Genomic DNA, 115,343 nt, shown 5'->3' on the forward strand with positions numbered 1-115,343 from the left:
ATGCGATGCCGCAACGCGTGCATACCGTCGCGCAGCGTCACGTCCTGGATGTACAACGCCGCGCCGTCGGGCACGGTCGAACGGTTGTCGGTCGAGATGCTCATCGTGCTGCCACCTTTGCCCTGTCGCCCGCGATCGTCTCCGCGACCTGCAGTGCCGCCGACGTCATGATGTCGAGATTTCCCGCGTATGCCGGGAGGTAGTGTGCAGCCCCCTCGACCTCGAGAAAGACCGAGACCTTCCACAGCCCTGGGCCCTTGTCGACGCCACCGGTCAGCGTGGTCATCGAGTCGCCGTCGTCCACACGAGTGAACTGCACGTCCTGCTTGAGGCGATATCCCGGTACGTAGGCCGACACGGTGTCGATCATGTCGAGGATCGACCGGCGGATCGCATCCTGGTCCGGATCGGACACCAGTGCCAGGACGGTGTCTCGCATGATGAGAGGCGGATCTGCCGGGTTCAACACGATGATGGCCTTGCCGTGTGCCGCACCGCCCACCTGTTCGATCGCGGCGGCCGTCGTCTCGGTGAACTCGTCGATGTTGGCCCGCGTACCGGGACCTGCGGATTTCGACGCGATCGACGCGACGATCTCCGCGTAGTGGACCGGGGTGACGGACGAGATCGCTGCCACGACGGGGATGGTCGCCTGTCCGCCGCACGTCACCATGTTGACCACCGGCGCGTCGAGGTGTTCGTCCAGGTTGACCGCGGGGACGACGAACGGGCCGATCGCGGCGGGCGTCAGGTCGATCAGGCGTTTGCCGTACGGACGCAACGCCTCCTCGTTCGCCTTGTGGGCGGCAGCCGACGTGGAGTCGAAGACGATCTCGATGTCGTCGAAGTCCGGGTGTTCGATCAGACCCTGTACGCCGGTGGCGACGGTGTCGATGCCCATCCGGGCGGCGCGGGCGAGGCCGTCGGATGCCGGGTCGATTCCGACGAGGACGGCGATCTCGACGTTCTTCGCGATCCGCTTCAATTTGATGACCAGATCGGTTCCGATGTTTCCGGAACCGATGACTGCGGCCTTCGTGGTGGCCATGGTGCTACCTGTCCTCTTCCGGTCGATGCGTGAATGTGGCTGTGGCGGTGCCGATTCCCGAGATCGTCGTCGTGTACGTGCTTCCCGGTGCGACGGGGACCATCGGGCCGAGCGCTCCGGTCAGCACGATGTCGCCTGCGCGGAGCGGGGCACCGAACTCGATGCAGGTGTTCGCCAACCACACCAGTGCGTTCCACGGACTGCCCAAGCAGTCCGAACCACGACCGGTGGACACCTCGACTCCGTCCGCGGTCAGCGTCATCGCGACCGAGGCGAGATCTGGTGCATCGACACGTGGCACCGAATCGCCGAGCACGAACAGGCCGGACGACGCGTTGTCCGCCACCGTGTCGGCCAGCGAGATGTCCCAGTCTGCAATTCGGCTGTCGACGATCTCGAAGGCCGCGAACACGGTCGAGACCACATCGGGCGCCCGTTCTGCGGTCAACTCTTCGGTGACGTCGACATCGAGGATCACGGCGATCTCCGCCTCGATCTTCGGTTGCAGAACACGGGTGATGTCGAGCGGGCCCGCTCCCGTGCAGTCCATGTCGTCGAGCAACACTCCGAAATCGGGTCGGTCGACGCCGAGTTGACGCTGGACGGCGGGCGACGTCAACCCGATCTTGCGACCCACGACAGTCCGCCCCGACGCGAGCAGCGCATCGATGTTGCGTGACTGAATCCGGTACGCGGACGCGATGTCGTCGCGGCCGATGAGATCACGCACCGGTGAACACGGCTGCCTGGTGCGCGCCGCTGCGGCGAGACGATCCGCGGCTTCGCCGATCGTGTGTGGCTCCAACGTTGTCATGAGGCACAGAGTAGGAACGGCGACGGTCACTGCATACGAGATCGGTCCGGTCAGCGGTCCCGCACCGTTCGCACGACAACCGATGCGCATCTAGTGTCGACGACATCCAGCAACCGCGACGATCGGAGAGATCCACCTTGAGTGACAACGACATCCGAGTTGTCGAGCTGTCGGGGCCCTTCGTGCGGTCCGCCGGGCGGATGCTGGTCGGAATCGGCTGCGACGTCGTACTCGTCGAGCCACCGGAGGGTGACGATACGCGTCGCGACCTCGACGGGTGCACGTTCGCGCACTGGCACGCGGGTAAGCGATCGGTCGTCGTCGAGACGGGCACCGCGAGCGGGTCGACGTCACTGACCACTCTGCTGCAGTGGGCCGACATCGTGCTCGACGGAAGGCAGCCCGGCGCAACGCCTTTGCCCGACGTCGACGGTCTCGTCCGCGTCCGCGTCACCCCGTTCGGCAGCGACGGCGTCCACAGTGGTTGGGAGGGAACGGATCTGACCGTCGCCGCACGCGGCGGCGCCATGGCACAGGTCGGGGATCCGGACGGACCCCCGTTGCTTTTGCCCGAGGGTCAAGCCGAACAACTCGCCGGCGTCAACGCTGCCATCGGCGCTCTGCTCGGCCTGTCGGCCCGACGTCGCGGACACGGCGGGCAGGACATCGACATCTCGGCACAGGAATGCGTCGCGGCGGCGCTCGAAGCAGGAACGCTGGCGTACCTGCACGAAGACCGAGTTCCACCGCGTCCGGGCCGTGTGCATCCTCTCGTGCCGCACGGCTTGTTCGACGCCGCGGACGGACACCTCGGAGGAGGCCTAGGCGGCAGCCCGCGCATGTGGGACAACCTCGTCGCATGGCTCACCGAGATGGGTGTGGAGGAGGATCTGGGCGATCCGAAGTGGGCCGACGCCCGCACCCGAAAGTCGGGGCAGCAGCACATCTTCGACGTCCTGAACCGCATTCTCTCGTCGTGGACGAAGGAAGAGTTCGCCGCCGCGGCCCAGGACCACCGACTGCCGTGGGCGGCCGTGGACAGGCCGGACGAAACGATCCGCAACCCTCAACTCAACGATCGCGACTTCTTCGTCGATCTGGAACGTGAGACGGGAACCGTGCGCGACCTCGGCTTCGGCTTCGCGTTCCCCGAGGGCCGTCGGCCGACGCGTCTGGACGTGCAGGCGCTGGGAGCGGATCAACAGCTGCTGACGTCGTTGCCCGATGTACGGCTCCCCGCCCACAGCAGCGAACAGGCCGGTCCGCTCGCGCTGTCCGGGATACGCGTGCTCGATCTGACCTGGGTTCTCGCGGGTCCGTACTGCACGCGCATTCTGGCCGACCACGGCGCGGAGGTGATCAAGGTCGAGTCGCTCGGACGACCGGACCCGACGCGCTTCGCCCCGTTCATGCACCTGTCGCGGGACGGCGGCGACGACCCGAACACCAGCGGCTACTTCAACGACGTCAACCGCAACAAACGCAGCATCACACTCGACACCAGATCGCCGGAAGGGCTTGCGGTCCTGCGGGATCTGATCGCCACGTGCGACGTCGTCGTCGAGAACTTCAGTTCGTCGGTGATGGAACGGATGGGCCTCGGTTACGCCGAACTCGACAGCATTCGCCCGGGTATCGTCTACACCTCCATGTCCGGCATGGGCCATACCGGACCTCGCAAGGACTGGGTCTCGTACGCCGACATCGTCTCTGCCAGCAGCGGTCTCACGGCCCTGACCGGCTGGTCCGTCGACGACGTCGTCGGAGTCATCTACGGCCACGGTGACATCGTCGCCGGGTTGCAGGCGGCGTTGGCGACGCTCGCGGCTCTCGAACATCGCAGCCGCACCGGCCGCGGGCAACACATCGACCTCTCGCAACTCGAAGCGATGGCGTCGCACATGGGTACGTCGGTCGTCAGCGCCAACGGCGCGGGCATCACTCCGACCCCGATCGGCAACGCGCACAGACTGTATGCGCCGCACGGGGTGTATCGATGCCTCGGCGCCGACTCGTGGTGCGCCGTGGCGGTACGCGATCATGCCGAGTGGGCGGCCCTGTGCCGTGTCGTGGGCCGAACCGACTGGGTCGACGACCCCCTTCTGCAGACGGCCGATGCTCGACGCGCCCGAGACAAGGACATACGCGATGCCGTGGAGGCCTGGACCCGCGTACGTCCGGTCGCAGTGGTTCAGGACGCGCTGCAGCAGGCGGGCGTGCCCGCGGGCGCGGTGCAGAACGGCAGGGATCTCGTGGAACACGATGTGCACCTGCGTGATCGACAGTTCTACGTCCCCGTCGACCATCCCGTGGCGGGCACCTTCCTGCACGAGGGAACGCCCATCCGTATGTCGTCCACCAGGGGCGGTGTTCGTCGCCCCGCCCCCGTTCTCGGATCCGACACCGACGACGTGTTGAGCACGATCCTCGGCTACACGCCCGACCAGATCGCATCCCTACGGTCCGCACAGACACTGCGCTGACCACCCCGCACACTATTTCAGGAGGCCACATGCGCGCCGCGCTACTGCACACCTACGGCGAGAGCCCCGTCGTCGAGGACATCGATGTACCGGTGCGGGAACCGGGTCGTTCCCTCGTTCGGGTCGACGCGGCCGCCCTCGGCCATCTCGACCTCACCGTCGCCAGCGGCACGTTCGGGGTCAAGCCCACGCTGCCGCACATCGGCGGCACGGACGGGTCCGGCACCGTGGTGGAGTCCGACACCTTGCCCATCGGCTCACGAGTCCTCGTGCGCGGCAAAGGGATCGGACTGTTCAAGAACGGCTGCTGGGCCGACTACGTCGTCGTCGACGACCGCGCTCTCACTCCGGTGAACGCCGAGCTCGATCCAGCCGTCGCCGCGACCTTCTTCCTGCCGAGCACCACCGGATACGTATCGGTCAACGACGTGGCTCGGGTCGCGCCGGGTGAACGCGTCGTCGTCTCCGGCGCGTCCGGCGCCGTCGGCGCGATGGCCGCACAGTTCGCGCTGCTGGCCGGAGCGGCCGAGGTCATCGGGGTCGTACCGCGCGAGGACCAGGTCGAGTTGGTGCCCGCAGGCGTACGGCCGGTGGTGGGGCGCGGGGACACGTTGCTCGAGGCGCTCGGATCGGAGCCCGTCGCCGACGTATTGATCGACACCCTGGGCGGCGACGTACTCGCGCCGCTACTGCGGACGGTGGTGCCGGGTGGTCGGGCCGCGCTGATCGGCTACACCCTGGGTACGGAACTGACCGTCGATCTGCCGAACTGGTTGCTCAGCGACGTGTCGCTGCTTCCGGTCAACATGATGCGCAAGACCGATCGACAGGCCGAACTCGCACCTGTCATGATCGACCGACTGCTGTCCGGTGATCTGGTCCTGACCGTCCAGCGATTCGATCTGGAAGACATCGCCGACGCTCTGATCGCACTGCGGGAAGGCAAAGTGGCCGGCCGGGCAGTGGTCGTTCCCGGGCTCCGGAATCGCTGAACCCTTGGATCGACGCGTGAGAACCATACCGGCGCTGATCGCGGCGCGCGCTGCCGAGCGTCCCGACGCATCGGCGCTTCGCGGGTCCGGTACGACGCGCTCGTACGGACTCCTCGCGGAGCGCGTCGCGTCGATGGGCGGCGCCTTACTGGATCACGGCGTGGTGCAGGGTGATTCGGTCCTCGTGCTGTCGTCGAACCGCATCGAGATGGTCGAGGCCATGCTGGGGTGCGTCTGGATCGGCGCAGTAGCCGTTCCCGTCAACCCCGAGTTGCGAGGCGACGGGTTGACCTTCGTCCTCGCAGCCTCGGGGGCACGCCACGTGTTCACCGAACCCGTCCATACGCAGCGGATTCGATCCGCCGGTTTCCGAGGGGCCCTGTGGGAGTTCGGTTCCGACGCGCCCTCACCCGAGACCGGCCGATCGGTTCCCGCCGCGGACGTCGATTCGCTCGACACCGCCATGGTGCTGTTCACGTCGGGAACCACCGGACCTCCCAAGGGCGTGCGGTGTCCACACGCGCAGTTCGTGTACTGGGGACTCGGTGTCGGTGACGCGCTCGCGGTGACACAGGACGACGTGCTGTACAACTGCTTGCCGTTCTTCCACACCAACGCGATCAACGCCATGTTCCAGGCCTTCGTCGCGGGTGCGACGTTCGTTCTGGGACAACGGTTCTCCGCCCGTGCCCATTGGGCCGACGTCGCCGACGCGCAGGCGACGGTGACCTATCTCCTCGGCGCGATGGTCGCCATGTTGTCGTCGCTACCGCCATCCGAGGCCGACCGCGCACATTCCGTCACCCGATCGCTCGCGCCGGCGACGCCGCCGCACCTGTACACCCTGTTCCGGGAACGGTTCGGCGTGGACCTGATCGACGGGTTCGGATCGACGGAAACCAATCTCGTGCTCGGAAACGACTGGGCGACAGCCCGCCCGGGCTACCTGGGCACCGTACGTCCCGGATACGACGCGGTCGTGCTCGACGCCGACAACGCTGTCGCCGACGGCAATCCGGGCGAACTGGTCGTGCGTACTCACCTGCCCGGCGCCTTCGCGACCGGGTATCTGGGCGAGCCGATTCCCGCGACGGACTCCTGGCGTCGTACCGGCGACAGGGTCGTCCGTGAACCCGACGGCTGGTTCCGCTTCGTGGACCGCATCAAGGACGTCATTCGTCGACGAGGAGAGAACGTGTCGTCCGTCGAGGTCGAAACGGTTCTCGGCCGGCATCCGGCCGTCGCACAGGTGGTGGCGTTTCCTGTCCCGTCGTCGCTGGCCGAGGACGACATCATGGTGGCCGTCGTTCCTCGGACCGGGCACGTCGTCGATCCGCTCGACCTGCTGCGCCGGTCGGAACCGCATCTGCCGTACTTCGCACTGCCCCGTTACGTCGACGTCGTGGACGAGCTGCCACTGACCGACACGGGCAAGGTGCGGAAAGCCGAATTGTCCGGCCGTGGGGTCGGACCGAACACCTGGGATGCCGAACGCTACGGGTACGTACCGACGCGGGTGGTCACCGACCGCACCCGTTGAACGAGCACACCGTCGGGTGGCACGTCGACTCGCGATTCGCGAGGCCGTCGGGTCGGTGGCACTTCATCGCCTGCAGCGTGCGGGAGATCCCCATGCCCGCGGTGCGCAGTGCACCGGTGACGCGACTGACGTTCAACCGAGAGGTCGGTGCCGTCACCGACAGCGCGCCTGCCAGGACGTCGTGGCCGCTGAACACCGGCACCGCGACACTCATGTACCCCAGCCGCGTCTCCTCGACCTCGACAGCGAGCTTGTCGCGTCGCATCCGCTCGAGTTGGTGCGCCAGTACCGACACCGACATCGTCGTACGTGCCGTCAGCGCGGTGAAGCCCTGGGCCGCGACCTCGTCGAACACCGAGCGAGGCGAGAAGGCCATGATGATCTTGCCGGTGGCCGTGCAGTACAGCGGCAATCGACCGGCGACGCGGGAGTTCTCGTTCAGTCCCCGGTGCCCGACGATCTTCTCGATGTAGAGAACGTCGAGGCCCTCGCGAACCGCGAAGTGCACGGTCTCCTGCGTGGCGAGCAGGAGATCCTCCATGTACGGCAGAGCGGCGTCGCGCAGGATCCGCTGCCGCGGTACGAGCTGACCGAGTTCGAAGAGCCGGAGGCCGAGTCGGTATTTCGTTCCCGCACGCTCGAGCAGTCCCCACTCGACCAGCTCACCCGCCAACCGATGCACACTCGCCTTCGCCACACCGCTGCGGCGGGTGAGCTCGGTCAAGGACAGATCGGCGTTCTCGCGGTCGAACGCGTCGAGGATGAGTCGCGCTTTCCCCAGGACGGACGCAAGATCCGCCGAAGGAGCAGACGGCGCGGACGGGCGTGCATCGATGCGCAGCAGCGGAGCCGACGAAGGACCTGGGGATGCGGGAACTGCGGAACTCATTCTTCACCTCGTGTTCGACTGTTGGCTTCCCCCGACAGAACGTTAAGGGTTTTCGGCCGGCTCGGTCACCGAAACGGGTTCATTGGGCGAACTGGACTCATGTTCGTTACATGCCGAGCCGTTTCGTCCGGTTCCGGTCAGGCTTCCTCGAATTCGTCGACGATGGGAGTGTCGACACCGATCGGCCCGATCTTCGCGGCACCGCCCGGCGTTCCGACCGGTTCGGATCTTCCGTCCAGCACCTCGAGGAAGAACCGCTTGTTGTCCTCGCGGAACTCCGGATCCGCCTTGCGGTCGACCGTGATGGCCTCGACCGGGCACGCCAATTCGCATGCCCCGCAATCGATGCACTCGGCCGGGTTGATGTACAGCTTGCGATTGCCCTCGTAGATGCAATCGACCGGGCATTCTTCCATGCACGATCGATCCATGTAATCGATGCACGCTTCTCCGATGACGAACGGCATGACGTCAGTTCTCCTGCTCTGTGGAATGACCCGGGAAGATTTCCGCGTCGGGGTCGAGGACGGCGGCCGCGTTGTTGACGGCGGTGGCGGCTTCACCGAAACCGACGGCGATCAGCCGCACCTTGCCGGGGTAGTCGGTGATGTCGCCCGCTGCGTACACGCGCGGGGCCGTGGTCTGCATTCGGGTGTCGACGAGTACGTGCCGGTTCTCGATCGCGATGCCCCAGTCGTTCAGCGGACCGAGGTCGGCGGTGAAGCCGAGAGCCGCGATGACCGACTGCGCCGACAGGGTGTCCTGGTGACCTGCCTTGTGCGCGATGTCGACCTCGGAGATCCACTCCTCACCGCGCACCGCCGAGACGTCGGCGTTGACGACGACCTGCACCGAGCTGTCGAACACCTTGGCCACCGATGCCTTGTGCGCACGGAACTTGTCACGCCGGTGCACGAGAGTCACCGATTTCGCGATCGGCTCCAGATGGGCTGCCCAGTCGAACGCGCTGTCACCACCGCCCACGATGACGACGTCGCGATCGGCATGCGCGGACAGGTCGGGCACGAAGTAGCTCAGCCCGCGACCGAGGAAACCGTGCCCCTTCGGCAGAGGCCGCGGCGTGAACGCGCCGATGCCACCGCAGATGACGACTGCACCCGCGAAGATGGTGCGGTCCTTGTCCGTCGAGATCGCAACGGATCCGTCCGGAAGGTGCCGCAGATTCGATGCGCGCTCGCCCAGTACGTATTCGGGTGAGTACGGAGCAGCCTGCGCCAGAAGGCCGTCGATCAGGTCGCGTCCTTTCACCGACGGGAACCCTGCGATGTCGAGGATGGCCTTCTCCGGGTACATCGCGCTGATCTGCCCGCCGGGCTCGTCCAGTGCGTCGAGTACGGCGACCCGCAGTCCGCGGAATCCGGCGTAGTACGCGGCATACAGCCCGGCCGGGCCGGCGCCGATGATCAGAATGTCGACCGACAGGTCCACCGATGAAGTCATGATCGAACCGTAAACACAGTGCGGCGCAGAGGAAATGGAAACGGTTCGCTCACCGGAACACTCCCGCCGGCCCGTGCAATCGGCGGTGCACGACGAAAACCGGGTACGCGCGACAAGTCGTCGCGCGTACCCGGTGCTCGAAGTGCAGAACGAAATCAGTGACCGAAGATGTCGGGCTCCTCGGCCGCGATCTTCTGGATGATGGTCGAGTAGGCGAACCACCCCACCTTCTCGGTCCCCACGGCGTCGTACGTCGTGGCCGCGATCTTGTCGTACAACACCACTGGCGTTCCCGCCGCACGTGCCGCGAGCTCCGCCTGCATCGAGCGTTCCATCGACACGTACCACCAGACGGCCGACTCGACGGATTCCCCGACCGTGAGGTGGCCGTGATTGGTCAGGATGACCGCCTTCTTCGAACCCAGTGCGGCCGCGATCCGTTCGCCCTCCTCGTCGTCGAGAACCACACCGTGGTACTCCTCGTACATCGAGTGATCGTCGTAGAAAGCGCACGCGTCCTGCGTGATCGGTGAAAGCAGTTGGTGCAGCGACGAGAACGCCTTGCCCTGCAGGCCGTGTGCGTGGACCGCGCCGATCACGTCCGGGCGTGCGTGGTGGATCTTGGAGTGGATGACGAAGGCCGCCCGGTTCAGTGGCCCGGAACCGGACAGAATCGTTCCGTCCGACCCGACGTGCAGTAGTTCTTCGGGTCGCACCTGCGAGAAGTGTCGACCGAACGGGGCCGTCCAGAAGGTTTCCGGGTCCTCTGGGTCACGGGCCGTGATGTGGCCCGAGATTCCCTCGTCCAGTCCGAAGCGAGACAGGATTCGGTAGCCTCCGACCACCGCGACCTTGCGGCGGTGACGTTCCTGCTCGACAGTCAGACCTGTTGGGGCGCCGGGGATTCCGGCCTTCTCTGCGATGGTGGCGGTGTCGTTCGTCATTTCACTCCGTACTTTCCGAGGAACCTGGTGGAGACCGTTCGGAGAATGCGGTCGAAGAGGAATCCCATGATTCCCAACGTGATGATTCCGACGAAGGTCCAGTCGATGCGTCCGTAGTTACGAGCCTGCCAGATCATCGAGCCGATACCGGCGTTGGCGGCGACGATCTCGGCCGAGACGATCGTCAGGAAGCTGTTTCCCATCGCCAGACGCGCACCGGTCACGATTCCCGGGACGGTCGACGGCAACACGACCGTCTTCATGATCTGGAAGCGACCGGCACCGAGATTGGCCGCTGCCTGCAGCTTGTTGTCGCTGATCGCGACGGTCGCCGCGATCGTACTGACGGTCACGATGAACACCGACGTGTAGAAGATCAGAACGATCTTGGACGTCTCACCGATGCCGAACCAGACGACGGCGAGTGTCACGAACGCGATCGGTGGGATGAATCGGAAGAATTCGATGTACGGGTCGAGGAGTTGTCGAACGATGTCGATGCGGCCCATGAGAATTCCGACGGGGGCTCCGACCACGACGCCGAGTGCCCAGCCGATGAGAATTCGTCCCGCCGACGCCTGGATCGAGCTCCACAGGACGCCGCTGTCGGACAGTTCCTTGGCAGCGGACACCACTGCCGTGGGCGACGCCATCGTGGTCGGCCCGTACCACCATGCAAGGAAGGACCACACGGCCAGTCCGAGCACGACGGACGCCGACCAGAGGGCTGCCGTGCGGAGGACCGATCCGCTCATGGAGCGCGCTCGGCTTGCCTTCCGACGGCTGGGTGCTGATGCGGTCGCGGGACGACCGGCGACGACTGCGGTCACAGCTCGTCCTCCTCGATTCCTTGATTTCTCAGTGAGGCAACGACTTCGGCACGGATGTCGTCGCGAAGACGTTCGTAGAGATCCGCCACGGCCGGGTTCTTCCGGTCACGTGGGCGGGGCGCGTCGACGGTGTAGACGCTCTTGATGCGTGCACTCGGCCCTGCGCTCATGACCACGACCCGATCGGCGAGCGTGATCGCCTCGTCGATGTCGTGGGTCACGAACACGACGGTGCAGCCGGTGTTCCGCCAGATCGTGTCGAGTTCGGTCTGCAGCACCTCACGCGTCTGCGCGTCGAGGGCTCCGAAAGGCTCGTCCATCAGGACCAGGCGCGGCTGGTTGGCGAGAACGCGAGCGATCTGCACACGTTGCTTCATGCCGCCGGACAGCTGGGTCGGGTACTTGGCGCCTGCGTGACGGAGACCGACCATGGCCAGGTACTCGGCGGCGATCCGGGCCTGTTCGGCCTTGTCGGCCCCGCGCATCCGCGGACCGTAGGCCACGTTCTGGCTCACGGTCATCCACTCGAACAGAGCTTCCGAGCTCTGGAAGACCATGCCGGCGTGCGTGTTGTTGCCCTCGACGCGGACGTCGTTGCAGACCACCTCACCCTCGGCGGTGTCGACGAAACCGGCGAGTGCCGACAGCAAGGTCGACTTGCCGCATCCACTCGGTCCGAGCAGACAGACGAACTCGCCCGGTTGGATGTCGAGATCGATTCCGGACACGACCTCCAGCTCGCCGAAACGAATGGCTACATCGCGTACGTGAACCGGGACTCCCTCGATGGTGCTCGCGGTCATGCCTGCCCTCCTTCGGACCAGTCGACGAGAATCGACGCGTTCAGATCCGGCTGCGCGTTCATCGCTCCCACCTTCAGATAGAAGTCGACGACCGACTGTGCGTCCTCGATGCTCTTCTCGGTGAGGTCCTCGACGACGAAGTCGATCTCGTCGATCGCGGTCAGCGTCTGCTGCTCGTCGGAGTTGACCGCGGCCATCGTCGCCGCGGTGGCGGCTGCAGGGTCGGCTTCGACCTTCTCGGTAGCCTCCTGCAGGACGTCGCGCACGGTGCGTGCGGTCTCCTCGTTCGCGCTCAGCCAGGAGTCCGTCGTGATCGCCCAGTGGTGGTAGAACCAGTCGTAGTCACCGGTGGTCGCCACGACCTTGCCCGTTCCCTGGTCGAGGGCCGCCGTCGGCCACGGCTCCCAGAGCACGTAGCCGTCGATGTCACCTCGGCTCAGCAGAGCGGGCATGTCGGTCGGTGTCGCGGTGATCTCCTCGATCGAATCCGCGGCGATGCCGTTGGCCTCGAGGTACTTGTCCGTCGAGATCTGGCTGAGCCCGGGAACGATGCCCAGCTTCCTGATGGCCTGCGGGGAATCGACCCGGTTACGCAGAACCACCTTGATGTACTCCCCCGAGGTCTCGTAGGAGTACATCGCACGCAGCCCCGGGTTCTGCTGCAGCTGCGCGATCGTGGTGGTGTCCGAGCTACCGGCCATCTGAACCTGCCCGGTCGACAGCGCATCGACCGCTTCGCCGCCGCGCCCGAACTGGACCAGTTCGACGTCGAGTCCGGCGGCGTCGAACATGCCTTCGTCCTTCGCGAGGAAGAACGGTGCGTAGGACGCGTCGATGCCGACCGCGATGCGGATGCTCCCTCCCGCCGAGGTGGATTCCGCTGCCTCGGTCGCGGGACGGCTGCAGGCTCCGAGAAACAGTGCGGCCAGCGTCGCCGTCGCGAGAACACTCGTCGTTCCGAGCTTGAATCGTTGTGCCATGGGCTGAAGCTTTCCTTTGTGTGATCTGCGTCGCATACGCGGGCTCATGTCCGAAAACGTAATTGCGGTAGTCGTGAGCGCCCACCAACTGGGTCCACCGTGCGGACCGGGACGAACAACTTACGGCGACGCAACGTCCGGCCACCGGGCCGGAACGAGGACGCAACGCGGGCGAAACATTCCCCGCGCCGAGGTGAGAAGCCGATTATCGGGACGAGAGCGACGTCGGCTGCTGCCCGGCGACGCCGTTGACGACCCACAACGGGTCGTGGTCGCTCAGTACACGCTCGACGTTCCTGGCCACCATGTCGGCGATCGCACGCATTGCCGTCGAGGAACCGCCCGCCACATGAGGACTGAGCAGCACGTTGTCGAACTCGCGTAAGGGTGAGCCGTCAGGCAGCGGTTCGGTCTCGACGACGTCGAGCGCCGCGCCTCCCAGCCGGCCGCGCCGCAGAGCGTCGATCAGCGCGGCCTCGTCGACGACGCCTCCGCGCGCGACGTTCACCAGCACTGCGCCGTCGGGCATGGCGTCGAACTGTGCGCGACCGATTGCGCCCCTCGTGTCGTCCGTGAGCGGTACCGACAGCACGAGGACGTCCGACTCCGCGACGAGCACGTCGAGCGGTACGCGTTCGAAGTTCGCGTCCCGTTTGTCGCTCCGCGCGGCATAGCGCACCGTGCACCCGTACGCGCCGAACAACGACGCAGCGCGTCGCCCGACCTCACCGAAACCGACCACGCCGACGCGACACTCGGCCAGATCGCGGCAACCACGACGAACGATCGACTCCTGCGGCCACCGGCCCGCGCGGACTTCGGCATCGGCCCATCCGACGGATCGGTTCAGGTACGACGCGGCCGTGACGGCCCACTCGGCAACGGAACTAGCATTACCGCCCGGCGCGTTGCTGACCGGCACTCCGGCGTCGGCCCATGCACCGAGATCGATGAAGTTGACGCCTGCACCGGGCTGCTGGACGAGGCGCACGTTCGACCCGGCCAGGGCCTCGTCACGTCCGAGTGGCAGTTCGCCGCTCCACTCTCCGATGACCACCGTCGCGTCGGGAAGCAGTGCCGACACCGCTCGTCGCGTTCTCTCCGGTGGGCGAACGACGTGCCCCCTTTGTCCGATCCGGTCGGTCACGGTGCATTCGATCACACCGTATTCGTCCGTCGCCAACAACAAGATCGTTTCCACGCCTTCACCTTTCACGTCGAGCAGCATCGGCCGAAAACGCACGCGGCCGACGGCACCATTGTGGGTCCCGTCGGCCGCGTCCGCGAGTTGTGCGCACCGAGGCTCACTCGCCCTCGGTTCGAGAATCGGTCAAGCAGTCGTCTTCGCCGCCGCCGACGCTTCCGCGAGGAAGTCGAGACTGAGCGGGTTGTAGAGCGCCGCCTGCTCGTGCTGCGGCCAGTGTCCGCACTCCTCGAAGAGTTCGAGGCGCGCACCGGGGATGTCGGCGGCCATCTTTCGGGCCTCCGGCACGTCGCCGAACGGGTTCTCGTGACCCCACACGACGAGCGTCGGCGCCGTGATGGACGCAAGCCGCTCCGGCCGCAGCAGGTTTCGCTGCCGGGTCTCCATCTCCTGCAGGGTCAGCAGATTGTGGATGTTGTCGACGAATTCCTGGCGGTGATAGATGCGGTGACGTACGTTCACCAATTCTTCGGTCGCGTTGGCCGGATCGTGCATCAGCAGATGCATCCGCGAACGCGTCAGGCCGATGTCGTCGGTGGTGACCGCACGCATGGTGGACGTCTTGATGCGTTCCATCACCTCCGGGTTGGCCACGGTGCCGCCCGCCGCCAGAAGTTGCAGCGACAGAACGCGTTCGGGCTGCTCACTCGCCAGGTGTGCGGCAACCCAACCGCCGAGGGACTCACCGACCAGGTGGGCGCGCGAGAGGCCGACGGCATCCATGTAGGCGACGAGATGCTCGACGTAACGCGGGATTTCGTACGGGTAGTCCGGTTTCCCGGTGTACCCGTGTCCCAGCATGTCGATGGCGTGGCATTCGTAGCGTTCCGAGTGCGAGGCGATGTTGCGTGCGAACGCCTCGAGATGGCCGCTCGTGCCGTGGAGGAAGATGACGGCCTCGTCACCGGATCCGGCTTGCAGCGAACGCGTCGGAATCCCCGCGGCGTCCACCGTCTTCACGCAGAAGTCCAGCCCTGCCAGTTCGGTCCAGATGGTCATTGTCTCTCCGATTTCGTCGTCGTAGCGTTCTGTAGGTCCTGCTGTGCTGCGGGATCGAGCACCGTGATGCCCATGCCCGTGAGCCATTCGGGGATCGACTCGTACGCGAGCCGTTCGCCCGCGACGTCGCGCAGGAGGGTCGACATCATCAGCCAGGTGCGCAGCTCCTGGGCGCCGTTGCCCGCTTCCTTCTCCATCGATTCGGTCGTGTAGTCGACCAGTTCGGACGCACTGCCCTTCTCGAACAGGCGAAGCACGTAGTCGTCGAAAGCCGGCGTGATCGCGGCCTCGGCCGCTCGGATGATCTCACGACGTCGAACGTCGTACTGAGACCAGTTGGCGCGGCCGTCCAGCCACGCCTGGACCATGAAGTCCTCGTCCTCGCCGTGCGGATCCCGCCAGTCCGGCCACGGCAACCGGTGGGACATTCCACCGGACGCGATGACCACGACTCGCTTGTCGGAGGCTTCCCGCTCGATCGAATCACGCAGCGCGACAGCGAAATCCCTGCACCGCTCGAACGTCGGGAGGGGAGGCGCGAACACGTTGACCACGATCGGGACGATCGGCACGTCGATACCGTCGAGAAGATACTGAATGGCGTGCGACTGGCCGTGATCGATCTGAATGCGTGCCGAGAACGCCGGATCGAACTTGCCGTTCTCGATCAGGTCGTTCGCGAGATGACGGGCGAACTCGACGTCGACCCGCTGCGGCCCCTTGGGCGTACCCGACTCACCGCTCGCGACGCATTCGCCGACGCCGATGGTGAACGCGGGTATGAGATCGAGCCAGAATCCTCGAAAGTGGTTGGAGCCCAACAGAACGACGACGTCCGGCCTCGAGTCCGCGATGCGATCGCGAGCCGCGCGCAGTCCGTCACGGAACCGCTCCGCCTCGTCCTTGTGGGTGGTCTCCTCCCAGTGGGTGTTCATCAGGGTGCTGTGCGAAGCACCTACACCCAACGTCACGATAGCCATGTCGTCACAGTCCTACTTCCTCGAGTGTGCGGGTGACCGTGTCGAGTGCGACGTCGACGAGATAGTGCGTCAACTCCTCGGCCCGGCGCAGATCCACGGTGTTCATTCCCATCGCGAAATCCACCTCGAACGGCGCGTCCACTACCTTCGGCATGCCGACCCGAACGGTGGGAATTCCTCTGCTACGCAATATGTTCGCGTCTGTTGCGCCACTGGCGTCGTACGCGGGTTCGTGCGGTCTTCCTTCCCTCGCCTCCCACGCGGCGATCGCGCTACGGCACAACCACATGTCCTCGTCCGACGATTCGCCCGCGATGGCCAACACCTGCTCGACCTCGATCTCCAGTCCGCCCAGGTCGTCCGCGATTCGCCGCACGGCCGCCAGGAGCTGTCGTTTGGCGTCGCTGGGTGTGGTGCGCGGACTCAATCGCAGATCCACCGTCATCGTCACCTGCTCGGGGGTGAACGACGCGGTGCGTTCCCACCCGCCGCGGATGTTGGCGACGATCCCCTGTGGCGCCACCAGACCCGAGGTGTTGGCCACCGAGTACTTCGGGAACCACTCCTCGAGTCGCGCAGCGACCGCCCCCGCCGCCGCAATGGGGTTCGCGTAGGGCAGGCGATGTCTCGACCCGACGTAGGTGTGTGTCCCGTGGACCGTGACGGTGAACCAGGCGAGGCCCACTTCTTCCCACGAGACGGTCCACCCCGGTTTCGCGATCAACGCGAAGTCCGCCCAGACCCCCTGTTCGAGAAGGAACGAGCACCCCACGCCCTGTCCGGTGTTCAGACGCGGATTGCCGACTCCCGCACGCGCATTGGTCGGCATGCCTCCTGCGCCGAATCCGACGATCAGATCGCCCTTCAGCGGTATCTCGGCTGCGGCGATCGCCTCGACCGCGGCGATGACGCACGCCGCGTGCCCCTTGGGGTTGGACGCGCCGAGGCCGATCAGGTAGTCCCCGTCGACTCTGGCCTTCGCCACCATGTCCGGGCGCAGCGCGGGGCCAAGTGCAGGCAGGTCCTCTGCGGGGTCGCCGGTGGTGACGGTGTCGATCGGCGCGTAGAGAAGCAGGTCGGGACCTGTGCCGTCCCCACGCAGGCGACCCCACGAGTTGGCCTGCCGATCGTCCAACGCCATGGTGTGCGCGTCGACCCCCGCACGGTCGAGCGTCTCGGTGACGACACGGGCGAGCGGAGCTTCGTCACCGGTCGGGCTCGCGACGTCGACGAGGTCGATCAATATGTCCCGCAAGCGGTCTCGACTCACGTGCCGATGTGCCTGCGCCGAACGATCGGTGCGGTCGTCGGGCGACGACGTCACGGGCGGACCTGATGGACTTGCGTGTTCGAGTGACGGGCGACGAACTGCCACAGCAGCTGGGAGCCCACGAGCGTACCTGCGCCTGCGAGTGCTGCGATCACGATTCTGGTCATGTCTTCTCCTGGACTATTCGGCGGACTGCCCGTTGACGGGCGTCGAGGCAGGTTCGGTTCCCGCGGACGCGGCGGGTACACGACGCTTGCGTGCTGGCCGCGCCTCCTTCTGCGGAGCGAATTGCGCAGCGGCCGAGAGCTTTTCCGCATACTCCTCTTCCGCGAGGTTCCGCCATGACGTCAACGAGACGTCGGGCCGGTACAGCTTCTCCGGCGGCGCGTCGGTGACCTCGACCATCCAGGCGTCCTGTCCGGAGAACTGACCGTGGAACAGCCATCGGATGGCGCCCAGGTACTTGACGTAGAACTTGGCCTTGCCCAACCCGGACACGAAGTTCACCATCAGACCGACGTAGCGGTGGTTCTCTTCGTCGACGGGCACGTAGAACTCGTAGTGGATGAACGTCGGGTAGGCGATCCTGAGGACCCCCGGCATGGACAACGACGCGAAGCCCGGGAACTTCTGGGCCGCGATGACCGGATTCACTTCCTTACCCGCACCGGTGTTTCCGATGTTGGAGATCTTCGATTCGTCCGGCTTCTTCTTCCACCACCGCTTGTTCGTCCACTTGCCGACACCGGGGAACGTGGCCTCCCAGTAGACCTCGTCCTGGACGCGGTAGATCCACCGTCCCTCGGGAATGATTCGCGTGATGTTCCACGTCGGCATGGGCTTGAACAGACGCCACAGCGCGGTGCGATGCAGGTACTTGGCGTGGCCCTCGTCGAAACCGTTCTCGCACGCGAAGCGCCAATCACCCTGGCGCGGTTGGATGCGCCCGCCGATGATTCCGGTGTTCTCGGTCAGCTCGCGGGGCAGCTGGTCGTCGATGGGGTGAGGCGGCTCGTCGGCGATGGGCAGGTACACCCAGACCAGTCCGAGGCGTTCCTCGACCGCATAGGTTCGGACCGACAGCTTGCCGCAGATCTTCGAGTCGGGACCGTCGGTGATGACCGCGGCCAGCTTTCCGGTGTCGAGCTTGAAGGTCCATCCGTGGTACGGGCAGCTGACCGTGCCCGGGAACTGCTGGTCGCCTTCGGAGAGGGGAACGCCACGATGCGGGCAGCGATCGTGCAACGCGTAGATCTTTCCGCCATCTCGCATCAGCATGAGCTTGTCCCCGCCGAGCATGTAGCTCTTCGGGTCCTTCGTGATGTGACTGGCCCACACCACCGGGTACCAATAGCCGCGGTAGCCACTGCTGGCAGCGTTGTACAGCGGCCAGGCCGTCCAGTCCTGCCGTCCTGCCGCACGGGGGCGCTGTGGCTCGCTGGCGGCGACCGAAGCGTCGGTCACGTCTGTTGTCGTCATGAATTTCCCTTCGAAACGGCGAGCTCGATATCCGAATCCTGAAGCACGACAGATCACTGCCCAATGGATTCGGTTCATTCAGCAAACCGCCGCAGCGAGAGTTCGCCTGTCGGACCGAGGCCCTGTGGTCCGCGCAGCACCTCACGAATGATGAGGCGACCGATTACCGAAGGGACGCTCATGACCTCGTACCTACGTACCACCGTCGCGGACGCGGTCGCGACCGTCGTCGTCGACCGGCCACCGGCGAACGCATTCGACCCGGACCTGATCGACGAGTTGCTGACGGCGTTGCCGCCGCTCGCCGACGACCCGTCGGTGCGCTGCATCGTCGTACGCGGGACCGGTCGCTTCTTCGTGGCCGGCGCCGACATCTCGGTGATGCGCAATCTCACCGAGGAGACACAACGCGCGATGCGTCCGTGGGTCGACGTACAGCACATTCTGACGTCGGCGCCCAAACCCGTCATCGCGGCGATGAACGGTCACGCACTCGGCGGCGGAGCGGAATTGGCACTAGCGTGCGACCTCCGGGTGATGAGCGACGCCGCGACCGTCGGCTTCCCGGAGATCGCGTTGGGACTGTTCCCGGGTGCCGGTGGTAGTCAACGACTTCCGCGCCTGATCGGCGCTCACCGCGCCGTACTGCTGATGATGGAGGGTCGCAAGCTGACGGCCGCCGAGGCGCTGGACATCGGACTCGTCGACCGAGTGGTGGCAGACGATCGTTTCGACGACACCGTTGCCGAGCTGGCCGCGGCGTACGCCGCGAAACCGACCGCGGCGATCGGTCTGATCAAGCAGGTGGTGACCGACGGTCTGCCGCTACCCATGCACGAGGCGCTCGACGTCGAGTTCGACGCCGTTCTGAAACTGATCACGACCAGCGACACCGCCGAGGGACTGCAGGCGTTTCTCGACAAACGACCTGCCGTCTTCACCGGCAAATGACGGAACCGACAACCCCGAGAGGACGCACATGTCGATGATTTCAACCAGGAAGCGGTGGGCGACCGGAGCCACGGTCGCCGCGTTGTCCGTGCTCGTCGTCGCCACCGGATGTACTCGCCCAGCCACCCAGGAAGCGACCGGTACCTCGCTCGTCCGCATCGCCGTCGGCGTCGACCCGTCGTATGCGCCGCTGTTTCTCGCCGACCACGAAGGCATGTTCGACGCGGCGGGCCTCGACGTCGAGATCGTCCAGACCGAAGGGGGTGCCGCGGGCGCCCAGAACGTGGTCGCCGGGACGTCGGAGATGTCCGGTAATGCGGATTCGACCGCGCTGACCGTCATGGCGGCGAACCCGCAGCTGCGGGCGCTCGGCGTGTTCCAGGACTCGGATCGGTACTTCCAGGTCGTTCTCCGAGACGGTGTGCAGCCGAAGGACATCAAGACCATGGGTGTCTTCCCGGGCATCGGCGTCTACTTCACCGATCTCTATCTGAGAAGCCTGGGACTCGACCCCGCGACCATCGACATCGTCTCGACGAGCCCGCCCGAGCAGCCTGCACTGTTGGCACGCGGTGACATCGACGGATTCGTCTCGTTCGACCCGTGGGTGGCGCAAGCAGAAGCCGATGGATCCAGCGTGGTGGCCACGACCGGTGACTTCGGAGCCGAGTACTCGCAGTGGATCCTCGCCCGAGAGGATTGGCTCGACGCCAACGACGAACTCGCGGGGAAGGTGTTCGCAGTCATCGCCGACGCGTCGGAGATCATCCAGGAAGATCCCGATCGCGCGGCAGCCGCCATTGCGGCCGAGATCCAGATGGATCCAGCGGAGGCACGCGATCGCGTCACTCAGATCGACTTCACCGGCCGTGATTTCAGCGAAGATGACCTCACCCGCTCGAGGAGTCTCGTCGATTTCTTCACGCAGCAGGGTTCCATGGCAGGACCGGTGGATCCCGACGAGGTTCTGTTGACCGGTTGGGTCTCCGACCACCGCGAGTGACATCTCGACTCAGGTCGGCCGGACAGTACCGTGACGTCCGGCCGACCGGAGTCAGGGCAGCCGAACGACGGCGGACCCTGTGGCACACAGTCTTCCGTCCTCCGTGTGCTCCTCCAGCTCGAGGTGGGCGACACCGTCCTGCACGTCGATCACCCGACCCGACACCGTGAGGGTCTCACCGACGTATGCGGGAGCGCGGTTCTGCCACGACAGTGCGGTCACCGTACCGCCCTGCCCGGCCGCCCGAGCAGCGGCACGATGGAACAACGTCCCCTGCAACTGGGCCATCACGACCGGCCTCTCCAAGCCGTCCGAGGCGGCGTGGACCGCGTCGTAGTGAATGCGGTGCGCATTGTGCGTCGTCGCCCCGAAACGGAGGACGCGGACGGGATCGGTTGCGAGAACCACCGTTTCGATGGCGCCCCCGGCCTGAATCGCGTTCATCGGACGATGAAGGTCTCGCGAACACGCGCCAGCGTGCCCGCACCGGACGAGACGTAGTCCTTGACCGTCTCGAGGAGCAGAAACTGCGAACCGGTTCGACCTTTGACGGTGACCGCATCGAGATTGCGTACTGCGTCGACGGTTTCACCCACCACCGGCTCTGCAAGAAACTCGATCGCCTGACCGCCTGCCATCAACCGCACGTCGAGTCCAGCAGTACCGGGCACCTCGTCCGCGAACATTCCGTCGGGACGGTAGTCGTCGTCGACGCCTCCCTGGTGACCGCGCAGCATGCTCAGCAGGTACATCGGGTGCACGGCGAAATCCGCGCGCGTCGGGTCCAGGTATCGGGGCTCGTCGACGGCGGCTGCACGCGCGAAGGCCACCGCATGATCGGCGGACAGCGTTCCCAGCGAACGCGATTCGCGCACACCGACCACGGCGCGTGCCCGTTCCTCGGCAGTGTGTAGGTCAGGATTCATAGCTCGACGGTAGGTCACGTCCGCGGCCACGGAACGAACCCCGGCCCGGAGAGTGGACCCGTTCCCTTTCCGTCGATCACCCGACGCGGTGGAATGACGCCATGGCACAACGACCCCCGAGCCAGTACGCCACGGCGGACGGCGTCAAGTTTCACTATCACGATCTCGGATCCGGCGATCCGGTCATCTTTCTTCACGGAGGTGGTCCTGGCTGCACGGCCTGGTCGGACTTCGGCCCGGTGGCCCCGATGTTCGCGTCGACGCGGCGCGCGATTCTCGTCGACATCCCGCAGTACGGGCTGTCCGACAAGTGCACCATCGAAGGGCCGATGTGGGATTTCCACGCGGCCAAGATGGTGGCCCTTCTCGACGAACTGGGAATCGACCGTGCCGATTTCGTCTGCAACTCGTGGGGAGGCACCATTGCCCTCAACCTCGCAGCGAAGTACCCGACCCGCGTTCGCTCGCTCGTCGTCACCGGCAGCATGCCCGTCTTCTACGGCCCGCTCGCTCCGCTTCCCGAGGGTGGCCGACGCGGTAGGAACGCGCGGGACGTCTACTACGGCGGCACCGGCCCCTCCCGCGAGAAGATGCGGGAACTGATCACCCGCCTCGAATGGTTCGACGGCGATGCGCTCCCGGACGAGACCGTCGACATGCGCTACGAGCAGAGCCTCGACCCCGACGAGATGGCCTTGGCGGCCGCGTCGGACAACCCACGAGGCGAATGGCAGGACCTCACAGCCGAATTGGGGCAGATCGAAGCCCCGGTGCTGTTCGCGTGGGGAATGTACGACGACTTCCTGACGCCCGACTACCCGCTGATGCTCGCGCGCATGGTTCCGCGAGGCCAGCTCTACGTCATGGATCGGGCATCACATCATCTTCAGGAAGAACGGCCACATGACTACCACGCCGTCGTCGCAGGATTCCTCGACCAACAGCACTGACACCACCACACCGACACCACAGGGCTGGACGCGCTTTCGGCTCGTCCTCGTCCTGGGTGCGGTGACCGCCCTCGGTCCGTTCACCATCGACATGTATCTGTCGGCGTTTCCGTTCATCGCCCACGACCTGGGTACGTCGGACGAGCTGGTGCAGTTCACACTCACCGGCTCGCTCGTCGGTTTCGCATTGGGGCAGTTGATCATCGGGCCGCTGTCCGACGCATTGGGCCGCCGTCGTCCGCTGATTGCCGGTTCCGCGATGCATGTCGTCGCATCCGTGGGATGCGCTGTCGCCCCGACGATCGAGACGCTGGCGGCGCTGCGCGTGCTGCAGGGTCTCGGCGCGGCCGCAGGTACCGTACTGGCACTCGCGGTGGTGCGTGACCTGTTCGACGGGCACGCTGCGGCCGTCGTCATCTCCCGATTGATGCTGGTGATGGGAGTTGCGCCGGTGTTGGCGCCCACTATCGGCGGACTCGTCGTCTCCCTCGCGTCGTGGAGATCGATCTTCTTCGTGCTCGCGCTCCTCGGGCTGATCTCCGTCGCGCTCGGAGTGTGGGCGATGCCGGAGACGCTGCCGCCCGTCAAGAGGCATCGACCTCGGATGCGCGTCATGGCGAGGAACTATCGAACGTTGTTCTCTGATTCGCCGTACGTGCGGATGGTGATCGTGTGCGGATGCGGTCGCATCCTCATGTTCTCGTACATCGCATCGTCTCCGTTCGTGCTGCAGAATCAGTTCGAGCTCACCCCGGGACAGTTCGGAGTGTTCTTCGCCTGCGGCGCAGCGGTGTTGATCGGATCGTCGCAACTGAACGTGGTACTGCTGCGGCGGTGGAGCCCGTACGGAATACTCCGGGCGTCACTCGCGGCGGGAACGCTGGTCGGCGGCGTCTTCGTCGTTCTCGCTGCAACGGAGACAGGTGGCCTCGCGGGGTTCGGTGTTCCCGTCCTCCTTCTGCTCGCCGTGATGGGGTCCGTCATGCCGAACGCTCCCGCGCTCGCACTCGCCCGCCATCCCGACACCGCAGGCACGGCATCGGCACTGATCGGCGGATTCCAGTTCCTGTGCGCCGCCGCCGCCGCGCCGGTCGTCGGGCTCCTGGGTAACAATGCACTGGCAACAGCGTCGATGATGGGCGTAGCGGCAGCCGTCGCTCTCGGTCTCGTCGTCACGACCCGTCCCCTCGCCGGGGCTGAAAGGTGACAAGGTTGAACACGCGTTCGCGTTACGTCGATTGCCCGATCGGACAGATCCACGTGGTCGAAGCCGGCGACGGCCCCGCCCTGCTGCTGCTGCATCAGGCGCCGCGCTCGGGCGACGAGTTCCGCGAATTCATACCGCTGATGGCCCGTGAGCATCGCGTGATCGCCATGGACATGGTCGGCTTCGGGGCCAGCGTCAAAGTGCCTGCACCGCAATCCATCGAGCTGTACGCACGCGGCGTCCACGAGCTCCTGCACGAGATCGGGATCGACGAGGTGAGCCTTCTCGGTCACCACACCGGCGGACTGGTCGCACTCGAGGTCGCCTCCGCGGCCGGGAACGGCGAAGTGAGTACCGACGTGACCGCGCTGGTGCTGTCGTCGTGCCCGTTCACCGGCCCGGAGCGTCGTGCACGTCCCGAGAATCCCGACGGCGTCGACAAGGCGAACATCTCCGACGACGGCACGCATCTGAACACGTTGTGGAACAAGCGGCGTCCCTACTACCCGCAGCCGTCCGCGGATCTGTTGAACCGCTTCGTGCACGACGCGCTGACGTACGGCGTCGACCCGGCAGAGGGACATCGGGCGTGCGACCGCTATCGCATCGAGGACCGAATCGGTCTCGTCACGGCGCCGACACTCCTGCTCGGCGCGTCGGACGATCCGTTCGCGATGCCGAACATCGCGCCGCTCGAGTCCGCTCTGTCGCAGGTGACGCGGGTGGAGACAACCATCGTGGAGCACGGGACGGTCGCGCTGTTCGAACGCAAGGCCGACGAGATCTCCGCCGTCGTGCAGCCGTTCCTCCACCGCGCGGCCGCCGACCGCGTAGGGGTGCATTTCGCTCCCTGATTCGACGATATTCGCGAAGATCCCGCATATCCGGTCGAGTAAGGGAGCGAAATACTCGGGGCGCCCGGTTACCATCTCCCGCGTGGCGGCAAACGGCGTGGACCCGAGGGCACGGCTGGCATACCTCGTGCTCGAACGCATCCGGGTCGAGGGCGGCGCCGACCCGATGTACGACTCCGAGAATTTCGCCGTCTACTACGGCCGCGACGCGGTGCTCTACCTGGACAATCTGTTCGCCGAGACCGCCGCGTACGGGGAAGCCGAGCTGTCGGCCCACATCGAACACTTCGTCGCCACGATGATCGAAGCGAACGACGCCCCCGGCAGCTGGGACGTCGCGCTCCCCCGTCTGCGCCCGGTGTTGAAACCGTCGACGTACACGATCGGCGCGCCCCCACCCGGCCTCCTCGTGTCGCGACGCGTGTTCCCCCTCGTCGACGAGCTCGTGGCCGTCGACACCCCGGGCCGGCGCACCATCGTTTCCTGGGAGACCATCTCCGAATGGGGCGTCGATCCCGCCACCGTGTTCTCCGCAGCCCGATCCAATCTCGCGACGATCACGGTGCACGCCGATCCGACGAAGGGCCGCGCGATACAGCGTCTGGTCGACAGCGGCAGCAACTACTTCACGTCCTGGTTGCTCGACCCGGGCTGGCTCGCGTCGCATCGATCGCGATTCGGTTGTGCACCTGTGGCTTTCGTTCCCGACGTCGACACGATCTACGTCGTTCCCGGTGACGACGAGGAGATCCTCGCCCGACACTTCTCGATGATCGAACATCAGTACACCCACACTGCACGCGGGCTCTCGCCGCAGGCGTACACGGTCGACGACGACGGACACATCGTCACCTTCGACACCGTACGGCCCGACAGCGCCGAGGCCGCGCGGGCACGGTGCGTGCACATCGCGAGGGAGTACGACGCTCAATCCGTTTGGCTGCGCGGACAATACGATCTCGACGGCACCACCATCACGATCCGGTCCGCAGCGGTGATCACGACGCCGTTCGGTCCACGCACCGTCACCATCTGGGACGAGGGCGTCGACTGCACGCTCCCGCGAACGGATCTCGTCGCATTCGCCGGTCGCGCGTCGGACATGTTCTACGTGCAGTTCGAGGACGTCGCACGCATCACCGGAATCGAGCCCATGCCGGGTATGGAACCCGCCCGCTTCCGTGCTGCGGCCTGGCCGTCGCACGACGTCGTAGAACAGCTTCGGGCGCACAGCATCTCGGTGGAGTGATCACCGTTCGATCGTGTACTCGTTGATCACGACGCCGGATTCGTACGGTGTGCTCGCGACCAACCGCGCGGTAGTGACGTCGTACTCTCGCTCCGCGAACAACTTCTTGCCCGACCCGAGCAACACCGGGTTGACCTTCAGAATCAGCCGATCGATCTCGTCGATCAGCGACGACGCGAGTTCCCCGCCACCGCACAGGTAGATACCGCTTCCCTCCTCCATCTTCAGCTTCCGCACGACGGTCACCGGATCGTCCGACGTCACCGTGACACCCGGCTCGTCGATCGAATGGTTGCGCGTGAACACGTACTGCCGCAGGTGCGCATACGGATCGGTGGCGCCCGCGGGCAGCCCGGCGGCGTACGTGTTCCACCCCATCAGCACGGTGTCGAACCGTGTGAGCGGTGCCGTGAGACCGAGCGCCTGCAGCCCCAGCGTCGGGACGGTGTCGGTGTATTCGCGCAGGATCATGTCGATGTGATCGCCCTGTACCGGAAATGCGTCGAAGGTGTCGTCGGGTGCCGCGATGTACCCGTCGAGACTGACGGCGACGTAGTAGACCAGTTCTCGCATGGGTTCTCCATTCACGACGTCTGTAGTGGTTCAAGGAGCAGACTACGACATCTGTCGTGGTTGCGCTAGCCTTTTCCCGTGGCACGCAATCCGCAGAGACGGTCGGAGCTCGCCGACGCCGGCCTGCGCGTCCTCGCACGTGAGGGCGCCCGCGGTCTGACGCATCGCGCGATCGACGTCGAGGCAGCCGTCCCCCGGGGCACGGCGTCGAACTACTTCAAGACGCGCGAGGACGTCATCGCGGGCTTGATCGAGCGCATCGGGGAACGCCTCGCACCCGACCCGACGGTGCACGCGCCGCTCGCCGAGCGAGTGCCGAGCGCCGAGTTGTTCGCCGACTACGTCCGCGACATCGTCGCGCGTCTGATCGACAATCGCGACGTGACGCTCGCGCTGTTCGAGCTGCGGCTGGAGGCGTCGAGACGTCCCGAGGTCAGGGAGCTGCTCGGCGACTGGCAGCGATCGGGTTTCCGCGCGGACGTCGAATTCAACCATGCGGCAGGCCTACCGGGCGGCGCGAAGGAGGTTGCGCTGTTCCACTACGCGATCGACGGATTGCTGTTCGACCGACTGACGATGCCGATCGACCCGGAGACGTCGACCGACGAGATCGTCGACGCACTGGTGCAGGGATTGATGCGCTGACGCACACCCCTTGTATGGGTCGTTCCTGCAGGCTCCACTCCCGTTGTATGGGTCGTTCCTGCAGGCTCCACTCCCGTTGTATGGGTCGTTCCTGCAGGCTCCACTCCCGTTGTATGGGTCGTTCCTGCAGGCTCCACTCCCGTTGTGCGTGGTTGGTTGCCCTATGGTTCGACTATCCATGCACGGGCGCGAAGCGCACTCCCTGCGCGAGCGGCAGTTCGTTCGAGTAGTTGACCGTGTTGGTCGCCCGGCGCATGTAGGACTTCCATGCGTCCGAACCCGATTCGCGTCCGCCGCCGGTTTCCTTCTCACCGCCGAACGCGCCACCGATCTCCGCTCCGGACGGGCCGATGTTGACGTTCGCTATGCCGCAGTCCGATCCGGTGACCGACAGGAACCGCTCGGCTTCTCGAAGATCCGTCGTGAAGATCGACGACGAAAGCCCCTGCGGCACATCGTTGTGCAGCGCGATGGCCTCGTCGAGGGTGTCGTAGGTGAGCACGTACAGAATCGGAGCGAACGTCTCGTGCCGCACGATGTCCGCCTGGTCCGGCATCGAAATGATGGTCGGCTGAACGTAGTACGCGTTCTCACCGAAATCGTCGACGCGCTGTCCGCCCGCTCGGATCTCGCCACCCGACGCGACTGCCGCGTCGATCGCCTTCTTGAACCCCGCGAACGCGGGCGCATCGATCAGCGGCCCGACGAGTGTGTCCGACTCCAAAGGCGAACCGATGGAGAGTGATTCGTAGGCCTGTGCGATGCGATCGACGAGTTCGTCGGCGATCGACGAGTGCACGATGACGCGTCGCAGCGACGTACACCGTTGTCCGGCAGTGCCTGCCGCCGAGAAGACGATGCCGCGCGTCGTGAGATCCAGATCCGCCGACGGCGTCACGACGGCCGCATTGTTGCCACCGAGTTCGAGCAGCACGCGCCCGAAGCGCTGGGCGACGCGAGGGGCCACCTCGCGTCCCATTCGGGTCGACCCCGTCGCGGACAGCAGCGCGACACGCGAATCGTCCACGAGCGCTTGCCCTGCGACGCGATCGCCGATGAGCAGTTGCGCGACCTTCGGGTCCACACCGGCCTTGGCTGCCGCACGCTGGAACAACGCGTGGACGCCGAGTGCGGTCAACGGCGTCTTCTCCGACGGCTTCCAGACGACGGTGTCACCGGCGACCAACGCCAGCACCGCATTCCAGGACCACACGGCCACCGGAAAATTGAACGCCGTGACGACGCCGACGACGCCGAGCGGGTGCCACTGTTCCATCATGCGATGGCCGGGTCGCTCGGTCGCGATGGTGTTGCCGTAGAGCTGACGGGACAGTCCGACGCCGAAGTCACAGATGTCGATCATCTCCTGGACCTCGCCGAGGCCCTCGGACACGATCTTTCCGGCTTCGATCGACACCAGTGCGCCCAGATCGTCCTTGTGCTCGCGCAGCAGTTCACCGAGTTCGCGAATCAGCCCGCCGCGTACCGGGGCAGGGACCGTCGACCATTCGGCGAAGGCGGTCCTTGCGTCGGCCAGCACCGCGTCCACGTCCGACGCGTCGGCCGCGCGAAGCGACGCGAGATTTCCGCCCGTGATGGGCGATCGGGCGACGATCGTCTCGTGCGAGCGCGGAACGTCGAGATCCACGTCGACGCCGAGACGCTCCAGGATGGCGCGAGTCCTGACGCTCAGTTCGTCGTGGCTGACGGTCGAAGACTGGTCGCCGAGGACAGACATGGCACTACCTTTCGGTGGGGAACGACGACTACGAACGTAATCGACGCGGTGTTCTACCGGATATTTTCCTGCAAAAAGCCGTTGATTACGAAATTTCGGCGCGTATCTTGGTTTCATGACGCAGGTATTACATCGCCAGGAGATCCGCGCCGACGACGTGCACGACACTCTTCGTCGCCACATGCTCGCCGACGGTTTCGAGGTGGTGCTCGACCTCGATGCGTCGCGCGGATGCACGCTCGTCGACGCGCGCGACGGCACCGAGTACCTCGACCTGTTCACCTTCTTCGCGTCGTCCGCGCTGGGAATGAACCATCCCGGTCTGGTCGACGACGCAGCGTTCCGCGCCGATCTGATGCAGGCCGCCGTCAACAAGCCCAGTAATTCCGACATCTACACCGTCGCGATGGCTCGGTTCGTCGACACCTTCTCGCGCGTTCTCGGCGATGCGCGTCTGCCGCATCTGTTCTTCGTCGAGGGCGGCGGCCTGGCCGTAGAGAACGCGTTGAAAGTCTGCTTCGACTGGAAGTCACGCTGGAACGAGGCGCACGGGATCAGTTCCCCAGGCAGCCAGGTCATGCATCTCGAGCACGCGTTCCACGGGCGCACGGGATACACGATGTCGCTCACCAACACCGACCCGAACAAGGTAGCCCGCTTCCCCAAGTTCGACTGGCCCCGAATTCCGTCCCCGTTCATCGGATCCGACGTCGACATGGATGCCGTCGAGGCCGACGCCCTCACCGCGGCCCGCGTCGCGTTCGAGGCCAATCCGCACGACATCGCCTGCGCCATTGTCGAACCCATCCAGGGCGAAGGCGGTGACAATCACTTCCGCCCGCAGTTCCTACAGCAGCTACAGGACATGTGCCACGAGTTCGACGCACTGTTCGTCGTCGACGAGGTGCAGACGGGCGCCGGAACGACCGGAACCAACTGGGCCTTCCAGCAACTCGGCCTGAACCCCGACGTCGTGGCCTTCGGCAAGAAAGTCCAGGTCTGCGGGATCATGGCCGGCGGACGCGTCGACGAGATCGCCGACAACGTGTTCGCCGTGTCGTCGCGTCTGAACTCCACATGGGGCGGCAACCTCACGGACATGGTGCGTGCGCGTCGAATCCTGGAGGTCATGGAATCGGAGCAGCTCGTCGCGCGAGCCGCGGTGCTGGGCGAGCATCTGCTGACCAGGTTGCAGGGTGCGGCCTCGCGGCATTCGGCGATCACGCAGGTCCGTGGCCGCGGTCTGATGTGCGCCTTCACGATGCCCGACGCGGCCTCGCGCGACCGACTCCTCGACGATCTTCGCGTCGTCGAACATGTTCTCGTCCTCGGTTGTGGGGAGCGAGCCGTACGGTTCCGGCCTGCGCTGACGGTCACCGAGGACGAACTGGATCGGGGTGTGGACGCGATCGAGCGGTGTCTGACTCAGGCCGGGTAGTACCCCTCGGCCCAAGCACGGCTGGCAGGCGGCTCGACGACGTCGACCGGCACGCCGTCGCGGTAGTAGCTCCGGTGGACGACGGACCCGGCCTCGACGGCTTCCTGCCACGCCTGGGTCGGCCCTTCGCCGAACCACAGCCACGGGGTGATGTCGTCCATGACGACAACGGTCTCCGGAGTGGCCAGCGAACGCAGGTCGGCGAGGTCGGCGCGGGCACCGTCGAGCGAATGGTCCCCGTCGACGAAGATGACGTCGAACCGCATGTCGGGATACTTGGCCGCGAATTCCTTGATCGTGGAGTGCGAGTCGCCCTGAATCAGGGTGTGGCGGCCGGGAAACAGTTCGTCGATGTGTTCCTTCGCGGCCGCGCTGTAGGCGTAACCGGCCAGGTCGAACGAGTACACGACCGTCGACGAGGACGCCGACAGGAACGCCCAACTGGAGAAGCCCGCATTGAATCCCACTTCGCACACGAGCTGCGTACCGGGCCTGGCCGCCAGGGAAGCCAGGTAGTTCAGCTCCGACTCGTCCGCCCCGTACTCGAAAGGCTCCCCCGCGGTCACCGTTTCCTTCACCATCGCCTCGAGCTGTTGCAGACCCACGGACGCCTCCTGTCGTCGATTTCTCGAAGCGGTCGATACCGCAAACCCGGCGTCGGTAAACCGAGGCCTGTCCTTCCCGACGATTCCCTGTATGGTTCTCCTGGCTAAATACCGCCTGGTCTGTAGGAGGACGAACGGTGCCGTACCTGGGCTTGCTCATCATGATCCTGTGGGTGTTCTGTCTGATCGACGTGATCACGGCCGACGAGGGCGGCGTCCGGCACCTGCCGAAGATGATGTGGCTGCTGCTGGTGATCTTCATCCCGCTCGCGGGGTCGATCGTATGGCTGCTCGTCGGCAGGCCAATCGGTGGCGGTATCTGGGGTGGGGCAGGCGTGCCGCAGCGACGCAGCAACTCCGCGTATCCCGAGTACGACACCCGGCCCGGCCGCGCCGTCGGAACCACACCCGAGGCCGACGCGGAATTCCTGCGTCAGTGCCGCGCCCGCGCCGAGGAGCAGCGACGAAAGGCCAGGGGCGAGTAGCGGACGTGCGCGCGAATGTACAGCCCGCTATACATTCGCGCGCACGTGCCCGGTGCGCCGACGATACGTGACCTGCAGATACGTCCCCGACTCGTCGAGTTCGACGTCGGCGTGCACGTTGTAGACCTCCCGCACCAGGTCCGCGGTGATGACGTCGACCGGCGTTCCCGTCGCCACCACCCGACCGTCGCGCAGCACCACGATCCGGTCGCAGAACATCGCCGCCAGATTGAGATCGTGCAGGGCGATGAAGCTGGTCAGCGGCAGTTCGGCAACCAACGCCAGTATGTCGAGCTGATGTTGGATGTCGAGGTGATTGGTCGGTTCGTCGAGCAACAACTCCGTTGGCTCCTGCGCCAACGCCCGTGCGATCTGCACACGTTGACGCTCACCGCCGGACAACGTGTGCCACAACCGGTCCGACTTCGACGTCATCCCGGTGTTCTCCAGGGCGCGTGCGATGGCACGATCGTCGGCGGCCGCGTCGCCGCCCAACAGTCCCTGATGCGGAATGCGACCGAGCCGCACGACGTCCCGCACGGAGATGTCGACGTCGGTGGTCGCATGCTGATCCACCATCGCCACCCGCCGCGCTATCTGCTTGCGTCGCAACGACATCATCGCGTCGCCGTCGAGTGTCACCGAGCCGTGGTCGGGCGTCACGATGCCGGCGAGGATGCGCAGGAGCGACGACTTGCCGGACCCGTTGGGGCCGATCAAGCCCACGGTCTCCCCCGCCGTGGGCTCGAAATCGACGCCGTCCAGGATCGTGTGCCCCGAGCGAGCCCACCGAATTGCTTTGCCACGAATGGTCATCGAGCCCTCCGCATCCGAAACAGAATGACCGCGAACGCAGGAACACCGATCAGCGCGGTCACCACGCCGACCGGAATCTCCTGCGGTTCGAACAACGTGCGTGCGACGGCGTCGACCCACACCATGAAGATGGCGCCGACGAGAACCGTCGTCGGCAACAGACGCCGATGTCGCGAGCCGACGAGGAACCTGGCCGCATGCGGCAGCACGAGGCCGACGAATCCGATCGCCCCCGCCGCGCTGACGAGCATCGCCGTGATCAACGCCGTGATGACGAGCAGAAGAACACGAATCCACTTGACGGACACACCGAGCGACGCGGCCGCGTCGTTGCCGAACGTGAAGGCGTCGAGCGCCGACGCGTACAGCAAGCAGACGACGATGCCGACCGCGCAGACGGTGCCGCACAGGACGACGTCGTCCCAGTCGGCACCGCCGAGTGAGCCGAGCAGCCAGAACAGAACCCCTCGTGTCTGTTCTGCGTCTGCCGACGAGATCACGATGAACGACGTCAGGGCCGAGAACAATTGCGTCCCAGCCACTCCTGCGAGGACGACGCGATCAGTGCCACCTCCCGCACCCGCGGCGAGCAGCATCACCAACACGAACGACAGCGCCGCCCCGACGAACGCCCCCGACGACAACGACAGCATGCCGCCGCCGACGCCGAGCACTGCCACCAGCACCGCCCCCGTCGACGCTCCGGACGAGATACCGAGAACGAACGGATCCGCCAACGGGTTTCGCAGCAACGATTGCATGATCGCGCCGCACAGCGCGAGCCCCGCGCCGCAGATCGCCGCCAGCAACGTCCGAGGAAGCCGTAGTTCCCAGACGATGCCGTCCTTGATCCTGCTGACGCCCGAATCACCGAAACCGATGTGCTGCAACACCACTCGGTATACGTCCGAGATGGACAGATCGGCGGGACCGATGGTGATCGCCAGAGCGATCGACAGTGCGAGAACGACCACCCCACCGAGCAGAAGCGGGGCGAGTACGCTCCGCTTCTGCCTCGGCCGCTCCAGCACCGACGTCACTTCGCCAGGCCCCAGTCCTGCAGTGCGGCAGCAACTTTCTCGACGCCGTCGACCGTTCTGATCGACGGATTCAGATCGGCGCCGTTCACGACGATGTACCGTCTGTTCGCCACTGCGGGCAGGCGCTGCGTCACCGGATTGGTTTCGAGGAACTCGATCTTGGAGTCAAGCGCGTCTCCGGCCAATGTGCGACGGCTCAGATCGGCGAGAACGAAGGCCGTCGGATTCCTGTCCGCGACGGATTCCCAGCTGACCTGCGGCCATTCGTCGGTCGTGTCGGCGTAGATGTTGTCGGCGCCGACGGAGTTCGTGATGATGCCCGACGACCCGCAGCAACCGGCCATGTAGGGCGTAGCCGTGTCGGCGAACCAGTAGACGAGCGACGTGCCCGACGCATTCACCGTCGACGATGCCTTCTCGAAGCGATCCTGCAGCTCGGCGACGAACTGCTCACCGCGCTCCCGGACGTCGAAGATCGCGGCGAGTTCGCGCACTTCGTGGTACACGGTCTCGATCCGGAGCGGCTCGGTGCGTGCGCCGTCGGAGTTGACGCTGTCGTCGGTCTTGCCGTTGCAGTCCGTCGGCGACAAATAGTTCGGGACGCCGAACTGCTCGAACTGGTTGCGTTCGGCGACGCCACCCGGGCCGAGGGTTCCACCGAACGACGCCGTCACGAAATCCGGTTCGGTGTCGAGCACCGTCTCGAACGACGGATTGTTGTCGGACAGGCGCGGTACCTTCTCGTTCTCGGACGCGAGGTTGCTGCGCACGGGGTCGGTCCACGTCGCCGTGCCGACCATGCGATCCGCGAGACCGAGGCTGAGCAGAATCTCCGTCGAACCTTGATTCAGAGAGACAGCGCGCTGCGGTGGTGCGTCGACGACGACGTCCTGGCCGCAGTTGGAGATGGTGAGGGGGTAACTGGAGTTGCCGTCGGCGGTCTGGCTGGGCGCGTCGGTATCGGTGGAGGCGCACCCGGCGAGAACGAGCATCGCCAGCATGGCCGACGCCACAGGCTTACGTAGTGTCATAGGGAGCCGAACTTCCTACTAGGGGCTCGTGTCGCGGAGCCGCGGGACGTACGTCGTGCGGAGCAAGCGATCGGACTCCTGCTCGGGCAGAGCAGTCACCGTTGCGCGTCAGTCCCGGATTCGCACCGGGTTCCCTTGCACCTCACGCGGCCGCAGGTGCGGCCTCGGTGACCATATCCTGCTCTCGATGTGTACAGTGACCCGACATGTACGCATCGATATCCGTCGCAGGATCCTGGTGGTGGCGCTCCTAGGCGCCCACACTTCGCGTATTTCATGCCGTGGCCGCCTCTCGAGGCGGCCATTTTCATGTCTTTCTCGGGAGTCCGCACAACTTACGAGAGAGGCAACCCGTGAACGAACTACTGTCCGACGCTCTCCGCGGCGACGAGCCATTCGCCGTCATCAGCCGCCAGGGCGGGGTCGACGTCCTGGTCGGCGACGTCGTATCGGTGGACTCGCTGGCCGACATCCCCATCGATGGCGACTCGGACGTACTCGCCCTCGTACCGTTTCGGCAGATCCGGGAGCGTGGGTTCGTCTGCCACGACGACGGCGCGCCGCTGGAATGCCTGCTCGTCCGCTCGCGGTTCGCCGTCACCGTCGACGAGGTCGTGGAGGCAATCGACCCTGGTGAGCTGACGTTGACCGACGGCCGCTTCGAACCGGGCGACGACGAGTACGCCTCGATCGTCGAGAGGGTTCTGGCCGACGAGATCGGTACCGGCGCCGGCGCCAACTTCGTCATCCGACGGGACTTTCGCGCCCAGCTCGACGATTCCGTCGGGTCCGGCCTCGAGATCTTCAGACGATTGTTGCTCGGCGAATCCGGTTCGTATTGGACGTTCTTCGTGCACACGCCGTCGGTGACGTTGGTCGGTGCGACGCCCGAGCGACATGTCGGTTTCGACGGGCGCTCGGCATTCATGAATCCGATCAGCGGAACGTACCGGCATCCCGTCGAAGGACCCTCCGGTGCGGGAGTACTCGAGTTCCTGGACGACGCGAAGGAGAATGCCGAGCTGTTCATGGTGGTCGACGAAGAGCTCAAGATGATGAGTCGAATCTGCGATCACGGCGGACGCGTCGTCGGGCCGAGACTCAAGCAGATGGGCCATCTGACGCACACCGAGTACGTCCTCGTCGGCGAGAGCGATCTCGATCCACGAGACATCCTGCGTGACACCATGTTCGCGCCGACGGTCACCGGATCACCGATCGAGAACGCGTCGCGCGTCATCGAACGGTACGAGACATCCGGGCGTGGCTACTATTCCGGTGTCCTCGCGTTGTTCGAGGGTCGCGACGGCGTCACGACGGTCGACGCACCCATCCTGATCCGTACCTGTGAAATATCGCCGACCGGTGCACTGAAGATCTCCGCCGGGGCCACGTTGGTGCGCAACTCCATTCCGGAACACGAAGTGGCCGAGACGCGTTCGAAGCTCGGCGGCGTGCTGGCGGCGTTGGGAGTCGAGGCTCGGCGGCCGTCGGGTGAGAATGCCGTTCGGCTCAGCGAGTTTCCAGGCGTCGCCGACGCGTTGGCGCGGCGCAACGAGAAGCTCGCGTCGTTCTGGATGAATGTGCAGCCCGAGGCCGCGGGTCCTTCGCGCGGAACAGCCGTCGTCGTCGACTTCGAGGACCAGTGGACTGCGATGCTCGCGCACCAGCTGCGGCACCTCGGGATGGGCGTGACGGTCGTGCGATGGGAGGAGTTCACGTCGTCGACCGCGGACCTGCTGGTGTGCGGACCCGGGCCGGGCGATCCGTCGGACATGTCGGATCCGCGCATCGTCCGCGCGGGAGAGATCGTGCGGGAACGACTGTCGACGGGTGAAGCCTTGCTCGCGATCTGTTTGAGCCATCAGGTCCTCGCGCGCGAACTGGGATTGGACCTGGCTGCACTGCCTCAGCCGCAGCAGGGTGTGCAGAAGACCGTCCGCGTGTTCGGCGAAGAGCGGACCGTGGGGTTCTACAACACCTTCGTCGCCCGGCCCGGCAACATCGCGGGGGTGGACGTGTCGGTGGACGAAGGGCACGTCAACGCCCTGCGGGGTCCGGGTCTCGAGTCCATCCAGTTCCACCCGGAGTCCGTGCTCTCGACCGACGGGATCGCATTGCTGTCCGGGTTGGTGGACAGGTTGGTGGGTGCGCGGGTGGGGCTGGCCTTCGCCGCCGGAGCGAGGGTGACATCCGGTCACTCGGAGTGAGCAAGGGACGCCTTCGGTCGATCCGGGGAGGCGAAGGTACCCCGCCCCAGCACCACCGTCACGAGGGCGGCGACGACCAGCACGCATGCTGCTGCCGTCACCACCGCGATACTGCTCCGATCGATGATCACGCCCCCGATCAGCGCTCCCGACGCGATGGCGACCTGGAACGACACGACATAGATCGCCGACGCCCGATCCGGATCCGGGCGTGGGGTGTTCAGCACCGAGGACTGCAGGCAGACCGGGACGGTCGTGAAGGCCAGCCCCCACATGCCGATCGCCAGAACGGCGAGTGCCGCGAGCGAACCCGGCGCCGACTGCAGGGTCGTCCACAGAATCAGCAACGCTGCGGCGACGACGCTCAACGACACGATCGTCGAGTGCCGCGGCCACCGGTCGAACGTCTTGCCGATGATCCAGATTCCGATGACGCCGCACAGTCCGTAGAGCAGGAGCATCAGTGTGAGCGTCGTGCCGATCGACCCGAGACCACGGTCGACGAGCAACGAGAAGTACGTGTACGCGATGAAATGCCCGAGGACCGCGAGAAATGTTGCGACACAGATCAGTACGAGAGATCGATCGACGACCTTTCCGCGACTCGGTCCGGCGTCGACGGCCTCCATTCTCGGAAGTACGGCGAACAGGGTCACGGCGATGACCGCGGACACCACCCCGATACATGCTGCGGCCGTGCGCCATCCGAGCCACTGCCCCAACGCCGCGGTCAGCGGATTGCCGGCGACGAGCGCGAGTGACGTTCCCGCGTACACCGTCGCAATTGCTTTGCCCCGCATGGTCGGCGCAACGAGTGAGGCCGCGACGGGCGCGACGACCGCCCAGAACACGCCGTGCGTCGCCGCGCAGATCATGCGTGCGATCACGAGCATCGGATAGCCGACGGCGACCGCGGACAACAGTTGCGACAACGCCAGCGCCGCAACGGTCACGACCACGACTCGCCGACGCGGCCATCGGCGAACGAACGTGATGAGCGGCATCGTCATGACCGCGACACCGTAGGCATAGAAGGTCAGAAGCAGGCCGACGCTGGACTCGCTGACGCCCATGTCCGACGAGATCTCCGGGAGCAGGCCTATCGGCAGCGTCTCCGCGGTCACGTAGACGAACGCGGCGGCGGCGAGCACCACGAGTCGGAGAACAGTCGAGCCAGGCATGCTGTGTATCGTTACACATCAGGCTCGCCAGCCGCTAGTCTGACCCCATGAGCACCCGCCCGACCATGGCCGATGTCGCCCGCGCCGCCGGGGTGTCGACCATGAGCGTCTCCTACACCTACAACCAGCCCGGGCGGGTGTCCGGATCGACCAGGGACCGCGTCCTCGCCGCCGCGTCCGAACTCGGCTACACCGGACCGCACCGAGCGGCGAGTTCACTGCGCAGCGGAAAGACGAACAACCTGGGCGTCGTCCTGACCGAGAAGCTCACCTACTCGTTCGAGAACCCCGAAGCCCGCGCATTTCTCTCCGGTATCGCCGAAGCCTGCCTCGACACAGACACCGGACTCGTCCTGCTCCCCAACTCGCGCATCGGCGTCGACCTCGACAGAATTCGCGACGCCCACGTCGACGGTTTCGTACTGTGGACGACGGTCGCCGACGACCCCGTCCTCGACATCATCACGGCCACAGGGAAACCCGCGTGCATCCAGGGCGGACCGCGACATCCCGGCATCGAATTCATCGGAATCGACGACGCGTCAGCCGCACACGCCATCGGCACCATCGGACTCTTCGGCGCCCGGCGACCCGCGATCATCAGCTTCCCGTGCGACCGCGAGCGGATAGCCGAGACAGTCCTCGGACCCGAACCCGAGAACGCCACCTTCCCGGTGACGGCTGCCCGCCTTGCCGGGTACCGGCGAGCGGTCGTCGAATATGGGTTGGGGTGGGAGCAGATACCGGTGGCGTTCGTGCCGACGAACGCACGCGCGGAGGGCGCGGTTGCGGCGCGGACTCTGCTCGACGACTACCGTGCCGACGCGATCCTGTGCACCAGTGACGATCTGGCGCTCGGTGTGCTCGACGCGGGCGCATCGGGTGTTGCGGTGACCGGGTGGGACGACTCGGAGGCGGCCGGGGCGGCGGGACTGACGACGGTCGCACAATCCCTGTACGACCAGGGCCGGAACGCTGCGCGCTGGGTACTCGGGTCGCTGTCGACGCTCCCGCAGGCCGAGTGGTCCGTAGTGGTGCGAGGTTCGACGAGGTAGCGGATTCGCGTAGCTGCGATCAGAGGGCCGACGACGCTAAACGGGGAAAGAGTTTTGTTTGTGGCGTCAAAGCAGACTTTGAGGTTATTCTCTTCCACGGCCGACCGGCCACTAGGGGGGAGCATGAGCAGAGAGCGTGCCGAGCCCCGCCCTGCGCCCGGCCGCCACGGCTTCGCCGAGGATCTGAGCGACGACCACCGTGCGCGTCTCGACATTCTGGAGCGACTGCGCGGCGCCGCGATGACCGAGCACGAGCTGCAGATGCTCTACCAGCCCATCGTCGATCTGGCGTCGGACACGATCGTGGGCGCCGAGGCGCTGATCCGCTGGAACCACCCCGAGCTCGGATTGCTGCTGCCCGGCAACTTCATTCCACTCGCCGAACAGTCCGACCTCATCATCCCGCTCACCGATTGGGTGCTCGACGAGGTCGGCCGGACGATGTCGGCCTGGCAGCACCGGGACATCTCGGTCCAGGTCGGCATCAACGTCAGCCCGCTGCACTTCGCGGCCGGCACACTTGCGACGGACGTCATCGGTGTCGTCGACCGCTTCGGTATTCCACCCGGCCGGTTCGTGATCGAGCTCGCCGAGTCGACGTCGCTGCACGACATAGATGCCGTGGTCGAGCAACTCACCGACGTTCGTGAGCATGGGGTCCTGGTCGCCATCGACGACTTCGGCTCCGGATTCTCCTCGCTCGAACGGCTCGCGACGCTGCCCGTCGACATCCTCAAGATCGACAAATCGCTGACGCAGCACCTGGACAGCCACGACGGCGAGCGACGACGGACGATGTCCGCCCTGTGCTCCGCGGTCATCCACGTCGCGCACGAGCTGGGGATGGACACCGTCGTGGAAGGCATCGAAACCTCCGCGCAACTCGACGTGTGCATCGACATGGAGGTGACCTCCGGACAGGGCCACCTGCTCGGACGTCCCATGGTCGCCTCGAAGTTCGAGACGGCAAGGCTGCGCAGCGGTGCACGCAGCGAATCGGCGTGACAGTGTCGTCGGTATGAAGATCGACGACGAAATCGGGCGGTTCGGCGAGGCCCGACGAGCACAGCTGTCCACCGTCAACGCCGACGGCACGCCACACCTCGTACCCGTCGTCTTCGCCGTAGTCGACGAGCGAATCGTCACCGCGATCGACTGGAAGCCCAAGACCACCCAGAAGCTTCGGCGGCTCGAGAACATCCGCGCCGACCCTGCCGTGAGCCTCATCGTCGACCACTACGACGAGGACTGGACCAAGCTGTGGTGGATCAGGGCCAGCGGTTCGGCGCGCATCGTCGACGCCGACACACCGGAAGGGTCCGCCGCCCTCGACGCGCTGGTCGGCAAGTACGAGCAGTACGCCTCCGCCAGGCCCCAGGGTCCCGTCATCAGCGTCGGGAGTCTGACCTGGCGGTCGTGGCGGGCGTCGTGAGGGGTGGTCGGTAGCCCGGGCCCATGGGCCGCCCCGGGCGCGTGCCCCCATTCGGCCCCATTCGGCCCCATTCGGAGCGAGGGTGACATTCGGTCACTCAGAGTGAGCAAGGGACGCCCTCGGTGCATCCGGGCGCGTGCCCCCATTCGGAGCGAGGGTGACATCCGGTCACTCAGAGTGAGCAAGGGACGCCCTCGGTGCATCCGGGACGCTCGGCAAAGCGGGCCTCCACCGACGCGGACCCGGCTGCTTCGAGCTCGGTTACTGGCTGACCGCCGACGCCGAGGGACGCGGCGTCATGACCGCGGTCGCGTCGACACTCACGGACGTCGCACTGGGCATTCGACACGTCACACGCGTCGAAATTCATTGCGACGCAGCCAATCTACGAAGCCAAGCGGTCCCCCGACGCCTCGGATACCGGCTGGCTCGCGTCGTCGATCATCCGATCACGACGCCGAGCCAGACCGGTCGTCAGATGATCTGGGTCTACGATGCCTGCTGACGCCACTCGGCCAGCGGAATTGCGCGTAGGTTCGGACGTGGCCGCTGCTTGGCCTGCTCGTACGCGCGCTCGAGGTCGGCGATCACTCGATCCGGTTGTGTACGAATCGTCTTCGGTGTGTGCGCGAGCACGATGGCGCCGTGCCCCTGAATGTGAGCACGTCGTTCCAGTGTCTTCGCGAACTCCGCCGGCGCAGAGTGATGCAGGAAGGATTCGACCTCGAACGCTAGGTAGACGTTGTCCTCGAGCAGATCGACGATGGCGATGAACTCGCCCGACGCCGTCAGAAGCACCCAGTTGGCCTTCATCGGCGGCAGTCCGCTTCTCTCGCACAAGGCGCGGGCTTCGACCTCGGCCACCGAATGAGCACCCGATGCCAACTCACGCAGAACGCGTCGTGGCAGCGCACTTCCGCGACCATTACCTGCTTTCAACTCGACGAGCAGCGCCTCGATGTCGGCGTCGCCCCGCTGTACGACCTCCGCGATGAGCGCCGTGATCCGTGCCGGGTCACTCATACGACGGACCGCGTCGAGAAGACAGCGATCGATGGGTGCGACGGGCAATCCGGACTTCGTCGTCACTTCCGGTATCCGCCAGGTGCGCTCGACGACGACGAATTCGGCGTCTTTACGGTGCTGCTCGTGCGGGATGAGCAGACCGACGTCGTTGGCCTGGAACCCTGCCGAGTATCCGTGAAGACCGAGCCCGGTGCGTCCGGTCAACAGGCAGTCGGGTCCCCCGTACATCACCGCCGCCGTCTGCCGCTGAAGTACGCTCGGAGGACCGTTGTGCAGCAACACAAGCCCGGGCAACATCCGTTGCCACGGACCACCTGAAGTTCTGTCGATGATCGTCTTCGCTCCCACCCCCATCCCCCGCAATACCGACGTGCGTATTACGCCGTTCTTGGATTTCGCGCGCAGTGCCGCGAAGTTGTCGTCTGCCCACTCCCCACGTTTCATGCGGGCATCGAACATGGCGGGTACGACACATTTCCGACTGATCGGGCGTATCTCACAGGTGCCTGTGGATAACTCGTCGAACTGTGGATAACTCGCGGGCTCCGACGGGTTGGTGGACCGAGGGCGCCCCTCGCTCACTCTGAGTGACCGTATGTCACCTTCGCTCGAACGGGGCTGCGCGGCCGAACACCAGCGAGGGCGCCCCTCGCTCACTCCGAGTGACCGTATGTCACCTTCGCTCGAACGGGGCTGCGCGGCCGAACACCAGCGAGGGCGCCCCTCGCTCACTCTGAGTGACCGTATGTGACATTCGGTCGCCGAGACCGGAGTCCCGCCAACCGGACCCCCACGAACCTCGACGCCACTGCCCACTGTCCGTACCGTTGGGTTGGCAACGGGGCGTCGGGGCCGACTCGGATTTTCGCAAGGGGGAAGCATGGCGATCACGGACATCAAGGAGTACGCCCATCTGACCGAGGCCGATATCGAGGCACTCGGGAAGGAGCTCGACGCGATTCGACGCGACGTCGAGGATTCACGCGGCGAGCGGGACGCGAAGTACGTTCAGCGCACCATCACGTTCCAGCGCTCGCTGATGGTGGCGGGCAGGCTCGTGCTGTTCGCGAGCAAGAAGAAACCGGCCTGGCTGTTGGGGTCGGCGTTGCTCGGTGTCGGCAAGATCATCGAGAACATGGAGTTGGGCCACAACGTCATTCACGGCCAGTGGGACTGGATGAACGACCCGGAGATTCATTCCAGTAACTGGGAGTGGGACAACACCTGCCCGTCGGCGGGGTGGAAGCATTCGCACAACTTCACCCATCACAAGTACACGAACATCGTCGGGCTCGACAACGACGTGGGCTACGGCATCCTGCGCATCACCCGCGACCAGGAGTGGCACCCGAAATACTTCGCGCAGCCGCTGGTCAACGCACTCCTGGCGACGTTCTTCGAGTGGGGCGTCGCGCTGCATCACCTCGAGACGGACAAGCTCCGGACCGGCGAAGTGAAGTGGGAGGACAAGAAGGAGATGGCGGTCGACGTCGTCCGCAAGATCGGCAGGCAGGTCGGCAAGGACTACATCCTGTTTCCTCTGCTGACGGGTCCCGCCTGGAAGTCGACGTTGACGGCGAATGCGACGGCGAACTTCATCCGCAACTACTGGTCCTACGGCGTCATCTTCTGCGGTCACTTCCCGGACGGTGCCGAGAAGTTCACGCTCGCCGAGTACGAGAAGGAAACGCAGCCCGAGTGGTATCTGCGACAGATGCTGGGCAGCGCCAACTTTCACGCCGGACCCTTAATGGCGTTCATGAGCGGCAACCTCTGCTACCAGATCGAACATCATCTGTTCCCGGATCTGCCGAGCAATCGGTACGCCGAGATCTCCGTCAGGATTCGCGCTCTGTGCGACAAGTACGACCTGCCGTACACGACGGGTTCGCTCGCGCATCAATACGGGCAGACACTGCGCACCATCATGAAACTGTCTCTGCCGAACCGGTTCCTGTCGGCGACGTCGGACGATGCACCGGAGACGTCGTCGGAGCTCAAGTTCCGTATTCGCGGCGGTATCAAGGAAGTGTTCGGCGTCGACCCGGCAACCGGCAAGCGCCGAGGTCTGAAGACGGCGCTCGCCATGATCGGAAAGCACACGCCGGTGCACACCGCTTGACGGAATGATCCGTGCTCGTCTGCCGTCAGCGCTACCGTTGCCAGGAGGTAGCAGGTAGCACTGACGGCAGGAGTGGGCAGTGACGAGCACATCGGTGTCACCGGAGGAGTCGGAACGCCACGGACGCGACACGGAGAAGTCGGCTCCGCGCGCATTCGTTCCTCCCGCGCACGGTCGGCTGACGGAAGTTCCGCACATCGCCGGGCTGGTGCTCGGGGTGTACGCGGTCTTCGTGTTCCTGTGGAGCCTGTCGCCTGCGTTGCGCGTCGTCATCCGGGTGCCGCGTGAGTACATCGACACCTACTATTTCGACGCCCCCGACACGTCGCTCTCGTGGGCGCTCGTCGTCGGCATTCTCGCGGCGGCGCTCGCGAGCCGCAAACGCATCGCCTGGTGGTTGTTGACGATCTACCTGGTGCTGCTGGCACTCACGAACATCGCCGAAGGCATCGACACCGGAAAGGTCGATGCCTGGATCGCGCTCGGCGTCCATCTCGTCGTCATCGGAATCCTCATCGCGTCCCGACGCGAGTTCTACACCCGCGTCAGGCGCGGCGCCGGCTGGAAAGCACTCGGGGTGTTGATTCTCGGTGCCGTCGTCGGCACCCTCGTCGGCTGGGCTCTCGTCGCGCTGTTCCCCGGCACTCTCCCGGAGAGCCAGACCTTCCTGTGGGCATTCAACCGCGTCACCGCGCTGGCGACCGTCGACAACGAGCAATTCGACGGTCGGCCACACGGTTTCGTCAACACCCTGCTCGGGCTGTTCGGCGCGCTCGCACTGCTCGCCGCGACCATCACGCTGTTCCGCTCACAGCGCTCGAGCAACGCACTGACCGGAAGCGACGAGTCGGCGCTACGCGGGCTGCTCGACAAGTGGGGCGCCGACGACTCGCTCGGATACTTCGCGACGCGTCGCGACAAGGCCGTCATCTTCGCACCGAGCGGCAAGGCAGCGGTGACGTACCGCGTCGAGATCGGCGTCTGCCTCGCCAGCGGCGATCCGATCGGAAACCCGGAGGCGTGGCCACACGCCATCGACGCGTGGCTCGGACTCGCCGAGAAGTACGGGTGGTCGCCTGCCGTCATGGGCGCAAGCGAGACCGGTGCGACGGCGTTCAAGCGCGCCGGACTCAACGTCCTCGAACTGGGCGACGAAGCGATTCTGAACACCAAGCATTTCAATCTGAACGGCCGAGAGATGCGCCCGGTACGACAGGCCGTCAACCGCGCCCGCAAGGCCGGCGTCACCGTCGAGATTCGACGGCACCGCGACATCCCGGCACCGGAGATGCAGGACATCATCGAGTGCGCCGACGCGTGGCGCGACACCGAGACCGAGCGCGGCTTCTCGATGGCACTGGGCCGCCTCGGGGATCCGCTCGACGGTGACTGCCTGCTCGTCCAGGCACGTCAGGGCGAGAAGACCGTCGCCGTTCTGTCGCTCGCGCCGTGGGGTCGCACCGGTGTGTCGCTGGATCTGATGCGTCGCGACCCGCAGTCACCGAACGGCGTCATCGAACTGCTGGTGACCGAACTGGCCACCGGCGGCGATCAATTCGGCGTCCAGAAGATCTCGCTCAACTTCGCGGTGTTCCGTTCGGTGTTCGAAGAAGGCAGCCGCATCGGCGCGGGTCCGGTACTGCGCATCTGGCGATCGGTGCTCGTCTTCTTCTCCCGGTGGTGGCAGCTGGAGGCCCTGTATCGCTCGAACGTGAAGTACCAACCGGAGTGGGAACCGCGCTACCTGTGCTTCGCCGACAATCGCGAACTCCCGAAGGTCGGGATCGCGTCGGCCATCGCCGAAGGCTTTCTGACGCTCCCCAGTTTCCGACGCGCGAGCAAGCACACCGGCAGTCACGTCGCGGTGCCTGCGGCGCTCGTCGGCAGCGAGCAGATCCACAGCGACGGCAGTGGGCCCGACACGGTCGACGACGAGCTCGTGTCGGTCGGCCCGAAGCGCCCCGACCAGGTGCGCGTCCGCATCGCAAAGCTGAACAGGCTCAGCGGAGACGGCGTCGAAGGCTACCCCGTCGCATATCCGCCGACGCATACCGTCGCCGATGCACTCACTGCACCACAGGGCACATCGGTCCGAATTGCCGGCCGTATCCTGCGAATTCGTGATTACGGCGGCGTCGCGTTCGCCGTCGTACGCGACTGGACCGACGACATCCAGGTGCTCTTCGACCGGATGCGAGTCGGCGACAAGCTCGACTCGTTCGACTCCGACTTCGATCTCGGTGATCTCATCGAGGTCAGCGGCGTCATCGGCCGTAGCAAGAAAGGTGAGTTCTCGCTGCTGGCGTCGGACTGGCGCATGAACGCCAAGTGCCTGCATCCGTTGCCGGACAAGTGGAAAGGACTCACCGACCCGGAATCCCGTGTGCGACAACGCTATGTGGACCTTGCGATCAACCCGTCCGCACGGAAGCTCATGATCGCGCGCAGCAATGTCGTGAAGTCACTACGAGATTCGTTGTCCGACCGCGGGTACATGGAAGTCGAGACACCCATCCTGCAACAGGTGCACGGCGGTGCCAACGCTGCCCCGTTCGTCACCCACATCAACGCGTACAATCTCGACCTGTACCTGCGCATCGCACCCGAGCTCTATCTCAAACGACTGTGCGTCGGCGGCATCGACAAGGTCTTCGAGATCGGCCGAGTGTTCCGCAACGAAGGCGCCGACTTCAAACACAACCCGGAGTTCACGATCCTCGAGGCATACGAAGCGCACAGCGATTACGAGCGCGCAATGGTGTTGTGCCGCGAGCTGATTCAGAAGGCGGCCGTCGCGGCGCACGGCCGCGAGATCGTGCTGCGACCCGACGGTCCGAACGGCGAGATGATCGAGATCGACATCTCCGGCGAATGGCCCGTCAAGACACTGCACGGAGCCGTCGCCGAGAAACTCGGAGTCGACGTCGCACCGGACACCCCGCTTCAGGAGCTGCAGCGACTGTGCGACGAGAACGACATTCCGTACGAAAAGGATTGGGACGCAGGCGCCGTCGCACAGGGCATGTACGAGCACCTCGTCGAGGACTACACCGAATTCCCGACGTTCTACAAGGACTTCCCGACGTCGATGTCACCGCTGACGCGTCCGCACCGCTCGATTCCCGGCGTCGCCGAGAAGTGGGACCTCGTCGCGTGGGGCGTCGAACTCGGGACCGCGTACAGCGAGCTGACCGATCCGGTCGATCAGCGTCAGCGACTGACCGAGCAGTCACTGCTCGCGGCAGGCGGGGACGAGGAGGCGATGTCTCTCGACGAGGACTTCCTGCAGGCACTCGAGTACGGCATGCCGCCCACCGGTGGACTCGGTATGGGCGTCGACCGCGTCGTCATGCTCATCACCGGCGGCAGCATCCGCGAGACCCTCGCGTTCCCTCTGGCGAAGCCACGACAGTGACGGCGTCGACGCTGGAATGTTTCACATGAAACCACCCGGCGAGTTCGTGACAGTGCATGGTCTGCGTACCCACGTACTCGTCACGGGCGGCGGTCCGGCGGTCGTGCTGTGCGGCGGACTCGGAGGTAACTGGTTCGATTGGAACGACTGTGTGGACATCCTGTCGCCGTTCCACACCGTCGTCGTGTTCGACCGCCCGGGCTTCGGGCTCAGCGAACCACTACCGCGCGGAACGACGCCGACGGCCGCCGGGGAGGCCGACCGCATCCTCGCGGTACTCGACGCAGTGGGACTCACCGAGCAGGCTTACGTCGTCGGCCACTCGATCGCCGGGTTCTACGCCGAGGCGTTCGCCCGGCTGCACCCGAGCCGAACGGCGGGCATTCTGCTGCTCGACTCCAGTGCCGAACGCGACCCGTGGGCGGTGATCCCGAAGTCGATACGCATATCGGCGGCGTACGGCCTCGCCACGACGTCGAGCGCGAGCGGTGTGCAGTACGTGCTCGGGCCGACGGTGCGCAGAATTCTCAACCACTCGATCCCGCCTGACGGCATTCCGATCGAGACGTACGACTGGATTCGGCAGATCTACCGCACCCCGTCGTACCTGGAAGCCGCGATGATCGAGAACTTCGTCTACCCCGACATGGCGAGCGAGCTGAATGCGATCCGTCGTCGGACACTCATGCCGGACGTGCCCGTCACGGTCGCCGCCGCCCACACCGGGCGCCCGACGCCATGGGGGCGCGCGTGGATTCGCAAACAACGACGGCTCGCGCAGTATCTGAACGCCGAGTTCGCCGTCGTCGACGACGCCCATCATCACGCGATGATCGACCAGCCGGAGGTCGTGTCGGGCCTGATAGCGAGGTTGGTGTCACATCACGAAGGCGTCGACACGTAACGTGTTCCCCGAGCCCGCAGCCCAAGACCCGAGCCCAAGCCCGGCGATGGCGCGGTAGCACGAAGGGAACCAGAGATGGGTACGCCGATCAGCACGACCCAGGGTCGTCAGTCCAAGCTTCTCGGTTTGGGCGTCTACAGGCCCGAACGAGTCGTGACCAACGACGAGATCTGTGAGTTCATCGACTCGAGCGACGAGTGGATTCAGACGCGGTCCGGGATCAAGAACCGACGTTTCGCCGAGCCCGAGGACAACGTCGTCAAGATGTCCATCGAGGCAGGCAAGAAGGCACTCGAGGCCAGCGGCGTCTCCGCCGACCAGATCGACACCGTCATCGTGGCGACGTCGACGCATCTCGAACTCACTCCGCAGGCCGCCGCGAAGGTCGCGCACGGTCTCGGCACCAAGGGCCCGGCCGCATTCGACATCTGCGCCGGATGTGCTGGATTCTGCTACGCACTGGCCGTCGCATCCGACCTGGTCAAGGCGGGCACCGCCCAGCACGTGCTGGTCATCGGTGCCGAACAGCTCAGCCTCACCACCGACCCGTACGACCGCACGACGCGATTCATCTTCGCCGACGGCGCGGGTGCCGTCGTGGTCGGAGCCAGCGACGAGACCGAGATCGGACCCGTCGTCTGGGGTTCGGACGGATCGCAGTCCGACGCCATCGTCCAGACCATCGACTGGTACGACTACATCACCACTGCGGACGCCGAGCGTCCGTGGATCAAGATGAACGGCATCTCCGTCTTCCGCTGGGCCGCGTTCGAGATGGGCAAGGCCGCACAGAAGGTTCTCGACGTCGCGGGCATGAAAGCCGACGAGGTCCATGCCTTCGTCCCGCACCAGGCCAACAGCCGCATCACCGAGCTTCTCGCCAAGAGCCTGAACCTGCCCGACGAGACGCCTGTCGCCAACGACATCGCCGAGACCGGCAACACGTCGGCCGCGTCGATCCCGCTGGCGATGGAAGAGCTGCTGCGCACCGGCAAGGTCAAGCCGGGCGATTCCGCGCTGCTGCTCGCATTCGGCGCCGGCCTCTCCTACGCGGGCCAGGTCGTCAAGCTTCCGAAGCTGTAACACATCGCGTCGAGATCGAGGTTGTGCCGGCGAAACACGGTTTTCGTGGGCACAACCTCGATCTGGGCGGGAGTGGAGTAGGTTTTCGACGCGCTGGGTACCTTTGGCTACATGCCGAAGCCACCGTTGCCTGCAGATGCCGTCGAACTCCTGAAGAAGCCGAACCCGGCCGTCATGGCCGTCGTGCGCGCCGACGGAACGCCCATCACCGCTCCCACCTGGTACCTGTGGGAAGACGACAAGATCGTCCTCAACTTCCAGGCCGACCGTAAGCGCCTCGAACACATCAAGGCCAACCCCAAGGTCTCCATCTCCGTGCTCGACGAGGCCAGCTGGTACACCCACGTCACCGTCCACGGCACCATCACGCTGCAGGACGACCCGAACCTCGTCGACATCGACCGCATCTCGACTCACTACACGGGTGAGCCGTATCCCGTGCGCGACCAGGCGCGTGTCACCGGGTATCTCGAGGTCGACGCCTACGTCGGGTGGGGCAAAGTCAGCTCGTGACCTCCGCATGATCTCCTGGCCGGTCGCCGTCACCATCGCGTCGGTGTGCGTCGGATTCGTCTTGTTCGTGTCTGCAGCCGCAGGCGCTCAGCAACGATGGAATCGCCGACGCGTCATCGCCCTTCTGGTGGCGGCGATCTGCTGTCTCAGCGTCGTGCCGTTGACGGTGGCGCTGGCAGCTGCGGTCTGACACGACCGAATTGCCCGATATTCGGGCCGATGCGAGACTTTGCTGATGGCCTATCAGCAGGGACCGTATCCGGGCTACCGATTTCAGCCTCCCCGTCGAACGAACACGATGGCGATCGGTGCGCTGATCTGCGGCGTCTTCGGGCTGTTCACCGGCATTGCGGGCGTCGTCGCCGTCGTTCTCGGCCATATCGCGCGCAACCAGATCAAGCGAACCGGTGAGCAGGGTGCCGGGATCGCGCTGGCCGGGCTGATTCTCGGCTACCTGAGCGTGGTCCTACTGGCGGTCGCGGTCACGGTGTACGCCCTGGTCGTGATCGCGTTCGTCACCGCGTGAGTGCGCTTCGCACCCGTCCGCGGATAGTTGCACCCTGGCCCGACTATCCGCGCACGAGCCGCGCAGCGGCGGCCGCGGCGACCGCAAGACTCGCGACGAACACCGCCATCGCCGTCCAGCCGAACTGCTGGTAGACGACGCCGCCGACCCAGCCGACGAGGGACGAGCCGCCGTAGTAGAAGAGGTTGTACAGCGACGTGGTCTGAGCGCGGCCGACCGTCGCGCGTTGACCCGTCCAGCCCGACGCGATCGCGTGGGCGGCGAAGAATCCGACGGTCAGGATGACGAGTCCGACCAGAATGACGATCAGATTGCTGCTGATCGTCAGCGCGACACCGGCGATCATGACGGCCGTCGACCCCGCGAGTACCGGACCACGGCCATGCTTGACGGCCAACTGCCCGGCGACTCGTGACGACACCGTGCCGCTCAGGTACGCGACGAAGATCAGGCTGATCAGCGACTGCGGCAGACCGAACTGCGCACTTTCGAGGCGGAAACCGAGGAAGTTGTAGATCGCGACGAACCCGCCCATCAGCAGGAAGCCCTGCGAGTACAGCGCGAGCATGCTCGGTTCGCGCAGGTTCGCCCACAGCCGTGCCCCGAGTGACGGCCCGTCGGACGTGCCACCGACGAACCGTCGCGGCGTGGGGGCCAGAAACAGGAAGAGGCCTGCGGCGACGGCCGCGATGATCGACACGGTCAACGTCCCGACACGCCAGTTCGTGAATTCGCCGACGGGTCCCGCGACGATGCGTCCGAGCAGCCCACCGAGCGTCGTGCCCGAGACGTAGGTCGCGGCAGCGAGCGCGGTGTGGCTGCGGTGGACCTCCTCGCTCAGGTAGGCGATGGCGATCGCGGGCAGTCCGCCGAGAGCCGCGCCCTCGAAGAAACGTAGCGACAGCAGCATCGGTAGCGAACCGGACAGCGGAACGACGAGTCCCAACATCGTCGCGACGACGATGGAGACGGACATGGCACGGACGCGTCCGATGCGGTCGGCGACGATCGACCACGGCAGGACCGACACGGCGACGCCGACGGTCGCCAACCCGACCGCAAGAGACGACTGCGACGGCGTGATCTGCAGGTTCGACGCGATGAGCGGCAGGATGCCCTGCACCGAGTACAGCTGAGCGAACGTCGCGATGCCGGCGAACAACAGCGCGGCGACGAGTTTCTTGTACTCGCGCGATCCCCGCGGATGCCCCTCCCAGCCATACCGCTGGACTTCACTGACCGATGCACTCATTGCCTCGACGTTAGAAGTCGTGGGGAACATACGTCCAATGCATGACGGCACCGCTTTTCATGCGTCGGCGATATCATTGGCTCTATGCGCGACGAGGCAGCGGCATTGCTCCCGCTCATTCCGACGATCCTGGCCGTCGCCGATACCGAGCACATCACCGAGGCGTCGCACGTGCTCGGCGTTCCGCAGCCGACGGTCAGCCGTCAGATGGCGAGAGCGTCGGCGATTCTCGGGGTCGACATCGTCGAGCGGAAGGGTCGAGGAATCTCGCTGACGACGACGGGACGCATCCTGGTTCCGTACCTCGAACGAGCCGTCGCCGACCTCGAAGCCGGTCTCGACGCGATGAGCGAGCACGACGCCCGTGCACGTGGCCGGATCTCGATCAGCTTCCAGAACACGCTCGGCGAGGACGTCGTGCCTGCGCTGATCAAACGGTTCCGCGCCGACCATCCGGCCGTCACGTTCGCGCTCGATCAGGGCGCGCGCACACGATGCCTCGACCGTCTCGACAACGGGTCTGCCGACGTCGCGTTCGTGTCGCTCAGCGCCGAGCACACCGAGGACAACTCGTTCCAGCTGTACGAGGAGAGACTCGTGCTGGTCGTGCCCGCCGATCACCGGCTCGCGCGTCGGAAATCGGTGAATCTGACCGACACCGCCGAGGAAAGTTACGTCGCGATGGGCCATGGATTCGGCATGCGCTCGATCTGCGAGGACCTGTGGGCGGAGTCGGGCATCACCCCGGACATCGCGTTCGAGGGCCAGGACATCCACACCGTGCGCGGTCTCGTCGGCGCCGGCCTCGGCGTCAGCATTCTGCCGCGCCTGCGTGGTCAGGGCCCCGAGACCGTCGAGGTCCGCATCGACGACCTGTCTGCTCGACGACGCATCGGCATGGTGTGGCCGACGCGTCAGCTCGCGCGTCAGGTCCAGGCTTTTCGGACCATGGTGATCCGAAGCGGCAGAAGCCTCGTGGTTAGGTAGAGCAGTGCAGCTGATCCTCGTGCGCCACGCACTCCCGCAACGGTCCGAGGTGTCGGCCGACCCACCGCTCGACGAACTCGGCCACGAGCAGGCGAAACGAGTTCCAGGTGCGTTGGCCCGCTTTCCGATCGCGAAGACCGTCGCCAGCACGCAGCTGCGCGCGGTGCAGACCGGAACCGTGCTCGCCGCCGAGCTCGGCTTGTCGTTGGAGTCCGACGAGCGCATCGCCGAGTACGACCGCGACTTCGCCGGCTACATCCCGATCGAAGCCGCGCGCACCGAGTTCCGCGACGCCTTCGAGCGGATCAAGGCCGGGCACCTGCCCGAACAGGTCGACGAGGCAGCCTTCCGGGCGCGTGTGCTCGACGGGATCGCGGACGCGGTCGACGGCGTCGAACACAGCGATACCGTCGTCGTCTTCGCGCACGGCGGCGTCGTCAACATCCTGCTGCAACACATCCTCGGCACGCCGAAGGTGCTCGGCTTCCCGATCGACTACTGCTCGATTACTCGGATTCTGTACGCGCGCAACGGAAATCGATCGGTTGCGTCGGTCAACGAGACTCAGCACGTGTGGGATCTGCTGCCGCGGAACCGCTGACGGCGTCCGAATCTCATAGGACTCTTAAACTGCCAGGTCGCACCGGCTTTTCACCCGTTTCACCGGCTCTTCGTGGTCGAGACGACCTGTCGAGACGGTTAGCCTCAGGGACACTATGCGCGTATCCAGTGTCCTTCGCAGGCCGTCCGTTGCACTCCTTGCCATCGCCTTCCCGCTGGTTGCCGCCGGTGCGTTCACACTCGGTGCAGGCTACGACCTCGACCCGGCCGAGACCGTCCGGGTGGACACTGCCACCGAAACGCCCGCCGAGGCGTCCGGTGACCCGCTGGCGTCGCCGCGGCAGAACCTGCAGCGGGCAGGGCTTCCCATCAGCTTGCTGTCCGGCGGTCTGACTCAGCTCACCGACGGGGGCAACCAGCTCAACGACGGTGCCGGACAGCTGTCCGACGGCATCACCCTGGCCCACGACGGCACGGTCCAGCTCGCCGACGGGTGGGTGCAGTACCGCGACGGCATCGGTCAGCTCGGCGACGGCGCGTCGCAGATCAGCGGTGGCGTCGACCTGGTGGTCGATCAACTCACCGGATTGGGTGAGCAGCAGGCAGGCTTCACCGCGCAGCTCGAGGCCGCAGCGGCCCAGGTCGCCGCATTCCCGACACCCGGATCGCAGGAAGCTGCCGCACAGATTCGCGGCGTCATCGACACGTTGAACACCCAGGGACTCGGGCCGCAGACACTCGGCCAGCTCTCCGAACTGAAGAGCGGGGCGCGTCAGCTGTCGAGCGAGCTCAACGACCCGTCGAGCCAATTCCTGACTGCGACAGGACAGATCGGCGACGCCACCGTCCAGCTCAGGGACGGACTCGGCCAGCTCGACGACGGCGGCAAGCAGCTGCGCGCGGGCACGCAACAGCTGGTCACATCCGTCGAACCGGTCCCGGGCATCGTCAGCGGCATCCAGACGAACGTCAGCGAGGCGACGGCCGGGTTGCCGTCGGCCAAGGAACTGAGCGCACCGGCCGCGACGCCTACCGCCGTGACGGTCGACGAGTCGGAGGCCTCGGTCGCGCCGTATCTGATCGCCGCACTCGTCGCCGTCGGTGCTGTCGGGGCCGTCAGTCTCGTGCGCGTCCTCAGCCGGGATAGCCGCCCGCAGAATTCAGGGTCACTCCGCGGGCTACGCTCCTGGCTTGCGGCAGGCGTCGCCTCCCTGGCCGTCGGTGTAGCGGCAGCACTCGCGTTCGCGTTCACCGCACCCGACGCCTCGATCGGCGCCCTCCTCGGCGCCGGTGCATTCCTGCTGGTCTCGGCGGCCGCCTACCTCGCCGCCGCAGGTGCGATTCAGCGGGTGCTCGGTGCAGCCGTCGGACAGGCGGTCAATCTCGCGCTTCTGCTCGTACAGGTCGTCGTCTGCGGCGCGGCGTACGCGTCGAACGCGGCGATCTGGGGTCAGATGTCGGCCTTCGTGCCGATGGCCTACACCGCGGCCGGTGCCCGCGACATCGGCGACGGGACCATGACGTCGACGGCCTGGGTTGCCGTCGCACTCACCGTCGTTCTGCTCGTGATCTCCGGTCTCGTGTACCGAGGAGTCTCGACGACGCGGGTGCCCGAGGAGTCCGCAAGCCTCGCGTAGCCGTCGAATTGTCGGAAAGCGCCGGTACGGTCATATCGGACGCTCCACCCGGCACCCGACGCGAAGGGGAATCGTGCACGACAAGGCGACGCGGAAAGACTGGCTCGGGCTGAGTGTCCTCGTCATTCCGATCCTGCTGGTCTCGATGGATATCTCGGTGCTGTACCTGGCCTTGCCCGCGGTCACCGCGGATCTCGAGCCCAGCAGCAATCAGACGCTCTGGATTCTCGACCTGTACGGATTTCTGCTCGCGGGCCTGCTCATCACGATGGGATCGGTCGGCGACCGCATCGGCCGACGCAGGTTGCTGCTGATCGGCGCGCTCGTGTTCGGTGCGGCATCGCTCATCGCCGCATTCTCCACCTCGCCTGAGATGTTGCTCGTCGCGCGAGCCCTGCTCGGCGTCGGTGGCGCCACCATCGCGCCCAGCACGCTTTCGTTGATCCGCAACATGTTTCACGATCCCGCGCAGCGCAAGGAAGCCATCGGACTGTGGACGGCGGGCTTCGCGGGCGGCGGCGCGATCGGGCCCGTCGTCGGCGGCTTCCTGCTCGAGCATTTCTGGTGGGGTTCGGTGTTTCTCGTCAACATCCCGGTGATGGTGCTGTTGCTGGTCAGTGCGCCCCTGCTCGTCCCCGAATTCAAGGATCCCGATCCCGGGAAGTTCGATCCCCTGAGCGTCGTACTGTCGATCGCCGCGATGCTCGGGGTCGTCTATGCCATCAAGCACGGCGCGCAGGACGGACTCGACGCCGCGACCATCGGGGCCGCCGTCGGCGGGCTGATCCTCAGCTTCTTCTTCGTCAGGCGTCAGCGCCGCGGACGAGACCCGCTCATCGATGTCACCCTGTTCTCCGAACGTGCCTTCACCACAGCCGTTCTCGTGCAGTTCCTCGTCATCTTCGCGGTCACGGGTTTCAGTCTGTTCGCGTCGCAGTACCTGCAACTGGTGGTCGGACTCGGCCCGCTCGCCGCCGGCCTGTGGCTGCTCATCCCGGCCGCGGCTGCCGCAGCGGGAGCCGTCTTCTCTCCGGCCGTCAGCAAGGTCGTCCCGACGGGTGTCATCATCGCCGGTGGTCTGCTGCTGATCAGCATCGGCGCATTCACGATGACCTTCATCGAAGCCGGATCGGGACTGCCACTGCTCATCACCGGTATGACGGCGATGATGCTCGGCATCGGTGCGGCGTCGACGATGAACTCGGACATCGTTCTCACCGCAGCGGCACCGGAGAAAGCAGGTGCCGCATCGGCGTTGTCCGAGACCGGTGCCGAGCTGGGAGGCGCCGTCGGCATCGCCATCCTCGGCACGATCGGTACCACCGTCTACCGCAACCGTGTCTCCGACGCCCTACCGCCCGAGACACCACCCGAGGTCGCCGGCCCCGCGTCGGAAACCGTGGGTGGCGGTATGGCCGTCGCCGACTATCTCCCAACGCCGCTGAACGACATGCTGCGTGAGTTGGCCGCATCGAGCTTCGTCGACGGCTTCAACCTCGCCGCGGCATGGAGTGCAGCGGGAATGGGTGTCGCCGCGGTGGCCGTCTACCTGCTGCTTCGTTCGCGGCAGGCCGTCGTTGACAAGGTCTAGGCCTTGCTGCGCAGATAGTTCGCCAGCCAGGTCGTCGCGCTCGTTCCGTTCGCGTCGACGGCGTAGCTGCCGTACTCCTGGTGGATGCCGGAGCGGTAGAACGCGTCGATCTCGCGTCGACGCTGCTCGTTGGCCTGATCGGTCAGCTGGCCCTGCAGGATCGGTAGGCCGCCCGCGTCGGCGATGTCACCGAGCAGAACCTGCGCCTCCTGCCCAGCCTGCTGCAGCACGTTCGGATTCGGATCGGACGACACCGCGAGGAACCCGGCGAGGCGCGCGATGTAGTCGTCCTTCGGCGTCGAGCAATACAGATCGCCGACGGCGCAGAACGTCCGAACCACCGGGCTGACGAATCCGAAACCGCCGACCCGAGGCCCACCGACGCCGGTGCCGACGACCTCGGGCCCGACCAACGCGTCGACGTCGGAACGCTTGGGGTCGGAGATGAGTCCGACGGCGACCAACCGATCCGCGGGTACGACGCCCAGACCGCTGCCGATCGAGGCCGCGAGGTCGCCTGCCGCGTCGGCACCCTGGCTGTAGCCGATGACCGCGAGTTTCGTTGCGCCGCAACGATCCGCCATCGCCTTCAGCATGCCGCCCGCATTGGCCGTCGCGATCGCGCGTGACTCGCCGTACACGCCGCCCTCCCACGGGAACGCGGTGGCGGGGTACGACACGTACTCGGTGCGAATGTCCGCGCTCGCGATGCGATCCGTGACGGCGGTCAGCATGCCCGGCCGCGGGGCTGCGCCCGAACTGGTCTCCCACGTGCCGGGAATCGCGGCGACGTAGAGGCTGGGACAGTCGGCAGGATCGGCCGACACGGGACCGGCAGTCAGAGCAGCGGTCCCCGCGACGACGGCCGCAAGTGTTCCGACGGCAGCGACGAGCTTCTTCACACGCATTCTGGACGGCCTCACTGATACTCGGGCGTGACGTTGTCATCCGTGACAATGCCAGCCGTCCATGTCGAAACGATGCCCGTCCGGTTAACGGAGGTAACCGAAGCGCTCGCCCACGAACGCACGCCCCCCAAACGCATCGATGGACCGTAGCAACCGTCTATCGGCTGCTGCGGTCCATCGATGCCGGCCGGGAGCGGAGCCTGCGGAGTGACCCAACGATGCCCGGGGGCGGGAGAAACTACCGCTGCGGCGCCTGCGTCGGCACGATCGGCGCGGGGAGCGCCGTTGCACCCTGCAGGAACGTGTCGACAGCTGCTGCGCAGGAACGACCTTCGGCGATCGCCCACACGATGAGCGACTGGCCACGGCCCATGTCACCGGCGACGAAGACGCCGTCGACGTTGGTTGCCCATTCGTTGGTGCGCTTGACGTTGCCGCGCTCGTTCAGGTCGACACCGAGATCGGTGAGCAGACCCGGCTTCTCCGGTCCGACGAAGCCCATCGCCAGCAGGACGAGATCGGCCTCGAGCGTGAACTCGCTACCCTCGACCTTCTCGAACTTGCCGCCCTTGAACTCGACCTCGTGCGCCTCGAGCGCGGTGATCTTGCCGTCCTTGCCGACGAAACGCTCGGTGTTGACGGAGAACACGCGCTCGCCGCCTTCCTCGTGCGCGGACGCGACGCGGAACATCAGCGGGTACATCGGCCACGGCGTCGAGGTGGCGCGCTCGGCAGGCGGGCGAGCCATGATCTCGAACTGGTGGACACTCTCGGCACCCTGACGGTGCGACGTGCCGAGGCAGTCTGCACCGGTGTCACCGCCACCGATGATGACGACCTTCTTGCCCTTGGCCGACACGGGCGGCTCGGCGTAGTCGCCCTGCTGCACACGGTTGGCGTGCGGCAGGAACTCCATCGCCTGGTAGATGCCCTCGAGCTCGCGGCCTTCGATCGGCAGGTCGCGCCACGCGGTGGCACCACCGGACAGCACGACGGCGTCGAACTGCGCGCGCAGCTCGTCGGCGGTGATGTCGACACCGACGTTGACGCCGGTACGGAACACCGTGCCCTCGGCCTCCATCTGAGCCAAACGGCGGTCGATGTGGCGCTTCTCCATCTTGAACTCGGGAATGCCGTAGCGCAGCAGACCACCGATGCGGTCGGCACGCTCGAACACCGTGACGGTGTGGCCGGCGCGCGTGAGCTGCTGTGCCGCAGCCAATCCCGCGGGACCGGAACCGACGACGGCGACCGTCTTGCCGGTCAGATGCGTCGGATAGACCGGAGCGACCCAGCCTTCCTCGAACGCCTTGTCGATGATCTCGACCTCGACCTGCTTGATGGTGACCGGATCCTGGTTGATGCCCAGGACGCACGACGCCTCACACGGCGCCGGGCACAACCGACCGGTGAACTCCGGGAAGTTGTTGGTCGCGTGCAGACGGTCGATGCTCTCGCGCCAGCGATCCTTGTAGACCAGGTCGTTCCACTCGGGGATCAGATTACCGAGGGGGCAACCGTTGTGGCAGAACGGAATTCCGCAGTCCATGCAGCGGCTGGCCTGTGTCCGCAGGGTGTCCTTCGAGAAGTCTTCGTAGACCTCTTTCCAGTCCATCAGACGCAGGTCGACCGGCCGACGCTTCGGCAGTTCGCGGACGGTGTTCTTCAGAAATCCCTGTGGGTCACCCACGAGCTGCCTCCATGATCGCCTCGTCCACGTCCGCGCCCGACTTCTCGGCCTCGGAGATGGCAAGCAGTACCTTCTTGTAGTCGCGCGGCATGACCTTCACGAAATGGTTCACCTGCTGTGACCAGTCCGCCAGGATGCGTTCTGCGACTGCGGATCCCGTTTCCTCGTGGTGACGGGTGACGATGTCCTTGAGCCACGTGAACTCGTCGCCCTCGAGCTCCTCGATGTCGACCAGCTCGGTGTTCAGGTTTGCCTCGAACGTCTTGTTCGGGTCGAACACGAACGCCACGCCACCGGACATACCGGCGCCGAAGTTGCGTCCCGTCTCACCGAGAATGACGACCTTGCCGCCGGTCATGTACTCGCAACCGTGGTCGCCGACGCCCTCGACGACGGCCACCGCACCGGAGTTACGGACGGCGAAACGCTCGCCGACGACGCCGCGGATGAGAGCCTCACCCTGTGTCGCACCGAACAGGAAGACGTTGCCACCGATGATGTTGTCCTCGGCGACGAAGCCCTCGGGAGCGTTCAGCGACGGGCGCACGATGATGCGTCCACCCGACAGACCCTTGCCGACGAAGTCGTTGGCGTCGCCGTGCAGGCGCAGGGTCATGCCCGACGGAACGAAGGCACCGAAGCTGTTGCCCGCCGAACCGGTGAACGTGATGTCGATCGTGTTGTCGGGCAGGCCGACTCCGCCGTACGCCTTGGTCAGCTCGTGTCCGAGCATGGTGCCGACCGTGCGGTTGACGTTCGTGATCTTGGTTTCGAACGTGACCTTCTCGCCCTTGTCGAGAGCGTTACGGCTTTGGACGATGAGCTGCTGGTCGAGAGCCTTCTCGAGTCCGTGATCCTGGACGCCCGTGTTGTAGAGGTCCTGGTTCATGAACGCGGATTCGACCTCGTCGAGGATCGGCGACAGATCGAGCTTCGACGCCTTCCACGCTTCCTTGGCAGCGGTCGTGTCGAGCAGCTGGACCTGGCCGATGGCCTCGTTCAGCGTGCGGAAGCCGAGCTCTGCGAGGAGCTCGCGAACCTCTTCTGCGATGAACATGAAGAAGTTCTCGACGAACTCCGGTTTGCCGGCGAAACGCTTGCGCAGCACGGGGTTCTGCGTCGCGACACCCACCGGGCAGGTGTCGAGGTGGCAGACGCGCATCATGATGCAGCCCGACACGACGAGAGGTGCTGTGGCGAAACCGAACTCCTCACCACCGAGCAGTGCGGCAACCATGACGTCGCGACCGGTCTTGAGCTGGCCGTCGACCTGGACGACGATGCGGTCGCGAAGTCCGTTGAGCAGCAACGTCTGCTGGGTCTCGGCGAGGCCGAGCTCCCAGGGTCCACCGGCGTGCTTGACCGACGTCAGCGGCGTGGCTCCCGTGCCACCGTCGTGACCGGAGATCAGGACGACGTCGGCGTGCGCCTTCGAGACACCTGCTGCGACGGTTCCGACACCGACCTCGGAGACCAGCTTCACGTGGATGCGTGCCTCGGGGTTGGCGTTCTTCAGGTCGTGGATCAGCTGCGCGAGATCCTCGATCGAGTAGATGTCGTGGTGCGGCGGCGGCGAGATCAGGCCGACGCCGGGCGTCGAGTGCCGAACCTCGGCGACCCACGGGTACACCTTGTGCGCCGGAAGCTGGCCGCCCTCACCGGGCTTCGCTCCCTGCGCCATCTTGATCTGGATGTCGGTGCAGTTGGTCAGGTAATGCGAGGTGACACCGAAGCGTCCCGACGCGACCTGCTTGATGGCACTGCGTCGCCAGTCGCCGTTCTCCTCCGGCTCGAAGCGCGAGACGTCCTCGCCGCCCTCACCCGAGTTCGACCGTCCACCAAGGCGATTCATCGCGATGGCGAGGGTCTCGTGCGCCTCGGCCGAGATGGAGCCGTAGCTCATCGCACCCGTCGAGAAGCGCTTGACGATCTCCGATGCCGGTTCGACCTCGTCGATCGAAATCGGCTGGCGCTCTTCGGTCTTGAAACGGAACAGGCCACGCAGCGAGGCGAGACGCTCGGACTGGTCGTCGACCATCTTCGTGTATTCCTTGAAGATGTCGTACTGACCCGTGCGAGTCGAGTGCTGCAGCTTGAACACGGTGTCGGGGTTGAAGAGGTGGTACTCACCTTCCCGACGCCACTGGTACTCGCCGCCGGTCTCGAGCTCGCGGTGAGCACGCTCCTGGCGGTTCTCCAGGTACGCGACGCCGTGGCGCGTGGCGACGTCCTGCGCGACCTGCTCCAGGTCGATGCCGCCCAGGTGGCTGTTGAGGCCGGTGAAGTACTCGTCGACGAGCTCCTGCGACAGGCCGATGACCTGGAACAGCTGCGCACCGGTGTACGACGCCAGCGTCGAGATGCCCATCTTGGACATCACCTTCAGGACACCCTTGCCTGCTGCCTTGATGTAGTTGGCGACGGCCTTGTCGAACTCGATGCCGGTGAGTGCGCCGCGCTCGATCATGTCCTCGATGGACTCGAAGGCCATGTACGGGTTGACCGCTGCCGCACCGAAACCGATGAGCAGAGCCATGTGGTGCACCTCGCGGGCGTCACCGGACTCGATGATCAGACCGACCTTGGTGCGCGTCTTCTCGCGGACCAGGTGATGGTGCACAGCCGAGGTCAGCAGCAGCGACGGGATCGGCGCGAGCTTCTCGCTCGACTCGCGGTCGGACAGCACGATGATGCGTGCGCCACCGGAGATCGCGGCAGACACCTGAGAACGGATGGCCTCCAACGACTTCCGGAGCCCTTCACCACCCTCGGCGACGGGGTACAGACCACGCACGACGACCGAACGCAGTTCGTCCTGGGTGCCGTCGTCGTTGATGTGAACGAGCTTGGCCAGATCGTCGTTGTGCAGGATCGGCTGAGGAAGCACGATCTGCTTGCACGCGTCGGGGCCCGGGTTGAGCAGGTCGCCCTCGGGTCCGATGGTGCCACCGAGACTGGTGACGATCTCTTCGCGGATCGCGTCGAGCGGCGGGTTGGTGACCTGCGCGAACAGCTGCGAGAAGTAGTCGAACAGCATGCGCGGGCGCGCCGACAGGACGGCGATCGGGGTGTCGGTTCCCATCGAACCGATTGCCTCGGCACCGGTCTTCGCCATCGGCGAGACGAGGACGTTCAGCTCTTCGGTGGTGTAACCGAAGATCTGCTGACGGATGAGGACGCGATCGTGCGGCATGTGCACGTGCGGGCGATCCGGCAGATCGTCGATCGAGGTCAGACCCTCGTCGAGCCACTGCTGGTACGGATGCTCGGCAGCAAGCTCGTCCTTGATCTCGTCGTCGGAGACGATGCGTCCCTGCGCGGTGTCCACGAGGAACATGCGACCGGGCTGCAGACGGACCTTCTTGACGACCTTCGCCGGATCGATGTCGAGGACGCCGACCTCGGACGCCATGACGACGAGGCCGTCCTCGGTGACCCACAACCGGCTGGGGCGCAAGCCGTTTCGGTCGAGAACCGCGCCGATGACGGTGCCGTCGGTGAAGCAGACCGATGCAGGTCCGTCCCACGGCTCCATGAGCGACGAGTGGTACTGGTAGAACGCCCGACGAGCGGGGTCCATGGACTCGTGACGCTCCCAGGCCTCGGGAATCATCATCAGGACCGCGTGCGGAAGGCTGCGTCCGCCGAGGTGCAGCAGCTCGAGGACCTCGTCGAACCGAGCGGTGTCACTGGCACCGTGGGTGACGACGGGGAAGATCTTCTCGAGCGCCTCGGAACCGCCGAACACGTCGGAGGCGATCAGAGCCTCGCGAGCGCGCATCCAGTTCTCGTTGCCGGTAGCGGTGTTGATCTCGCCGTTGTGGGCGACGCGTCGGAACGGGTGCGCCAGCGGCCACGACGGGAACGTGTTGGTGGAGAAGCGGGAGTGGACCAGACCGAGAGCACTCTCGAGCCGATCGTCCTGCAGATCCAGGTAGAAGCCCTTGAGCTGAGGCGTCGTCAGCATGCCCTTGTAGACGAACGTCTGCGACGACAGCGACGGGAAGTAGACGGTCTCGCGACCGGGAACGTCCTTGCCTGCACCCTCTTCACCGAGCTCGTGCTCGATGCGCTTGCGAATCACGAAAGCGCGGCGCTCGAGTTCCAGGTCGGTAACGGAGAAGTCAGGGGCGGCGAAGAACAACTGACGGAACGTCGGCATCGCGTCGCGCGCAAGTGCACCGAGGGAGGAGTCGTCGGTGGGGACCTCACGCCAGCCGAGGACCTGCATGCCCTCGTCCTCGACGATTCGAGCCACGTCGTCGCACGCACGCGCAGCGTCCTTCTTGCCCTGCGGCAGGAACGCAACTCCGGTGGCGTACGCGCCTTCGGCGGGCAGCTCGAAATCGACAACGGCACGGAAGAAGGCGTCCGGTACCTGGATGAGGATTCCGGCGCCGTCACCGGTGTTCGGCTCGGAGCCGGCGGCGCCCCGATGTTCGAGATTGACCAGCGCGGTGATGGCCTTCTCGACGATGTCTCGACTACGACGACCATGCATGTCCACGACGAACGCGACACCACAGGAGTCGTGCTCGTTACGGGGGTCGTAGAGGCCTTGCGGGCCCGGAGTGTGCTTCATACCTAGCCTTCGGATAAGTCCAGCCTTCAAGTACGTCGGATCGGCTCGGCACGAATTGCCGGCCGTCGCGGACGGCTCTTCGGTGCCGTTCGCCGTTGAAGCAGCACCCCCGGATCGACGATCTTCGACTAACCTCGAGCGGGTGGGCTCCGGTGTAGTTCGCAGCGTCGTACGGGCGGATCGGGCATCGGGTACGCCGGTCCAACCACAAACGATAAGTCAGTACCTAGCCCACCTCGCAAATTAGGTATACCTATTCAGGCCCTCTACCTGGTGTTTCGTGATTTCTCACGTCGCTCACAGCGCCCCCCTGCGCTCGAAAATGCATGCGTCGTAACCACCCTCGGCACGGAAACTACTCCCACGGGGGTCCACGCGCACCGAGATCCGCGCTCTGGGGCGGGATTTGGGGAAATTACACACCTGTGGTTTCGCCGCGTCGCACAGGCACGTGCATTCGTGGGAGAAGGCAGAGTTTGCCGGGCTCGCACCGGGGGTATGAAGCGGCGGGCTGTGGACAATCCCAGAAATGACAACTGGCCGCAGCGATCGAATCAGCTGCGGCCAGTGTTGTGGGCGGAGGGGGACTTGAACCCCCACGTCCCGAAGGACACTGGCACCTGAAGCCAGCGCGTCTGCCATTCCGCCACCCGCCCGGGCGACGTCGAAAACACTAACACGCACATCCGGCAGCGATGAAATCGCGTCGTTACCAGCCCATCGGCGGCGACGCCCGGCAACCGGCAACGTATATCATGCTTGAACGACGACCTCGAGCCGACACGCGCTCGTCGGTCACAGGAGGATCGAGACCGGGAGGAGAGGTCACCCATGGGCATTGTCCAGCGCTTCGAGCGAAAGTTGCAGGGAGCGGTCGGTGACGTGTTCGCCCGCGTGTTCGGCGGCGGTGTGGTTCCGCAAGAAGTGGAAGCCGCGCTTCAGCAGGAGGCGTCGGACCGAGTCACACAGCTCGAGAGTGGCCATTACCTCGCACCGAACAGCTATGTGATCACCATCAACAGTTCCGATCACGACGAACTGGCTGCCGACCGAGATCTGACGGTGAAGGCGTTCTCCCGTCACCTCGGCGATTACATCCGAGATCAGGGCTGGCAGACGTACGGCGACGTGGCAGTCAGATTCGAACCGTCACCCACTCTGCACACCGGACAATTCCGGGCCAGTGGTTCGGTGGATCCCGATGTGGGACGATCACCGACTGCAACCGCACGACCTCCGCGCCCGTCAGCCCCACCCCAGTCGACATCAGGAGCCGGCCCAATGACGCAGAACCCAGGCTACGACCCCAACCGCGATCCGGCCGACGGCTCTCGCCAGGATCCGCGGAGTCGTGGCGGATACCCGGCACCCGGGCAGGATTCGCGGTACGCGCAGCAGAACGGCTACGACGCGCAGGGACGCGACCAGGGCTACCGCAACGGCACGCCTTACCCGGGCAACGCGCCTCAGGACGATCGCTACGACCCGCAGTCGTACGACCAGGGCTCCTACGAGCGGGGTTACGACCAGCAGGCGTACGGACAGCAGGCCTACTCCGACCAGAACTACGCCGACCAGGGCTACGGCCAGCAGGCGTACCCGGAGCAGAACTACGGCCAGCAGGCCTACGAGGGCCAGGGTTACGCCGATCAGGGCTACGGCCAGCAGGCCTACTCGGACCAGAACTACGATCAGACGGCCTACGAGGGCCAGCGCTACGACCAGCAGGGGCGCCAGGGCTACCAGCAGCAGCCGTCGTACGACTACCCGCCGCAGCCGCAGGGCGGCTACCAGCAGGGCGGCTACCGCTACGACGAGCCCACGTACGGCGACAGCCAGGGCTTGACGGCGACGCTGCAGCTCGAGGACGGCAGCGGCCGCTACTTCCAGCTACGCGACGGCCAGAACATCATCGGCCGCGGCCAGGACGCTCAGTTCCGCCTGCCCGACACCGGCGTGTCCCGTCGCCACGTGGAAATTCGATGGGACGGACGCGTCGCGATGCTGTCGGATCTCGGCTCGACCAACGGCACGACCGTCAACGGCGCTCCGGTGCAGGACTGGCAGCTCGCCGACGGCGACGTCATCCGCGCCGGACACTCCGAGATCTTGGTCCGCATCGTTTAAACGGCCCCACCAGTATGGTGATCTCCACACGCAGCTTCACCCTAGGATGCTGCGTGAGATGCCGTGTCCGCACGACGGGCACGGCCACGGGGGCCGAATTCGGGGCTCGTCTCACCGTGAACGAACAAGATGGTGGCGAAGGAGGTGGACGGCTGTGCAGGGCTTGATTCTGCAGCTGACCCGAGCAGGCTTTCTACTGTTGCTGTGGTTCTTCGTCTGGGCCGTCCTCCGGACCCTTCGTAGCGACATCTACGCAGCGTCCGGCATGCGGATGCCCGCGCGGTACACGGGTGGCTCGAAGGTGCTCCCGTCGTTCTCCAAGCAGAAGGTTGCCAAGAATCTCGTGGTAACGCAGGGCGGTCTCGCCGGAACCCGCATTTCACTCGGCACGCAGCCGGTTCTGATCGGCCGAGCCGACGACTCGACGCTCGTGCTGACCGACGACTACGCGTCGACCCGTCATGCTCGCCTGTCGCCACGCGGCGGCGACTGGTACGTCGAGGATCTCGGTTCGACCAACGGCACCTACCTGGATCGCGCCAAGGTCACCACCGCCGTCCGCGTTCCGCTGGGCACGCCGGTGCGCGTCGGCAAGACCGTGATCGAGCTGCGCCCGTGACTCTGGTACTCCGCTATGCGGCCCGCAGCGATCGCGGACTGGTCCGTTCGAACAACGAAGATTCCGTCTATGCCGGTGCGCGCCTGTTGGCACTCGCCGACGGTATGGGCGGCCATGCGGCAGGCGAGGTCGCGTCGCAGTTGATGATCGCCGCGCTGGCGCATCTCGACGACGACGAACCGGGCGACGATCTGCTCGGCAAGCTCGAGGCAGCGACGCGCGAAGGCAACGCGTCCATCGCCGACCAGGTCGAGGACGAGCCAGAGCTCGACGGCATGGGTACGACCCTGACCGCAATTCTGTTCGCGGGCAAGAAGATCGGGCTCGTGCACATCGGCGACTCCCGTGCCTACATGTTGCGCGAGAAGAAGCTGACGCAGATCACCCGCGACGACACGTTCGTGCAATCGCTCGTCGACGAGGGACGCATCACGCCGGAACAGGCGCACACGCACCCACAGCGATCGTTGATCATGCGTGCGTTGACCGGCAACGAGATCGAGCCGACGCTCACCGTGCGCGAGGTTCGTGCCGGGGACCGCTACCTCCTGTGTTCCGACGGCCTGTCCGACGTGGTCAGCGACGAGACCATCGAGAACACGATGAACGAGGGCGACTCCGGTGAATGCGCCGACCGCCTCATCGAACTCGCGCTGCGCAGCGGTGGACCGGACAACGTGACGGTCGTCGTCGCCGACGTCATCGACCTCGACTACGGGCAGAGCCACCCGATCCTCGGCGGCGCTGCCAGCACCGAGGACGAAGAGGACTCCCCTCCCCCCAACACCGCTGCCGGACGCGCCGCGGCGATGCGGCCTCCGCGCGCGACACCCAAGCGGATCACGACGCCCCCGCCCGAGCCCGAGAAGAAGTCGCACAAGCTGCGGTGGACTCTCGTCGCGCTCGCCGTCGTCGCGCTGCTCGTGGGCGGCGCGTTCGTCGCCAACACGCTGATCCGAAACAACTACTACGTCGGTGAGGACACGGGCCGCGTCGCCGTGCTGCGCGGCGTGCCCGGATCCATCCTGGGCTATTCGCTGCAGTCCGTACACACCATCGGCTGCCTCGACGCCGAGGGCGCGTTGACGTTGACGGCGCCGGACACCGCGCCGAGCGACTGCGACGCCTTCGAGATCGACGACTTGGCACCGGCTGCGCGCGAGCAGGTTCGCGCCGGACTGCCGTCGGGACGGCTCGAGGACGCGAACGGTCAGATGTACCGCCTCGCCGACGGTGATCTGTTGCCTCCGTGCGAAGCGACCACCGAGACGGCGACGCCGACACCCACCCCGAACCAGCCGGTGACGACGCCGGAACCCGGGGCACCTCCCGTGGTTCCGACCACGGATGCTCCGCCGGCGCCGGAGGCACCGCAGCCGCCGGTCACGACCGTCGAACCCACTCCCTCGGTGCCTCAGGTGGCGGGTCAGAACTGCAGGGCCGGTACCGGATGAGTTCCAATCCATCTGTGGGCGCGTCGTTTCCGAGTCCACCGGGAGGATTCGCTCCTGCTCCGGTGCAGTCGAACCGTCGCAACGTCGAGTTGTTGCTTCTCGGTGCCGCGGTCCTGATCACGACGCTGTCGTTGATTCTGGTCGAAGCGAGCCAGGAACAAACCATCACGTGGGACATCGCGAAGTACGGACTCGCCTACCTCGCACTGGTCTCCGTGGCGCACTTGGCCGTTCGTCGGTTCGCGCCGTACGCGGATCCGTTGTTGCTGCCCATCGTGGCGTTGCTGAACGGACTCGGCCTCGTGTTGATCCATCGCCTCGATCTGGCGGATCAACAGACGGCCGCCTATCTGGGACAGGAGATTCCGTCACCCGACGCGACCCAGCAGGTGCTGTGGACGACGCTGGCGATCGCAGGTTTCATCGCCCTGCTCGTTCTGTTGCGCGATTACCGCACGTTGGCTCGCTACAGCTACACCGTCGGGCTCGCCGGCCTGGTGTTGCTGGCCATCCCCGCGATCCTGCCGTCGGCGTTCTCCGAGGTCAACGGATCGAAGATCTGGATTCGGTTGCCCGGCTTCAGTCTTCAGCCCGGTGAGTTCGCGAAGATCCTGCTGCTGATCTTCTTCGCGTCGCTCCTCGTCGCCAAGCGTGAACTGTTCACCACGGCGGGCAAACACGTCCTCGGCATGGACTTCCCGCGTGCACGCGACCTGGGTCCGATCCTGCTGGTGTGGATCGTGTCGGTCGGCGTTCTCGTGTTCGAGAAGGACCTGGGCACGTCGCTGCTGATCTTCGGCACGGTGCTGGTCATGATCTACATCGCGACCGAACGTGTCGGCTGGTTGATCATCGGCTTCGGCTTGCTCCTCGTCGGATTCCTGTTCGCGTACCAGGTGTTCGGACACGTCAAGATTCGTACCGACACGTGGCTGCACCCGTTCGACGACTACAACGACACCGGCTACCAGATCGTGCAGTCGATGTTCAGCTTCGCGACCGGTGGCCTCGCGGGCACGGGCCTGGGCAGCGGACGGCCGTCGCAGGTGCCGTTCGCGAAGACCGACTTCATCATCGCCACCGTCGGCGAGGAGCTCGGTCTGATCGGTCTCGCGGCCGTGCTGATCCTGTACCTGGTCTTCATCATCCGTGGCCTGCGGACCGCCCTCGCCGTCCGCGACAGCTTCGGCAAACTGCTGGCTGCGGGCCTGTCGTTCACCATCGCCATCCAGCTGTTCGTCGTCGTCGGCGGCGTCACCAAGCTCATCCCGCTGACCGGCCTGACGACGCCGTATCTGTCCTACGGAGGATCGTCTCTGCTCGCCAACTATCTGCTGCTCGCGCTTCTGATCAAGATTTCCGACGCCGCCCGTGAACCCGCGACGCCGAAGAAGAAGCCGGCTCCGGCCGCGCCGATCGCCGACGCACCGACCGAGATGGTGAAGCGCAAGTGAACACTCCCCTCCGGCGCGTCTCCATCGCCGTCATGGTGATGGTCGTCGCCCTTCTCGCCAACGCCACCTATCTGCAGGTCATCAAGGCGGACGATCTGCGCAGCGACCCGCGGAACTCTCGCGTCCTTCTCGACGAGTACTCCCGCCAGCGCGGGCAGATCTCGGCAGGCGGTCAGGTGCTCGCCGCGTCCGTCGCCACCGACGACCGCTACAAGTACCTGCGCACGTACCCGCCGAACCCGCTGTCGACGTCGAGCCCGTTGGCCAACGCTCCGGTCACCGGCTTCTACTCGATGCTGTTCTCGAGCAGCGGACTCGAACGCAGCGAGGACGAGGTGCTCAACGGATCCGACGACCGCCTGTTCGGCCGTCGACTGTTCGATTTGATTTCCGGTCGCGATCCTCGAGGTGGCAACGTCGTCACCACGATCGATCCCGTCGTCCAACAGGTCGCGTACGACCAGCTGACCTCGCGCGGATACACCGGTTCCGTCGTCGCGATCGAGCCGTCGACCGGCAACATCCTCGCGATGGCGTCGACACCCAGTTACGACCCGAACACTCTCGCCAGCCACGACGGCGAGCAGACGACGGCAGCGTGGGACGCCCTCAACGCCGACCCGGACAAGCCGCTGCTCAATCGCGCGATCTCGGCGACGTACCCGCCGGGTTCGACGTTCAAGGTTCTGGTCACCGCTGCAGCACTCGAAGAGGGCGCGACGCCGGACGATCAGCTCACCGCCGCACCGAACATCACGCTGCCCGGTACCGAGACGACCCTCGAGAACTACAACGGCAGCACGTGTGGCGGGGCACCGACCGCGTCGCTGCGGGAAGCGTTCGCCCGGTCGTGCAACACCGCCTTCGTGGAGCTCGGCATCAAGACGGGTGCCGACGCGTTGCGCGACACGGCGTCTGCGTTCGGCATCGGTTCCGAGACGACGTCCGTACCGCTGCCCGTCGCAGACAGCACGATCGGTTCGATTCCCGACGACGCCGCCCTGGGCCAGACGAGCATCGGCCAGCGCGACGTGGCGCTGACGCCGTTGCAGGACGCGATCATCGCGGCGACCGTCGCCAATGGCGGAGTCCGCATGGCACCGCACATGGTCGCGCAACTGCAGTCCCCCGACCTGTCGGATCTGGCGACGACGACGCCGCAGTCCGAAGGGCAGGCGATCAGCCCCGAGACTGCTGCGACGCTGACGTCGCTGATGGTCGGCGCCGAGAACAACGCCGGATCCGAAGGCAAGATCCCCGGCGTGCAGATCGCGTCGAAGACCGGAACGGCCGAGCACGGCACCGACCCGAGGAACACGCCTCCGCACGCGTGGTACATCGGGTTCGCACCCGCCGACAACCCCAAGATCGCGATTGCCGTCATCGTCGAGGACGGCGGCGACCGGGCACTCGCTGCGACGGGTGGCTCGGTGGCCGCCCCGGTGGGACGCGCCGTCATCGCGGCCGGATTGCAGGGGAGGTGACGTCATGCCGTTGAGCAACGGTGCACTGATCGCACAGCGCTACCGACTGATCCGACTCATCGCCACGGGTGGCATGGGTCAGGTCTGGGAAGCGATGGACACCAGGCTGGACCGTAAGGTCGCCGTCAAGGTCCTCAAGGCCGAGTTCTCCGAGGATCCGGAGTTCCTGCAGAGGTTCCGGTTCGAGGCGCGAACGACCGCCCAGCTCAACCATTCCGGCATCGCAGGCGTCTACGACTACGGCGAGACCAGGGACGAAGCAGGCGAGTCGCTCGCGTACCTCGTCATGGAACTCGTCAACGGAGAACCGCTCAACGCGGTGCTCGGACGCGTCGGCCGACTGCCGCTCGGTCATGCCCTCGACATGCTCGAGCAGACCGGTCGAGCGCTGCAGGTCGCGCACTCCACGGGCGTCGTGCACCGCGACGTCAAGCCCGGCAACATCATGATCACGCCTGCAGGGCAGGTGAAGATCACCGACTTCGGTATCGCGAAGGCCGTCGACGCATCACCCGTCACCAAGACCGGCATGGTCATGGGCACGGCCCAGTACATCGCACCCGAGCAGGCTCTCGGCAGCGAAGCGACCGCGGCCAGCGATGTCTATTCGCTCGGTGCCGTCGGCTACGAGGCGTTGTCGGGATCGCGGCCGTTCACCGGCGAAGGCGCCCTGACGGTGGCGATGAAGCACGTCCGCGAGATGCCTGCGCCGCTCCCGACCGACCTTCCGCCGCACGTGCGCGAGCTCATCGAGATCACGATGGCCAAGGATCCCGTCGCGCGCTACTCCAACGGCGGAGAGTTCGCCGACGCCGTAGCCGCCGTCCGCGCGGGCCGTCGCCCACCTGCCCCCGGCAACGGACGAGGACCGGGAACCGGACGCGTGATGATGCCCGGTGTCGTCGCACCCAGCAGTACGCAGATGATGCCGACGTCGCAGAACCAGTACTCGGGACCGCAGACCGGCGCGGCCGTTACACCGCCGCAGGACGAGAAGTCCGGCATGACGAGTGCGCAGAAGGCGCTCGCGTGGGGCGGTGCCGGTCTGCTCGTTCTCGCGCTGCTGATCGGTGGGTTCGTCCTGTTGAACGGGCGTGACGACACGCCCGCCCCGTTCACGCCGCCGACGACGACCACCGCACGGCCTACGACCACGACGACCACCGTCGAACCGACGACCGAGCCGCCGACCACACGGCCGACGACCACGACTGCGGAACCGACGACCACCACCCCCGAGCCGACCACCACCACACCCGAACCCACCACGACGACGCAGCCGCCGACGACGACAGCTGCTCCGACGACCACGACGGGTGGCGGCTTCACCTTGCCCAGCTTCACGTTGCCCGGGCTGCCGGGCGCAGGCGACGAGGACAGCCAGGGCGAGGAACCCTCGAACCCCTTCATGCCAGATCGACAAGGACAGCGATGACGACTCCCCGCAATCTCTCATCCCGGTACGAGCTGGGCGAGATTCTCGGCTTCGGTGGCATGTCCGAGGTCCATCTGGCGCGCGACGAACGACTGGATCGCGACGTCGCCATCAAGGTTCTGCGTGCCGATCTCGCGCGTGACCCTACGTTCTACCTGCGATTCCGCCGTGAAGCTCAGAACGCGGCAGCACTCAACCACCCGGCCATCGTCGCCGTGTACGACACCGGTGAGGCCGAAACCGAGGCCGGACCGCTGCCGTTCATCGTCATGGAGTACGTGGACGGGCACACCCTGCGCGACATCGTGCGCGCCGAAGGCCCGATGGCACCGCGTCGTGCGATGGAAGTGATCGCCGACGTCTGTGCCGCGCTCGACTTCAGCCACCGCAACGGCATCGTGCACCGCGACGTCAAACCCGCGAACGTGATGATCAACAACGCGGGTGCGGTCAAGGTGATGGACTTCGGCATCGCCCGAGCCATCGCCGACAGCTCGAGCCCGATGACGCAGACCGCCGCGGTGATCGGCACGGCACAGTATCTGTCGCCCGAGCAGGCCAGGGGCGAGCAGGTCGACGCGCGTTCCGACGTCTACTCCCTCGGCTGCGTCCTGTACGAAGTGCTCACCGGCGAGCCGCCGTTCAAGGGTGACTCACCCGTCGCCGTCGCGTACCAGCACGTCCGCGAAGATCCGCAGCTGCCGTCGCGCGTCAACCCGTCGGTGCCGCGTGAACTGGACTCCATCATCTTGAAGGCGATGGCGAAGAACCCGGCGAACCGGTACCAGACCGCCGCCGAGATGCGGACCGACCTCGTCCGTGTTCTCGGTGGGCAGCGACCGAGTGCGCCCACGGTCATGAACGACGAGGACCGCACGACGATCCTCGGCTCGATGGATTCGCGTTCGTCGCACAGCTCCGAATCGCGGGCCGTGTCGACGTCCGGGGGACGGCATTCCGACGGCCGCGACGACCAACCGAAGCGACGCGGACTCCGCATCGCGTTGTTCACCCTCGCCGCAGTCGTCGTCATCGGCATCGTCGGCGCGTTCCTGTGGTCGCTCGGTCCCGGATCGAGTCCGGACCGCGTGTCCATTCCCGACGTCACCAACCTGTCCTCGTCCGACGCCGAATCGCGCCTGCTCGAGGCGGATCTGCGCGTCGCCATCCAGGAGAAGGCCGACGCGACCGTCCCCGCAGGCAACGTCATCACGACGCGGCCGGGCGCCGGCTCCCAGGTCGACTCGAAGAGCACCGTCAACCTCGAAGTGTCGACGGGCCCAGAGCAGGTGCAGGTACCGCAGCTGAACGGCAAGACGCAACAGCAAGCCGCGCAGGCCCTGTCCGCGCTCGGGCTCGAACTCGACGGAAACGTCGGGCGAGCAACGTCGACGCCGGAGAACCTCGACAAGGTCGTCGACCAGAACCCGTCGTCCGGTGTGAGTATCACGGTCGGTTCCGCGGTTCGAGTGACGCTCGGAAGCGGGCCGGCTCAGGTTCGCGTGCCCGACGTCGTCGGACAACAGCTCGAGGTGGCACAGCCGAACATCGAAGGCGCCGGATTCAAGGTGCAGGTCGAGAACATCGACTCGAGTCAGCCCGCCGGGCAGGTCGTGTCGACGTCGCCCACGGGTGGATCGAACGCCACGGACGGCGACACGATCACCCTGCGCGTGTCCAACGGCGACAAGATCCCGATGCCGGACCTGCTCGGACTGACGCCGACGCAGGCACGGGATGCGCTCGAGGCCGCCGGGTGGACGGGTACCAGCTCGAGCATCACCTCGACGAACCAGAGCACGCTCGACCCGACGCTCGTCGGCAAGGTCGTCAATCAGGCCGAGCCCGCCGGGTCGGAGATCACGAAGCAGCAGAGCCTGAGCATCAGCGTCGGCACGTTGGGAATCCCGCCGCGATAGTGCGCTCCGCCGCCTCGATGGGTCGTTCCTGCAGGCTCCACTCCCGGCTTCGCCGCCTCGATGGGTCGTTCCTGCAGGCTCCACTCCCGGCCGTGCGCGAATAGTTGGAACCTGGGCCGACTAAGCGCGCACGGGTGGCGCAGCCGCACTCGCGACCTGCGCCTCGAGCTCGCGGACCAGACCGTCGTTCAGCTCCATGCCGCACACCGCGAGCCAGTTCGCCAGCATCCGGTGACCGCCCTCGGTGAGGATCGACTCGGGGTGGAACTGGACACCGTGGATCGGCAGCTCGCGGTGACGCATCGCCATGACCAACCCGGTATCGGTGCGGCCGGTGACCTCGAGAACGTCGGGAACCGTGTCGGCCAGAACCGTCAGCGAGTGATACCGCGTCGCAGTGAACGGTTCCTCCAGGCCGGCCAGCACGCCTTCTCCCGAATGATGAACCTTGCTGGTCTTGCCGTGCAGCAATTCCGGTGCACGGTCGACGGTACCGCCGAACGCAGCACCGATCGCCTGGTGGCCGAGGCACACCCCGAGCAGAGGCGTGCGTACTTTCGCAGCAGCTTCGACCAGGTCCATCGTCGCGCCCGCTCGCTGCGGCGTACCCGGTCCCGGGCTCAGCAGAATGCCGTCGAACTCTTCGGCGACGGCGTCGCGGTCGGCGAGCCGAGCGTCGTCGTTGCGCCACACCGTCGCGTCGACCCCCAGCTGCCCGAGGTACTGCACGAGGTTGAAGACGAAGCTGTCGTAGTTGTCGACGACCAGGATGCGCATACGGCAAGGATAGGCGAGCCGCTCGGCACGAGCCGACGTCACCTCGCGGGCTGAGCGAACCGCGTCCGGACGACGCCCGTGTAGCCCGGCACCGAGAGCTCGTCCGCCGATCTCGCCTCGTATCCGAGCCCGTACCGCTGCGCGTACTGCTGGTACACGCGGACGCCCCGGTCGTTGTCGAGTGCCGCCGTCAGTCTTCGAGGATCGCCGAGGGCGGTGACGACGTACGGCGGACTGTAGGTGCGGCCACCGAGCAGCAGCGTGTTCCCGATGCATCTGGGTGCGATCTCGCTGACGATCCGTTGGTCCTGCATCGCGATCGCCGACGCGCCCCCGGTCCACAGCGCGTTCAATACGCTCTGAACGTCCTGTTGATGAACGACGAGGTCGTCAGGTCTCGCGTCGGTCGCGTAACGGCCGTCGGCGCCGCGCGACGCGTCGGTCAGCGTGACGACGACGCCCGCGCCCGACTCGGGGTGCAAGCCCGCCGCACCGCCCAGCGCGTCGGACTGTGCGAGGGCGTCGCCCACCTCGGCGTCTCGTGAACCGGCCGAGCTCTGCAACTCCTCGAGCCGACGCGTCAGCTCGGCGCGGGTGGTCTCGGCTTCGTCGGTGCTGCTCTGCGCGCCCCGTACGAGGTCCGACACCCGGGTCGTGTCCGACCTGCGGATTTCGTCGCCCGCTGAGATCTGCCTGGTCGTCGCGAGCAGGATTCCGGTCACGACGCACACGACGACCACCATGATCTGCCAGACGCGGTCCGTCGGACGCTGTCGGTGATGGTCGGTCATGTCGAAAGTCCGGTGCTCTCCCCAGAGAAAGTCCTGCGCTAGCGTGTACTTGACGAGTATCGCCACGTGCGACGCTCTCTCCGCAAGCAGACGCTACCCGCTCGCGCGCACAGGCGTTGTCCACAGTCTGTCCCATGGTTGTCCACAGGCGAGACGACGTCCGCGAGCAACGACGACGAAGGGGTTCACCCATGCCCAAATCGAAGGTTCGCAAGAAGAAGGACTACACGGTCGCCCCGGCGACCCGCACGCCCGGCTCCGTGAAAACGGGCCCGTCCAGCACCCTCTACGTGTCGGTCATGCTCGGATTGATGCTGGTAGGGCTTCTGTGGCTGCTCGTCTACTACCTCGCTGCCGAGAACCTTCCGTGGATGGACGCACTCGGTGCGTGGAACTTCCTGATCGGTTTCGGATTCATGGTCGTCGGGCTCGTCATGACCATGCGGTGGCGATGACGACGGGACGTTCCCGCCTAGTTACACACATGTCATTCACTAACAATGTGGATAACTACTGTGGATAAGTCTTCGAACCATCCACAGGATGTGCACAACCTGTCCTGGGCGACGCCGATGGCCGCAGTGATCGCACTCGCGGTCGGCGGATTCGTGCTGGTCATCGTCGCGTTCGTCACAGATGTCGATCCTGCCGGCCGGTTTCTCGTGTCGGCTGCAGCCCTCGGCCTGTGGATAATTGCCGGATTGGCAGCATTCCAGCGGCCGCGGCTGTGGATAGACGGTGGATCGTTGTCGATGAAGCGTCTGTCGGGGGTGCACACCTACCGAGCCGACGAGGTCAGCCGGATCAAGCTCGTCCGCTACCCACGCCTGGGTCGACGCGTCCCGATGCTCGAACTCGATCTCCGCCGAGCCGGCGAGGACGACGACCGGCTCGTCATCCTCGGTCGCTGGGACCTCGGCGCCGATCCACGAGACGTGTACGACGCACTCGAGCAACATGGGTTCGTGCCACCGCATCGTTAGATGCGGGTGAGCACCTCCACGCCGTCCTCGGTGGTGGCGATCGTGTGCTCGCTGTGTGCGGTCCGGCACCCGGTCGCGCTACGCAGAGTCCAGCCGTCGTCGTCGGTGACCAGTTCGTCGGTGTCCACCATGACCCACGGTTCGAGGGCAAGGAGAAGTCCCGGTCGAAGCGTGTATCCACGGCCGGGGCGTCCGGTGTTCGACACGTGCGGATCCTGATGCATCGTCGACCCGATGCCGTGACCGCCGAATTCGGTGTTGACCGAGTAGCCGGCGTCGTGAAGCACGGTTCCGATGGCGTGCGAGACGTCTCCCATGCGCACCCCCGGCCCCGCGGCCGCGATACCCGCGGCGAGTGCGCGTTCGGTCGCGTCGATCAGCGCGACGCTCTCCGCAGGCCGCGCGTCGCCGACGATGAAACTGATCGCGGAATCAGCAGCGAGACCACCGGTGATCACGGCCAGATCGAGTGACAGCAGATCGCCGTCGGCAAGCGTGTAGTCGTGTGGCTTGCCATGCAGCACAGCGTCGTTCACCCCGGTGCAGATGTAGTGCCCGAACGGTCCGCGGCCGAACGACGGCGCATAGTCGACGTAGCAGGACTCGGCGCCCGCGCCCAGAATCATCTCTTTCGTCCACCGATCGATGTCCAGCAGGTTGGTTCCGACGGTGGCCCGTTGCTTCATCGTCTGCAGGATCTCGGCGACGAACGCGCCTGCTTTCCTCGCCTGCGGCAGCTGGCTGGGACTCAGAATCTCGATCATGGGGCGCCTTCCTCGTGAAACCAATAACTATCCCGGTCATATTATCCCGGTATTAGTATTGGCGACATGGTCAGGTTGCCACTCACGCCCGTGGAGGTCGAGCGAGGTCAGCGTCTCGGCTCCCTCCTGCGTCGAGCTCGAGGCTCTCGTTCGATGCTCGAGACCGCCCTCGATGCAGGGGTGTCACCGGAAACTCTGAGGAAGATCGAATCGGGCCGGGTCGCGACGCCCGCGTTCCCGACCATCGCGGCCATCGCCGACGTCCTCGGCCTGTCGCTCGACGAGGTGTGGACGGAGATCAACGCTCCCGCGGCGCGCGAAGCGTCGTAGACGTCGGTTCTAGATACCCATCTGGGCACGGATGTCGAGGATGCGCACCGCGATGATCGCCAGGGCGACGACCGCAACCGCGGCAACTCCCGCCCACGCCACCTTCGGCGACCGCGTGCGGCTCGGCAGAAACACGACGGCTGCGGTAGCGGCGGCTCCTGCTACGAGCCCGCCCATGTGTCCCCACAGCGAGATCCCCGGGATCGAGATGCTGATGACGATGTTGAGACCGATGATGACCAGGACCGGCGTCGGGCTGCGCTTCAGTCGCAGCAGCACGACGGCCTGAGCACCCAGAAGACCGAAGATCGCACCCGACGCGCCCACCGTGACGGCGCCGGGCGACTCGAGGACCAGCACCGACGCACTGCCGCCGAGCAGCGACACGACGTACACCGCGACGTAGCGGGCCTTACCGAGGATCGCTTCGAGATCGCGACCGATGATGTACAGCGCGAACATGTTCACGAGCAAGTGGATGGGCCCGTAGTGCAGGAATCCGCTACCGATGACGCGTTGGACGTCGCCGGTGGCGACAAGAGGCGCGTACAGAGCCCATTGCTGGAAGAGCGCGGACCCGCGAGTGTTCTCCATCAACGAGCCGGACTGTGCGGCGGTGACCGCGAAGGCCAGCACGTTGAGGCCCATGATGATGTACGTGACCAGGCCGTACCTGGACGACGCAGGCGCGCCGACGACGGTACGCACCGGCGCGGCCGACCGGTTGGCGGCCTGAATGCAGTCGACGCAGTGCTGACCGACCGCTGCCGGGCGCAGACACTCCGGGCAGGCGGGTCTGCCACAACGCGAGCAGGCAAGACCCGTGGGTCGATCGGGATGCCGAACGCACCTCGACTGAGGTGGGGTGGGCTGATCGCCGGGCGCGCCACCCCAGCCGGGGTTCGTCATGTATCGAGTTCCTTCTGTGGGAGAAACCGTCAGGAAATCGTGATGCTGTTGATCTTGACCTCGTCCACCGGACGGTCGCCGCGGCCGACAGCGGTACCGGAGATCTCGTCGACGACCTTCTTCGACGCCTCGTCGGTGACCTCGCCGAAGATGGTGTGGCGACGGTTCAGGTGGGGCGTCTTCACCGTGGTGATGAAGAACTGCGAGCCGTTGGTGCCCGGGCCTGCGTTGGCCATGGCCAGCAGGTAGGGGCGGTCGAACGACAGTTCCGGGTGGAACTCGTCGCCGAACTTGTAGCCCGGTCCGCCGGTTCCGGTGCCCGTCGGGTCACCGCCCTGGATCATGAAGTTGTCGATGACGCGGTGGAAGATCGCGCCGTCGTAGAACGGGCCGGAGTTTCCGCCGGACGCGTTGGTGGTCGTGTACTCCTTCGAGCCGTCGGCGAGGCCGACGAAGTTCTCGACCGTCTTCGGCGCGTGATTGCCGAACAGTTCGATGACGATGTCGCCGCGGTTGGTGTGCAGCGTTGCCGTGGATGTCTTGTTTGGTGAAGTCACACCACCATCGTGCCATTGTCGCCGCTCCTCGTGGCCGGGTGCCGGGGCATGACTGCCTCTATATGGAACAGTGGTGTCATGACCAGCACATCGAAGGTTCGCGACGTCGCCGTCGGCACGGGTGGCAATTTGCTGCATGCTGCGAGGATCGCCAGCACCGGACCTGCCGGTATCGGTGCCGCAGTCGCTACGCGGGGCTACTCGCTCGCCCGCACCGAGCTCGCGCGTCGGAAGAAGGCGAAGAAGCAGAAGGCGCGGTCGACGGCGGGTGTGTCCCGACGGACTCGCCGTCTGGTCGTCTTCGGAACCTTGTTCGGTGCTGCAGCAGGTGCGGCCTTCCTCGCCACCAAGCGTCGACGGACCGTCCAGCCTCCCGCCGACGCGCCGCCCAGCCTGTCCGATTACGCCGACGACACCCCACGCATCGTCGAGACACCGCAGGTCTGAACGGGTCATTGCTGCGGGCTTCACTCCCGGCTCTAGTCCAGTCCTGCAACCACCCGAGCAATCGCGTGCTGCGACGTCGTGCCGTCGGTGAAGTAGTCGCTGTGCCCGTCCGACGCGCGCAAACCGCCTGCTGCCGTGGTGGGCAACTCCTCGACTCCTGCGAGTTCGCTCGGATCGGCACCGAACACACCGAGATCGACGACGACGTCGCCGGCCGCCTCGCCGACGTGGAGGTGCCCGGGCGGGATCGACAGTTCGTGCACGGTCCCGACGCCGAGGCCCGGCGAGCCCACCGAGACGAACTCGTCGACACCGGTCGCCGACGCGTCGCGCACCGCATGTGCCGCGGTCAGCGAGCCGTACGAGTGTCCGAGCAGCGACAGGTGCGGGTCGCTGCGTCTCGACGCGTCGAGGCCGTCGAGGAACGTGGTGAGCCTGGCACCACCGGCGACGGCAGCGCCCGCGCCGACGACGGAACGGTTCGGGTCGAACAGACTCCAGCCGGTGTGTGGCGTCGAGTAATTCATCCACGTCACCACCGCGGCCGTGTCGTTCGACGGAAGCTGTTGTCGCACAGCTCTTTCGAGCGCATCCATGTCGCCGTCGTACCGAATCAGGTCGCTCTGCACGTCGGAGTTCATTCCCGGGACGAACACCGCTACATGGGTTGCCGTGTCGACGTCACCCACCGCGACAGCGGCCAACGTGTCGTCGGCGGAGTGATTGTCGAGCACCAGCAGTTGCCTGTTTCCCTTCGCAAGAGTGGTCGCGACGGCGTCCAACGCGGCCAGCCTTTTCTCGGTCTGCGCGAGCCCTGCGTCGGCGTTGCTGAATGCTCCTCCGAACTTGTTGCCTTGCAATTCTTTTCGTAGTTCGTCGACGACTTCCGCGAGCCGTGTTCGCTCCTGGGCGAGCACGCGACGGTTCGCCGCGTCGCGAACGTGGGCCGGAATGCCGTCGAGATTGCCCAGCAGTTCCGGTCGACGCACCAGGAATTCGGTCCGTTCGGCCTGAGTCGCCGCGTCCCAGAAAGCCGCGTTCGCCGCCGGCGTTCCGGGCACCGGAGGGTCCACTGTGGCCTGTCGCGTCCGATCCTCGCCGTTCTCGCACCGGTTCAACGACGCTGCGGTACGTCCGTCCAATTCCTCGGCCCGAGCGAGCAATGCGACGGCTCGTTCCTCGAGCTCCCGCCGAATCCGCAGTCGGTCGCGGGCGATACCCCAGGCATCAGCGGCAGCACTCGTGTACATCGGGAGGCCGTCGACCACGGTGCCGTCGGAACCGATGGACATCGACGTGCCGTCCGCGTCGGCTGCGCACTCACGGACCGCATGCGTCAGCGGATACATCGCGATGGCCATCTCGTCCAGGCACCGACCGACGGCGCTCAGCACTCGGGCACGTTCGCCGACATCGCTTTCGAGGCCGTTCATCGCCGCACGGGCAGCATCTGCGGCCGGACCGTGCCAGTCGAGCTGTTTCAGTAAGCCCGCCAGATCCACACTTCGGTCGTCCATGCTTTTCGACGAGTCACGGATGCGCCGGGCGAGGACGCCGACCTCCGACGGATTCCAGTTTCGAACATCCCCCCACGCCAACGACATGCCGCCCCCGCTCGATCGCCCACCTCGCACGTCGACGAATGTGCCGACGCATCAGGACAATTGAACCGCGAGCCGCGACCGCGACGGAGAATTCATCCACAGACTGTGGATGAATTCTGTGGAGCAAGCGTCAGCGCGCTATTCTCCACTCCGAATCGTCGGAGCCCGGCGTATCGGTCCGTGACGCCTTCTGTGCCCGCGATGGGCGAGCACGCTTGGCGCGGTAGAGATCGGCGTCGGCCGCACGATAGACGTCCACCCAGCGTCGCGTCGCAGGCATGCACACCAGTCCCACGCTCCACTCGGCGCGATGTGCCCGTCGTAGGCGGTCGATGATCTGCCACGCCTCGGCCTCCAGAACGCCAGGCATGAACAACACGAACTCGTCTCCCCCGAGCCGTCCCAACACGTCGCGACGACCGATCTCCGCCTTCCATGCTTTCGACACCCTGGACAGCAAGACGTCGCCGGCGATGTGGCCGTACTCGTCGTTGATCTGTTTGAAGTTGTCCAGATCCAGAACGGCGACGCTGACGGACAATCCGCGACTTGCACACGCGGGCAGCATCTTCTCGACCTTGGACTCGAACCCGAAGCGGTTGAGGAGACCGGTCAGCGTGTCGTGTGTCGCCGAGAAGCGCATGCGACGCGCGAACGCGCCGAAAACCTCTGTGGCCCCGACGATTCCGAGTGCCACGAGGACGTAGACGACAAACGACGAGTCGAACGGACTGGCCGCGGCGCCGACGACGGCCGAGACGGCGAGGACCGCGACCCAACCACCGGCGTTGCGCTCCGACCAGAACGCACCGATGTGCATACCCAGGAAGATCGCGGCCTGGACGCAGATCAGGAAAGCAGGAAGCGTCACCACCGCGGAGAAGGACACCGCCAGCGCGACGATCGCGAGTGACGTCACGATGCCGATGATTCGCTTGGGGCTCGGCGGCCTCGACCGAACGAGAACGACGGCTGCGGCCGACCCGCACAGTACGGACACCACGACCGCGGTGCGTCCCCACACGCCCAACATCGACCACGACGCGCTTCCGGCTGCCGCGTACAGAAGGGTCGACCCGACCACGAACACGAACAGCGTGACTCCGGCCTCGTCGAATCTGGGCCTGGTCACGCGTGACGCAATCGTGCCGCGGATTCCCCGGTACCGAGGCGTACAGCCGATGCGAGCAGAATTCGACCCGGCACGGCCCACCTCCCCATGAACACCACGCACTACCGACGTCGTGCGGGACTGTAACACCTTCCGCCGACTTTTCGGATGGGTAACCGACGGATCGGCCGATGGCACGCGTCCTGGCGTGACGATGGACCGAACGACGTCGTCGTGGATACCGGGAGTCCGTACGTGAATGCACCCCCCTGCGGCGCATTCACGTCGGACGTTTGCCGGTACTTACCGAAGAGTAGGGCCCAGACGGTGTGCGGGCACGCTACACAGCCGAAGACTGGGCATTTCGACACACCCGCCTACCCACGTCTTGGCATCTCTCACAGTCCAGGAAAGACCTGCGCAGATGATGGCAGTTTTTCGACGTACATTGTCATCACTGCCACTGTTCGCCCGTTTTCGCAGCACAGACACTCTAAGCATGACAACTTTCATCGCCCTCGTGATCGTCATGGTCTTCCTTCACGTCGTCACGACGACGTACATCCGACACGGACGGTCGCAGTCCGTCCGTGACCTCTGGGACAGCCCGTACCGCTACAACTGGTTCCGGGAGAGCTGACGGATCAGGCGCCACGTGCCACCACACAGTAAGGACGTTGCACAGACACGAAAAAGGCGTCCGATCCGTGCGGATCGAACGCCTTCTTCTTTGTGGAGCCTAGGAGATTCGAACTCCTGACATCTGCCTTGCAAAGGCAGCGCTCTACCAACTGAGCTAAGGCCCCGGGTCGTGCGGGACAAGCGAACAACAGCTTACACGCTTGCAACCAACGGACGTCAGGCGGCTGTAACTTCGTGCCAGACACCGTCTCCCGCACGCTGTGCGCGTACCTTCGACACTGTCACGATCGCTGCTACTGCCGCGCCGACGAGAACGAGAATCTTCACAGAATCTCACCTCTTCGTCTCGCTCGGTGTGGGCCTAGGAGGACTTGAACCTCCGACCTCTTCCTTATCAGGGAAGCGCTCTAACCGCCTGAGCTATAGGCCCGTGTACCTCGGTGACCGGAATGATTTCTCTTTCCGAACCGAGGAGAGAGATTACCGTATCGAACCGCCGTACTCCAAAACGGCCCGATACGGTGCCTCTCACCTGCGCATTTCAGTCCCGGTCGGCCAGTGTCACTTCGACACCGCCCACCAGGTCGGACGACAGGTTGTAGATGAACGCCCCGATCGTCGTCAGCGCCGTGAACAGGATGACGTTGATCACACCGATGACCGCTGCATACCCGAACACCTGTCCGGCGCTGACGAGTCCGCCGCCACCGGACTCGTTGACGATCTCGGTGAAGGCACTGTTCAACCTGTCCCAGACGCCCATGCCGTCGAGAACCGCGTACAGCAGCCCGACCGCGACCATCCAGACGAAGAACAACGACACCGCGATCACGAGCGAGATCTTGAGCGTCGACCAGGGATCGATCTTGCGCAGCTGAACCGTCGCACGCAGCGACTCACCCTCGGGTCGTGCGGCGACGAGGGCAGGCGCTGCGACGGCAGACTGCTTCTCGGAGCCGGACTCCGGGTGGCGAACCGCGGACAGATCCGGCATGTCCTTCGCCAGATCCTTGCGCTCGATGTGACGAGTCGGACCGTCGATGACCGCTGCCTTCGACTTCGCGGCCTCACGGCGCTGTGTCTTGGCGTCGGCATCCTCGGCGACCGCCGGGTAGGCGGCCGTCCGATCCGCTGCGGCCGCGGAGACCTGCCCGCCGGTGGGCAACGATCCACCACGGTTCGACAGGTTGGTCTGCGGCGTGCTCTGCGGCGCGGACGCATCGGCCGGCTCCTGACGCTGCGTGCGCTGCCACGGCGGAGACTGCACAGCACCGTTGGTCGGCACCTGCTGGGTCTCGTTCGCCCGCAGAGGGTCACGGGGACGACTCTGTTCCGGCGTGGGTGCCGACGCGGAAGGCGACTGCGGGGCGCGCTTCTCGGGCTGACCGACCGCCGGAGCAGCCTCGGTCGGCGGCTGCTTGTCCGCTGACGGACGGGACGCCGGTGCCTGCTGGGGTGCCTTGGGCGCGGTAGCGCCCTGCTGCGGGCCGGACTGAGCCGCGGGGTGAGCCTGAGTTGCAGGCTGTTCCCGCGTCTGCGGAGTCCGGTCCGACGTCTGTTGCGGCGCCGGGCGAGCGGCCTGCGGGGGCTGCTGGGGACGCTGAGCGGCCGGACCCTGCGCAGGCTGCGGCCCCCGAGGAGGCTGGCCCTGCGGGCCAGGACGTCCACCCTGCACCGGCTGTTGGCCCTGCGGAGGTTGTTGCCCTTGCGGAGGCCTCGGTTGCGGCCGAGCACCACCCTGCGGCGGCCCAGCGGGCCGCGATGCCGGTTGCGGCCTCACAGGCTGAGCTTGCTGTTCGGCTCGATCACTCTGCGGACCGGGCGTGCTGCCTGGCCTGTTGGGAGTGCTCACTACGACTCCTTCGATGCATCATCTTCGGTGCTCGTGGTACCCGGCTCGGGCTCGTCTGCTTCGTCTGCGTTGCGGGCGATAGCGAGCAGTGTGTCGCCTTCACCGAGATTCATCAACCGAACGCCCTTCGTCTGCCGGCCCGCCTTGCGTACCTGCTTCGCGGCGGTACGAATGACACCGCCACTCGAGGTGATGGCGTACAGCTCGTCGTCGTCGTCGACGATGAGCGCTCCCACCAGGGTGCCACGCTTCGGGTCGTACTGGATCGTGAGCACACCCTTGCCGCCACGACCCTGAGCCGGGTAGTCCTCCATCGCGGTGCGCTTGGAGTAACCGCCGGACGTCGCGACGAGAAGGTACTTGCCCTCACGGACGACGTTCAGCGACAGCAGCTGGTCGTCACCGTTGAAACGCATGCCCTGGACGCCGGATGTCGCACGACCCATCGGACGCAGAACTTCGTCGGTCGCCGAGAAGCGGATCGACTGCCCCTGTCCGGAGACGAGCAACAGATCGTCGTCGGACGACGCCAACACGGCGCCGACCAGCTCGTCCTCGCCGCGGAGGTTGACGGCGACGATGCCGCCGCTGCGGTTGGAGTCGAAGTCGGTGAGCTTGGACTTCTTCACCAGACCACCCTTGGTGGCCAGCACCAGGTAGGGCGCGTCCTCGTACGTCTTGATCTGGATGACCTGGGCGATACGCTCGTCGGGCTGGAAGGCCAGCAGGTTCGCGACGTGCTGACCGCGTGCGGTGCGGTTTGCCTCGGGCAGCTCGTATGCCTTCGCGCGGTAGACGCGGCCCTTCGTGGTGAAGAACAGAATCCAGTCGTGCGTCGAGCACACGAAGAACTTGCTGACGATGTCGTCCTGCTTGAGACCTGCGCCCTGGACCCCCTTGCCGCCGCGCTTCTGCGAGCGGTACAGATCGGTCTTGGTGCGCTTGGCGTACCCGGTCTCGGTGATGGTGACGACGACGTTCTCGCGAGCGATCAAGTCCTCGTCGCTGACGTCTCCGTCGTTGGCGATGATGCGGGTACGACGGTCGTCGCCGTACTTCTCCACGATCTCGGCGAGCTCGTCGCGCACGATCTGACGCTGGCGCTCGGGCTTGGCGAGGATGTCCTGCAGGTCCGCGATCTCACGCTCGATCTCGGCCAACTCGTCGATGATCTTCTGACGCTCGAGGGCTGCGAGACGACGCAGCTGCATCGCGAGGATGGCGTCGGCCTGGATGGTGTCGACGTCGAGCAGCTCGATCAAACCGGTCCGTGCCGCGTCCACGTCGGGCGAGCGACGGATCAGGGCGATGACCTCGTCCAGCGCGTCGAGAGCCTTGACCAGACCGCGCAGGATGTGGGCCCGCTCTTCGGCCTTGCGCAGGCGGTAGCGCGTGCGCCGAATGATGACGTCGAGCTGATGAGCCACGTAGTAGCGGATCATCTGATCGAGACGCAGCGTGCGCGGAACACCGTCGACGATCGACAGCATGTTCGCGCCGAAGCTCGTCTGCAGCTGCGAATGCTTGTACAGGTTGTTCAGCACGACCTTGGCGACGGCGTCACGCTTGATGGTGACGACGATGCGCATGCCGACGCGGTCGGAGGACTCGTCGTCGATCTTCGAGATGCCGGCGAGCTTTCCGTCGCGGACCTGCTCGGCGATCGAGGTGATCAGGTTGTCCGGGTTGACCTGGTACGGCAACTCGGTGATGACGATCGTGGTGCGGCCGTTCGAGTCCTCTTCGATCTCGACGACGCCGCGCATGCGAATCGAGCCGCGGCCGGTCGAGTACGCGTCCTGGATGCCCTGGTTGCCGACGATGAGACCGTGCGTCGGGAAGTCCGGGCCCTTGACGCGTTCCATGCACGCGGCGAGCGTGGCTTCCTCGTCGGCCTCGTGGTTGTCGAGGGCCCAGAACACGGCCTCGCCGAGTTCGCGCAGGTTGTGCGGAGGAATGTTGGTGGCCATACCGACGGCGATGCCGTTGGAGCCGTTCATCAACAGGTTCGGCACACGCGACGGAAGTACCGTCGGCTCCTGGGTCTTGCCGTCGTAGTTGGGGATGAAGTCGACGGTTTCCTCGTCGATGTCGCGCAGCATCTCCATCGCGAGCGGCGTCAGACGGGCCTCGGTGTATCGCATGGCGGCGGGTCCGTCGTTGCCGCGTGACCCGAAGTTGCCCTGACCGTCGACGAGCGGGTACCGCATCGACCACGGCTGGGCGAGACGCACGAGCGCGTCGTAGATCGAGGTGTCACCGTGCGGGTGATAGTTACCCATCGTTTCGGCAACGGGCCGAGCGGATTTCACGTAGCTACGGTCGGGGCGGAAGCCCGAGTCGTACATCGCGTAGAGGACGCGGCGGTGCACCGGCTTGAGGCCGTCGCGCACCTCGGGCAGCGCGCGGCCGACGATGACGCTCATCGCGTAGTCGATGTAACTACGCTGCATCTCCTGCTGAATGTCGACCGGATCGATCCGGTCTCCGCCCTCGGCGTTCGTCGTCTGTCCGGGAGGCCCGACAGGAGGCTCGGTGGTATCCGACATCAAATTCTCCTTGAATCAAAGATAGTGCGTGGCAACAGGTTTCGAGCGCGCTACACGTCCAGGAACCGAACGTCCTTGGCGTTGCGTGCGATGAAACTGCGTCGGGCACTGACGTCTTCACCCATCAGGACGCTGAAGAGCTCGTCCGCGGCAGCCGCGTCGTCGAGCGTGACCAGACGCAACACACGGACCGCCGGGTCCATCGTGGTCTCCCACAGCTCTTTCGCGTTCATCTCGCCGAGACCTTTGTAGCGCTGGACGCCGTCGTCGACGTTGATCTTGCGCTTGTTCGCCAGGCCGGCCTCGAGCAGGCCGTCGCGCTCACGGTCGGAATACGCGTAGTCGGGCTCGCCGCGGTTCCACTTGATCTTGTAGAGCGGCGGCATCGCGAGGTAGACGTGGCCGTGCTCGATGAGTGGACGCATGAAGCGGAACAGCAGCGTCATCAGCAGAGTCGAGATGTGCTGGCCGTCGACATCGGCGTCGGCCATCAGCACGATCTTGTGATACCGCAGCTTGCTGATGTCGAACTCGTCGTGAATGCCGGTTCCGAAGGCCGTGATGATGGACTGCACTTCGTTGTTCTTCAGCACACGGTCGATACGCGCCTTCTCGACGTTGATGATCTTTCCGCGCAGCGGCAGGATCGCCTGGAACATCGAGTCGCGGCCCGACTTCGCGGAGCCTCCTGCGGAGTCGCCCTCCACGATGTAGATCTCGGACTTCGCCGGGTCGTTGGAACGGCAGTCGGCGAGCTTGCCGGGCAGGCCACCGATGTCGGTTGCGCTCTTGCGCCGCACCAACTCTCGCGCCTTGCGCGCGGCCATGCGCGCCTGCGCCGACGACACGGCCTTGTTGATGATGGTCTTGGCATCGGCCGGGTTGGACTCGAACCAGTGCGCGAGGTGCTCGTTGCACGCCTTCTGCACGAACGAACGAACCTCGGTGTTGCCGAGCTTGGTCTTGGTCTGACCCTCGAACTGCGGTTCGCCGACGCGTACCGAGATGACGGCCGCGAGACCTTCGCGGATGTCGTCGCCGGTGAGTTTGCCGTCCTTCTCCTTGACGAGCTTCTTCTCGGCTGCATACTTGTTGACCGTCGACGTCAGCGCGGTACGGAAGCCCTCTTCGTGGGTACCGCCCTCGTGCGTGTTGATCGTGTTGGCGAACGTGTGGACCGACTCGGAGTACCCGGCGTTCCACTGCATCGCGATCTCGACCTCGTGTCCCTCACCCTTGGCGGTGAAGCCGACGACGGAACCGTGGATCGCGGTCTTGGTCTTGTTGATGTGCTTGACGAAGTCGACGAGGCCGTCGGGGTAGTGATAGGTGCGCTTCTTGACCTTGGCGGCCTTGGGCGCCTCTGCCTCTGCTTCTTCTTCGGACGCGGTCTTGGGTGCTTCCGCCGTCTCGGCGAGTTCGTCCTCGCTGGCGTCGGACGCCGCGACCCGCTCGTCGGTGAAGTTGATGGTCAGTCCCTTGTTCAGGAACGCCATCTCCTGCAGGCGACGGTGCACGGTCTCGAAGCTGAAGTCGAGCGTCTCGAAGATCTCGCCGTCGGGCCAGAAGCGGACCGTGGTGCCTGTCGCGTCCGTGTCGCCGACGGTCTCGAGCGGGCCGGGCTTGGCGTAGTCGTACGACTGCTTGTAGCGGTGGCCGTCGCGTGCGATCTGCAGCTCCACCTTGGTGGACAGCGCGTTGACGACCGAGATGCCGACGCCGTGCAGACCACCGGACACCGCGTAGGAGTCCGAGTCGAACTTTCCGCCTGCATGCAGCTGGGTCATGACGACCTCGACGGTGGGAACACCGGACGCGTGCGTGGCGACGGGGATGCCACGGCCGTCGTCGACGACCTCGACGCTGCCGTCGTCGTGAATGGTGACGTCGACGGTGGTGGCGTATCCGGCCATCGCCTCGTCGACGGAGTTGTCGACGACTTCCCAGATCAAGTGGTGCAGGCCGCGCTCACCGGTGGAACCGATGTACATACCGGGCCGCTTACGAACTGCTTCCAGTCCCTCGAGGACGGTGATCGACGAAGCGCCGTAGTCCTTGTTCTGAGTCTCGCTCTTACCTGACTTCTGGGCGGCCACGGTTCGGTCGTTCTCCTTTACGCGTCTTCACTCCCCCTCGCACCATCGGTGCTACCGCGCTCGCACCATGGCAGGTGCCACCGCACGGACGCTCGCGTTCCCCCTGATGTCCACGGACATGGACACCCGGTTCGGCGCGGTAGATCCGAAGGGCTTCTCTGTTACCGGTCCATACTACTGGTACGCACCGACAGGAGGGGGACGATGACACCCCGAAAAGCCCCCTGAAAGCCTCTCTGAGGGATTTTCTCAGCATCCGTCGACAAAGATGGACGGTGAAACCGTGTCGAACGGCTAGAGGTCCAGCACGATCCTTCCGCCCTTCGAGCGGGAGACGCAGATCAACATTTCGCGACCGCGCTCCTCCGGCGTCAGTCTGTCGTCGCGGTGCTCCGGGGTGCCGTGCAGCACCCGAACCCGACACGTTCCGCAGAATCCTTGCCGACAGGAATAGGCGACGTCCGGCTTGACCTCTCGAATCGCCTGCAGCGCAGTCATATCCGCCGGCACAGTCACCACCGTTCCGGATTCCACCAACTGAACCTCGAATTCGACACCGCCCCGAACGGGTGGCGGGGAGAAACGTTCGAAGTACAGGTGGGTCGCGCGAGAGTCGTCGAATGCCGTCCTCACGGTGTCGATCATCGGCGGCGGACCACAGCAGTACACCGCGCCACCCGTCACGTCGTGCAGCAGAGACGAGCCGATCTGCACACCGTCGACGTCGTCCGTGAAGACCGTCACACGCTCCGAGTTCCACGATTCGATCTCGTCGAGAAACGGCAGCGATGCACGCGACCGGCCGCAATAGATCAGACGCCAGTCCATGCCGACGCGTCGGGCAGCACGGACCATCGGCAGAATCGCGGTGATACCGATGCCGCCCGCCACGAACAAGGCCTGCCCCTGCGGCACGAACGGGAACCCGTTGCGTGGCCCGAGAACGGTCACCTCGTCGCCCGGCTCGAGGGCATGCATCTCCGTCGACCCGCCGCCGCCGTCCGGAACGAGCCGCACCGCAACGGTATACCTGCTGTCCGACGGGTTGCCGCACAGCGAGTACTGGCGACGACGTCCCGACGGCAACCGGACGTCGATGTGCATTCCGGGCGACCACGCCGCGAGCGGGACGCCGTCGGTGGCCGCGAACGTCAATCGGACCACCGGTTGGTCGTCGCACACCACCTCGCGTCGCTCGAGCGTGAGCGACCTCGCGTGCACGACGGCCGGGGCCGCATGCTCGGGCGAGTAGCTACCTGCGTCGAGCAGTGCGAACCATTTGTCGAGCGCGTCGGTGACGAGCGACATCGTCTGATCCGGAACCGGGTCACCGTACAGATCCGGCGGAATCGTGCGTCCCACCCGGAAGGATTCGACCGCCTTCGTCATGTCGGAGAGCTTGCGTCGAACACCCATCTCGCGCTTACCCCGCAGCCGCTCGCGCCGCGGGCGACGACGCCAGATAGCGCTCCGCCTGTTCGGTCGATCCCTCCTGGGAGGGGTGGTAGTCGGACCGGAAGTACCGCAGCGATGCGCGCACGATCAGCATGGGGCCGGGAAACAACCCCTTGGCCGTGACCCGCCGGTACCGACGGAACGACGGCCGACGCTTCTTCACCGGCACATTCTGCAACGACGGATCCTGGCTCATCAGGTAGCGCACGCCGCGCGCCCAGAACCACATCAGTGCGGGCGCGATCACCAGATAGGTACGGATCCGCCTGGCCGGCCGGACGTCGAAGTACCGCATCACTTCGTATGCAACACAACGATGTTCGACCTCCTCGGCACCGTGCCAACGCAGCAGATCGAGCATCGTCGGATCGAACTCGACATCGTCGAGGGCGTCGGCGTTGAGGACCCAGTCTCCGAGAAAAGCCGTGAGATGTTCGACGGCAGCGATCAGGGCGACGCGCTCGACGAGGCTGTTCTGACCGTGGTGCGTCCGGTTGCCGAGTGCGCGTCCGAACAGAAACTTCATCTGCTCGACGTACGGCGTCACGTCGATGCCGTACGCGGTCAGTTGATCGAGTACTTGCGTATGTGCTTGCGCGTGAACGGCTTCCTGTCCGATGAATCCGATGACGTCGTCGCGCAACTGCTCGTCGTGGATCAGGGGCAACGCTTCCTTGAACGTTCTGACGAACCATTCCTCGCCCTCGGGCAGGAGCAGATGCATCACGTTGAACAAGTGCGTCGCGAGGGGATCGCCGTCGACGTAGTGAAGTGGCAGGGACCCCCAATCGAACGCCACGTTCCGCGGCCGGAGAACCACTTTGTCGGACGGTCCTGCTTGCTCGGTCGAAGACATGCACTCACCTCGTCTTTGCGAACGTCGGTGGCGCCCCCGCACCGATCTCTCCTGGGGTCGAACGGCACGCTACGTGACAGAGTCGCGCGAAAGCAACCAAGAACACAGTTGACAAGTGCATGTTACCGAGCTGACAACGGTTTCCAGGGAGAAGAACGGTCTATCCGTACGTGTCGCGTGGACCGCGCCCTTTGATGTGGCGTTCGCCCTTCCGCCAGCTCTTGGTGACCGGACCGGTGATCTTCAGGGACGTCACCACACCGTGTCCGACGGCCGCCGCGATCTTGGCCAGGATCTGCGACTGCATCAACCGCAGTTGAGTCGCCCACGCGGTCGACTCGGCGGACACACTCAGCACGCCGTCCTCGAGTTTCGTCGGCGTGGCGTGCGAGGCGATGTCGTCTCCGACGACGGCCGTCCAGCGCCCCAACACGGTTCCCTCGGCGACCTTGTCGGACCATCCCCGCTTCTTCGCGATCGCGCCGGCCAACGACCCGAGCGTCTGCGGATCCCGATCGTCGGGACCGGGACCGGACCACCCTCGCTTGCGACGACCGCGGAGCGCGCGAATTCCACCGGACGGCGACGAACGACCCTGTCCGACGGATTTGCCGCTCGCTTTCGCTGCCGCCCGTGCCTCCTCGAGCGCACGACGCGCGAGGTCGACGCCGCGCAGTTCGGGCTGTGGTTCCGGTGCAGCTTCCTGGTCGTCGCTCACGGCGTCACACCTTCGCTCTCGTCGATCGCGCTGATCCTCGACACCCGACCAGTGTCCTCCTGGTGCGCAGCAACTCCCCAGCGGCGCGCATCGAGCTCCGGGGGTACGTCCTCGGCCACCGCCGCGGTGATCAAGACCTGTTCGGCATCGACGGCAACCCGCGCCAATGCACTGCGACGCTTACGATCGAGTTCGGCGAACACGTCGTCGAGCATCAGGACCGGATCCGTGCCCTCCGCGCGAAGCAGACCGAACGACGCCAGTCGGAGCGACAACGCGAAGGACCACGATTCGCCGTGGCTCGCAAAGCCTTTCGCCGGCTGATCCCCCAACGTCAGCTCCAGGTCGTCACGATGCGGTCCGACGAGGCAAACTCCGCGCTCGATCTCGCGCTGACGCATCACCGAAAGTTGGTGCAGGAAGGCAGCTTCCAACACGTCGATGTCGTCCGCCTCGGGAGTGCGTGTCGGATCGGAGAATTCGGGAGGTAGTGCGTCGGCGAGGCTGCTGCGGTACCGGATCGAAGCGGGTCGAGACTCCGGCGCGATCGACGAATATGCTTCTGCGACATATGGAGTCAACTCGTGCACCACACCGATGCGCGACGCCAGCAGCTGCGCACCGTGCGCCGCGAGGTGACCGTCCCATACATCCAGCGTCGCAAGAGCACTCGTGCCATCGCTCGAGGAGGATCCTCGCCGCAACGCACCGCCCGCCGTCTTCAACAACGCCGATCGTTGACGCAGTACCTTGTCGTAATCGCTTCGGACACCGGCCATTCGGGGTCGGCGCGTGGTCAGTAGTTCGTCGAGGTAGCGACGTCGGTCACCCGGGTCGCCGCGTACGAGCGACAAGTCCTCGGGCGCGAACAGCACGCTGTGCAGCACACCGAGAATTTCTCGCGGCCGACGCACCGGTGACCGGTTCATGCGCGCCTTGTTCGCCCTGCCGTCCTGGATCTCGACGTCGATCGTCAGCTCACGACCATGATTGACGACGGTCGCGCTCGCGAACGCACGATCCGCACCCGCTCTGATCAGCGGCGCGTCCGACGAGACACGATGCGAGGACAGCGTCGCCAGATATCCGAGCGACTCGAGCAGGTTCGTCTTGCCGTGCCCGTTCGGCCCGACGAACACCGTCGAACCCGGCTCGAGTTCGACGGTGGCGTCGTCCCACGATCGGAAATCACGCAGGGAGAAGGAACGAACGAACAAGGCTTATTTCTTGGGGTCGGGAGCGCGCAACGTCTCTTCGGTGGTGGCTCGTTTGACGGCGTGCCCGCCGAACTGGTTGCGCAGCGCGGACACTGCCTTCATCGCCGGCGAATCCTCCTGGCGCGACGCGAACCGCGCGAACAGCGCCGCGGAAATCACCGGAGCCGGAACAGCGTGTCGGATCGCTTCCTCGACGGTCCACCGTCCTTCGCCGGAATCCTCTGTGTACCCGGAGATCTCGCGGAACTCCGGGTCCTGAGCGAGCGCCTGAACGAGCAGATCGAGCAGCCAGGACCGCACGACGGTGCCCTGGCTCCACGCACGAAGGACGCCGTGCACGTCCTGGACCAGGTCTTCCGCCTCGAGGAGTTCGTAGCCTTCGGCGTACGCCTGCATCAACCCGTACTCGATGCCGTTGTGCACCATCTTCGAGTAGTGGCCTGCCCCGACGGGCCCGGCGTGGACGAAACCGTCGGCGCGCTCGCCTTCCGGGCGCAACGCGTCGAAGATCGGAAGTGCGCGCTCGACGTCGGCCTCGGAGCCACCGACCATGAGGCCGTAGCCGTTCTTCAGACCCCACACACCGCCGGACACACCGGCGTCGATGTAACCGATGCCCTTCTCCGCGAGCAGGTCGGCGTTCATCCTGTCGTCCGTGAACCGGGAGTTGCCGCCGTCGATGACCAGGTCGCCCTCCTCGAGGACGTCACGCAGAGAGGTGATCGTGTCACGCGTGATGTCACCGGCGGGCACCATCACCCAGACGACGCGCGGCGCGGTCAGCGCTGCAGCGAGATCGCCGAGCGACGGCGTATCGGTTACCTCGGGTCGCGGGTCGTATCCGATCACTTCGTGGCCGTGTGCGCGAAGACGCTCGCGCATGTTGAAGCCCATTTTTCCGAGGCCGACCAATCCCAGCTGCATGAGAGACGTCCTTCTCTAGTGTGCGGTCATTCGCGCGTTCGCCTTCGGGCGAAGGCGGGTGCACGTAGTCCGTACCCGATCAGCCCGGAAGTCGAACCGGCATCAGCAGGTACGTGTACGCGCTCTGCGGTGCTGCGAACTTGCCCGACGCGTCGGGTACCAGTTCATCATCGGCGGTCGGCCGCAGAACTGCAGGACGACTGGGAGTGGTGAAGCCGAAGGTGACCTTCTCGCTGTGCAGCGACGACAATCCGTCGATCAGGTAGCCCGGGTTGAACGCGATGGTCAACGCTTCACCCTGGAAGTCCGCCATCAACGATTCCTCGGCGCGACCTGCATCGTCGCCACCGGCCGACAGCAGCAGACCTTCGGCGGAGAACTCGAGTCGAACCTGTGCACCGCGCTCGGCGACGAGAGCGACACGTTTGATCGCCTCGACGAGTGGAGCGACCTCGACGACGGCCACAGCGGTGTGTTCCGCGGGCAGGAGCTGACGGAACTTCGGGAAGTCGGCGTCGAGAAGCCTGGTCGTCGTGCGACGGCCCTCGCTGATGATGCCGAGAAGACCGTCGGCGCCGACGGACGAGCCCGAACCCAGAGCGAGCTCGACAGGTGAATTCGCGTTGCCGCCCAACGTCTTTGCGGATTCGGACAGAGTCTTGGCCGGAATCAGAACTTCGGTCTTGGTCTCGCCGTTCGCCGGCATCCACTCGAGCTCGCGGACGGCCAGACGAAATCGGTCGGTCGCGGCGAGGACCACGGTCGTGCCGTGGATCTCGACGCGGATGCCGGTCAGCATCGGCAGCGTGTCGTCGCGTCCGGCGGCGACGGCGACCTGGGAGATGGCTTCGGAGAAGACATCGTTGGCGACGGATCCGGTCTGCGTCGGCAGTTCCGGCAGCTGAGGGTAGTCCTCGACAGGCATCGTCGGCAGCGAGAACTTCGCGCTACCGCACGTGATGAGCACCCTGGTTCCGTCGACACCGACGTCGACGGGCTTGTTCGGAAGCGACTTCGTGATGTCCGCCAGGAGCTTGCCCGAGACCAGTGCCTTGCCTGCGGTCGATACCTCGGCGGACACCCGGACCTGCGCGGACACCTCGTAGTCGAAGCCCGACACGGTCAAGCCCTGCTCGTCGGCAGCGAGAAGAACTCCACCGAGGACAGGAACGGGCGGCCGGGACGGCAGGCTTCGAGCTACCCACGCAACGGAATCGGAGAAATCTTCACGAGCAACGCGAAACTTCAGACTTCCAAGCTCCATCGCTCGGCATTTCCTCTCGGTCGGGGCGGTTCGTCACGAAGAAGGGTCTTCGGTGAGTGCGGGGCACTCGAGGGCACCGGTGCATCACTGAGTCTGACACAACCGGCAGATGCACACCGTATGCCCTTCGCGACCAACTTGGAAAGCCGAACCTGGCGCGCTCGGACGCGTCGACGAGGGGCTGTGAGGGGATCTGTCCCCAACACCTGTTTTCAAAGAAGATCCCTTCAAGAGAAATTCTTTGTATTAATAGGTCCTGTGGAATCTGTGCACTCGCCCCTCGAGCCGCTGGTCGCTCGGCGTGGTGTCGTGGGGATGAATTCGGGACCAATCGGCGGTTGCGATGGGGAAGCTTGTGGACGAATCACAAACGGTTCACAGCCTCCCACAGTCCATCCCCAGAAGAGCGCGTTTCTCCACATGCTTATCCACAGGTGTGAATCATTGGAGACCACCCGAAAAAATTTCCGGGAACGTCTCTCGAGGGGCGCCCGCAGACGAGAAACGCCGGACGGATCCTCTCTCTCGAGGGGTCCGCCCGGCGTCGGGACGAGAAACGTCAGCGCTTGGAACGCTGTTTGATGCGAGCCGTCAGCTCCTGTACCTGGTCGTAGACCTTGCGACGCTCGGTCATCTCCTTGCGAATCTTCTTGTCGGCGTACATGACGGTGGTGTGGTCCCTACCGAAGGTCTGGCCGATCTTGGGCAGCGAGAGATCGGTGAGCTCGCGGCACAGATACATCGCGATCTGACGGGCCATGGCCAGTGCCCTGGCCTTACCCGGCCCGCACAGGTCGTCGATCGTGGTGTCGAAGTACTCGGCGGTGACGGCCATGATCGTCGCCGCGTTGATCTCGAGGCTCGAGGAGTCCGGCATCAGATCGCGGAGGACCACTTCGGCGAGCGTCAGATCCAGAGCCTGTCCGTTGAGCGACGCGAACGCGGTGACGCGGATGAGCGCACCCTCGAGTTCACGAATGTTGCGCTCGATACGGCTGGCGATCAGCTCGAGGACGTCGTGCGGCACGTCGAGCCGGTCCATCCTCGCCTTCTTGCTGAGGATCGCGATGCGGGTCTCGAGTTCCGGCGGCTGAACATCGGTGATCAGGCCCCATTCGAACCGGGTACGCAGGCGTTCCTCGAGGGTGGCCAGCTGCTTCGGAGGACGATCCGACGAGACGACGATCTGCTTGTTCGCGTTGTGCAGTGTGTTGAAGGTGTGGAAGAACTCCTCCTGGATACCTTCCTTGCCCTCGATGAACTGGATGTCGTCGACCAGAAGGACATCCGTTTCGCGGTAGCGGCGCTTGAACGCGACCTTGCGGTCGTCACGAAGACTGTTGATGAAGTCGTTCGTGAACTCCTCGGTCGAGACGTACTTCACGCGCATGCCCGGGAAGAGGCGTTGAGCATAGTGACCGGCCGCATGGAGCAGGTGAGTCTTGCCCAGACCCGACGCGCCCCAGACGAACAACGGGTTGTAGGCGCGGGCGGGCGCCTCGGCGATCGCGACGGCGGCCGCGTGCGCGAATCGGTTGGAAGCGCCGATGACGAAGGTGTCGAACGTGTACTTCGCGTTCAAGCTGCCTGCGCCCGCGGGGGGAGTCGTCGTCTCGGGTGGCTTGGTGAAGTAGGTCGGCCACGAGTTCTGCACGCTGGTCAGAGCGTCACCGTCGTCGTCGACTTCCTCGTAGTCCGCCGTTTCGGAATCCGACGGTTCGTCGTCGGTGCTGGTCAGGAACCGACGACGGTAGGTCGGTGAACTGGGAGTTTCGGGGTACGACGCACGTTCGGTCTCGTGCTTGTCCTCCTCGGGAGCCGAGATACGGACGCCGAGGCCCTCGACACCCTGGCCGAGGTGACGGCCGAGTGCGTGCAGGATCGGTTCGCGGAGGTCCCTCTCGATCGCTTCTTGCGCGAAGGACGAGGGGACCGCGAGCAGCGCGAAGCCTTGCGTGAGCGTGAGCGGTTCGACCAACGCGAGCCAGGCCTTCTGTCCCTTGGTCAGGTCTGGGCCGCCGTGCCGATCGGACGTCAACTCCGTGACAACCTCAGGCCAGACGCGCGCCAGCGCACCCGGATCGTCGTTCACGGTGCCTCCCATTCGAACAGTGCTGTCAACCGGCTGAATCCGATGATCTTTTCCCACCCGCGTCACGCCGAATTCGGCTATCGTCCCCTCTCAGCGACGTTCTTCGGGGGATTCACAGTCGAGCAGTGCACACGTGCCGGATACGAATATGCCATCTGGCCCGTGTTTCCACACAATTATCCACAGGTGTGGATTAACGACATCGTTGTCACCCTGACAGGGGCCTGGCGACCGTATCCGTGCGGTTCTCCGGCCTTGACCTGCTGCTTTAGGTGAAACCGGCAGACTCGAGTTATGGGCTTGCCCTGTGAGTAACGGAGGACACGCGTCCGAATGCGGTTATACACACACCGTTCTCCCCATGGGTGTGGATGAATTACACGGATGTAGTCCCGAGGGCGTACATTCGACGAGTTTGACCACCGCCAAGTCGATCAGTACTCTCGAACAGTCACCCAAGGCGAGGTGGCCGATGCTTGCTGGCTGCATACAGTCTGTGGTTACTCGGATTTCTCGCTCGGGGATGTAATTGGAGTTCGACCGAACTCGTTACCACCGTTGCCGACGCCTTCGGGCGTCAATGATTTTCGAGGAGTGTTCACCGTGGCCAAGGGCAAGCGGACGTTCCAGCCGAACAACCGACGCCGCGCGCGTGTTCATGGCTTTCGTCTTCGTATGCGTACGCGTGCAGGTCGTGCAATCGTCTCTGCACGCCGTGGTAAGGGCCGCAAGGAACTCACCGCTTAATTCATTGTTCGTCCGAACGTACGGAGCTCGGGGTGTTGCCTGAGCCGCACAGATTGCATCGCAGCGCTGATTTCTCACGTGTGATGCGTCGAGGCCGCCGCATGGGTAGACAAGACCTGGTCGTTCACGCGTTCGCGCGTGACGACGAGAACACTGTCGTCAGCCCCGGTGCTTCGAGGTTCGGATTGATCGTCAGTAAAGCTGTCGGGCCGGCGGTAACTCGTCATCGAGTTGCACGCCGGCTTCGGCATATCTGCGCCGAGGTGATGCTCGAGGTGCCCGCCACCAGCGACGTCGTCATTCGAGCTCTTCCGGGCGCAGCCGATATGTCCTCGAGGGACCTACAGCGCCAAGTTCGTTCGGGCTTGAGGAAGCTGGGGTACATCGACCCGGCGAAAGACGCGCGCTCATGACGCTGCTTCGCGCCGTCCGCTCGCTTCCCGCGCGGGCGCTGATCTTCTGTATCGAGCTGTACCGCACCTATGTGTCTCCGCTGAGGCTGCCCACCTGCCGTTTTTCACCTACGTGCAGTGAGTACGCAGTCGACGCGTTGAGAACCCACGGTGCGATCAAAGGCTCTCTGTTGTCCGTTGTCCGGTTGCTGAAATGTGCACCCTGGCACCCTGGAGGGTGGGACCCGGTTCCCGAACGCGGCTCATGGCGTCGCGCCTCGCCGGCGACAACCGAACAGACTTCGACCGAAGAAAGCCACGATCTCGTGAGAGTGGACGAACAGAGGAGTACATAGAGCCGTGCTCGACTTCATTTATTACCCGGTCTCCTGGATTCTCTGGGTGTGGCACAAGGTATTCGGTGCCGTTCTGGGTGCCGACAACGGATTCGCGTGGGCGCTGTCCGTGATGTTCCTGGTGTTCACTCTGCGACTGATTCTGTACAAGCCCTTCGTCAAGCAGGTACGTACGACGCGTCAGATGCAAGAGCTGCAGCCGCAGATCAAAGCCCTGCAGAAGAAGTACGGCAAAGACAAGCAGCGCATGGCCGTCGAGATGCAGAAGCTGCAGAAGGAACACGGATTCAACCCGATCATGGGTTGCCTCCCGGTCCTGGCCCAGGCTCCGGTGTTCATCGGCCTGTTCCATGTGCTTCGTTCGTTCAACCGAACGGGTACCGGCGTCGGTCAGCTCGGTCTGGATCCGGCAGTCAACCGCACCCTGCCGAACTACGCCTTCAACGTGGAGGACGTGAACTCGTTCCTGGACGCCCGTCTGTTCGGCGCACCGATCTCGGCGTGGATCACGATGCCGAAGGCCCAGCTCGAGGCGTTCGCGAACCCCGAACTCGGCCTCGGCGTCCCGTCGGTGTGGACGATCGTCGCGGTGTCGGTTCCGCTCATGGTCATCGCGGCTGTGGCCACGCACCTGAACTCGCGTGCATCCGTCGCTCGCCAGAGTGAGGCCGCAGCGGCCAATCCGCAGTCCGCGATCATGAACAAGCTTGCGTTGTATATCTTCCCGCTCGGTGTTCTTGTCTTCGGTGCGTTCCTGCCCATCGCCATCCTGCTCTACTGGGTGTCGAACAACCTGTGGACCTACGGCCAGCAGCACCTCGTGTTCGGCAAGATCGACCGTGAGGAAGAAGAGAAGAAGAAGCTCGCCCTCGAGAAGCGCACCGAAAACGCGCCGAAGCCGGGCGTCAAGCCGGTCACCAAGCCGAAGCCCGGTGCCAGGCCCAAGCTGTCGAAGATGACGCCCCCTCCAGTCGCGGACGCAGCCGAGCAGGATGGAACGTCCGACCTCGAAGCGAACCCGTCGGACAGCACTCCCCCGGCAGGTGGAAACGGGGCAGCGCGTCCCAAGGGACAGCGCCCTCAGCCGAACCGCAACAGGCCCAAGCGCAAGCGGCGCTGAGCGGCTCGATCGACGACAAGGGACGAAGATGCCTGCAGATACCGAAGAAACAACGAATACGGACAACGCAGTGAACGCTGGGGACGGAGCTGGTGAGGTCGTGGCAGTCGAAGCCGACAAGACAGTCGAAGACGAGGCCGTGAAGAAGGCTGCCGTCGACGAGACGATCGACGACGCGATCGACGACGACGAGGATGCCGAGGATTACTTGGTCGAAGAGGGCGAGATCGCCGGGGACTACCTCGAGCAGCTTCTCGACGTTCTCGACTTCGACGGTGACATCGACCTGGATGTCGAGGGCGACCGGGCGATCGTCAGCATCGACGGCGGCAACGATCTGAGCAAGCTCGTCGGACGGAAGGGCGAGGTGCTCGACGCGCTGCAGGAGCTGACGCGCCTCGCGGTTCAGCAGTCGACCGGTGAGCGCAGCAAGCTGATGCTCGATGTCGCCGGCTGGCGCGCTGGGCGTCGGAGCGAGCTGAGCACCTTGGGTGTGGAGGCTGCGCGCCGCGTGCTCGAGAGCGGCGAGCGCGAGGAACTCGCCCCGATGACACCGTTCGAGCGCAAGATCGTGCACGACGCGGTTGCCAAGATCGACGGCGTCGAGAGCGAGAGCACCGGCGTCGAACCGTCGCGGCGAGTGGTTGTCGTCAAAGCCTGACGATCACACCGACACCTCGAAGGCCCCCAACTCCGGTTGGGGGCCTTCGTCGTTTCCGGGTTTCGACGCCACTCGCAGATGCGATGCCTATCGATGCGCCCACGCCGCGGTCCCGCGTTTCGGTCCGCTGACGTTCGAAATCGTGCGGCAGAATTGCACGGGTGTAGTTCCATGGCGCCCTCGTTTCACGTGAAACGTGCGATGGGACGAAACGTCACAGTGACGATGCGCGCCTAGGCTCTGGGTCGCGAGAATTCGGGGTTGAGACGCGAGTTCTGTGCGTGGAGGTGGATGCCGAATGTCGTGGGCTGAGGTCTTTCGGTTTCACGTGAAACCGCGCTCGGTAAGAGCGGGGTGTGTCGCGGTGTAGCTCGTTGGCGCTCCATGGTTGGCACTCTCGATCGAGCGGGCTACATGTGCGGGCAGTTTCGTGACACGTCTTCCTCGCTTCGCCGGCGGATGCGTCGATGCACACACCGGGGTCTCAGATGTGTGTGTACAGAGATGGTGTCGCGAAGCCGAGCGTCGGTGTGGTCAGTCCTCGCCGATGAACGAGCTACTGGAGTGGTCGCAGAATCTCGAGTTGAGACGACGGTGTTGTCTCTATGTGTGTGAACGACATAGCCGGAACAACGCCTCGAGCTGACTGGGCGTGGATGCGTTGTGGTCGGGTGGGGCGGTATCCGAACGAGGGCGAACTCTCAACCGTGGTTCCGTCCTCCCCTCCCCTGCCGTTGCGGGTGCCGGCGAAGGTGGTCAACTCCGAACGGACTCCGATTCCGGTATTCGCGTGGATGGAGGTAGGCGCAAGCTGTCGTGTAAGTGCTGTGGATGGCAGTAGCCGCGGTGCCCGGTTCGATTTGCTTACGTGAATCGATGGCCGACGCAAGGTGGCCTGCGGAGCGATCCGAGTGTCGCACTCGGCGGTGGTCGGTTCGCGTAGCGATGGCGCAGCCGCATCCCGTTTCACGTGAAACAGAAGAGGCTTTGCTCCGAGCACCGACCGGTCTGCCGGAAGACAGAAGGAGGCGCGCGACTATCGCGGTGCGGATTCCGCGGGGTGGTCGACGCGGTTCTGCCGGATCGCACATGTCGTCCGGAAGCCGCATCATGACTTCGAGTGCGCACGAGGACCGCGGCAGGCTGCCGTCCGTCGCTAGCGCCGCTCTACCGTGACGGGATCCGGGTGGGTGCGCAGCGCACCGACGCACAAGCCAGGCGAGTACTGACGGCACGCCATTGCTGTGGTCGCCGGCCAACGCATCGCGAGAGGAAGCCTCGAGAAGGAGCACCCACGTGAAGACATCGCGTGGTTCCGATTCTCCAAGCTCCACCGTGCACGTGGGCCATGGGTCGTCCAATCGGTCCGCCACGAACCCGTCTACCTCGATCGGAGATCTCGCAGTACATCGCGAAGCCAGGGTCCGGGCCATGCATCGATCGCAGCTCGAGCGGCGCCGGTAGATGCGACGTTGACCAATGGCGCGGGTTGGCGACTACGAGTCAGGTGGACGCGCTGGGCCAGCCCGCTGGAACGTGAGTCGACGTCTGCCCGGTCGTCAGGCCGAGCCCTGAATGAAGAGTGGCTTCGGCCCACTGTTTCACGTGAATCAGCGAAGATATGAAGAAGCACTCACGACGCGATCTGCGCTGCAGGAATGCGCCCCCGGCTTTGTTGGTCAGTCGTCGATCTAGCTGATCGGCGATTGTTCAAATCTTGCCACGAGGGTGGAGTCGTCCCTCGCCGAACTTGGTTGTGGCAATGAATGTCCCACGTTATGCCGATTGTCGGCTCGTCCGAGTCGGCTGCTGTGACCGACCTTCGGCACGAGCCGCTATGTCAGTAGAGCCCGGTCCGCTGTTCGATATGAGCGTGCGAGTGCGGTTTCACGTGAAGCGTCGGCTCGCGAGAAGTGCTTGCGGCGGCGCACCCGACCTGACCCAGGCCGCATCCTGCGTCGACACAAGAGGACCGCGGGCGCAGCCCGGGCGTTACCGGACGCGCTGAACTACAGCACAGCATTTGGGTCTCCCCTCCGCCAGGGGACATGGCTGTGCCAAGGGGCAGTGCTTGGCGCCGGGCATCTCGTGAACGACGGATCGGGTAACTACCGTCTCTGGAATGGGCTCGGTTCAGCCCGTGTCCCGCACACAGATTCACGCAACCAACAGCTGCTCTCGGCGCGTGTGGTCCGCTCGTCGAGTTCACAATCCCCGCGCCGGTCTGAGGGTGTACGCACGGCGGGTGGTCTGCGGGCGATCGTCGATGCCGCCCGATCCGTGATGTGTGCGGCTGTGTTGCTCGGACGAGGCCCCACGAGCGTTGCGGTCGGAACCGACGTCCGCGGGTTCATTCCTATCGACGGGCTCAGGCCACAGAGTTTCACGTGAAACCGCGCCCGACGTTTCACGTGAAACCCGGACTTCGAACTCGGCAATACTGGATTGTGATCGAGAGAACGAAGAGAAACGTGTCGGATGCGTCGGATAGTTTGGCGAAGTGAGGCCCGACGCGGGAGGATGATTCAGTGGACTCTGAGGCGTTTAATGACGACCATGTGATGGCAACTGTAGAGCGCATATTCGGCCCTCGCTTCGATCTCGCGAAGAAGTATCACGAGTCTCTGGCAACCGATGGCGTCGAGCGCGGACTCATCGGACCCCGTGAGGTTCCCCGGTTGTGGGAGCGGCACATCTTGAATTGCGCCGTCGTTGCCGAGCTGATCGACGAGGGCGAGCGCGTCGTCGATGTCGGTAGTGGTGCCGGCTTGCCCGGAATCCCACTCGCGATCGCTCGGCCCGATCTTCACGTCACGCTCGTCGAGCCCCTCCTCCGTCGGACCGTATATCTGGCGGAGTTCATCGAGGAGAACGATCTCAACGTTCTGGTCGTCCGAGGACGAGCGGAACAACCCGGTGTGAAGAAGGAAGCCGGCGGCGCCGACGTCGTGACGTCTCGGGCCGTCGCCCCGCTGGAGAAGCTCGCGAAGTGGTCCCTTCCGCTGATCCACGAGGGCGGGCGGATGCTCGCGTTGAAGGGCAGCAGTGCTGAGGAGGAGATCGAACGCGATCGGACTTCCCTTGCCCGTATGGGTGCTGGCAAGCTAGAGGTCGTGCAGTGCGGCGTCGGCGTCGTACCGACGCCCACCATCGTCGTTCGCGCTGAACGGGTTCCACGACGCTTTCAACGTTCATGACGTCTTCCGAGTTGTCACTAGTTCTGCACCAATCCAGTTCCGCACTAAGGAGCACATATGTCGGGTGGATCTGATCCAGCTGTTTCACGTGAAACACAGTCCGAGAACGGCAGCAAGACGCCGCGAGTCGATCGTCCGTCGTCAGCCGGTTCGGACTTCGGCGCTTACAGCAGTATCTCCCCCGACGACACTCCCATCGGTGCGGCTGCGCATCGCGCCAGCCAGGTACTCCACCCTGGCAGCGTGACGCTTCCCAAGCCCGCGCAGCGCCGCATGCTCACCATCGCCAATCAGAAGGGTGGCGTCGGGAAGACCACGACTGCGGTCAACCTCGCTGCTGCGCTCGCGGTCCAGGGACTGACGGTGCTCGTGGTCGATCTCGACCCGCAGGGCAACGCCAGTACCGCTCTGGGCGTCGAGCATCACTCGGGTGTGCCGTCGAGCTACGAAGTTCTCCTCGGTGAGGTCACTGCCCGCGAGGCGATTCAGAAGAGCCCGAACAGCGATCGTCTGTACTGCATTCCGGCGACCATCGACCTGGCCGGTGCCGAGATCGAACTCGTGTCCATGGTGGCTCGTGAAGGTCGCTTGAAGACCGCGCTTGCCGATCTCGAAGAGGTCGACGCCGACTTCATCTTGATCGACTGCCCGCCGTCGCTCGGCTTGCTCACCGTCAACGCATTGGTGGCAGCGACCGAGGTGCTGATCCCCATCCAGTGTGAGTACTACGCGCTCGAGGGCGTCGGTCAGCTTCTGCGCAACATCGAGCTCGTGCAGGCGCACCTCAACCCCGTGCTGCACGTGTCGACCGTCATTCTCACCATGTACGACGGCCGCACGAAGCTTGCCGATCAGGTTGCCGAGGAAGTGCGAAAGCACTTCGGCGACGCGGTACTGCGAGCTGTCATTCCACGAAGCGTCAAGGTATCCGAGGCGCCCGGGTACGGTATGACGGTCCTGGACTACGACCCGGGCTCTCGTGGAGCAATGAGCTACTTGGACGCAGGCAGAGAGTTGGCAGCCCGATCGGCGGTCGCGGCAACGGATGGAACGCAGGAGCGCTAGAGATATGAGTCAGGCACGAAAAGGTGGGCTGGGTCGCGGACTCGCGGCACTCATCCCTACGGGTCCGGAGGCCGGACCTCGCCTCGGCAACGCGGCTGCAGACGTCATCATCGGTAAGGAACGAACTGCCGCCGACGTCGAGAAGCCCGCGCTCGCGAAGGTCGAGAAAGAGAAGACGGCGTCTGCGCCGACCCCCACTCCCCCGGTGCGGAACACGGACGAGGATCTGGAACCGGCCGGCGCCGTCTACCGCGAGATCGCACCGTCGCAGATTCGTCCGAACCCGAAGCAGCCGAGATCGGTCTTCGACGAAGAAGCCCTCGCAGAACTCGTGCACTCGATCCGTGAATTCGGGTTGATGCAGCCGATCGTCGTGCGCGCCCTCGGTGACGACAAGTACGAACTCGTCATGGGTGAACGTCGGTGGCGGGCGAGCCAGGAAGCCGGCCTCGAGTCGATTCCCGCGATCGTCAGGGAAACCACCGACGACGCGATGCTTCGAGACGCACTGCTCGAGAACATTCACCGCGTGCAGCTGAACCCCCTCGAGGAGGCGGCTGCGTACCAACAGCTTCTCGAAGAGTTCGAGGTTACACACGAAGAGCTGGCAGCAAAGATCGGTCGATCACGGCCCGTCGTCACCAACATGATTCGTCTGCTGAAGCTGCCGATTCCGGTGCAGCGTCGCGTCGCCGCGGGAGTTCTGTCTGCCGGGCACGCCCGTGCTCTCCTGTCGTTGGACGCTGGCTCCGACGCGCAGGAAGCGTTGGCAGCACGCATCGTCGCCGAGGGTCTGTCGGTGCGCGCGACCGAAGAAGCGGTCACGTTGGCCAACCGAAACGACGATGGTTCGCCATCCCCGGCGCCGCGGCGCAAGCCGATCCAGATGCCTGGGCTTCAGGATGTGGCGGATCGGCTGTCGGATTCGTTCGATACCCGCGTCACCGTCAGTCTCGGGAAGCGAAAGGGCAAGATCGTCGTCGAATTCGGCTCGGTCGACGATCTCCAGCGCATCGTCGACATGATGGAAAATCAGAAGGGAAAATAGCTCCGAATTTTCAGGTGCAGACGTACCGGCTACTTACGTCACTGTGACGAAGGTAGGACCACAGAGGTCGTCGAGCGACGAAGGAGGATCGAAAAGTGTTGTTGCACAGACCTTTCCGATCCTCCATGATCCACGACGGTCGCAATCGGAGCGATCGCATATTCTTGACGAGGGTAAACGGCAACGGACGCTCACGATTGCCTGGATTCAGTGCTTGGAGGCTGAGGTAAGCAGTGTCGTCGTTCGTCACGGGGGTCACGCTCGACTCGTTCGATCAACTACCGGCGCACACTCGCCGGTGTCGCTTCTGGGTGCTCGATCCAAGAGTCGACGCACCCAGTTCCGACTCACTCGACCTCGAGTTCGAGAACGAAGCGTGGCTGTCGATGATCATGCTCGAGTGGGGGTCGTGCGGTCAGATGCTGTCGACCGGAGGAGAGAGCATCGGTTGTGCGTTGTACGCCCCGCCCGGAGCGGTCCCCCGCGCTTCGGCGTTCCCGACCTCACCCGTCAGCGCCGATGCGGTTTTGCTGACGACGCTTCGGGTCGAGTCCGAGGTCGATTGTGAGGACCACTCGGCCGCGCTGATGCAAGCCGTCGTTGCCGACCTCGTCAATCGAGGCGTGCGCGCACTCGAGGCGTTCGGAATACGCAAGACTGCTGACGATGCGAAGACCGGACCGACGGCCACATCGCAGCTGACATGTTCGGACACCGTGTGCATGATCGACGCAGATTTCCTCGAGAAGATGGGCTTCGACGTCGTCGCGCCTCATCATCGTTATCCGCGGCTTCGGCTCGAGCTGGATCGCGATCACGGGTGGAAGCAGGACGTCGAGAGCGCCCTCGAGCGGTTGCTGCTCGCGGCCAGCCTCACGATGGTCGATATCGCACACAAGGATCCGGTCGGCGTCGGATAGGAACCCGTGAACGACCGAGGGGCCGCAGGAGTGAATCCTGCGGCCCCTCGATCTATATCGTGCTCAGCCTCGTTCGGCGGCAGCCAACTCCTCGGCCAACAACTCGGCGAAAGTGAATGTGCCGGTGGGCTGATCGTCCTGCCCGAGCAGATACAGACGCTTCACGGCGATGAGAATGGCTTCGGCGATGATGTCACGCGATCGAGGGTCGCTGAGTACTTCGACGTCGGATGTGTTGGTGAGGTATCCGATGTCGACCTGAACCGTCGGCATGTTGGTGAGTCGCAACAGATCCCACGTACGTCCGTGGCTACGGCAGTCGAGAAGTGGTGTGCGAGCAACGATTTCACGCTGGATGTAACCGGTCAACACCTGCCCGATGAGCGAGGTCGATCCGTGTGAATTGCCGAAGTGGAAGCTGGCGACGCCGTTGGCTGCGGGGCTGGAGCTCGAGGCACATCGCAGCGAGATCATCAGATCGGCGTTGAACGCGTTCGAGGTCTCGGCGCGTTCGGCGACTGTGGGGTTGGTACCGCGAGCACGGGAGAGGAAGGTTTCCATTCCCGTTGCGGCCATGCGGCCTTCGAGTCGACTGGCGACGTCCCACAGGATCTCGGCCTCGCTGATACGACCGAACATGCCGTCGACGATGAGTCCGGTGTCCGCGCCTCCCAGATCGGGATCGATGACGATACGTTTGCCGGTCAGTTGCGGACCGGACTGCCGGACCAGTTCTTCTTCGCTGATCGCATGTGGCGATCCGCCGGTGACGCGAGCACCCAGCAAGTCGAGCGACCGCAGGGTCGCCGGGCCACAGATGCCATCGGGCGACAGGCCGATCTCACGCTGGAACGACGAGAGGCCGTCGTGCGTCTTGGGACCGAAGTAGCCGTCGACGCGTTCGCTGTAGAAACCGAGGTCTTGAAGCCGGGTCTGCAGAGTCGCAACGTCGTCGCCGTACAGCGGGGCGGACAGCTGATAGATGAGGGTGCGGGCGCCGAGCCGGTACGACGCCTCCTTCAGGAAGCGATAGGTGGCCGGTCCGACGACGCCGTCGACCAGGAGGCCGCGATGCTGCTGAAACGCGCGGACGGCGCTGTCGAGCGCATCGTCGAACTCCGACACCGGTGCGGTCCAGTGCAACGGGTCCGACGAGTGCGCCGCCGCGTCCTCGTGCAGAAATCCCAGGGAGACGAGAGTGCTCCGTACCTCCGCAACGGCGGGTCCTGAATCGCCGCGACTGAGTCGGTGCATACCTGATTACCTCTCGTCGAAATTAGGTCGACTGCCGTGGAGACAGTATCCGCCTCCGGACGACATCTCGAGGGACGTCCGGAGGGCACGATGCCTCATTCAGTAGCCGATGTGCCGACGAACGCGTCGGCACATCGAATGATTGTCGCAGAAAGTGTTCGCCGAACTGCAATCCAGGCCGTTCGGCGACGGGTCACAACACCGCGTCGAGGTCCTTGAGCAGGGCGGCCTTGCCCTTCGCGCCCACGATCTGCTTCACGGGCTTTCCGCCCTGGAACAGGATCATGGTGGGAATCGACATGACCTTGAAGTCACGAGCGGCCTGCGGGTTGGCGTCGATGTCCAGTTTCGCGATCGTGAGCTTGTCGGAGTGTTCGGCAGCAATCTCTTCGAGAACCGGTGCAACCATCTTGCAGGGACCGCACCAGGTAGCCCAGAAATCGACGAGGACGGGCTTTTCGCTGGTCAGGACGTCATCGACGAACGATGCGTCGGTGATGGTGACGGTCTTCTTGTCATCGGACATCTCGGGTGTCTCCTCGGTTGGTCGAACGTGGGTTTTCGTTGGGTCAGGCGTTGACAGCGTCGACAGGCTGGTCGGCGTGCTCGAGCGTGTTGCTGGTGATGTCACCTTGCTCGGCGAGCCACCGCTCGGCGTCGATCGAGGCGGTGCAGCCGGTGCCTGCGGCCGTGATGGCCTGCTGGTAGACGTGATCCACCAGGTCGCCTGCCGCGAAGACGCCTTCGACGGACGTGGCGGAGGTCGGAGACGCAACCTTGACGTAGCCGGCGTCGTCCAGCTCGACCTGGCCCTTGACCAGTTCGCTGCGCGGGTCGTGACCGATCGCGACGAACATCCCCGTGACGTCGAGCGTCGACTTCTCGCCGGTGAGCGCGTTCTCGAGCGTGAGACCGGTCACCGACGTGTCTCCGAGAACCTCCAGGACGTTGGTGTCGGTGACGAAACGAATCTTCTCGTTCTTCTTCGCACGCTCGAGCATGATGCGGGATGCTCGGAATTCGCTGCGGCGGTGCACGATGGTGACACTGCGCGCGAAACGCGTCAGGAACGTCGCTTCCTCCATTGCCGAGTCTCCGCCGCCGATGACCGCGATGTCCTGGTCGCGGAAGAAGAAGCCGTCACACGTCGCACACGCACTGACGCCTCGTCCGAGGAGCTTCTCCTCGCCGGGGATGCTGAGGTAGCGAGCCGCTGCACCCATCGCAAGGATGACGGCGCGCGCTCGGTAGGTCTCACCACCTGCGGAAATGGTCTTGATCTCGCCGGTGACGTCCAATTCCTCGACGTCCTCGGTGCGGATGTCCGCGCCGAACCTCTTGGCCTGCTCGCGCATCTGCTCCATCAGATCAGGGCCCATGATGCCGTCGCGGAATCCGGGGAAGTTCTCGACCTCGGTGGTGGTCATCAAAGCTCCGCCGAACTGTGTGCCCTCGAACAGGATCGGCTCCAACTCGGCCCTGGCGGCGTACACACCAGCGGTGTACCCGGCCGGTCCCGAGCCGACGATGATGAGATCGTGAACCTTGGGCGTAGTCATGCGGGCCTTCCGATAGTCGTTCAGTGCTGAGCCGGTGGGCCGTGCCGCCGACGGATATGACAACACCAGGGTAGAGGGTGTTGTTCCCAGCCGGGTCGAGGCGCGGATCGCGGGACGTTCAGCTCAGGTCGCGACGGAACAGGGGCTGCGGGTCGTCGACACCACAACCGGCACCCACTGCGAGGACGGTCAGACCGGCGTCGGGGCCGCGGGAAAGGACGAGCATGGTGCCCTCACTTCCGTCGATGTCGACGGCGGCGGCACCCAGAACGACGCTGTTGCGATCGATTCCGTTGGCCTGCAAGCAATCCGGGAGAAGTCCGGCTTCGACGAGCTGTACCGGATCGCGGTTGGCCATCACCGACTGCACCACGGAGTCGTCGATGAGGGACGACTGTAGCGTCAGGACCGATTCCTCGCCCGGTCCGGCGACCACGTCGGGCTCCGAGGTGGAGGCAGAACGAACGAAAAGTGTTGTGGCGACGGCGATCACGATCGACGCAGCCGCAGCGATCAGCAGCGGACGGACCGAACGGGGAAGTCCGCGCGCGGGTCCTGTCGACCCCGCGTTCCCGGCACCGGCGAGCGTGCGGTCGATGCGTTCGGCCACGTCCGGGGGCATCGACTCACCACCGTCCAGATCGGCACCGACTGCGCGGAGCCGGGCCGACACCGCGTCGAGCGACGCCAAGATCCGCCGGGCATCGGCGTCGGCTTCCACGAGCGGCCAAAGCTTGGTGCTGACCGACTCCGGCAGAACGCCGGCATGGAGATCGGCGAGCAGTTCGACCGAGTAGGGCGCCATGGGTAGTGGCTCGGTACCGCGTGATGTCACTGCGGTCTCCTCTCCCGGCGCAGACGTACCTACACAGGGTAAGACGCGGTGGGCCGACTAACGGTTCCCGTCGTCCTGCAAGTACCGCAGCTGCACCGCCAGCTTCTGACGCGCTCTCGCGCAGCGACTCTTGACGGTTCCGGTGGGAACACCGAGCATCGCGGCGGCGTCCGCGACCGAGTAACCCTCCATGTCGACGGCCACGACTGCGGCACGCTGCTCCGGCGGGAGAGACATGAGGGCGCTGCGAACCTCGATCGAAGTCTCGACGTCGGACATCCGGTCGCGCGCATCGGGCGGTTCCTGCACATCGGTGTCGGCGAGCGGTGTCGTCGGTCGCGACCGGTTCCGTCGAATCCGGTCCAGACACGCATTGACGACGATCTTGTGCATCCAGCTCCGCACTGCGGCGTCCGCTCGGAACGATCCGGCCGTGCGGTGCGCCGACAGCAGCGCCTCCTGAAGCGCGTCGGCGGCATCCTCGTTGGTGTAGCTGGTGCGTCGCGCAGTCATCCACAGATGCTCGTGGTGCCGATGAACGAGCGCTGCGAACGCGTCGGGGTCACCCTGGACGTGCGCGTTCAGCAGTTCGACGTCGGATCGGCCCCCGAGAAGCCCCCCGGCTTCCCCCTTGATCCCGAAAATCCCCATACGAAAACGGCTCCCCCCGTGTTACCGCATTGGGGAGAGCCTAGGCCATGAAGACCGAACAGTACGAAACGTTCGATTTCACCTACTTTGCGTAGGTGAAACCGAACGTCTGCGGGGAAAGTGTCAGCTTCGGCCGGTGAAGCCGAAGTCGGCGATCGAGGACTGGTTGCGACCGTTCTCGGTGCTCAACCCGGTGATCCACAGCAGCACGTGGTCGGTGGGTTCGGTTGCGGTGAGCGGAATGTCCGTGACGCCCTGTCCGAGCGTGGCCTGCCCGATCACGGTGGTGTCGCTCAAGCTGGGCGAGTCGCTGGGCGCAGATCGGATCTCGACGACCGTTCCAGCAGACGGTGAGTTGACGAATGCACTGGTCAACACTTCGGACGACGGCAGCGTCGCCAGCAGGCCGACGCCGTTCTTCAACGACGGGAACGGCTGGAAGTACGCGTCCGTCTGCCACACGGTCGACGGGTCGCCGTCGATCGCGTTCTGAGCCGTGGCAGCGCTGTCGGCACTGCCCTGCGGCGAGAAGACCTCGACCGAATCGATCGTGACGGGTGCTGCGGCCGGTGCCTGCGCTTCGGCAGCGCCCGGTGCAGCAGGGGCGGGCACGCTGGTGGTCAGTCCGAAGTCCTGCTCGGTCAGCGGCTCGTCGGAGCTACCGCCTGCAAGGAACGTGAACAACCAGTACCCGGCGAACCCGAGTACGACGACGGTGAGCACACCCAACACGACCAACGCGATGTTGGTGCGCTTGGACCGCAGTTGCTGAGCCGCGATTTCCTCCGGGTCCGCCAACGAATGTCCGGACGCACCCGCGGGCCGCTGGCCGAGCCGCAGCGCAGGCATGAGGTCGGTCTTGTCGTTGACGACGGCCGCCTGGTCGAGCACGTGCTGAACCGTCGCAGCCGTGCGGATTCCGCTGTTCTGCTCGAGTGCGCGTGTCGCGACGGCCGAGATCTCGAACGGCACGTCGGAGCGAATACGACGCGGCTCGACGGCATTGCCGTTCGAATCGCGGTCGGCGGGCTTCATACCTCCGACGGCACGCGGCGGCGCACCGGGACGGTCCGACGCGTCGGCCAGTGGCCAGCGCGCGGTGACGAGCGCGTAGAGCATCGCGCCGAGTCCGCGCACGTCCGACGCGGGTTCGGCGTCGGCGAGCGTTGCCGGGAACGCGAGCACCGCGTTTCCGCTGGTGCTGATGCGTACGCGATCGGGGTGATCGATGGACAGCGCGCCACCGCTGCGGTGTGCAGCTTCGGCTGCTGCCGCGAGCGCCTTGATGGCGCGTGCTGCTCCCGTCGGCGACGGCACGGTGTCGGCCATTTCTCGCAGTGAGCGTCCCGGCGTCCATTCGGCGACGACGATGCCACCCGAGCTGCCGCGGACGACGTCGAGCACCCGGGCGAGTCCGGGGGAGTTGATACGGCCGAGACGCAGCGTCCGCGACAGGATCGCCTGCGGGCCCTCGGGTCGGTCGGGAGACACCGACGTCGCCTGCTGGTCGGCGTCGACGAAGGTCAGCGCGACTTCGCGGTCGAGTTTGACGTCGTGCGCCTGCCAGAACTTCAGTCCGCGTGCACCGCCGTGCGGGGCGAGCAGACGGTAGCGACCGCCGGCGACAGAGGCGCCGGGAATGAGCTTCGGTCCGCGCAGCGCACGCGTCGGCTCGGGCTGCGGCTCGGGCCGACCTTCGACGGCAGGTGCTCGCACGGTGGCAGGCGGTTCCGTAGCGTTCTTGCCTGCGTCGGCGTCCTTCTTGTCCGCCGAGTCCTCGGGTTCGACCTGTGCAGCCTGAGCTGTGTCCACCGAAGCCGTCTTGCCCGTGGTGGACGCGTCGGTCGCAGGGACGGCCTTTACCTCGGCCGTTTTGTCGGCGTCGGGTGCCGGAGCAGCCGCGTCGCCGGATGTCTTCTTCTTGTCGGGTGACGACGCCGTCGGTGTGGCCTGGGTGGATGCGGCCTTCGCGCGCTCGTCCACCTCGACTCCTCCGGTCTTCTGGTCCGTGCCGTCGGCAGTGGACTCGGCCGGCCCCCCAGCCACTTCGTCGTCCGTCACTCTCTCTCCTTCGCGCGCTTCTACCCCGAGTTGTGCTGCCTGTCTGCTCCCGTAGGGCTGACCTGCAGAAGTCTGCGGCCCGGTCCGCCGGGGTCCAGGGTACGGGAGTCCCTGCTCCGCAGTGCCCCTTGCAGGGGTAGAGCGAACGACCGGTATCGAATCGGTAGTTTCGGGCGTCGCAGGCACGGGGTTCGTCGCGCTCTCGGCGGGTCGCCCGCGCAGTTTCCGCACGACGCGTCCGACAGCGACGGTCACCGCGAGCACCTCGGGTATGCGGCCGAACCACAGGATGCCGAACGTGATGCCGAGCATGAGAACCGCGCAGAAACCGACGCGCAGCATCGCGCCGATCATGCCCAGGGGCTCGGTCAGTCCGCCCAGGTCGGCGACTCGGTCGATGGCAAGCATGGCCGTTCCACCGGCGGCGGACGCCATCAGGACCATCCAGATGGTCTTGCCCACGTTGATCATGCGCAGATCGCCGAGGCTGCGGTGCAGCAGGAAGCCACCGATGCAGGCACCGACCACGAAACCGAGACCGTTGGCGACACCGAGCCAGAGCACGACCTGCTCGTCGTCCGAGGCGATGACCGGGGCGAGAGCGGACAGCGCGATCTTGACTCCGGTGATGCCGAGGATGATCCACGTCGGCGTCCAGGCCTGTTCGCGGGCGTAGAACACGCGCAGGTGGATGAGGACGAGTGCGTACGGAATCAGCGTGAAGGCAGACCAGCTGACGGCTTCACCGAGGCGGGGGGCGTCGTCGGCGAAATTCCCGAAGCCGAACAGTGCCTCGCCCACCCACGGCCCGGCGAACGTCAGGAACACCACGATCGGAACGAGCGCGACGAGCGTGAGCCGCGTCGCGACCGACAGATCGTCGACGACGGCAGGGTCGTTGCCCTCGGCTGCGTTGCGGCTGAGGCGCGGCATGATGGCCGTCAACACGGTGACGCCGAGGATGCCGTACGGCAGTTGGAGAAGGATCCAGGCTTGCGAGTAGATCGCGGGGCCCGAGGCGTCGGCACCCGAGGAGATGTTCGTCGCGTAGATCAGCCCGATCTGGCTGATGACGACGTACAGAATGATCGCCGCGGCCATCCCACCGAACGCCTTGAGGCGGGCGTCGAACCCCCACAACGGCCGGAGGTCGACCTTCTCCCGCTTCAGTGCCGGAATCAGCGCGGCTACCTGAGTCACGACACCGGCCGTGACTCCGAGACCGAGGATCAGCACATGCGGATCACTCATCTCGACGGGATCGAGCGTGATCTCGCCGGGGACGAAGAAATAGAGGGAGAAGATGCCCAGGACCACCAGGTTGTTCCACACCGGCGCCCACGCGCCGGGACGGAAGTTCTGACGCGTGTTCAGAACGGCCGTGAGCAGGCCGGACAGGCCGTAGAACAGGATCGCGGGCAACAGTAGATAGGACAGCGCGGTCGTCAGTTCGTTGCTGACCTTGGCGTCGTCCTTGATCAGCATGGTGCTCAGGAGCGGTGCGCTGATCGTGGCGATGACGGCGACGACGAACAACATCGTGAACGCGACGGTGAACAGCCGACGAATGAACGACGTACCGCCGTCGGGATCCTCCATCTCGGCCCTGACCAGGACCGGAACAACGATCGCGGTGAGCACGGCGCCGAGGACGAGCTCGGAGATCATGTTCGGCAGGATCGTCGCCGCGGTGAACGAACTGGCGATCGCGCCGCCGAGGATCGCCAGCATGACGATCTGTTTGAAGAATCCGGTGATGCGGCTGACGAGCGTCGCGACGGCGATCGATCCCGTCGACGCCAGCAAGCTCTTCTGCGGCTTCGGTTCGGGCTTCTCGGGTTCCGGAACCGGGGCGGTCGCGACCGGCGCGAAATCCTCGTCCCGGAATCGCGGGATCAGCTGCGTGACGGAATTGTCCGGGGCCGGTCCGCCGTCGGGCGACGGCGGTGCCGGGTAGCTGCGCATCTCACGGACGGGTTCGCGTTCCCACGGCGCCTGCCGAGGCGGCGCCGTGCGACGGAATACCTGTGCTGCGGGCAGCCGTGGGCGCGGGACGTCCCCTTCGTACGGGATGTTCCCGGTCATGGTCGTTCGTACCCTTCGTCGGCTGGGTCGGGTTGCCCCCTGAACCTGTGCCACAGTCGG

General features: G+C 65.3%; 102 protein-coding genes, 3 tRNA genes, 1 pseudogene and 1 riboswitch (2 of these 107 running past the window's edge). Of the genes and pseudogenes, 49 read left to right on the forward strand and 57 right to left on the reverse strand.

The genetic code is table 11. The annotated features are described in order from the left end of the window. The 3 genes in view from dmpG to HQ354_RS10685 are tightly spaced (at most 4 nt apart) and all read right to left on the reverse strand, a layout consistent with a single transcriptional unit that may run on beyond the window. On the reverse strand, window positions 1-104 hold the 5' portion of the coding sequence (dmpG, locus tag HQ354_RS10675) for a 4-hydroxy-2-oxovalerate aldolase (protein ID WP_068429798.1). 955 nt of this gene lie to the left of the window's left edge; only the first 104 of its 1,059 coding nucleotides appear in the window; it begins with the start codon at window positions 102-104; its stop codon lies off the left edge, out of view. Next, window positions 101-1,048 carry an acetaldehyde dehydrogenase (acetylating) gene (locus HQ354_RS10680; protein ID WP_068429795.1) on the reverse strand — a complete coding sequence of 316 codons (948 nt, stop codon included), beginning with the start codon at window positions 1,046-1,048 and terminating at the stop codon, window positions 101-103. The genes dmpG and HQ354_RS10680 overlap by 4 nt, the downstream gene beginning before the upstream one ends. Before the next feature lie 4 nt (window positions 1,049-1,052). Continuing rightward, window positions 1,053-1,862: a 2-keto-4-pentenoate hydratase gene (locus HQ354_RS10685; protein WP_068430089.1), complete on the reverse strand. Its 810-nt coding sequence runs from the start codon at window positions 1,860-1,862 to the stop codon at window positions 1,053-1,055. 137 nt (window positions 1,863-1,999) lie between these two features. Here HQ354_RS10685 and HQ354_RS10690 point away from each other — a divergent pair, with 137 nt between their 5' ends. The 3 genes from HQ354_RS10690 to HQ354_RS10700 are packed head-to-tail and all read left to right on the forward strand — an operon-like array spanning window position 2,000 to window position 6,877. Continuing rightward, window positions 2,000-4,345: a CoA transferase gene (locus tag HQ354_RS10690; protein WP_222634464.1), complete on the forward strand. Its 2,346-nt coding sequence runs from the start codon at window positions 2,000-2,002 to the stop codon at window positions 4,343-4,345. A gap of 29 nt (window positions 4,346-4,374) precedes the next feature. Further along, window positions 4,375-5,337, forward strand: coding sequence for a zinc-binding dehydrogenase (locus HQ354_RS10695; RefSeq protein WP_068429791.1), 963 nt, complete (start codon window positions 4,375-4,377; stop codon window positions 5,335-5,337). A 16-nt stretch (window positions 5,338-5,353) separates the two neighbouring features. Beyond that, entirely contained in the window at window positions 5,354-6,877 is a 1,524-nt protein-coding gene (locus HQ354_RS10700; RefSeq protein WP_254303599.1) for an AMP-binding protein, read from the forward strand. On the opposite strand, the gene HQ354_RS10705 is transcribed toward HQ354_RS10700, so the two are convergent. From HQ354_RS10705 to HQ354_RS10760, 12 genes are all read right to left on the reverse strand, one after another. Continuing rightward, entirely contained in the window at window positions 6,858-7,766 is a 909-nt protein-coding gene (locus tag HQ354_RS10705; RefSeq protein WP_068429786.1) for an IclR family transcriptional regulator, read from the reverse strand. The two genes, HQ354_RS10700 and HQ354_RS10705, sit on opposite strands and share 20 nt — an antisense overlap. Before the next feature lie 137 nt (window positions 7,767-7,903). Beyond that, window positions 7,904-8,233, reverse strand: coding sequence for a ferredoxin (fdxA, locus tag HQ354_RS10710; protein ID WP_068429785.1), 330 nt, complete (start codon window positions 8,231-8,233; stop codon window positions 7,904-7,906). A 4-nt stretch (window positions 8,234-8,237) separates the two neighbouring features. Then, the gene (locus HQ354_RS10715; RefSeq protein ID WP_068429782.1) at window positions 8,238-9,227 is read right to left on the reverse strand and encodes an NAD(P)/FAD-dependent oxidoreductase; all 990 of its coding nucleotides are present in this window, start codon (window positions 9,225-9,227) and stop codon (window positions 8,238-8,240) included. Between the two features lie 155 nt (window positions 9,228-9,382). Further along, window positions 9,383-10,171 carry a class II aldolase/adducin family protein gene (locus tag HQ354_RS10720; RefSeq protein WP_068429779.1) on the reverse strand — a complete coding sequence of 263 codons (789 nt, stop codon included), beginning with the start codon at window positions 10,169-10,171 and terminating at the stop codon, window positions 9,383-9,385. Beyond that, the gene (locus HQ354_RS10725; RefSeq protein WP_068429778.1) at window positions 10,168-11,001 is read right to left on the reverse strand and encodes an ABC transporter permease; all 834 of its coding nucleotides are present in this window, start codon (window positions 10,999-11,001) and stop codon (window positions 10,168-10,170) included. Before HQ354_RS10725 ends, HQ354_RS10720 begins: the two co-directional genes overlap by 4 nt. Continuing rightward, a complete protein-coding gene (locus HQ354_RS10730) occupies window positions 10,998-11,804 on the reverse strand; it encodes an ABC transporter ATP-binding protein (RefSeq protein WP_222634465.1) in 807 nt (268 codons plus the stop codon). The genes HQ354_RS10725 and HQ354_RS10730 overlap by 4 nt, the downstream gene beginning before the upstream one ends. Continuing rightward, window positions 11,801-12,784, reverse strand: a complete 984-nt coding sequence (locus tag HQ354_RS10735; protein WP_068429775.1) for an ABC transporter substrate-binding protein — start codon at window positions 12,782-12,784, stop codon at window positions 11,801-11,803. Before HQ354_RS10735 ends, HQ354_RS10730 begins: the two co-directional genes overlap by 4 nt. A 205-nt stretch (window positions 12,785-12,989) precedes the next feature. Beyond that, a complete protein-coding gene (locus tag HQ354_RS10740; protein ID WP_254303598.1) occupies window positions 12,990-13,985 on the reverse strand; it encodes an NAD(P)-dependent oxidoreductase in 996 nt (331 codons plus the stop codon). A gap of 129 nt (window positions 13,986-14,114) precedes the next feature. Continuing rightward, complete coding sequence (locus HQ354_RS10745) at window positions 14,115-14,987, reverse strand: alpha/beta fold hydrolase (RefSeq protein ID WP_068429771.1); 873 nt, start codon at window positions 14,985-14,987, stop codon at window positions 14,115-14,117. Beyond that, window positions 14,984-15,967 (reverse strand): catechol 1,2-dioxygenase, encoded by a 984-nt coding sequence (locus tag HQ354_RS10750; RefSeq protein ID WP_068429768.1) that lies wholly within the window; start codon window positions 15,965-15,967, stop codon window positions 14,984-14,986. Before HQ354_RS10750 ends, HQ354_RS10745 begins: the two co-directional genes overlap by 4 nt. A 4-nt stretch (window positions 15,968-15,971) precedes the next feature. Then, window positions 15,972-17,291 (reverse strand): M20 family metallopeptidase, encoded by a 1,320-nt coding sequence (locus tag HQ354_RS25885; RefSeq protein ID WP_068429766.1) that lies wholly within the window; start codon window positions 17,289-17,291, stop codon window positions 15,972-15,974. 126 nt (window positions 17,292-17,417) lie between these two features. Further along, window positions 17,418-18,716 carry a Rieske 2Fe-2S domain-containing protein gene (locus HQ354_RS10760; RefSeq protein ID WP_068429764.1) on the reverse strand — a complete coding sequence of 433 codons (1,299 nt, stop codon included), beginning with the start codon at window positions 18,714-18,716 and terminating at the stop codon, window positions 17,418-17,420. A gap of 180 nt (window positions 18,717-18,896) precedes the next feature. On the opposite strand from HQ354_RS10760, the gene HQ354_RS10765 reads away from it, so the two are divergent. Together HQ354_RS10765 and HQ354_RS10770 are read left to right on the forward strand one after the other, a co-directional pair. Then, the gene (locus HQ354_RS10765; protein WP_068429762.1) at window positions 18,897-19,667 is read left to right on the forward strand and encodes an enoyl-CoA hydratase/isomerase family protein; all 771 of its coding nucleotides are present in this window, start codon (window positions 18,897-18,899) and stop codon (window positions 19,665-19,667) included. A gap of 34 nt (window positions 19,668-19,701) precedes the next feature. After that, the gene (locus HQ354_RS10770; RefSeq protein WP_222634466.1) at window positions 19,702-20,670 is read left to right on the forward strand and encodes an ABC transporter substrate-binding protein; all 969 of its coding nucleotides are present in this window, start codon (window positions 19,702-19,704) and stop codon (window positions 20,668-20,670) included. A gap of 51 nt (window positions 20,671-20,721) precedes the next feature. Here the strand turns inward: HQ354_RS10770 and HQ354_RS10775 are convergent, their stop codons facing one another. Both HQ354_RS10775 and HQ354_RS10780 read right to left on the reverse strand, forming a co-directional pair. Further along, a complete protein-coding gene (locus HQ354_RS10775; RefSeq protein ID WP_068429760.1) occupies window positions 20,722-21,114 on the reverse strand; it encodes a hotdog domain-containing protein in 393 nt (130 codons plus the stop codon). Next, on the reverse strand, window positions 21,111-21,596 hold the full coding sequence (locus HQ354_RS10780) for a hypothetical protein (protein ID WP_068429758.1): 486 nt from the start codon (window positions 21,594-21,596) through the stop codon (window positions 21,111-21,113). The genes HQ354_RS10775 and HQ354_RS10780 overlap by 4 nt, the downstream gene beginning before the upstream one ends. Before the next feature lie 101 nt (window positions 21,597-21,697). Between HQ354_RS10780 and HQ354_RS10785 the strand changes: the two genes are divergently transcribed. The 4 genes from HQ354_RS10785 (at window position 21,698) to HQ354_RS10800 (ending at window position 25,856) form a co-directional block, all read left to right on the forward strand. Next, window positions 21,698-22,546, forward strand: coding sequence for an alpha/beta fold hydrolase (locus HQ354_RS10785; RefSeq protein ID WP_068429756.1), 849 nt, complete (start codon window positions 21,698-21,700; stop codon window positions 22,544-22,546). After that, complete coding sequence (locus tag HQ354_RS10790) at window positions 22,500-23,753, forward strand: multidrug effflux MFS transporter (RefSeq protein WP_068429754.1); 1,254 nt, start codon at window positions 22,500-22,502, stop codon at window positions 23,751-23,753. The genes HQ354_RS10785 and HQ354_RS10790 overlap by 47 nt, the downstream gene beginning before the upstream one ends. 5 nt (window positions 23,754-23,758) lie before the next feature. Then, the gene (locus tag HQ354_RS10795; RefSeq protein ID WP_068430083.1) at window positions 23,759-24,607 is read left to right on the forward strand and encodes an alpha/beta fold hydrolase; all 849 of its coding nucleotides are present in this window, start codon (window positions 23,759-23,761) and stop codon (window positions 24,605-24,607) included. Between the two features lie 82 nt (window positions 24,608-24,689). Continuing rightward, window positions 24,690-25,856, forward strand: a complete 1,167-nt coding sequence (locus HQ354_RS10800) for a hypothetical protein (protein ID WP_254303597.1) — start codon at window positions 24,690-24,692, stop codon at window positions 25,854-25,856. On the opposite strand, the gene HQ354_RS10805 is transcribed toward HQ354_RS10800, so the two are convergent. Beyond that, the gene (locus HQ354_RS10805; protein ID WP_167676497.1) at window positions 25,857-26,429 is read right to left on the reverse strand and encodes a dihydrofolate reductase family protein; all 573 of its coding nucleotides are present in this window, start codon (window positions 26,427-26,429) and stop codon (window positions 25,857-25,859) included. It abuts the gene before it with no gap. A gap of 78 nt (window positions 26,430-26,507) precedes the next feature. Between HQ354_RS10805 and HQ354_RS10810 the strand changes: the two genes are divergently transcribed. Next, the gene (locus tag HQ354_RS10810) at window positions 26,508-27,074 is read left to right on the forward strand and encodes a TetR/AcrR family transcriptional regulator (protein ID WP_068429748.1); all 567 of its coding nucleotides are present in this window, start codon (window positions 26,508-26,510) and stop codon (window positions 27,072-27,074) included. 172 nt (window positions 27,075-27,246) lie between these two features. On the opposite strand, the gene HQ354_RS10815 is transcribed toward HQ354_RS10810, so the two are convergent. Beyond that, window positions 27,247-28,812, reverse strand: a complete 1,566-nt coding sequence (locus HQ354_RS10815; protein WP_068429745.1) for an aldehyde dehydrogenase family protein — start codon at window positions 28,810-28,812, stop codon at window positions 27,247-27,249. 115 nt (window positions 28,813-28,927) lie between these two features. Between HQ354_RS10815 and lat the strand changes: the two genes are divergently transcribed. Continuing rightward, on the forward strand, window positions 28,928-30,250 hold the full coding sequence (gene lat / locus HQ354_RS10820) for an L-lysine 6-transaminase (RefSeq protein ID WP_068429744.1): 1,323 nt from the start codon (window positions 28,928-28,930) through the stop codon (window positions 30,248-30,250). On the opposite strand, the gene HQ354_RS10825 is transcribed toward lat, so the two are convergent. Continuing rightward, entirely contained in the window at window positions 30,238-30,855 is a 618-nt protein-coding gene (locus tag HQ354_RS10825) for a class I SAM-dependent methyltransferase (RefSeq protein WP_068429743.1), read from the reverse strand. The genes lat and HQ354_RS10825 overlap by 13 nt on opposite strands. Window positions 30,856-30,992: 137 nt before the next feature. Between HQ354_RS10825 and HQ354_RS10830 the strand changes: the two genes are divergently transcribed. After that, window positions 30,993-31,340, forward strand: a complete 348-nt coding sequence (locus tag HQ354_RS10830; RefSeq protein WP_068429742.1) for a PLD nuclease N-terminal domain-containing protein — start codon at window positions 30,993-30,995, stop codon at window positions 31,338-31,340. 27 nt (window positions 31,341-31,367) lie between these two features. Here the strand turns inward: HQ354_RS10830 and HQ354_RS10835 are convergent, their stop codons facing one another. The 3 genes from HQ354_RS10835 to HQ354_RS10845 are packed head-to-tail and all read right to left on the reverse strand — an operon-like array spanning window position 31,368 to window position 34,227. Further along, complete coding sequence (locus tag HQ354_RS10835) at window positions 31,368-32,156, reverse strand: ABC transporter ATP-binding protein (RefSeq protein ID WP_068429741.1); 789 nt, start codon at window positions 32,154-32,156, stop codon at window positions 31,368-31,370. Beyond that, on the reverse strand, window positions 32,153-33,187 hold the full coding sequence (locus HQ354_RS10840) for an iron ABC transporter permease (RefSeq protein ID WP_068430075.1): 1,035 nt from the start codon (window positions 33,185-33,187) through the stop codon (window positions 32,153-32,155). The genes HQ354_RS10835 and HQ354_RS10840 overlap by 4 nt, the downstream gene beginning before the upstream one ends. 5 nt (window positions 33,188-33,192) lie before the next feature. Continuing rightward, window positions 33,193-34,227, reverse strand: a complete 1,035-nt coding sequence (locus tag HQ354_RS10845) for an ABC transporter substrate-binding protein (RefSeq protein ID WP_084423910.1) — start codon at window positions 34,225-34,227, stop codon at window positions 33,193-33,195. A gap of 43 nt (window positions 34,228-34,270) precedes the next feature. Next, a riboswitch (cobalamin riboswitch) is annotated at window positions 34,271-34,409 on the reverse strand. 171 nt (window positions 34,410-34,580) lie between these two features. Between HQ354_RS10845 and HQ354_RS10850 the strand changes: the two genes are divergently transcribed. Next, window positions 34,581-36,437, forward strand: coding sequence for an anthranilate synthase family protein (locus tag HQ354_RS10850; protein ID WP_068429740.1), 1,857 nt, complete (start codon window positions 34,581-34,583; stop codon window positions 36,435-36,437). Here the strand turns inward: HQ354_RS10850 and HQ354_RS10855 are convergent. Then, window positions 36,425-37,618: an MFS transporter gene (locus HQ354_RS10855; RefSeq protein ID WP_068429737.1), complete on the reverse strand. Its 1,194-nt coding sequence runs from the start codon at window positions 37,616-37,618 to the stop codon at window positions 36,425-36,427. The genes HQ354_RS10850 and HQ354_RS10855 overlap by 13 nt on opposite strands. Before the next feature lie 47 nt (window positions 37,619-37,665). Here HQ354_RS10855 and HQ354_RS10860 point away from each other — a divergent pair, with 47 nt between their 5' ends. The 4 genes and pseudogenes from HQ354_RS10860 to HQ354_RS10875 form a co-directional block, all read left to right on the forward strand. Beyond that, window positions 37,666-38,673, forward strand: coding sequence for a LacI family DNA-binding transcriptional regulator (locus HQ354_RS10860; protein ID WP_167676495.1), 1,008 nt, complete (start codon window positions 37,666-37,668; stop codon window positions 38,671-38,673). A 123-nt stretch (window positions 38,674-38,796) separates the two neighbouring features. Beyond that, window positions 38,797-39,678 (forward strand): EAL domain-containing protein, encoded by an 882-nt coding sequence (locus tag HQ354_RS10865; protein WP_167676493.1) that lies wholly within the window; start codon window positions 38,797-38,799, stop codon window positions 39,676-39,678. Window positions 39,679-39,691: 13 nt separating this feature from the next. Continuing rightward, entirely contained in the window at window positions 39,692-40,105 is a 414-nt protein-coding gene (locus HQ354_RS10870; protein WP_068430069.1) for a TIGR03668 family PPOX class F420-dependent oxidoreductase, read from the forward strand. A gap of 214 nt (window positions 40,106-40,319) precedes the next feature. After that, window positions 40,320-40,610: pseudogene (locus HQ354_RS10875) on the forward strand (GNAT family N-acetyltransferase); the annotation flags it as partial. On the opposite strand, the gene HQ354_RS10880 reads toward HQ354_RS10875, so the two are convergent. After that, window positions 40,595-41,575, reverse strand: a complete 981-nt coding sequence (locus HQ354_RS10880; RefSeq protein ID WP_167676491.1) for a hypothetical protein — start codon at window positions 41,573-41,575, stop codon at window positions 40,595-40,597. The pseudogene HQ354_RS10875 and the gene HQ354_RS10880 overlap by 16 nt on opposite strands. A gap of 436 nt (window positions 41,576-42,011) precedes the next feature. Between HQ354_RS10880 and HQ354_RS10885 the strand changes: the two genes are divergently transcribed. From HQ354_RS10885 to HQ354_RS10915, 7 genes are all read left to right on the forward strand, one after another. Further along, window positions 42,012-43,253, forward strand: a complete 1,242-nt coding sequence (locus HQ354_RS10885) for a fatty acid desaturase (RefSeq protein ID WP_068429723.1) — start codon at window positions 42,012-42,014, stop codon at window positions 43,251-43,253. 178 nt (window positions 43,254-43,431) lie between these two features. Further along, window positions 43,432-46,668, forward strand: coding sequence for a bifunctional lysylphosphatidylglycerol synthetase/lysine--tRNA ligase LysX (gene lysX / locus HQ354_RS10890; protein WP_206030813.1), 3,237 nt, complete (start codon window positions 43,432-43,434; stop codon window positions 46,666-46,668). A gap of 16 nt (window positions 46,669-46,684) precedes the next feature. Then, window positions 46,685-47,572 (forward strand): alpha/beta fold hydrolase, encoded by an 888-nt coding sequence (locus HQ354_RS10895; RefSeq protein WP_068429717.1) that lies wholly within the window; start codon window positions 46,685-46,687, stop codon window positions 47,570-47,572. A gap of 75 nt (window positions 47,573-47,647) precedes the next feature. Continuing rightward, window positions 47,648-48,655: a beta-ketoacyl-ACP synthase III gene (locus tag HQ354_RS10900; RefSeq protein ID WP_068429714.1), complete on the forward strand. Its 1,008-nt coding sequence runs from the start codon at window positions 47,648-47,650 to the stop codon at window positions 48,653-48,655. Between the two features lie 111 nt (window positions 48,656-48,766). Beyond that, window positions 48,767-49,168, forward strand: a complete 402-nt coding sequence (locus HQ354_RS10905) for a PPOX class F420-dependent oxidoreductase (protein ID WP_068429711.1) — start codon at window positions 48,767-48,769, stop codon at window positions 49,166-49,168. Between the two features lie 7 nt (window positions 49,169-49,175). Further along, complete coding sequence (locus tag HQ354_RS10910) at window positions 49,176-49,358, forward strand: hypothetical protein (RefSeq protein WP_068429709.1); 183 nt, start codon at window positions 49,176-49,178, stop codon at window positions 49,356-49,358. A gap of 45 nt (window positions 49,359-49,403) precedes the next feature. Beyond that, window positions 49,404-49,694, forward strand: coding sequence for a DUF4190 domain-containing protein (locus tag HQ354_RS10915; protein WP_068429708.1), 291 nt, complete (start codon window positions 49,404-49,406; stop codon window positions 49,692-49,694). Window positions 49,695-49,737: 43 nt separating this feature from the next. On the opposite strand, the gene HQ354_RS10920 is transcribed toward HQ354_RS10915, so the two are convergent. After that, window positions 49,738-50,946, reverse strand: coding sequence for an MFS transporter (locus HQ354_RS10920; protein ID WP_167676485.1), 1,209 nt, complete (start codon window positions 50,944-50,946; stop codon window positions 49,738-49,740). A gap of 84 nt (window positions 50,947-51,030) precedes the next feature. Between HQ354_RS10920 and HQ354_RS10925 the strand changes: the two genes are divergently transcribed. The 4 genes from HQ354_RS10925 (at window position 51,031) to HQ354_RS10940 (ending at window position 55,722) form a co-directional block, all read left to right on the forward strand. Continuing rightward, window positions 51,031-51,933 carry a LysR family transcriptional regulator gene (locus HQ354_RS10925; RefSeq protein WP_068429705.1) on the forward strand — a complete coding sequence of 301 codons (903 nt, stop codon included), beginning with the start codon at window positions 51,031-51,033 and terminating at the stop codon, window positions 51,931-51,933. 4 nt (window positions 51,934-51,937) lie between these two features. Further along, entirely contained in the window at window positions 51,938-52,534 is a 597-nt protein-coding gene (locus tag HQ354_RS10930) for a histidine phosphatase family protein (RefSeq protein ID WP_068429703.1), read from the forward strand. Between the two features lie 115 nt (window positions 52,535-52,649). Beyond that, window positions 52,650-54,131 (forward strand): phage infection protein, encoded by a 1,482-nt coding sequence (locus HQ354_RS10935; RefSeq protein ID WP_068429702.1) that lies wholly within the window; start codon window positions 52,650-52,652, stop codon window positions 54,129-54,131. Between the two features lie 73 nt (window positions 54,132-54,204). Further along, window positions 54,205-55,722: an MFS transporter gene (locus HQ354_RS10940; RefSeq protein WP_308115166.1), complete on the forward strand. Its 1,518-nt coding sequence runs from the start codon at window positions 54,205-54,207 to the stop codon at window positions 55,720-55,722. On the opposite strand, the gene HQ354_RS10945 is transcribed toward HQ354_RS10940, so the two are convergent. From HQ354_RS10945 to HQ354_RS10960, 4 genes are all read right to left on the reverse strand, one after another. Next, window positions 55,719-56,630, reverse strand: coding sequence for a cutinase family protein (locus HQ354_RS10945; protein ID WP_167676483.1), 912 nt, complete (start codon window positions 56,628-56,630; stop codon window positions 55,719-55,721). The two genes, HQ354_RS10940 and HQ354_RS10945, sit on opposite strands and share 4 nt — an antisense overlap. A 238-nt stretch (window positions 56,631-56,868) precedes the next feature. Next, entirely contained in the window at window positions 56,869-58,320 is a 1,452-nt protein-coding gene (locus HQ354_RS10950) for a glutamate synthase subunit beta (protein ID WP_114330086.1), read from the reverse strand. Continuing rightward, window positions 58,313-62,902 (reverse strand): glutamate synthase large subunit, encoded by a 4,590-nt coding sequence (gene gltB / locus HQ354_RS10955; RefSeq protein WP_068429696.1) that lies wholly within the window; start codon window positions 62,900-62,902, stop codon window positions 58,313-58,315. The genes HQ354_RS10950 and gltB overlap by 8 nt, the downstream gene beginning before the upstream one ends. Window positions 62,903-63,475: 573 nt before the next feature. After that, window positions 63,476-63,558: transfer RNA gene (locus HQ354_RS10960), tRNA-Leu, on the reverse strand. Between the two features lie 175 nt (window positions 63,559-63,733). Here HQ354_RS10960 and HQ354_RS10965 point away from each other — a divergent pair. From HQ354_RS10965 to pknB, 7 genes are all read left to right on the forward strand, one after another. Further along, the gene (locus tag HQ354_RS10965; RefSeq protein WP_222634467.1) at window positions 63,734-65,029 is read left to right on the forward strand and encodes a DUF3662 and FHA domain-containing protein; all 1,296 of its coding nucleotides are present in this window, start codon (window positions 63,734-63,736) and stop codon (window positions 65,027-65,029) included. Between the two features lie 154 nt (window positions 65,030-65,183). Further along, complete coding sequence (locus HQ354_RS10970; protein WP_068429692.1) at window positions 65,184-65,648, forward strand: FHA domain-containing protein; 465 nt, start codon at window positions 65,184-65,186, stop codon at window positions 65,646-65,648. Continuing rightward, window positions 65,645-67,102, forward strand: coding sequence for a PP2C family serine/threonine-protein phosphatase (locus HQ354_RS10975; protein ID WP_068429690.1), 1,458 nt, complete (start codon window positions 65,645-65,647; stop codon window positions 67,100-67,102). Before HQ354_RS10970 ends, HQ354_RS10975 begins: the two co-directional genes overlap by 4 nt. After that, a complete protein-coding gene (locus tag HQ354_RS10980) occupies window positions 67,099-68,556 on the forward strand; it encodes an FtsW/RodA/SpoVE family cell cycle protein (RefSeq protein WP_068429689.1) in 1,458 nt (485 codons plus the stop codon). Before HQ354_RS10975 ends, HQ354_RS10980 begins: the two co-directional genes overlap by 4 nt. Continuing rightward, on the forward strand, window positions 68,553-70,040 hold the full coding sequence (locus HQ354_RS10985; RefSeq protein ID WP_068429687.1) for a penicillin-binding protein 2: 1,488 nt from the start codon (window positions 68,553-68,555) through the stop codon (window positions 70,038-70,040). Before HQ354_RS10980 ends, HQ354_RS10985 begins: the two co-directional genes overlap by 4 nt. A 4-nt stretch (window positions 70,041-70,044) precedes the next feature. Beyond that, entirely contained in the window at window positions 70,045-71,475 is a 1,431-nt protein-coding gene (locus HQ354_RS10990; protein ID WP_167676475.1) for a serine/threonine-protein kinase, read from the forward strand. Beyond that, a complete protein-coding gene (pknB, locus tag HQ354_RS10995; protein WP_167676473.1) occupies window positions 71,472-73,394 on the forward strand; it encodes a Stk1 family PASTA domain-containing Ser/Thr kinase in 1,923 nt (640 codons plus the stop codon). The genes HQ354_RS10990 and pknB overlap by 4 nt, the downstream gene beginning before the upstream one ends. A gap of 120 nt (window positions 73,395-73,514) precedes the next feature. Here pknB and HQ354_RS11000 read toward each other — a convergent pair whose 3' ends face one another. Both HQ354_RS11000 and HQ354_RS11005 read right to left on the reverse strand, forming a co-directional pair. After that, on the reverse strand, window positions 73,515-74,171 hold the full coding sequence (locus tag HQ354_RS11000; RefSeq protein WP_222634468.1) for an aminodeoxychorismate/anthranilate synthase component II: 657 nt from the start codon (window positions 74,169-74,171) through the stop codon (window positions 73,515-73,517). Window positions 74,172-74,209: 38 nt separating this feature from the next. Next, entirely contained in the window at window positions 74,210-74,962 is a 753-nt protein-coding gene (locus HQ354_RS11005) for a DUF881 domain-containing protein (protein WP_222634469.1), read from the reverse strand. A 191-nt stretch (window positions 74,963-75,153) separates the two neighbouring features. Here HQ354_RS11005 and crgA point away from each other — a divergent pair, with 191 nt between their 5' ends. Together crgA and HQ354_RS11015 are read left to right on the forward strand one after the other, a co-directional pair. Beyond that, on the forward strand, window positions 75,154-75,417 hold the full coding sequence (gene crgA, locus HQ354_RS11010; protein WP_222634470.1) for a cell division protein CrgA: 264 nt from the start codon (window positions 75,154-75,156) through the stop codon (window positions 75,415-75,417). 45 nt (window positions 75,418-75,462) lie between these two features. After that, the gene (locus tag HQ354_RS11015) at window positions 75,463-75,945 is read left to right on the forward strand and encodes a PH domain-containing protein (RefSeq protein ID WP_222634471.1); all 483 of its coding nucleotides are present in this window, start codon (window positions 75,463-75,465) and stop codon (window positions 75,943-75,945) included. Here the strand turns inward: HQ354_RS11015 and map are convergent. Then, window positions 75,942-76,709 carry a type I methionyl aminopeptidase gene (map, locus tag HQ354_RS11020; protein WP_222634472.1) on the reverse strand — a complete coding sequence of 256 codons (768 nt, stop codon included), beginning with the start codon at window positions 76,707-76,709 and terminating at the stop codon, window positions 75,942-75,944. The genes HQ354_RS11015 and map overlap by 4 nt on opposite strands. A gap of 66 nt (window positions 76,710-76,775) precedes the next feature. Between map and HQ354_RS11025 the strand changes: the two genes are divergently transcribed. Further along, window positions 76,776-77,039: a helix-turn-helix domain-containing protein gene (locus HQ354_RS11025; RefSeq protein ID WP_068429672.1), complete on the forward strand. Its 264-nt coding sequence runs from the start codon at window positions 76,776-76,778 to the stop codon at window positions 77,037-77,039. Window positions 77,040-77,048: 9 nt separating this feature from the next. Here the strand turns inward: HQ354_RS11025 and HQ354_RS11030 are convergent, their stop codons facing one another. Further along, window positions 77,049-77,948 (reverse strand): rhomboid family intramembrane serine protease, encoded by a 900-nt coding sequence (locus HQ354_RS11030; RefSeq protein WP_068429669.1) that lies wholly within the window; start codon window positions 77,946-77,948, stop codon window positions 77,049-77,051. Window positions 77,949-77,977: 29 nt separating this feature from the next. Then, on the reverse strand, window positions 77,978-78,505 hold the full coding sequence (locus HQ354_RS11035) for a peptidylprolyl isomerase (RefSeq protein ID WP_068429666.1): 528 nt from the start codon (window positions 78,503-78,505) through the stop codon (window positions 77,978-77,980). Between the two features lie 78 nt (window positions 78,506-78,583). Here HQ354_RS11035 and HQ354_RS11040 point away from each other — a divergent pair, with 78 nt between their 5' ends. Beyond that, window positions 78,584-78,952: a hypothetical protein gene (locus HQ354_RS11040; protein WP_068429664.1), complete on the forward strand. Its 369-nt coding sequence runs from the start codon at window positions 78,584-78,586 to the stop codon at window positions 78,950-78,952. Window positions 78,953-78,984: 32 nt separating this feature from the next. Here HQ354_RS11040 and HQ354_RS11045 read toward each other — a convergent pair whose 3' ends face one another. Together HQ354_RS11045 and HQ354_RS11050 are read right to left on the reverse strand one after the other, a co-directional pair. After that, entirely contained in the window at window positions 78,985-80,556 is a 1,572-nt protein-coding gene (locus HQ354_RS11045) for an alpha/beta hydrolase (RefSeq protein ID WP_222634473.1), read from the reverse strand. Window positions 80,557-80,686: 130 nt separating this feature from the next. Then, on the reverse strand, window positions 80,687-81,688 hold the full coding sequence (locus tag HQ354_RS11050; protein WP_068429658.1) for a diguanylate cyclase: 1,002 nt from the start codon (window positions 81,686-81,688) through the stop codon (window positions 80,687-80,689). Between the two features lie 478 nt (window positions 81,689-82,166). Between HQ354_RS11050 and HQ354_RS11055 the strand changes: the two genes are divergently transcribed. Beyond that, window positions 82,167-82,307 (forward strand): hypothetical protein, encoded by a 141-nt coding sequence (locus HQ354_RS11055; RefSeq protein WP_157105391.1) that lies wholly within the window; start codon window positions 82,167-82,169, stop codon window positions 82,305-82,307. A 93-nt stretch (window positions 82,308-82,400) separates the two neighbouring features. Here the strand turns inward: HQ354_RS11055 and HQ354_RS11060 are convergent. The 13 genes from HQ354_RS11060 to dnaA form a co-directional block, all read right to left on the reverse strand. After that, window positions 82,401-82,473: transfer RNA gene (locus HQ354_RS11060), tRNA-Ala, on the reverse strand. 52 nt (window positions 82,474-82,525) lie between these two features. Then, window positions 82,526-82,636, reverse strand: a complete 111-nt coding sequence (locus tag HQ354_RS11065) for a DLW-39 family protein (protein ID WP_217266276.1) — start codon at window positions 82,634-82,636, stop codon at window positions 82,526-82,528. Between the two features lie 29 nt (window positions 82,637-82,665). Next, window positions 82,666-82,739, reverse strand: a tRNA-Ile gene (locus HQ354_RS11070). 111 nt (window positions 82,740-82,850) lie between these two features. Then, window positions 82,851-84,161 (reverse strand): DUF3566 domain-containing protein, encoded by a 1,311-nt coding sequence (locus HQ354_RS25890; protein ID WP_308115167.1) that lies wholly within the window; start codon window positions 84,159-84,161, stop codon window positions 82,851-82,853. Then, complete coding sequence (gene gyrA, locus HQ354_RS11080) at window positions 84,161-86,710, reverse strand: DNA gyrase subunit A (protein WP_068429654.1); 2,550 nt, start codon at window positions 86,708-86,710, stop codon at window positions 84,161-84,163. The genes HQ354_RS25890 and gyrA overlap by 1 nt, the downstream gene beginning before the upstream one ends. Before the next feature lie 50 nt (window positions 86,711-86,760). Further along, window positions 86,761-88,806, reverse strand: a complete 2,046-nt coding sequence (gene gyrB / locus HQ354_RS11085) for a DNA topoisomerase (ATP-hydrolyzing) subunit B (protein WP_068429653.1) — start codon at window positions 88,804-88,806, stop codon at window positions 86,761-86,763. A gap of 294 nt (window positions 88,807-89,100) precedes the next feature. After that, window positions 89,101-90,195 (reverse strand): PDR/VanB family oxidoreductase, encoded by a 1,095-nt coding sequence (locus HQ354_RS11090; RefSeq protein ID WP_261768670.1) that lies wholly within the window; start codon window positions 90,193-90,195, stop codon window positions 89,101-89,103. Window positions 90,196-90,229: 34 nt separating this feature from the next. Next, window positions 90,230-91,117 carry a metal-dependent hydrolase gene (locus HQ354_RS11095; RefSeq protein ID WP_222634475.1) on the reverse strand — a complete coding sequence of 296 codons (888 nt, stop codon included), beginning with the start codon at window positions 91,115-91,117 and terminating at the stop codon, window positions 90,230-90,232. A gap of 160 nt (window positions 91,118-91,277) precedes the next feature. Continuing rightward, the gene (locus HQ354_RS11100; protein WP_167676456.1) at window positions 91,278-91,835 is read right to left on the reverse strand and encodes a DUF721 family protein; all 558 of its coding nucleotides are present in this window, start codon (window positions 91,833-91,835) and stop codon (window positions 91,278-91,280) included. Further along, on the reverse strand, window positions 91,832-93,052 hold the full coding sequence (gene recF / locus HQ354_RS11105) for a DNA replication/repair protein RecF (protein ID WP_222634476.1): 1,221 nt from the start codon (window positions 93,050-93,052) through the stop codon (window positions 91,832-91,834). The genes HQ354_RS11100 and recF overlap by 4 nt, the downstream gene beginning before the upstream one ends. A gap of 3 nt (window positions 93,053-93,055) precedes the next feature. After that, entirely contained in the window at window positions 93,056-93,976 is a 921-nt protein-coding gene (gene gnd / locus HQ354_RS11110; protein WP_114330066.1) for a phosphogluconate dehydrogenase (NAD(+)-dependent, decarboxylating), read from the reverse strand. A 79-nt stretch (window positions 93,977-94,055) separates the two neighbouring features. Further along, complete coding sequence (dnaN, locus tag HQ354_RS11115) at window positions 94,056-95,240, reverse strand: DNA polymerase III subunit beta (protein WP_068429638.1); 1,185 nt, start codon at window positions 95,238-95,240, stop codon at window positions 94,056-94,058. A 559-nt stretch (window positions 95,241-95,799) separates the two neighbouring features. Next, complete coding sequence (dnaA, locus tag HQ354_RS11120) at window positions 95,800-97,332, reverse strand: chromosomal replication initiator protein DnaA (RefSeq protein ID WP_068430060.1); 1,533 nt, start codon at window positions 97,330-97,332, stop codon at window positions 95,800-95,802. A 603-nt stretch (window positions 97,333-97,935) separates the two neighbouring features. Here dnaA and rpmH point away from each other — a divergent pair. From rpmH to HQ354_RS11165, 9 genes are all read left to right on the forward strand, one after another. After that, window positions 97,936-98,079 (forward strand): 50S ribosomal protein L34, encoded by a 144-nt coding sequence (gene rpmH, locus HQ354_RS11125; protein ID WP_026347786.1) that lies wholly within the window; start codon window positions 97,936-97,938, stop codon window positions 98,077-98,079. A 32-nt stretch (window positions 98,080-98,111) separates the two neighbouring features. Next, the gene (gene rnpA / locus HQ354_RS11130) at window positions 98,112-98,492 is read left to right on the forward strand and encodes a ribonuclease P protein component (RefSeq protein WP_114330065.1); all 381 of its coding nucleotides are present in this window, start codon (window positions 98,112-98,114) and stop codon (window positions 98,490-98,492) included. Beyond that, on the forward strand, window positions 98,489-98,827 hold the full coding sequence (gene yidD / locus HQ354_RS11135) for a membrane protein insertion efficiency factor YidD (protein ID WP_084423906.1): 339 nt from the start codon (window positions 98,489-98,491) through the stop codon (window positions 98,825-98,827). The genes rnpA and yidD overlap by 4 nt, the downstream gene beginning before the upstream one ends. 4 nt (window positions 98,828-98,831) lie before the next feature. Next, window positions 98,832-99,947, forward strand: a complete 1,116-nt coding sequence (yidC, locus tag HQ354_RS11140) for a membrane protein insertase YidC (RefSeq protein ID WP_222634477.1) — start codon at window positions 98,832-98,834, stop codon at window positions 99,945-99,947. 100 nt (window positions 99,948-100,047) lie between these two features. Beyond that, on the forward strand, window positions 100,048-100,608 hold the full coding sequence (locus HQ354_RS11145; RefSeq protein ID WP_068430056.1) for a R3H domain-containing nucleic acid-binding protein: 561 nt from the start codon (window positions 100,048-100,050) through the stop codon (window positions 100,606-100,608). A gap of 2,561 nt (window positions 100,609-103,169) precedes the next feature. Further along, window positions 103,170-103,805 carry a 16S rRNA (guanine(527)-N(7))-methyltransferase RsmG gene (gene rsmG / locus HQ354_RS11150; RefSeq protein WP_222634479.1) on the forward strand — a complete coding sequence of 212 codons (636 nt, stop codon included), beginning with the start codon at window positions 103,170-103,172 and terminating at the stop codon, window positions 103,803-103,805. Window positions 103,806-103,862: 57 nt separating this feature from the next. Beyond that, the gene (locus tag HQ354_RS11155; protein WP_068429630.1) at window positions 103,863-104,870 is read left to right on the forward strand and encodes a ParA family protein; all 1,008 of its coding nucleotides are present in this window, start codon (window positions 103,863-103,865) and stop codon (window positions 104,868-104,870) included. A 4-nt stretch (window positions 104,871-104,874) separates the two neighbouring features. Then, entirely contained in the window at window positions 104,875-105,918 is a 1,044-nt protein-coding gene (locus HQ354_RS11160) for a ParB/RepB/Spo0J family partition protein (protein ID WP_222634480.1), read from the forward strand. Window positions 105,919-106,151: 233 nt separating this feature from the next. Then, entirely contained in the window at window positions 106,152-106,838 is a 687-nt protein-coding gene (locus tag HQ354_RS11165; protein WP_222634481.1) for a GNAT family N-acetyltransferase, read from the forward strand. 63 nt (window positions 106,839-106,901) lie between these two features. Here HQ354_RS11165 and HQ354_RS11170 read toward each other — a convergent pair whose 3' ends face one another. The 7 genes from HQ354_RS11170 to HQ354_RS11200 all read right to left on the reverse strand — a co-directional run. Next, window positions 106,902-108,092, reverse strand: coding sequence for an N-acetylmuramoyl-L-alanine amidase (locus HQ354_RS11170; RefSeq protein WP_222634482.1), 1,191 nt, complete (start codon window positions 108,090-108,092; stop codon window positions 106,902-106,904). A 193-nt stretch (window positions 108,093-108,285) separates the two neighbouring features. Beyond that, on the reverse strand, window positions 108,286-108,618 hold the full coding sequence (gene trxA / locus HQ354_RS11175) for a thioredoxin (RefSeq protein ID WP_068429619.1): 333 nt from the start codon (window positions 108,616-108,618) through the stop codon (window positions 108,286-108,288). Window positions 108,619-108,661: 43 nt separating this feature from the next. Further along, entirely contained in the window at window positions 108,662-109,651 is a 990-nt protein-coding gene (gene trxB / locus HQ354_RS11180; RefSeq protein WP_068430045.1) for a thioredoxin-disulfide reductase, read from the reverse strand. Window positions 109,652-109,769: 118 nt separating this feature from the next. Continuing rightward, window positions 109,770-110,486: a hypothetical protein gene (locus HQ354_RS11185; RefSeq protein WP_167676445.1), complete on the reverse strand. Its 717-nt coding sequence runs from the start codon at window positions 110,484-110,486 to the stop codon at window positions 109,770-109,772. 57 nt (window positions 110,487-110,543) lie between these two features. Next, the gene (sigM, locus tag HQ354_RS11190; RefSeq protein ID WP_068429615.1) at window positions 110,544-111,137 is read right to left on the reverse strand and encodes an RNA polymerase sigma factor SigM; all 594 of its coding nucleotides are present in this window, start codon (window positions 111,135-111,137) and stop codon (window positions 110,544-110,546) included. Between the two features lie 123 nt (window positions 111,138-111,260). Next, window positions 111,261-115,283, reverse strand: coding sequence for a murein biosynthesis integral membrane protein MurJ (locus tag HQ354_RS11195; RefSeq protein ID WP_261768668.1), 4,023 nt, complete (start codon window positions 115,281-115,283; stop codon window positions 111,261-111,263). Beyond that, a protein-coding gene (locus tag HQ354_RS11200) for a DUF6049 family protein (protein WP_167678055.1) crosses the window boundary here: on the reverse strand, window positions 115,280-115,343 show its end. Its footprint extends 2,294 nt past the window's final position; only the last 64 of its 2,358 coding nucleotides appear in the window; its start codon lies off the right edge, out of view; it ends in the stop codon at window positions 115,280-115,282. The genes HQ354_RS11195 and HQ354_RS11200 overlap by 4 nt, the downstream gene beginning before the upstream one ends.

This window comes from Rhodococcus sp. BP-261 (genome assembly GCF_019835205.1).
Lineage (GTDB): Bacteria > Actinomycetota > Actinomycetes > Mycobacteriales > Mycobacteriaceae > Rhodococcoides > Rhodococcoides kyotonensis_B.

Bases quoted from the DNA above. Each gene is read 5' to 3' on its own strand.
- dnaN (WP_068429638.1), bottom strand. From the start codon at position 95,240: ATGGAGCTTGGAAGTCTGAAGTTTCGCGTTGCTCGTGAAGATTTCTCC.
- HQ354_RS11095 (WP_222634475.1), bottom strand. From the start codon at position 91,117: ATGTCTTCGACCGAGCAAGCAGGACCGTCCGACAAAGTGGTTCTCCGG.
- HQ354_RS10835 (WP_068429741.1), bottom strand. From the start codon at position 32,156: ATGACCATTCGTGGCAAAGCAATTCGGTGGGCTCGCTCGGGGCACACG.
- HQ354_RS10760 (WP_068429764.1), bottom strand. From the start codon at position 18,716: ATGACGACAACAGACGTGACCGACGCTTCGGTCGCCGCCAGCGAGCCA.
- HQ354_RS11005 (WP_222634469.1), bottom strand. From the start codon at position 74,962: ATGACCGACCATCACCGACAGCGTCCGACGGACCGCGTCTGGCAGATC.
- pknB (WP_167676473.1), top strand. From the start codon at position 71,472: ATGACGACTCCCCGCAATCTCTCATCCCGGTACGAGCTGGGCGAGATT.
- HQ354_RS10790 (WP_068429754.1), top strand. From the start codon at position 22,500: ATGACTACCACGCCGTCGTCGCAGGATTCCTCGACCAACAGCACTGAC.
- fdxA (WP_068429785.1), bottom strand. From the start codon at position 8,233: ATGCCGTTCGTCATCGGAGAAGCGTGCATCGATTACATGGATCGATCG.
- map (WP_222634472.1), bottom strand. From the start codon at position 76,709: ATGATCGAGATTCTGAGTCCCAGCCAGCTGCCGCAGGCGAGGAAAGCA.
- gnd (WP_114330066.1), bottom strand. From the start codon at position 93,976: ATGCAGCTGGGATTGGTCGGCCTCGGAAAAATGGGCTTCAACATGCGC.
- HQ354_RS10750 (WP_068429768.1), bottom strand. From the start codon at position 15,967: ATGGCTATCGTGACGTTGGGTGTAGGTGCTTCGCACAGCACCCTGATG.
- HQ354_RS11000 (WP_222634468.1), bottom strand. From the start codon at position 74,171: ATGCGCATCCTGGTCGTCGACAACTACGACAGCTTCGTCTTCAACCTC.
- HQ354_RS10845 (WP_084423910.1), bottom strand. From the start codon at position 34,227: ATGACACTACGTAAGCCTGTGGCGTCGGCCATGCTGGCGATGCTCGTT.
- HQ354_RS10705 (WP_068429786.1), bottom strand. From the start codon at position 7,766: ATGAGTTCCGCAGTTCCCGCATCCCCAGGTCCTTCGTCGGCTCCGCTG.
- HQ354_RS11015 (WP_222634471.1), top strand. From the start codon at position 75,463: ATGTGGATAACTACTGTGGATAAGTCTTCGAACCATCCACAGGATGTG.
- HQ354_RS10885 (WP_068429723.1), top strand. From the start codon at position 42,012: ATGGCGATCACGGACATCAAGGAGTACGCCCATCTGACCGAGGCCGAT.
- HQ354_RS10695 (WP_068429791.1), top strand. From the start codon at position 4,375: ATGCGCGCCGCGCTACTGCACACCTACGGCGAGAGCCCCGTCGTCGAG.
- HQ354_RS11160 (WP_222634480.1), top strand. From the start codon at position 104,875: ATGAGTCAGGCACGAAAAGGTGGGCTGGGTCGCGGACTCGCGGCACTC.
- HQ354_RS10880 (WP_167676491.1), bottom strand. From the start codon at position 41,575: ATGAAACGTGGGGAGTGGGCAGACGACAACTTCGCGGCACTGCGCGCG.
- HQ354_RS10895 (WP_068429717.1), top strand. From the start codon at position 46,685: ATGTTTCACATGAAACCACCCGGCGAGTTCGTGACAGTGCATGGTCTG.
- HQ354_RS11030 (WP_068429669.1), bottom strand. From the start codon at position 77,948: ATGACGAACCCCGGCTGGGGTGGCGCGCCCGGCGATCAGCCCACCCCA.
- HQ354_RS10965 (WP_222634467.1), top strand. From the start codon at position 63,734: ATGGGCATTGTCCAGCGCTTCGAGCGAAAGTTGCAGGGAGCGGTCGGT.
- HQ354_RS11170 (WP_222634482.1), bottom strand. From the start codon at position 108,092: ATGCACCGACTCAGTCGCGGCGATTCAGGACCCGCCGTTGCGGAGGTA.
- HQ354_RS10780 (WP_068429758.1), bottom strand. From the start codon at position 21,596: ATGAATCCTGACCTACACACTGCCGAGGAACGGGCACGCGCCGTGGTC.
- HQ354_RS10910 (WP_068429709.1), top strand. From the start codon at position 49,176: ATGATCTCCTGGCCGGTCGCCGTCACCATCGCGTCGGTGTGCGTCGGA.
- HQ354_RS10815 (WP_068429745.1), bottom strand. From the start codon at position 28,812: ATGTCTGTCCTCGGCGACCAGTCTTCGACCGTCAGCCACGACGAACTG.
- HQ354_RS10870 (WP_068430069.1), top strand. From the start codon at position 39,692: ATGAAGATCGACGACGAAATCGGGCGGTTCGGCGAGGCCCGACGAGCA.
- HQ354_RS10945 (WP_167676483.1), bottom strand. From the start codon at position 56,630: ATGCGTGTGAAGAAGCTCGTCGCTGCCGTCGGAACACTTGCGGCCGTC.
- sigM (WP_068429615.1), bottom strand. From the start codon at position 111,137: ATGGGGATTTTCGGGATCAAGGGGGAAGCCGGGGGGCTTCTCGGGGGC.
- HQ354_RS11055 (WP_157105391.1), top strand. From the start codon at position 82,167: ATGACAACTTTCATCGCCCTCGTGATCGTCATGGTCTTCCTTCACGTC.
- trxA (WP_068429619.1), bottom strand. From the start codon at position 108,618: ATGTCCGATGACAAGAAGACCGTCACCATCACCGACGCATCGTTCGTC.
- HQ354_RS10860 (WP_167676495.1), top strand. From the start codon at position 37,666: ATGAGCACCCGCCCGACCATGGCCGATGTCGCCCGCGCCGCCGGGGTG.
- HQ354_RS10905 (WP_068429711.1), top strand. From the start codon at position 48,767: ATGCCGAAGCCACCGTTGCCTGCAGATGCCGTCGAACTCCTGAAGAAG.
- lat (WP_068429744.1), top strand. From the start codon at position 28,928: ATGACGCAGGTATTACATCGCCAGGAGATCCGCGCCGACGACGTGCAC.
- HQ354_RS10765 (WP_068429762.1), top strand. From the start codon at position 18,897: ATGACCTCGTACCTACGTACCACCGTCGCGGACGCGGTCGCGACCGTC.
- HQ354_RS10935 (WP_068429702.1), top strand. From the start codon at position 52,650: ATGCGCGTATCCAGTGTCCTTCGCAGGCCGTCCGTTGCACTCCTTGCC.
- HQ354_RS11090 (WP_261768670.1), bottom strand. From the start codon at position 90,195: ATGACGAAGGCGGTCGAATCCTTCCGGGTGGGACGCACGATTCCGCCG.
- HQ354_RS10980 (WP_068429689.1), top strand. From the start codon at position 67,099: ATGAGTTCCAATCCATCTGTGGGCGCGTCGTTTCCGAGTCCACCGGGA.
- yidD (WP_084423906.1), top strand. From the start codon at position 98,489: ATGACGCTGCTTCGCGCCGTCCGCTCGCTTCCCGCGCGGGCGCTGATC.
- HQ354_RS10730 (WP_222634465.1), bottom strand. From the start codon at position 11,804: ATGACCGCGAGCACCATCGAGGGAGTCCCGGTTCACGTACGCGATGTA.
- HQ354_RS11040 (WP_068429664.1), top strand. From the start codon at position 78,584: ATGACCAGCACATCGAAGGTTCGCGACGTCGCCGTCGGCACGGGTGGC.
- crgA (WP_222634470.1), top strand. From the start codon at position 75,154: ATGCCCAAATCGAAGGTTCGCAAGAAGAAGGACTACACGGTCGCCCCG.
- HQ354_RS10770 (WP_222634466.1), top strand. From the start codon at position 19,702: ATGATTTCAACCAGGAAGCGGTGGGCGACCGGAGCCACGGTCGCCGCG.
- HQ354_RS10685 (WP_068430089.1), bottom strand. From the start codon at position 1,862: ATGACAACGTTGGAGCCACACACGATCGGCGAAGCCGCGGATCGTCTC.
- HQ354_RS10805 (WP_167676497.1), bottom strand. From the start codon at position 26,429: ATGCGAGAACTGGTCTACTACGTCGCCGTCAGTCTCGACGGGTACATC.
- HQ354_RS10855 (WP_068429737.1), bottom strand. From the start codon at position 37,618: ATGCCTGGCTCGACTGTTCTCCGACTCGTGGTGCTCGCCGCCGCCGCG.
- HQ354_RS10715 (WP_068429782.1), bottom strand. From the start codon at position 9,227: ATGACTTCATCGGTGGACCTGTCGGTCGACATTCTGATCATCGGCGCC.
- gltB (WP_068429696.1), bottom strand. From the start codon at position 62,902: ATGAAGCACACTCCGGGCCCGCAAGGCCTCTACGACCCCCGTAACGAG.
- HQ354_RS10900 (WP_068429714.1), top strand. From the start codon at position 47,648: ATGGGTACGCCGATCAGCACGACCCAGGGTCGTCAGTCCAAGCTTCTC.
- HQ354_RS10720 (WP_068429779.1), bottom strand. From the start codon at position 10,171: ATGACGAACGACACCGCCACCATCGCAGAGAAGGCCGGAATCCCCGGC.
- trxB (WP_068430045.1), bottom strand. From the start codon at position 109,651: ATGACTACGCCCAAGGTTCACGATCTCATCATCGTCGGCTCGGGACCG.
- HQ354_RS10680 (WP_068429795.1), bottom strand. From the start codon at position 1,048: ATGGCCACCACGAAGGCCGCAGTCATCGGTTCCGGAAACATCGGAACC.
- HQ354_RS10925 (WP_068429705.1), top strand. From the start codon at position 51,031: ATGCGCGACGAGGCAGCGGCATTGCTCCCGCTCATTCCGACGATCCTG.
- HQ354_RS10865 (WP_167676493.1), top strand. From the start codon at position 38,797: ATGAGCAGAGAGCGTGCCGAGCCCCGCCCTGCGCCCGGCCGCCACGGC.
- HQ354_RS11025 (WP_068429672.1), top strand. From the start codon at position 76,776: ATGGTCAGGTTGCCACTCACGCCCGTGGAGGTCGAGCGAGGTCAGCGT.
- HQ354_RS10915 (WP_068429708.1), top strand. From the start codon at position 49,404: ATGGCCTATCAGCAGGGACCGTATCCGGGCTACCGATTTCAGCCTCCC.
- HQ354_RS10920 (WP_167676485.1), bottom strand. From the start codon at position 50,946: ATGAGTGCATCGGTCAGTGAAGTCCAGCGGTATGGCTGGGAGGGGCAT.
- HQ354_RS10785 (WP_068429756.1), top strand. From the start codon at position 21,698: ATGGCACAACGACCCCCGAGCCAGTACGCCACGGCGGACGGCGTCAAG.
- rsmG (WP_222634479.1), top strand. From the start codon at position 103,170: ATGGCAACTGTAGAGCGCATATTCGGCCCTCGCTTCGATCTCGCGAAG.
- HQ354_RS10745 (WP_068429771.1), bottom strand. From the start codon at position 14,987: ATGACCATCTGGACCGAACTGGCAGGGCTGGACTTCTGCGTGAAGACG.
- gyrA (WP_068429654.1), bottom strand. From the start codon at position 86,710: ATGTCGGATACCACCGAGCCTCCTGTCGGGCCTCCCGGACAGACGACG.
- HQ354_RS10775 (WP_068429760.1), bottom strand. From the start codon at position 21,114: ATGAACGCGATTCAGGCCGGGGGCGCCATCGAAACGGTGGTTCTCGCA.
- HQ354_RS10990 (WP_167676475.1), top strand. From the start codon at position 70,045: ATGCCGTTGAGCAACGGTGCACTGATCGCACAGCGCTACCGACTGATC.
- HQ354_RS11155 (WP_068429630.1), top strand. From the start codon at position 103,863: ATGTCGGGTGGATCTGATCCAGCTGTTTCACGTGAAACACAGTCCGAG.
- HQ354_RS10735 (WP_068429775.1), bottom strand. From the start codon at position 12,784: ATGGCACAACGATTCAAGCTCGGAACGACGAGTGTTCTCGCGACGGCG.
- HQ354_RS11045 (WP_222634473.1), bottom strand. From the start codon at position 80,556: ATGTCGTTGGCGTGGGGGGATGTTCGAAACTGGAATCCGTCGGAGGTC.
- HQ354_RS11195 (WP_261768668.1), bottom strand. From the start codon at position 115,283: ATGACCGGGAACATCCCGTACGAAGGGGACGTCCCGCGCCCACGGCTG.